The 112,457-nt window shown below is 74.1% G+C and carries 106 protein-coding genes and 5 pseudogenes (1 of these 111 running past the window's edge); 62 read left to right on the forward strand and 49 right to left on the reverse strand.

All coding sequences use genetic code 11. From position 1 onward, the window contains the following. The 6 genes from ACFC0B_RS05935 to ACFC0B_RS05960 form a co-directional block, all read left to right on the forward strand. On the forward strand, positions 1-987 hold the 3' portion of the coding sequence (locus ACFC0B_RS05935) for a dynamin family protein (protein ID WP_376082829.1). It extends 1,047 nt beyond the left edge of the window; only the last 987 of its 2,034 coding nucleotides appear in the window; the start codon falls outside the window, past its left edge; it ends in the stop codon at positions 985-987. Between the two features lie 4 nt (positions 988-991). After that, a complete protein-coding gene (locus ACFC0B_RS05940; RefSeq protein ID WP_376082832.1) occupies positions 992-1,507 on the forward strand; it encodes a hypothetical protein in 516 nt (171 codons plus the stop codon). Beyond that, the gene (locus ACFC0B_RS05945) at positions 1,504-2,979 is read left to right on the forward strand and encodes a dynamin family protein (protein WP_376082833.1); all 1,476 of its coding nucleotides are present in this window, start codon (positions 1,504-1,506) and stop codon (positions 2,977-2,979) included. The genes ACFC0B_RS05940 and ACFC0B_RS05945 overlap by 4 nt, the downstream gene beginning before the upstream one ends. Positions 2,980-3,234: 255 nt before the next feature. Continuing rightward, a complete protein-coding gene (locus ACFC0B_RS05950; protein ID WP_376082835.1) occupies positions 3,235-3,858 on the forward strand; it encodes a hypothetical protein in 624 nt (207 codons plus the stop codon). Between the two features lie 268 nt (positions 3,859-4,126). Beyond that, on the forward strand, positions 4,127-4,762 hold the full coding sequence (locus ACFC0B_RS05955; protein WP_376082837.1) for a hypothetical protein: 636 nt from the start codon (positions 4,127-4,129) through the stop codon (positions 4,760-4,762). A gap of 70 nt (positions 4,763-4,832) precedes the next feature. Continuing rightward, positions 4,833-7,535, forward strand: coding sequence for an NACHT domain-containing protein (locus tag ACFC0B_RS05960; protein WP_376082839.1), 2,703 nt, complete (start codon positions 4,833-4,835; stop codon positions 7,533-7,535). Positions 7,536-7,619: 84 nt separating this feature from the next. Here ACFC0B_RS05960 and ACFC0B_RS05965 read toward each other — a convergent pair whose 3' ends face one another. The 8 genes from ACFC0B_RS05965 to ACFC0B_RS06000 form a co-directional block, all read right to left on the reverse strand. Further along, on the reverse strand, positions 7,620-7,844 hold the full coding sequence (locus ACFC0B_RS05965) for a holin (RefSeq protein ID WP_376082841.1): 225 nt from the start codon (positions 7,842-7,844) through the stop codon (positions 7,620-7,622). A 210-nt stretch (positions 7,845-8,054) separates the two neighbouring features. Further along, on the reverse strand, positions 8,055-10,571 hold the full coding sequence (locus ACFC0B_RS05970) for a hypothetical protein (RefSeq protein ID WP_376082844.1): 2,517 nt from the start codon (positions 10,569-10,571) through the stop codon (positions 8,055-8,057). Next, positions 10,568-11,629, reverse strand: coding sequence for a hypothetical protein (locus ACFC0B_RS05975; RefSeq protein WP_376082846.1), 1,062 nt, complete (start codon positions 11,627-11,629; stop codon positions 10,568-10,570). Before ACFC0B_RS05975 ends, ACFC0B_RS05970 begins: the two co-directional genes overlap by 4 nt. Further along, positions 11,626-14,319, reverse strand: coding sequence for a hypothetical protein (locus tag ACFC0B_RS05980; RefSeq protein WP_376082849.1), 2,694 nt, complete (start codon positions 14,317-14,319; stop codon positions 11,626-11,628). The genes ACFC0B_RS05975 and ACFC0B_RS05980 overlap by 4 nt, the downstream gene beginning before the upstream one ends. A 22-nt stretch (positions 14,320-14,341) precedes the next feature. Next, positions 14,342-15,916, reverse strand: coding sequence for an Hsp70 family protein (locus ACFC0B_RS05985; RefSeq protein WP_376082851.1), 1,575 nt, complete (start codon positions 15,914-15,916; stop codon positions 14,342-14,344). Positions 15,917-15,969: 53 nt separating this feature from the next. Beyond that, on the reverse strand, positions 15,970-16,524 hold the full coding sequence (locus ACFC0B_RS05990; RefSeq protein WP_376082853.1) for a nucleotide exchange factor GrpE: 555 nt from the start codon (positions 16,522-16,524) through the stop codon (positions 15,970-15,972). 57 nt (positions 16,525-16,581) lie between these two features. Beyond that, positions 16,582-17,664 carry a hypothetical protein gene (locus ACFC0B_RS05995; RefSeq protein WP_376082856.1) on the reverse strand — a complete coding sequence of 361 codons (1,083 nt, stop codon included), beginning with the start codon at positions 17,662-17,664 and terminating at the stop codon, positions 16,582-16,584. Then, complete coding sequence (locus tag ACFC0B_RS06000; RefSeq protein ID WP_376082858.1) at positions 17,661-18,425, reverse strand: Crp/Fnr family transcriptional regulator; 765 nt, start codon at positions 18,423-18,425, stop codon at positions 17,661-17,663. The genes ACFC0B_RS05995 and ACFC0B_RS06000 overlap by 4 nt, the downstream gene beginning before the upstream one ends. 265 nt (positions 18,426-18,690) lie before the next feature. Between ACFC0B_RS06000 and ACFC0B_RS06005 the strand changes: the two genes are divergently transcribed. Together ACFC0B_RS06005 and ACFC0B_RS06010 are read left to right on the forward strand one after the other, a co-directional pair. Continuing rightward, positions 18,691-20,229 (forward strand): S8 family serine peptidase, encoded by a 1,539-nt coding sequence (locus ACFC0B_RS06005; protein ID WP_376082861.1) that lies wholly within the window; start codon positions 18,691-18,693, stop codon positions 20,227-20,229. 103 nt (positions 20,230-20,332) lie between these two features. Continuing rightward, a complete protein-coding gene (locus ACFC0B_RS06010; RefSeq protein ID WP_376082864.1) occupies positions 20,333-21,907 on the forward strand; it encodes a S8 family serine peptidase in 1,575 nt (524 codons plus the stop codon). A gap of 14 nt (positions 21,908-21,921) precedes the next feature. On the opposite strand, the gene ACFC0B_RS06015 is transcribed toward ACFC0B_RS06010, so the two are convergent. Next, the gene (locus tag ACFC0B_RS06015) at positions 21,922-22,824 is read right to left on the reverse strand and encodes a LysR substrate-binding domain-containing protein (RefSeq protein WP_376082867.1); all 903 of its coding nucleotides are present in this window, start codon (positions 22,822-22,824) and stop codon (positions 21,922-21,924) included. Positions 22,825-22,939: 115 nt separating this feature from the next. Here ACFC0B_RS06015 and ACFC0B_RS06020 point away from each other — a divergent pair, with 115 nt between their 5' ends. From ACFC0B_RS06020 to ACFC0B_RS06030, 3 genes are all read left to right on the forward strand, one after another. Next, positions 22,940-23,866, forward strand: coding sequence for a pseudouridine-5'-phosphate glycosidase (locus ACFC0B_RS06020; RefSeq protein ID WP_376082869.1), 927 nt, complete (start codon positions 22,940-22,942; stop codon positions 23,864-23,866). A 3-nt stretch (positions 23,867-23,869) separates the two neighbouring features. Next, entirely contained in the window at positions 23,870-24,775 is a 906-nt protein-coding gene (locus tag ACFC0B_RS06025) for a carbohydrate kinase family protein (protein ID WP_376082872.1), read from the forward strand. Positions 24,776-24,959: 184 nt separating this feature from the next. Beyond that, complete coding sequence (locus tag ACFC0B_RS06030; protein WP_376082874.1) at positions 24,960-25,193, forward strand: hypothetical protein; 234 nt, start codon at positions 24,960-24,962, stop codon at positions 25,191-25,193. 62 nt (positions 25,194-25,255) lie between these two features. On the opposite strand, the gene ACFC0B_RS06035 is transcribed toward ACFC0B_RS06030, so the two are convergent. Together ACFC0B_RS06035 and ACFC0B_RS06040 are read right to left on the reverse strand one after the other, a co-directional pair. Then, positions 25,256-26,266, reverse strand: a complete 1,011-nt coding sequence (locus ACFC0B_RS06035; protein ID WP_376082877.1) for an endonuclease/exonuclease/phosphatase family protein — start codon at positions 26,264-26,266, stop codon at positions 25,256-25,258. An 11-nt stretch (positions 26,267-26,277) separates the two neighbouring features. Beyond that, the gene (locus ACFC0B_RS06040) at positions 26,278-26,928 is read right to left on the reverse strand and encodes a M15 family metallopeptidase (protein ID WP_376082880.1); all 651 of its coding nucleotides are present in this window, start codon (positions 26,926-26,928) and stop codon (positions 26,278-26,280) included. A gap of 180 nt (positions 26,929-27,108) precedes the next feature. Here ACFC0B_RS06040 and ACFC0B_RS06045 point away from each other — a divergent pair, with 180 nt between their 5' ends. From ACFC0B_RS06045 to ACFC0B_RS06075, 7 genes are all read left to right on the forward strand, one after another. After that, positions 27,109-27,783: a response regulator transcription factor gene (locus tag ACFC0B_RS06045; protein ID WP_376082883.1), complete on the forward strand. Its 675-nt coding sequence runs from the start codon at positions 27,109-27,111 to the stop codon at positions 27,781-27,783. Next, positions 27,780-28,928: a sensor histidine kinase gene (locus ACFC0B_RS06050; RefSeq protein ID WP_376082886.1), complete on the forward strand. Its 1,149-nt coding sequence runs from the start codon at positions 27,780-27,782 to the stop codon at positions 28,926-28,928. Before ACFC0B_RS06045 ends, ACFC0B_RS06050 begins: the two co-directional genes overlap by 4 nt. Positions 28,929-29,347: 419 nt before the next feature. Next, entirely contained in the window at positions 29,348-30,154 is an 807-nt protein-coding gene (locus ACFC0B_RS06055) for a putative protein N(5)-glutamine methyltransferase (protein WP_376082889.1), read from the forward strand. 136 nt (positions 30,155-30,290) lie between these two features. Further along, a complete protein-coding gene (locus ACFC0B_RS06060) occupies positions 30,291-31,154 on the forward strand; it encodes an NmrA family transcriptional regulator (RefSeq protein ID WP_376082891.1) in 864 nt (287 codons plus the stop codon). A 96-nt stretch (positions 31,155-31,250) separates the two neighbouring features. Continuing rightward, positions 31,251-31,826: a DUF1772 domain-containing protein gene (locus tag ACFC0B_RS06065; RefSeq protein WP_376082892.1), complete on the forward strand. Its 576-nt coding sequence runs from the start codon at positions 31,251-31,253 to the stop codon at positions 31,824-31,826. Between the two features lie 44 nt (positions 31,827-31,870). Next, positions 31,871-32,641, forward strand: a complete 771-nt coding sequence (locus ACFC0B_RS06070; protein WP_376082894.1) for an HAD hydrolase family protein — start codon at positions 31,871-31,873, stop codon at positions 32,639-32,641. Between the two features lie 117 nt (positions 32,642-32,758). Beyond that, positions 32,759-33,841, forward strand: a complete 1,083-nt coding sequence (locus ACFC0B_RS06075) for an AraC family transcriptional regulator (RefSeq protein ID WP_376082896.1) — start codon at positions 32,759-32,761, stop codon at positions 33,839-33,841. Between the two features lie 49 nt (positions 33,842-33,890). Here ACFC0B_RS06075 and ACFC0B_RS06080 read toward each other — a convergent pair whose 3' ends face one another. From ACFC0B_RS06080 to ACFC0B_RS06095, 4 genes are all read right to left on the reverse strand, one after another. Beyond that, a complete protein-coding gene (locus ACFC0B_RS06080) occupies positions 33,891-34,388 on the reverse strand; it encodes a DUF1772 domain-containing protein (RefSeq protein WP_376082899.1) in 498 nt (165 codons plus the stop codon). A gap of 169 nt (positions 34,389-34,557) precedes the next feature. Beyond that, positions 34,558-35,289, reverse strand: a complete 732-nt coding sequence (locus ACFC0B_RS06085) for a histone deacetylase (RefSeq protein ID WP_376082901.1) — start codon at positions 35,287-35,289, stop codon at positions 34,558-34,560. Between the two features lie 89 nt (positions 35,290-35,378). After that, the gene (locus ACFC0B_RS06090; protein WP_376082904.1) at positions 35,379-36,311 is read right to left on the reverse strand and encodes an NUDIX domain-containing protein; all 933 of its coding nucleotides are present in this window, start codon (positions 36,309-36,311) and stop codon (positions 35,379-35,381) included. 55 nt (positions 36,312-36,366) lie between these two features. Next, positions 36,367-36,864, reverse strand: a complete 498-nt coding sequence (locus ACFC0B_RS06095) for a GNAT family N-acetyltransferase (RefSeq protein WP_376082906.1) — start codon at positions 36,862-36,864, stop codon at positions 36,367-36,369. 472 nt (positions 36,865-37,336) lie between these two features. Between ACFC0B_RS06095 and ACFC0B_RS06100 the strand changes: the two genes are divergently transcribed. Further along, on the forward strand, positions 37,337-39,142 hold the full coding sequence (locus tag ACFC0B_RS06100) for a trypsin-like serine protease (RefSeq protein WP_376082909.1): 1,806 nt from the start codon (positions 37,337-37,339) through the stop codon (positions 39,140-39,142). A gap of 86 nt (positions 39,143-39,228) precedes the next feature. Here the strand turns inward: ACFC0B_RS06100 and ACFC0B_RS06105 are convergent, their stop codons facing one another. Continuing rightward, entirely contained in the window at positions 39,229-40,176 is a 948-nt protein-coding gene (locus ACFC0B_RS06105) for a LysR family transcriptional regulator (protein WP_376082912.1), read from the reverse strand. Positions 40,177-40,284: 108 nt separating this feature from the next. Between ACFC0B_RS06105 and ACFC0B_RS06110 the strand changes: the two genes are divergently transcribed. Further along, entirely contained in the window at positions 40,285-41,202 is a 918-nt protein-coding gene (locus ACFC0B_RS06110) for an NAD(P)H-binding protein (RefSeq protein WP_376082915.1), read from the forward strand. Beyond that, positions 41,192-41,557, forward strand: a complete 366-nt coding sequence (locus ACFC0B_RS06115) for a darcynin family protein (protein WP_376082918.1) — start codon at positions 41,192-41,194, stop codon at positions 41,555-41,557. Before ACFC0B_RS06110 ends, ACFC0B_RS06115 begins: the two co-directional genes overlap by 11 nt. Positions 41,558-41,624: 67 nt before the next feature. Here the strand turns inward: ACFC0B_RS06115 and ACFC0B_RS06120 are convergent, their stop codons facing one another. Beyond that, positions 41,625-42,020, reverse strand: a complete 396-nt coding sequence (locus ACFC0B_RS06120) for an SH3 domain-containing protein (RefSeq protein WP_376082921.1) — start codon at positions 42,018-42,020, stop codon at positions 41,625-41,627. A gap of 212 nt (positions 42,021-42,232) precedes the next feature. Here ACFC0B_RS06120 and ACFC0B_RS06125 point away from each other — a divergent pair, with 212 nt between their 5' ends. After that, the gene (locus tag ACFC0B_RS06125) at positions 42,233-43,981 is read left to right on the forward strand and encodes a serine/threonine-protein kinase (protein ID WP_376082923.1); all 1,749 of its coding nucleotides are present in this window, start codon (positions 42,233-42,235) and stop codon (positions 43,979-43,981) included. 208 nt (positions 43,982-44,189) lie between these two features. Continuing rightward, complete coding sequence (locus ACFC0B_RS06130; protein WP_376082925.1) at positions 44,190-44,675, forward strand: histidine kinase; 486 nt, start codon at positions 44,190-44,192, stop codon at positions 44,673-44,675. A 56-nt stretch (positions 44,676-44,731) separates the two neighbouring features. Here the strand turns inward: ACFC0B_RS06130 and ACFC0B_RS06135 are convergent, their stop codons facing one another. Then, a complete protein-coding gene (locus tag ACFC0B_RS06135; RefSeq protein ID WP_376082928.1) occupies positions 44,732-45,523 on the reverse strand; it encodes a methyltransferase domain-containing protein in 792 nt (263 codons plus the stop codon). Here ACFC0B_RS06135 and ACFC0B_RS06140 point away from each other — a divergent pair. Next, positions 45,522-45,983: a MerR family transcriptional regulator gene (locus ACFC0B_RS06140; RefSeq protein WP_376082931.1), complete on the forward strand. Its 462-nt coding sequence runs from the start codon at positions 45,522-45,524 to the stop codon at positions 45,981-45,983. The genes ACFC0B_RS06135 and ACFC0B_RS06140 overlap by 2 nt on opposite strands. 66 nt (positions 45,984-46,049) lie before the next feature. After that, entirely contained in the window at positions 46,050-48,539 is a 2,490-nt protein-coding gene (pepN, locus tag ACFC0B_RS06145; RefSeq protein ID WP_376082932.1) for an aminopeptidase N, read from the forward strand. A 55-nt stretch (positions 48,540-48,594) separates the two neighbouring features. On the opposite strand, the gene ACFC0B_RS06150 is transcribed toward pepN, so the two are convergent. Continuing rightward, positions 48,595-49,647: an ArsR/SmtB family transcription factor gene (locus ACFC0B_RS06150; protein WP_376082934.1), complete on the reverse strand. Its 1,053-nt coding sequence runs from the start codon at positions 49,645-49,647 to the stop codon at positions 48,595-48,597. Positions 49,648-49,738: 91 nt separating this feature from the next. Here ACFC0B_RS06150 and ACFC0B_RS06155 point away from each other — a divergent pair, with 91 nt between their 5' ends. Further along, positions 49,739-50,995 carry an MFS transporter gene (locus ACFC0B_RS06155; RefSeq protein ID WP_376082936.1) on the forward strand — a complete coding sequence of 419 codons (1,257 nt, stop codon included), beginning with the start codon at positions 49,739-49,741 and terminating at the stop codon, positions 50,993-50,995. Positions 50,996-51,052: 57 nt separating this feature from the next. Here ACFC0B_RS06155 and ACFC0B_RS06160 read toward each other — a convergent pair whose 3' ends face one another. Next, positions 51,053-51,517 carry a hypothetical protein gene (locus ACFC0B_RS06160; RefSeq protein ID WP_376082939.1) on the reverse strand — a complete coding sequence of 155 codons (465 nt, stop codon included), beginning with the start codon at positions 51,515-51,517 and terminating at the stop codon, positions 51,053-51,055. Positions 51,518-51,870: 353 nt separating this feature from the next. On the opposite strand from ACFC0B_RS06160, the gene ACFC0B_RS06165 reads away from it, so the two are divergent. The 4 genes from ACFC0B_RS06165 (at position 51,871) to ACFC0B_RS06180 (ending at position 54,463) form a co-directional block, all read left to right on the forward strand. Then, positions 51,871-52,620 carry a hypothetical protein gene (locus ACFC0B_RS06165; RefSeq protein ID WP_376082941.1) on the forward strand — a complete coding sequence of 250 codons (750 nt, stop codon included), beginning with the start codon at positions 51,871-51,873 and terminating at the stop codon, positions 52,618-52,620. Positions 52,621-52,720: 100 nt separating this feature from the next. After that, complete coding sequence (locus ACFC0B_RS06170; RefSeq protein ID WP_376082943.1) at positions 52,721-53,029, forward strand: GNAT family N-acetyltransferase; 309 nt, start codon at positions 52,721-52,723, stop codon at positions 53,027-53,029. Then, the gene (locus ACFC0B_RS06175) at positions 53,026-53,508 is read left to right on the forward strand and encodes an OsmC family protein (protein WP_376082946.1); all 483 of its coding nucleotides are present in this window, start codon (positions 53,026-53,028) and stop codon (positions 53,506-53,508) included. The genes ACFC0B_RS06170 and ACFC0B_RS06175 overlap by 4 nt, the downstream gene beginning before the upstream one ends. Further along, positions 53,501-54,463: a pirin family protein gene (locus ACFC0B_RS06180; protein WP_376082947.1), complete on the forward strand. Its 963-nt coding sequence runs from the start codon at positions 53,501-53,503 to the stop codon at positions 54,461-54,463. The genes ACFC0B_RS06175 and ACFC0B_RS06180 overlap by 8 nt, the downstream gene beginning before the upstream one ends. A 367-nt stretch (positions 54,464-54,830) precedes the next feature. Here the strand turns inward: ACFC0B_RS06180 and ACFC0B_RS06185 are convergent, their stop codons facing one another. The 3 genes from ACFC0B_RS06185 to ACFC0B_RS06195 are packed head-to-tail and all read right to left on the reverse strand — an operon-like array spanning position 54,831 to position 57,328. Further along, on the reverse strand, positions 54,831-55,532 hold the full coding sequence (locus ACFC0B_RS06185; protein WP_376082950.1) for a WbqC family protein: 702 nt from the start codon (positions 55,530-55,532) through the stop codon (positions 54,831-54,833). 19 nt (positions 55,533-55,551) lie between these two features. Further along, the gene (locus ACFC0B_RS06190) at positions 55,552-56,220 is read right to left on the reverse strand and encodes a YdcF family protein (protein ID WP_376082952.1); all 669 of its coding nucleotides are present in this window, start codon (positions 56,218-56,220) and stop codon (positions 55,552-55,554) included. 13 nt (positions 56,221-56,233) lie between these two features. Continuing rightward, the gene (locus tag ACFC0B_RS06195; protein WP_376082954.1) at positions 56,234-57,328 is read right to left on the reverse strand and encodes a hypothetical protein; all 1,095 of its coding nucleotides are present in this window, start codon (positions 57,326-57,328) and stop codon (positions 56,234-56,236) included. Between the two features lie 148 nt (positions 57,329-57,476). On the opposite strand from ACFC0B_RS06195, the gene ACFC0B_RS06200 reads away from it, so the two are divergent. Next, positions 57,477-57,842 (forward strand): hypothetical protein, encoded by a 366-nt coding sequence (locus tag ACFC0B_RS06200; RefSeq protein WP_376082957.1) that lies wholly within the window; start codon positions 57,477-57,479, stop codon positions 57,840-57,842. Positions 57,843-57,846: 4 nt separating this feature from the next. Here the strand turns inward: ACFC0B_RS06200 and ACFC0B_RS06205 are convergent, their stop codons facing one another. Both ACFC0B_RS06205 and ACFC0B_RS06210 read right to left on the reverse strand, forming a co-directional pair. Continuing rightward, on the reverse strand, positions 57,847-58,746 hold the full coding sequence (locus tag ACFC0B_RS06205; RefSeq protein WP_376082960.1) for a phosphotransferase family protein: 900 nt from the start codon (positions 58,744-58,746) through the stop codon (positions 57,847-57,849). Between the two features lie 33 nt (positions 58,747-58,779). Next, positions 58,780-60,165, reverse strand: coding sequence for a tol-pal system YbgF family protein (locus tag ACFC0B_RS06210; RefSeq protein WP_376082963.1), 1,386 nt, complete (start codon positions 60,163-60,165; stop codon positions 58,780-58,782). 255 nt (positions 60,166-60,420) lie between these two features. Here ACFC0B_RS06210 and ACFC0B_RS06215 point away from each other — a divergent pair, with 255 nt between their 5' ends. The 5 genes from ACFC0B_RS06215 to ACFC0B_RS06235 all read left to right on the forward strand — a co-directional run bounded on the left by ACFC0B_RS06215 (position 60,421) and on the right by ACFC0B_RS06235 (position 65,090). After that, complete coding sequence (locus ACFC0B_RS06215) at positions 60,421-61,020, forward strand: ATP-binding protein (RefSeq protein WP_376082965.1); 600 nt, start codon at positions 60,421-60,423, stop codon at positions 61,018-61,020. Between the two features lie 128 nt (positions 61,021-61,148). Continuing rightward, positions 61,149-61,622 (forward strand): hypothetical protein, encoded by a 474-nt coding sequence (locus tag ACFC0B_RS06220; protein WP_376082968.1) that lies wholly within the window; start codon positions 61,149-61,151, stop codon positions 61,620-61,622. A gap of 288 nt (positions 61,623-61,910) precedes the next feature. After that, positions 61,911-63,128, forward strand: a complete 1,218-nt coding sequence (gene fxlM, locus ACFC0B_RS06225; RefSeq protein WP_376082970.1) for a methyltransferase, FxLD system — start codon at positions 61,911-61,913, stop codon at positions 63,126-63,128. An 87-nt stretch (positions 63,129-63,215) separates the two neighbouring features. Next, the gene (locus ACFC0B_RS06230; RefSeq protein ID WP_376083590.1) at positions 63,216-64,136 is read left to right on the forward strand and encodes an FxLD family lanthipeptide; all 921 of its coding nucleotides are present in this window, start codon (positions 63,216-63,218) and stop codon (positions 64,134-64,136) included. A gap of 189 nt (positions 64,137-64,325) precedes the next feature. After that, a complete protein-coding gene (locus ACFC0B_RS06235; protein WP_376082973.1) occupies positions 64,326-65,090 on the forward strand; it encodes a sirohydrochlorin chelatase in 765 nt (254 codons plus the stop codon). Between the two features lie 49 nt (positions 65,091-65,139). On the opposite strand, the gene ACFC0B_RS06240 is transcribed toward ACFC0B_RS06235, so the two are convergent. The 3 genes from ACFC0B_RS06240 to ACFC0B_RS06250 all read right to left on the reverse strand — a co-directional run bounded on the left by ACFC0B_RS06240 (position 65,140) and on the right by ACFC0B_RS06250 (position 67,782). Further along, positions 65,140-66,150 (reverse strand): hypothetical protein, encoded by a 1,011-nt coding sequence (locus ACFC0B_RS06240; protein ID WP_376082975.1) that lies wholly within the window; start codon positions 66,148-66,150, stop codon positions 65,140-65,142. Further along, positions 66,132-67,325: a hypothetical protein gene (locus ACFC0B_RS06245; protein WP_376082977.1), complete on the reverse strand. Its 1,194-nt coding sequence runs from the start codon at positions 67,323-67,325 to the stop codon at positions 66,132-66,134. Before ACFC0B_RS06245 ends, ACFC0B_RS06240 begins: the two co-directional genes overlap by 19 nt. 136 nt (positions 67,326-67,461) lie before the next feature. Further along, the gene (locus ACFC0B_RS06250; RefSeq protein WP_376082981.1) at positions 67,462-67,782 is read right to left on the reverse strand and encodes a chaplin family protein; all 321 of its coding nucleotides are present in this window, start codon (positions 67,780-67,782) and stop codon (positions 67,462-67,464) included. Between the two features lie 414 nt (positions 67,783-68,196). Between ACFC0B_RS06250 and ACFC0B_RS06255 the strand changes: the two genes are divergently transcribed. The 3 genes from ACFC0B_RS06255 (at position 68,197) to ACFC0B_RS06265 (ending at position 72,681) form a co-directional block, all read left to right on the forward strand. Then, the gene (locus ACFC0B_RS06255; RefSeq protein ID WP_376082984.1) at positions 68,197-70,674 is read left to right on the forward strand and encodes a penicillin acylase family protein; all 2,478 of its coding nucleotides are present in this window, start codon (positions 68,197-68,199) and stop codon (positions 70,672-70,674) included. A 324-nt stretch (positions 70,675-70,998) separates the two neighbouring features. After that, positions 70,999-71,163: a hypothetical protein gene (locus tag ACFC0B_RS06260; protein WP_376082987.1), complete on the forward strand. Its 165-nt coding sequence runs from the start codon at positions 70,999-71,001 to the stop codon at positions 71,161-71,163. A 255-nt stretch (positions 71,164-71,418) separates the two neighbouring features. Next, positions 71,419-72,681, forward strand: coding sequence for a S8 family peptidase (locus ACFC0B_RS06265; protein WP_376083592.1), 1,263 nt, complete (start codon positions 71,419-71,421; stop codon positions 72,679-72,681). Here the strand turns inward: ACFC0B_RS06265 and ACFC0B_RS06270 are convergent. The 3 genes and pseudogenes from ACFC0B_RS06270 to ACFC0B_RS06280 form a co-directional block, all read right to left on the reverse strand. Beyond that, entirely contained in the window at positions 72,663-73,316 is a 654-nt protein-coding gene (locus ACFC0B_RS06270) for a hypothetical protein (RefSeq protein ID WP_376082990.1), read from the reverse strand. The genes ACFC0B_RS06265 and ACFC0B_RS06270 overlap by 19 nt on opposite strands. A 373-nt stretch (positions 73,317-73,689) precedes the next feature. Next, positions 73,690-73,956, reverse strand: a pseudogene (locus ACFC0B_RS06275) (alpha/beta fold hydrolase); the annotation flags it as partial. 38 nt (positions 73,957-73,994) lie between these two features. After that, positions 73,995-74,678 (reverse strand): annotated as a pseudogene (locus ACFC0B_RS06280) (glycosyltransferase); the annotation flags it as partial. A 610-nt stretch (positions 74,679-75,288) separates the two neighbouring features. Between ACFC0B_RS06280 and ACFC0B_RS06285 the strand changes: the two are divergent. From ACFC0B_RS06285 to ACFC0B_RS06305, 5 genes are all read left to right on the forward strand, one after another. Next, positions 75,289-75,726, forward strand: a complete 438-nt coding sequence (locus ACFC0B_RS06285) for a hypothetical protein (RefSeq protein WP_376082992.1) — start codon at positions 75,289-75,291, stop codon at positions 75,724-75,726. A gap of 414 nt (positions 75,727-76,140) precedes the next feature. Continuing rightward, positions 76,141-76,293 (forward strand): hypothetical protein, encoded by a 153-nt coding sequence (locus ACFC0B_RS06290; RefSeq protein WP_376082994.1) that lies wholly within the window; start codon positions 76,141-76,143, stop codon positions 76,291-76,293. A gap of 153 nt (positions 76,294-76,446) precedes the next feature. After that, positions 76,447-76,848, forward strand: coding sequence for a hypothetical protein (locus tag ACFC0B_RS06295; protein WP_376082997.1), 402 nt, complete (start codon positions 76,447-76,449; stop codon positions 76,846-76,848). After that, entirely contained in the window at positions 76,845-77,141 is a 297-nt protein-coding gene (locus tag ACFC0B_RS06300) for a hypothetical protein (RefSeq protein WP_376082999.1), read from the forward strand. The genes ACFC0B_RS06295 and ACFC0B_RS06300 overlap by 4 nt, the downstream gene beginning before the upstream one ends. 237 nt (positions 77,142-77,378) lie before the next feature. Beyond that, a complete protein-coding gene (locus ACFC0B_RS06305) occupies positions 77,379-78,701 on the forward strand; it encodes a glycoside hydrolase family 18 protein (protein WP_376083002.1) in 1,323 nt (440 codons plus the stop codon). Between the two features lie 315 nt (positions 78,702-79,016). Here the strand turns inward: ACFC0B_RS06305 and ACFC0B_RS06310 are convergent. Continuing rightward, a pseudogene (locus ACFC0B_RS06310) lies at positions 79,017-79,232 on the reverse strand (radical SAM protein); the annotation flags it as partial. A 10-nt stretch (positions 79,233-79,242) separates the two neighbouring features. On the opposite strand from ACFC0B_RS06310, the gene ACFC0B_RS06315 reads away from it, so the two are divergent. Then, positions 79,243-80,943 carry a relaxase/mobilization nuclease domain-containing protein gene (locus ACFC0B_RS06315; protein ID WP_376083594.1) on the forward strand — a complete coding sequence of 567 codons (1,701 nt, stop codon included), beginning with the start codon at positions 79,243-79,245 and terminating at the stop codon, positions 80,941-80,943. A 113-nt stretch (positions 80,944-81,056) separates the two neighbouring features. Then, positions 81,057-81,452, forward strand: coding sequence for a hypothetical protein (locus ACFC0B_RS06320; protein ID WP_376083005.1), 396 nt, complete (start codon positions 81,057-81,059; stop codon positions 81,450-81,452). A gap of 191 nt (positions 81,453-81,643) precedes the next feature. On the opposite strand, the gene ACFC0B_RS06325 is transcribed toward ACFC0B_RS06320, so the two are convergent. Beyond that, the gene (locus ACFC0B_RS06325; protein WP_376083007.1) at positions 81,644-82,246 is read right to left on the reverse strand and encodes a TetR family transcriptional regulator; all 603 of its coding nucleotides are present in this window, start codon (positions 82,244-82,246) and stop codon (positions 81,644-81,646) included. 234 nt (positions 82,247-82,480) lie between these two features. Here ACFC0B_RS06325 and ACFC0B_RS06330 point away from each other — a divergent pair, with 234 nt between their 5' ends. Then, a complete protein-coding gene (locus ACFC0B_RS06330) occupies positions 82,481-84,034 on the forward strand; it encodes an ABC transporter substrate-binding protein (RefSeq protein ID WP_376083010.1) in 1,554 nt (517 codons plus the stop codon). A gap of 381 nt (positions 84,035-84,415) precedes the next feature. On the opposite strand, the gene ACFC0B_RS06335 is transcribed toward ACFC0B_RS06330, so the two are convergent. Beyond that, the gene (locus tag ACFC0B_RS06335) at positions 84,416-85,600 is read right to left on the reverse strand and encodes a GDSL-type esterase/lipase family protein (RefSeq protein ID WP_376083012.1); all 1,185 of its coding nucleotides are present in this window, start codon (positions 85,598-85,600) and stop codon (positions 84,416-84,418) included. A gap of 239 nt (positions 85,601-85,839) precedes the next feature. Here ACFC0B_RS06335 and ACFC0B_RS06340 point away from each other — a divergent pair, with 239 nt between their 5' ends. Next, positions 85,840-86,643: a GntR family transcriptional regulator gene (locus ACFC0B_RS06340; protein WP_376083013.1), complete on the forward strand. Its 804-nt coding sequence runs from the start codon at positions 85,840-85,842 to the stop codon at positions 86,641-86,643. A gap of 220 nt (positions 86,644-86,863) precedes the next feature. On the opposite strand, the gene ACFC0B_RS06345 is transcribed toward ACFC0B_RS06340, so the two are convergent. From ACFC0B_RS06345 to ACFC0B_RS06355, 3 genes are all read right to left on the reverse strand, one after another. After that, entirely contained in the window at positions 86,864-87,748 is an 885-nt protein-coding gene (locus ACFC0B_RS06345) for an SGNH/GDSL hydrolase family protein (RefSeq protein ID WP_376083016.1), read from the reverse strand. A gap of 184 nt (positions 87,749-87,932) precedes the next feature. After that, positions 87,933-88,604, reverse strand: a complete 672-nt coding sequence (locus ACFC0B_RS06350) for a DUF4913 domain-containing protein (RefSeq protein WP_376083019.1) — start codon at positions 88,602-88,604, stop codon at positions 87,933-87,935. A 146-nt stretch (positions 88,605-88,750) separates the two neighbouring features. Next, positions 88,751-89,146, reverse strand: coding sequence for an HAD family hydrolase (locus ACFC0B_RS06355; RefSeq protein WP_376083020.1), 396 nt, complete (start codon positions 89,144-89,146; stop codon positions 88,751-88,753). A gap of 359 nt (positions 89,147-89,505) precedes the next feature. Here ACFC0B_RS06355 and ACFC0B_RS06360 point away from each other — a divergent pair, with 359 nt between their 5' ends. Further along, positions 89,506-89,649 carry a hypothetical protein gene (locus tag ACFC0B_RS06360; protein ID WP_376083022.1) on the forward strand — a complete coding sequence of 48 codons (144 nt, stop codon included), beginning with the start codon at positions 89,506-89,508 and terminating at the stop codon, positions 89,647-89,649. A 491-nt stretch (positions 89,650-90,140) separates the two neighbouring features. Beyond that, positions 90,141-91,445: a hypothetical protein gene (locus ACFC0B_RS06365; protein WP_376083023.1), complete on the forward strand. Its 1,305-nt coding sequence runs from the start codon at positions 90,141-90,143 to the stop codon at positions 91,443-91,445. A gap of 1,222 nt (positions 91,446-92,667) precedes the next feature. On the opposite strand, the pseudogene ACFC0B_RS06370 reads toward ACFC0B_RS06365, so the two are convergent. Next, a pseudogene (locus ACFC0B_RS06370) lies at positions 92,668-92,952 on the reverse strand (hypothetical protein); the annotation flags it as partial. Between the two features lie 251 nt (positions 92,953-93,203). After that, entirely contained in the window at positions 93,204-93,557 is a 354-nt protein-coding gene (locus ACFC0B_RS06375) for a hypothetical protein (RefSeq protein ID WP_376083025.1), read from the reverse strand. Between the two features lie 1,426 nt (positions 93,558-94,983). Here ACFC0B_RS06375 and ACFC0B_RS06380 point away from each other — a divergent pair. Together ACFC0B_RS06380 and ACFC0B_RS06385 are read left to right on the forward strand one after the other, a co-directional pair. Then, on the forward strand, positions 94,984-96,183 hold the full coding sequence (locus ACFC0B_RS06380) for a hypothetical protein (protein WP_376083027.1): 1,200 nt from the start codon (positions 94,984-94,986) through the stop codon (positions 96,181-96,183). Positions 96,184-96,414: 231 nt separating this feature from the next. Beyond that, a pseudogene (locus tag ACFC0B_RS06385) lies at positions 96,415-97,181 on the forward strand (transposase). 71 nt (positions 97,182-97,252) lie between these two features. Here the strand turns inward: ACFC0B_RS06385 and ACFC0B_RS06390 are convergent. From ACFC0B_RS06390 to ACFC0B_RS06400, 3 genes are all read right to left on the reverse strand, one after another. Further along, positions 97,253-97,684: a VOC family protein gene (locus ACFC0B_RS06390; RefSeq protein ID WP_376083029.1), complete on the reverse strand. Its 432-nt coding sequence runs from the start codon at positions 97,682-97,684 to the stop codon at positions 97,253-97,255. Positions 97,685-97,976: 292 nt separating this feature from the next. Next, complete coding sequence (locus ACFC0B_RS06395; protein ID WP_376083032.1) at positions 97,977-98,474, reverse strand: hypothetical protein; 498 nt, start codon at positions 98,472-98,474, stop codon at positions 97,977-97,979. Next, complete coding sequence (locus tag ACFC0B_RS06400) at positions 98,465-99,160, reverse strand: hypothetical protein (protein WP_376083035.1); 696 nt, start codon at positions 99,158-99,160, stop codon at positions 98,465-98,467. Before ACFC0B_RS06400 ends, ACFC0B_RS06395 begins: the two co-directional genes overlap by 10 nt. Before the next feature lie 107 nt (positions 99,161-99,267). Between ACFC0B_RS06400 and ACFC0B_RS06405 the strand changes: the two genes are divergently transcribed. Then, positions 99,268-99,552 (forward strand): LAETG motif-containing sortase-dependent surface protein, encoded by a 285-nt coding sequence (locus ACFC0B_RS06405; protein WP_376083036.1) that lies wholly within the window; start codon positions 99,268-99,270, stop codon positions 99,550-99,552. 71 nt (positions 99,553-99,623) lie between these two features. Here the strand turns inward: ACFC0B_RS06405 and ACFC0B_RS06410 are convergent, their stop codons facing one another. The 3 genes from ACFC0B_RS06410 to ACFC0B_RS06420 all read right to left on the reverse strand — a co-directional run bounded on the left by ACFC0B_RS06410 (position 99,624) and on the right by ACFC0B_RS06420 (position 101,959). Further along, positions 99,624-99,830 (reverse strand): hypothetical protein, encoded by a 207-nt coding sequence (locus ACFC0B_RS06410; RefSeq protein ID WP_376083039.1) that lies wholly within the window; start codon positions 99,828-99,830, stop codon positions 99,624-99,626. Positions 99,831-100,067: 237 nt separating this feature from the next. After that, on the reverse strand, positions 100,068-101,306 hold the full coding sequence (locus ACFC0B_RS06415; RefSeq protein ID WP_376083042.1) for a sensor histidine kinase: 1,239 nt from the start codon (positions 101,304-101,306) through the stop codon (positions 100,068-100,070). Next, positions 101,303-101,959 carry a response regulator transcription factor gene (locus ACFC0B_RS06420; RefSeq protein WP_376083044.1) on the reverse strand — a complete coding sequence of 219 codons (657 nt, stop codon included), beginning with the start codon at positions 101,957-101,959 and terminating at the stop codon, positions 101,303-101,305. Before ACFC0B_RS06420 ends, ACFC0B_RS06415 begins: the two co-directional genes overlap by 4 nt. 170 nt (positions 101,960-102,129) lie before the next feature. Between ACFC0B_RS06420 and ACFC0B_RS06425 the strand changes: the two genes are divergently transcribed. The 7 genes from ACFC0B_RS06425 (at position 102,130) to ACFC0B_RS06455 (ending at position 107,551) form a co-directional block, all read left to right on the forward strand. Further along, a complete protein-coding gene (locus tag ACFC0B_RS06425) occupies positions 102,130-102,654 on the forward strand; it encodes a hypothetical protein (RefSeq protein ID WP_376083047.1) in 525 nt (174 codons plus the stop codon). Positions 102,655-102,656: 2 nt separating this feature from the next. Continuing rightward, positions 102,657-103,832, forward strand: a complete 1,176-nt coding sequence (locus ACFC0B_RS06430; protein ID WP_376083595.1) for a peptidoglycan-binding protein — start codon at positions 102,657-102,659, stop codon at positions 103,830-103,832. Continuing rightward, positions 103,829-104,566, forward strand: a complete 738-nt coding sequence (locus ACFC0B_RS06435) for an ABC transporter ATP-binding protein (protein WP_376083050.1) — start codon at positions 103,829-103,831, stop codon at positions 104,564-104,566. Before ACFC0B_RS06430 ends, ACFC0B_RS06435 begins: the two co-directional genes overlap by 4 nt. Next, entirely contained in the window at positions 104,563-105,756 is a 1,194-nt protein-coding gene (locus ACFC0B_RS06440; RefSeq protein WP_376083053.1) for an ABC transporter permease, read from the forward strand. Before ACFC0B_RS06435 ends, ACFC0B_RS06440 begins: the two co-directional genes overlap by 4 nt. 166 nt (positions 105,757-105,922) lie before the next feature. Further along, a complete protein-coding gene (locus ACFC0B_RS06445; protein WP_376083055.1) occupies positions 105,923-106,114 on the forward strand; it encodes a helix-turn-helix transcriptional regulator in 192 nt (63 codons plus the stop codon). Between the two features lie 412 nt (positions 106,115-106,526). Further along, positions 106,527-106,946 (forward strand): hypothetical protein, encoded by a 420-nt coding sequence (locus tag ACFC0B_RS06450; RefSeq protein WP_376083058.1) that lies wholly within the window; start codon positions 106,527-106,529, stop codon positions 106,944-106,946. A gap of 68 nt (positions 106,947-107,014) precedes the next feature. Continuing rightward, positions 107,015-107,551, forward strand: a complete 537-nt coding sequence (locus ACFC0B_RS06455) for an RICIN domain-containing protein (RefSeq protein WP_376083060.1) — start codon at positions 107,015-107,017, stop codon at positions 107,549-107,551. 278 nt (positions 107,552-107,829) lie between these two features. On the opposite strand, the gene ACFC0B_RS06460 is transcribed toward ACFC0B_RS06455, so the two are convergent. The 3 genes from ACFC0B_RS06460 to ACFC0B_RS06470 all read right to left on the reverse strand — a co-directional run bounded on the left by ACFC0B_RS06460 (position 107,830) and on the right by ACFC0B_RS06470 (position 109,427). Beyond that, positions 107,830-108,627, reverse strand: coding sequence for a serine protease (locus ACFC0B_RS06460; protein WP_376083063.1), 798 nt, complete (start codon positions 108,625-108,627; stop codon positions 107,830-107,832). A gap of 159 nt (positions 108,628-108,786) precedes the next feature. Next, the gene (locus ACFC0B_RS06465; RefSeq protein ID WP_376083066.1) at positions 108,787-108,921 is read right to left on the reverse strand and encodes a hypothetical protein; all 135 of its coding nucleotides are present in this window, start codon (positions 108,919-108,921) and stop codon (positions 108,787-108,789) included. Between the two features lie 128 nt (positions 108,922-109,049). Further along, entirely contained in the window at positions 109,050-109,427 is a 378-nt protein-coding gene (locus tag ACFC0B_RS06470; protein ID WP_376083069.1) for a hypothetical protein, read from the reverse strand. A gap of 439 nt (positions 109,428-109,866) precedes the next feature. Here ACFC0B_RS06470 and ACFC0B_RS06475 point away from each other — a divergent pair, with 439 nt between their 5' ends. Next, positions 109,867-110,697, forward strand: a complete 831-nt coding sequence (locus tag ACFC0B_RS06475) for a CPBP family intramembrane glutamic endopeptidase (protein WP_376083071.1) — start codon at positions 109,867-109,869, stop codon at positions 110,695-110,697. 627 nt (positions 110,698-111,324) lie between these two features. Further along, positions 111,325-111,972: a hypothetical protein gene (locus tag ACFC0B_RS06480; RefSeq protein ID WP_376083074.1), complete on the forward strand. Its 648-nt coding sequence runs from the start codon at positions 111,325-111,327 to the stop codon at positions 111,970-111,972. Positions 111,973-112,050: 78 nt separating this feature from the next. Here the strand turns inward: ACFC0B_RS06480 and ACFC0B_RS06485 are convergent, their stop codons facing one another. After that, positions 112,051-112,200 (reverse strand): hypothetical protein, encoded by a 150-nt coding sequence (locus ACFC0B_RS06485; RefSeq protein WP_376083077.1) that lies wholly within the window; start codon positions 112,198-112,200, stop codon positions 112,051-112,053. Positions 112,201-112,457: the final 257 nt, after the last annotated feature.

Genomic DNA, 112,457 nt, shown 5'->3' on the forward strand with positions numbered 1-112,457 from the left:
CTGCGCCTGCGCTCGCTCCAGCAGGACCCGACGCTGGCCGCCGAGGTCGCGGCCACCGAGGAGGCGCTGCGCCTGCTCCAGTCGGAGAGCGCCCAGTGGCGGCGCGTCCTGACCACCGGGGCCCGCGACCTCAAGAACACCCTCCAGCTCGGCCTCCGGCGCAGTCTCAACGACGTCCGCCAAGTGGCCGAGGCGAAGATCGCCACCTCCGAACCGGCGGCCCTGGCCCAGGAGTTCCCGGGCGAGCTGGAGGCCCAGGTGGAGGCGGTCTGGCTGCAGCTGGACAACGCCGCCCGGCGCGGCCTGGCCATCCTGGAGGAGCGGGTGCGGCGGGAGTGCGCCTCGGTGCTGGACGCCGGGCGCCCCGGCACGGCACTCGCCGTGGTCCGCGACGGAGACGGCGACGGCGAGGGTGTCGGGGAGGGCGCCGTCATCCGCGCCGAACGCGAGGCCCCGCTGGCGGAGTTGGTGCTCTCCACCCACCCGGACGGCGGCGCCCTGGGCGTGATCGAGAGCGTCATCCCGTCGATCAGCACGGCGGCCACCTTCGGCACCGTCGTCGCCCTGGTCACCAGCAGCGTGCTGCTGCCCGCCGTCGCCAGCTACGCGATGCTCGCCGTGCTCACCCGGCGCCGCCGCCGGCGTGCCGAACTCGGCCGGGTGCGCGGCGACGCCACCCGCCACCTCAACCGGGTGCTGACCGACCTGAACACCGAGATCCCCGCCCAGATCACCGGCCACGTCGACGAACTGGCCGACCGGCTCGCCGTCGCGCTCGACCAGGCGATCGCCGACGAGCGGCTCCGGCTGGAGCGGCAGCTCGCCGACCACCGGCGCAACCTGGCCGCCTCCGCCGCCGACCTCGCGGCCGCCCGCGACCGCGCCAAGCGCCGGATCGGCTCGCTCACCGCGCTGCGCGACGAGGGCCTCGCCCTCGCCCACTCCCTCGGCCGCACCACCGGGGCGCCGGACCCCGGCCGGAGCTGACCGCATGGACCTGATGAACCTCCGGGTGGTCGCCCTCGGCCACAGCGGCGCCGGCAGGAGCAGCTGCCTCGCGGGGATGTCCACCCACCTCGCGGCCGACCGCAAGGGCTTCCGGCCGGTCACCGCCGACCGCCGGACCGCCGACGACCTGACCACCGCCGGCGGCCGGCTGCGCCAGGGCGTCCACCCGCCGCCGTCCTCGCGGCGCACCGAGCTGAAGGCCGGGCTGCGATACGGGCGCGGCGAGGTGCCCGGCTTCCACTGGACGGCCTACCGGGGCGGGGCGCTCACCGGCTCCGCCGCCGACGGCCCGGAGACCGCGCGGCTGCCGGTCTCCTGGTTCAAGGGCGTGGAGGGCGCGGCCCAGCGGCTGAAGTACGGGGAGGGGCGGGTGCGCGAGCTCAAGGAGGAGGTAGCCGGGCTGAGCCGCCCGGCCCGGAAGCTCGCCCGACTGCTGGAGCGCGAGCAGCGCGGCACGGCCCCGCCGGTCGGTGCGCCCGTTCGGGCGGTCCGGCGGTGACCGTCCCCCCGTCCGACGCCGAACTCGCCCCGGTGGTGGCCGCGTTCTGCGCGGAGCTGGCGGGCCGGCTGCCACCCGGCCCGGCCGCGGAGGCGGTGCGGGCCGTCCACGAGCGGCTGGCCGAGCGGACCCTGCGGATCGCCGTCGGTGGCCGGATGAACGCGGGCAAGTCCACCCTGGTGAACGCCCTGCTCGGCCGCCGGCTCGCCGCCTCGGCCGCCACCGAGTGCACGACGGTGGTCGCCTGGTTCCGGCCCGGGCGGCTCAACCGGCTCCAGGTCCGGCAGCGGGACGGCACCGTCCACTGGCAGGCCGGCGGACTGCCGCGCGACCCCCGGGACCTCGGCGTGAGCGCCGACCGGATCGCCGAGGTCGTCGTCGAGGCCGCCGGACTGCGGCCCGCCGGCGACTGCGTGCTCGTCGACACCCCCGGCCTCGACTCGCTCAGCGGCCTCGACGGGCCCGCGCTGGAGGCCCTCGCCCGCGCCGACGCGATGATCTACGTCATGCCGCACCCCGGCGCGGGCGACGCCGAGGCGCTGGGCGCCCTGCGGGCCCAGGCCGACGGCCGGATGACCGCGCTCAACGCCGTCGGCGTGCTCAGCCGGATCGACCTGCTCGGGGAGGGCCACGGCGACCCGTGGCCGCGCGCCCGGCAGGTCGCCGCGACCAACGCCGACCGGCTCGCCGGGCTGGTCGACGCGGTGCTCCCGGTGGTCGGACTGCTCGCCCAGACCGCCCTCGGTGACGACTTCACCGAACCGGACGCCGCCCTGGTGCGCCGGCTCGTCGAGGCCCCCGCCCCCGAACTGCGCCGCGCCCTCTACTCCGGCCGGCGCTTCCTCGACTGGGACGGCGCGCCGCTCACCGGCCCCGAACGGCAGCGGCTGTACGGCCTGCTCGGCGTCCACGGCGTCGACACCGCCCTGACGGCCGCCCGCCGGGCCCGCTCCGAGGGCCGCCCGATCGGGGCCGCCGCCCTGCTCGCCGAGTTCCGGGCCGCCTCCGGCATCGCGGCCGTCGTCGAGCACCTGCGGCTGCGCTTCGTCGACGTCGCCGACGCGCTGCGCTCGGCCGCCGCCCTCGGCGCCGTCGAGGCGGCCCTCGGTACCGGCGAAGGCCTGCCCGCCGCCGTCCTCCAGCAGGCCCGCACCCGGATCGGCGACCTGCGCCGGCACCCGGAACTGCGCCGCCACGAACTCGCCCGGGCGCTGGCCGCGGTGGCCGGACAGCGGCTCGAACTCGACGAGGACACCGCCGCCGCCCTGATCGCCCTCGCCACCGGCCGCACCCCCGCCGCCCGCCTCCGGCTGCCCGCCGACGCCGCCCCCGCGGACCTGCGCCGGGCGGCGGCGAGCGCCGCCCGCGACTGGCGCCGCCTGGAGGACGGCCCCCTGCGCGACGTCGGCCGCCACGCACGGATCGCCCGCGAACTGTGCGAGGGCATCTACTTCGCCACCCCGCCCGCCTGACCGCCCCTCACGCGGATGCGGTGGCCTGTTCCGGGCCACCGCATACCGGGCAATCGATGGGAAACGCGGCAGCCGTCGGGAAGGGACCGTCAATGTCGGGGGGAATTCCGGGAATGCGCCGCAGGATTCAGGACAACCGTCCGGAGGTTCCCGGAATTCGGAGGCATTCGGGGACGTGCGCACGTTGGAATCACAGCTGCGGTCCCTTTTGCGCCCGAGCCTACCTCCGGTGGGCGAGGGCAGAGAAGAGATGCCATGGACGATTTCGACGGCGAGACCTCGCCGCGCAACCCCGTCTTCTGCACGCTCGTCAACGCCACCCTCGACCTCGACCGCGAAGACCTCGGGCACCCCGGCCACCCCGGTCTGTGGTCGCGCCTGCTCGGGGACCGGCGCCCGGTCCACCGGCGCGGCCTCTACTGCCCCGACTGCCTGGCGACCCGCGGAGTCGCCGTGTGGATGTACGTCTTCGAGCGCCAGGGCGTCCGCATCGCCGCCCACCACAACCCGCGCCACCGCCGGTACCACGGCGAGAGCGACGAGCAGAAGGCCTCCAAGGAGCGCTGCCGCCGGGTGGCCGAGAGCACCGGCCACCCGGCCGAGGCGGAGGCGGTCGGGGCCGCCGGCCACCGCACCGCGGACCGCGACGCGCCCCCGCGCCGGGGCACCACCGGCCCGCGCCCGCGCCGGGACGTCCACCGCCGCCGACCCGGGCCACCGGTCGTCGAGGTCCCGCTACCGATCGCCAGGCCGCCCATCGCACCGCTCGTGCGCGACCTCTGCACCGCGGGCCGCGGCGCCCGCTGCGGAGCGGCTGCCCGCCTCTACCCGGGCGGCTGGTTCTGCGACGACCACCGGCCCGGCGCCCACCCGCGGTAGGGCCGTGACCGCCGCTCCCACCGGCCCAACGAGCGACCCGGGGCGGCGGTCACCGAGGTGCGAGCCGGCTCGGCCCCGTCCGCGGGTGCGGCCCTACCGCCGGTTCGAGCAGCGACAGCGTCCGCTGCCGCGCGTCGAGGCCGACGCGGATGCCGGACGGCATCGGCGGACTCGAACCGGTCGGCGGCGCAGTCGGGGCGTCCGGCATGATGGGCGGCGTACGGAGCGCCCTCGCGGGGCGCGGGTCGGGCCGGGGAGGGGCGGGCTGATGAGGCGGACGGCAGTGGCGGTGGCAGCGGGTGTGCTGGCGGGGGCGGTGGCGGTGACCGGCTGCGGAAGCGTGCGCAGCACGGGCGGCGGCGGGACGGCCGCGTCCACCGCGCCCGCGCCCACCCCGTCCGCCCCGTCCGCGTCCGCCACCTCCCCGACCGGCATCGCCGAGCACGACCGGCTCTTTCCCCAGGTGGCGGCGCTGGGCTGCGCGTCCGCACGGCCGAGCCCCACCGCCGGCGGCACCGGCACCGGTACCGGGTCGACCGGCCCGGCCGAACCGGTCGACCCGTGGGTGGCCAAGCACGCCGAGAACTCGATGTACAAGCAGATGGCGGTGCTCACCGCGGAGGCCCGCTGCCGGGGCGAGGCGCACGGCAAGCGCATCGCCGACGCGGTCGGGGCCCGCGCCGGGGCACCGCTCACCGAGGACGACGTGCGCGGCATCCTGGCGTCCCTCGGCTACCCGGCCGACAACATCCAGCTCCACGTCGCGGGCGGCGAGGTGTCGTTCGAGGTCAGCGTCCCTGGCGCCGGCCCGTGCGTCGCCGGCCGCCTCGGCAGGCCCGTCACGGTCGAGGCCCACGGGTACTACCTGGACGGCGGCTGCACCGAGCCGAAGGGCGGCCACTGACCGCGCGAACCGGGCCGGTGCTGGTACAAAGGACGGGCGCGGCAGGGGTCGACACAGGCGGGACGGGGGAGTGACAGCATCCGAACGGGGCCAGGGGCCCGCGGACATCCGCAACATCGTCACCGACAGCACGGTGCACTACCTGGTCCAGATCGGCGTGCTCAACGGCGAGTTGCACCTCACCGTGCCGCCCCCGCCGGTCCCGCCGGCGACACCCCTCGGCCTCGCCGAGGAGCGGCTGGCCCGCAGCCTGCTGTACCAGTGGCGGGCCGAGGCCGACGCCTGGGACATGGCCGACCCCGAACCGCTGGCCGTCCGCTGGGTGCACAGCCGCACCGCCCTCGGGCCGGGGACCGAACTCGGCGGGCGCGGTGACCGGGTCGGCACGATGGCGGAGGCCCTGCTCGGGCTCGACCGGCGCCGCCTGCTGATCCTCGGCGGGGCCGGCGCGGGCAAGACGACCCTGGCCGTGCTGCTCACCCTGGAGCTGCTCGCCCGCCGGCTCACCCGCGGCGAGGACGTCCCGGTGCCCGTCGTGCTGTCGCTGGAGTCCTGGGACGCGGAGCGGGTCAACTTCCACGACTGGCTGATCGGCCGGATCGCCGAGGAGCACCCCGGCCTGCCGCGGGTGGACGGGCTCCACCCCGCCGGCCGGCTGGTCAGCGAGCGGCGCCTGCTGCCCGTCCTGGACAGCCTCGACGAGCTGCCCGAGCACCGGCGGATCGCGGTGCTCGGCGCCCTCGGGCGCCAACTGGGCCAGGACGGCGGGGTGGTGGTGATCTGCCGCACCGAGGCCTACCGCGAGCTGGTGGCGGCGCAGCGGGACGTGCTCCGGGTGGACTCGGCGATCGAGGCGCTGCCGCTCGACCCCGCCGACGTGGCGGCCTACCTGCGCCAGGCCCGGCAGCCGTCGCGCGCGAAGGAGTGGGCGCCGCTGCTGGCCGAGCTCCGCGCGGAGCCCAACAGCCCGGTGAGCCGGGCGCTGTCGACGCCGCTGATGGTGTGGCTGGTGCGGCGCGGCTACGAGCGGGCGCCGGCGGACCCGGGTGAGCTGGTGGACCGCCGGCGCTTCCCGACCGCCGCGCAGGTCGAACGGCACCTGCTCGACCGGATCGTGCCCGCGTCGTTCCCGCGGCTGCCTCCGGGCCCCGACCGCCTGCACCCGCCCCGGCAGTGGGAGGCGGAGCAGGCGCGGGTCTGGCTGTCCCACCTCGCCCGGCTGATGAGCCGCCAGGGCACCGCCGAACTGGCCTGGTGGCGCCTGTTCGGCACGCCCCTGCCGCGGGCGCTGGCGGTGCCCGTGCTGATCGCGGCGGGGATCGCGCTGTCGGTGCTGTTCGACCTGGTGCTGGGGCTCGTCCAGGGCTCCTCGCACCGGATCTTCGGCTTCGGAGCCACGCTGGGCCTGAGCGTGACCATGGCGGGGGCGGTCCGGACGGCCGGGCAGGTGTGGTTCGGGGACGACCCCTCGACGCCCCGGCGGCGGGCCGATCCGCTGCGGTTCGCCGGCGCCCTGCGCTCGGCCGGCCGCAACGGGCGGCTGGGCCGGGCCTGGCGGCTCACGGTGGTGATCGGCGGGCCGCCGGTGATCCTCGCCCTGGGCGTGTTCCAGTACCTGGTGCCGTCCTCGGTGGGGCTCATGCTGGTGGTGGGCCTGCTGCTGCCCGGCTATCTGATGATCGTGATGGCGGCCCCCTCGGACACCGTGGACGCCGCGACGCCCGACGCGCTGCTCCGGTCGGAGCGGACCGCGGTGCTGCTGACGATGGTCGTGCCGGCGCCGCTGATCGCCGCCGGCATCGAACTGCTGGGCTGGGCGCGGGCCCACCCCCACGGGGACTGGGCCGACGCCCTGGCGGCCTGGTGCGGGGCGTGCGCGATGTTCCTGCTGATCAGCCCGTGGAGCCGGTGGCTGCTGGCGCGGTGCTCGCTGGCGGCGGCGGGCCGGGTGCCCTGGGCGCTGATGACGTTCCTGCGGGACGCCCACCGGGCCGGCCTGCTCCAGCGGACGGCCGGGACGTACCGCTTCCGCAACCTGCGGCTCCAGCAGCACCTGGCCGCCGCGGTCGACCCGGTGCACCCGCCGGGGACGGGAGCGGTCCCCGCACCCCGCAGGGCGCCCGGCGCGACCGGCCCCGGCCCCGGTCCAGGCCCCGGCCCCGGTCCAGGCCCCGGCCCCGGTCCAGGCCCCGGCCCCGGAACCGGCCCGGGAACGCCGTCGCCGTCGCCGTTCCTGCCCCCGGCCTCGACCTGGCGGGGCTTCACCGCGCGGCGCGACCCGGCCTCGTACCTGCTCACCGGCCGGACGCGCGAGGTCATGCTCGCGCACTGGGGCCCGCTCGGCGCCCTGATGGCCCTCCAACTGGTGCGGACCACGGTGGGCGGCACCTGGGACCAGCTGGTGTCCTGGGCGCCGATGGTGGGGCTGCCGGCGATCGGCCTGCTGCTGATGCTGATCCGCTTCCTGCCCCGGCGGCGGTTCGAACTGCACATCACCGACACGTTCATCGCCGCCCGGTGGGGCCGGAACACCTGCCGCTACGCGTGGTGCGACGTGGACGAGGTGGCGGTCCGCCGGGTCCACGTCTGCGGCCGCGACGCCCGCGTGCACGGCATCCACGTCCGGCCGGGCCCGGGGGCGCCCGTCCCCCCGGCGCGCTTCCGGGGCCGGGACGGGTGGTACCTGGTGCAGCCCCTGGGCGTCGGCCGGGCGGTGCCCCCGGACATCGAGGAGGCGCTGGCCGAGCTCTCCGGCGGCCGCTGGCGCCCGTAGCGCGGCGCGCGGGGCACGCCCGGGAGAGCGCGGGAGAGCTCGGCCTGCTCCGGCCCCGCGGGGCCGGAGCAGGGGCCGCGCCGGTCAGTCGCGGCCGCGGGCCAGCAGGGCGGCCGAGGCCGGGTCGCCGACGCGGGTCGCCAGCGCTCCCTTGAGGACGCTCAGCGCGGCCGGCAGCGCCGCCACCGCCGCCGCCTTGAGCGCGCCGATCGACGTCAGGTCGAAGGTGTCGGCCAGCAGCAGGCCGAGGAACGCGGAGGCGTAGGTGGCCGCGGTGCGCTCGGTCAGATCGATGATGAACTTCCGCATGGTCAGGACTCCTTGCACGTGGAGGTGATCAGGTGCGTGGTCGCGGAGCACCCGGGTGGGGCCGTTCGCGGGGGACGGGGTCGGTGGCCGGAGGACCTGCGGGGACGGGGAGTTGCCGCCCCCGGGTGTACACGTTCGGGCCCCCGGTTTCCGAGGACGGCCGCGGTGCGCACCCGAAGAAAGTCCGAAGGCCGAGGGGCGGCCCGGGGCTCAGGCCGGGTCGCAGGTGAGGGGCTCGGCGCGGGGCCCCTCCGGCGTCGGCCGGAGCAGGGCGTAGCAGGTCGCGGTCGCGCTGCGGCCGTCCTCGGTGACGCGGACCGCGTAGCGGACCGGCCCGGGCCGCGCGCCGGGGTCGGCGGTCAGGTGCCACGGGGCGGTGGCGGTGGCACCGGCCGCCAGCCGCCGCGGCGGTGCCGTCCCGGGCTCGGCCCGCCAGCCCGGCGGAAGCACCGGGGGGAGCACCTCGATCGACACGTCCCGGTGGGCCGTGTTGGTCAGCCGCAGGTCGGTCCCGGCGAGGCGCGGCCGGACCAGCGTGGTCGAGGCCGACCAGACCCGCAGGCGGGTGATGCGCGCGCCCTCCTGCCCGGGCAGCACGACCGGGACGATCCTGATCACCGACGTGGTGAGGCCGAGTTCGAACCGCCGGTCCCGTCCCGTCAGGAGGTTCTCGTTGGAGACCCGTTCCCGGCCCGCATCCACCCAGGTGCCCCCGGCGGTGAGTGCCTGGACCGTGGTCATCGCGAAGCCGCCGGGCTCCATGTCCAGCTCCATCCGGGAGATCGGCACCGGGCTCCCGAAGCCGATCTCCAGCCACTCCGACCGCCGCAGCCAGTCCGCCATCTCCTCGGCGTCCGCCGCGCCGGGCACGGCCGCGTTCGGGCTGCCGTGCGTCGACCAGTCGCCGCCCTTCCCGTCGCGCGGCCCGTCCGGGCTGCTCCCGGGGGCGGAGTAGCTGGCCGTGAAGGCCGGCCAGGAGCCGTCCCCGCGGAAGGCGGCGAGGTCGACCTCGTGGGCGAAGTCCGGCAGCGGACGGAGCCACCGGTCGACGGCGGCGGGCAGCCCGAACGCCGCTGAGGGCGGCAGCGACCCGGTGAACAGTAGGGTGAGCGCCACCGGCACCGCCGCGAGGCCGGCCAGATGGGAGAGCAGCAGCGCCCGCCGGGTGCGGGCCGTCCCGCCGGAGTGCCGGACCCGGAGGCCGCCGGCCGGGCGGACGCGGCGCGGGGCCGGGAGGCGCCGGGGCCCGGCGGGGACCCCGGCGGCCCAGAGCAGCAGCCCGCCCAGCGCCGGGCCCGCCCCCGCCTCCGCCTCCGCCGCCGGGCCGTCGGCCAGGAACCGCGTCCGCGTGCCGGTCCGGTTGAGCAGCCGGACCAGGTTCCCGGCCCCCGCCTCCTCCAGCCACGCGCGCACCGCCTCCTCGCCGTCCCCCGGCCCCGGACCGGCCGGGGTGGCGCGCAGCGCGGCGGCCCGGGTGAGCACCACGGCGATCCGCCGCGGCCGGCGGCGCCGGGGAAGCGCGCCGACGGCACGCAGCACCCGCTCCGCCGCCGGGACGGACCCGGGCTCCGCCGACCGGGCCGTGCCGCCCAGCGCCCGCCGCACCGAGGGGAGCGTCAGCGCGTCGAGGACCAGCACCAGTCCGTGCGCGCGGCGCAGGCCGTCCAGGGCGTCGAGGCCGGACTGCTCCGCGAACACCGGGCCCGGCGGATCGAGCAGCACGAGGGTCCGCCGCCCACCGCGCGGCCCGGTCAGCTCCGCCGCGGCCGTCCCCGGCAGTGCCGGACCGACCCGCCCCCCGAACGGCCCGAGGACCGCGGCCAGGTGCGCGAACCCGCCGCGGACGACGGTGCTGCGCCCCGACCGGGGCGCCCCCGCGACGAGTACCGTCCGCGCCGGTGCGCCGCCCGGCGGCACCGGCCGGGAGCAGTGCGGGCAGCGGGCCTCCAGCCGCCACGCGCCGAACACGGTCCCGGCGGGCAGCCGGACCCCGCAGCGGCAGGTGCGGCGCAGGCCGCCGTGCCGGTCGGGAACCAGGCCCGGGTGCCGCGCGCCGCACCCGGGGCAGAGCCGGTCCGGCAGTTCCACGGCGCGGCCGCAGTCCGGGTGCGGGCAGACCGCGGCGGCGGCGGTGAGCCGGCGGCCGAGGCGGTCGACCGCCCGGCAGGCGGTCCACCAGAGCCGGAAGGCGGCCAGCAGCGCGGCCCGGAGCAGCAGTTGGCCGGCCAGGGCGGGGAGCGCCAGGAGCGCCGACACCAGGACGGCCGCGGCGGCGCTGACGCCCTTGAGGAGGCGGAGCAGCCCGCCGACGCCGCGGGTCACGATCCGCTCGGCGCGCCGCGCGGACCCGCCCTCGGGCGGCAGCAGCCCGGGGCCGATCCTGCGCGCGGCCCGGAACTCCTCGGCGTAGGCCTCCCGGAGAGCGCGCCACACCGCCCGCAGCGCCTGCCCGCCGGCCCGGTGCAGGTACGGCTCCCGGGCGGGGCCGCCGTCCGCGGGGGCGGGCGCGCCCGCGCCGAACGCCTCCCGGACGGCCCGGGCATGGCGCCGGAGCAGCCGCGGCAGGACGACCACGAGGGCGTGCAGCGCCACACCGGCGGCGGCGAAGAGGACCCCGGCCCAGAGCAGCACCGGGAGCAGCAGGAAGGCGAAGACGGCGTTGCCCCACTGCTGCGCCGTCGGGCCGGGGCGGCGCGCCCGGCCGGTCTCCCCGCGCCCCGGTGTCACGCCCGCCCCACCCGCCGGGCCCGGTCCAGGAAGCCGACGCGGTGCAGCAGCCACAGCAGGGGGTCCTCGACCCGGTGCGGACGCGGGCCGCCGGGCGGCGTCGCGCCGGAGCGGGGCGCGGCGCCGAGCGCGGAGAACGCGAAGAGCTGGTGGTCGGCCCGTTCCTCGCGCAGCCGCCGGGTGATCCCGCCGCCCCGCCAGAGCTCCAGCAGCGCCCGCAGTTCGGTGTCCACGGCCGCCCGGTCCACCGGGTCGTACGCCGGGCCGGGGGAGCGGCGGCGGTGCAGCGGGGAGTGCGGCGGCAGGGTCGGGGTGAGCAGGTCGAGCTTGGCCAGCCCGACCGCGAGCGGGATCCGGATCCGGCCGCCGGCGGCCCGGGGCAGCCCGTCGAGAGCCCGGTCCAGGGCCTGCGCCGACCGGGTGCCCCCGCCCGGGCGCAGCCCCGTGCCGGGCAGGTCGCGCGGGTCGAGCAGCAGCACCGCCGCGTCCGCCGCGGAGAGGTCCGGCGGGGCGGCGCCGGCCGGGCAGTCCAGCAGGACCAGCGTCAGCGTCCGTTCGCGCCGGCCGCCGCCGCGGCCCAGCCGGTGGACGAGCGGTCGGGAGCCCGCGTGGGGGTCGTGGGCGGGGAGCGTACGGCCCTCCTCGTAGAGCGGGTGCTCGTAGCGCAGCCGGACCTCGCTCTCGGTCCGGTCGTCGCCGGGCAGCAGGGCCACGTCCAGCTCCGCGCCGAGGCCGTGCCGCAGTTCGTGCAGCAGCACGGCGAGGAAGGTGCTCCTCCCGCCGCCGGGCGGCCCCGCGACCGCGAGGATCAGGCCGGGCTCCCCGGGACGGCCCTCGGGCAGCCGCTCGCCGCACCGGCGGCAGTGGCGGCGCGAGGTCGTCCGCCCGCAGCGGCCGCAGACGGCGGACGGCGCGCGCGGATCGGCGAGGGCGAGCCGGTCGTCGCCGCTGCACCGGTCCGGCCGGGAGACGCACCGGAAGACGGTGTCCGCGCGGCCGACCCGGCGCAGACAGGCCGGGCAGACGAGGCCGCCCCCGCGACGGCCCGGGAGGGTCACGAGCGGTCCTCCGCCCGCCGCGCGCCCGTCCGCAGCCGGCGGACCGGCGGATCGACGAGCACGACCTCCTCGCCGAGGGTGAAGCAGCGCAGCCAGGAGACACGGCCCCGGGGCAGCCGGGCGGTGAGCACGGCCGGGCGGCCGGGGCCGATCCGCACGGCGCCGAGCTCGGCAAGGGTCTCGCCGTCACCGGCGGCGAGCGGCCAGGTCGGCCCGGTGGAGGCGACCAGCACCAGCCCCGGCACCAGGACCTCGGTGGCGCACCGGAAGACCGCCCGCACCGAACGCCGTCCGGGCAGCCCCCGGCGGGTCAGGGTGTACGGGACCTCGATCCGGGCCGGCAGGACCAGCCGGACCGGCGGGCCGAACGCCGGCAGGCCGTCCGCCCGGCCGACCGGGCGCAGCTCGACCTCGGCGGGCGCGCCGTGCGGCACGGGGAGCCGGACCCCGTTGCGGTGCAGATGGCCGAGGCGGGTGACGGTGCGCCGCTGGAGCGCGCCGCCGGCGACCCGCCAGCGGACCTCGGCCTCGCCGGGCCCGTCCGGCGGCCAGTCGAAGGTGACCACGGCCTCGCCCGCGCCGCGGACCACCGCCGCGTTCCGCAGCTCGGGGACCGCCACCACCGGTTCGCCCGCCCCGATCGCGGCGCGGTCGCCGGCGACCGTGACCGCGACGACCACGGCGCCGCGCCCCGGGGGCCGGAACCGCAGGCCCCCGGCGGCGGGCCGGGCCGACAGCCGGGTGCCCCGGGCGGCGACCTCGGCCGGGCGCAGCAGCCGGCCGACCGGCCACGGCGGGCGGGCGTCGAAGGCGTAGAGGCGGACCTCGCCCCGCGCGGACTCCGCCGGGCCGGTGAAGCGGGCCTCGAACTGGCCGGGGTCCTCCGCGGCGGGCGCCACGACGAGGTCGGTGACCGGCTCCGGGGGCGCGAGCGGGAGGGCGCTGAGCACCAGGCCCGCGGTGGCCGTCACGCTGCCGTCGTCCTCCCGGTAGAGGGCCTGGATCCGGTAGCCGTGGGCGCGGCCGTTGGGCCGCCCCCGGTCGGTGAACCCGTCCGCCCGGGCGGCGACCGGCGTGCCGTGGGGGTCCGGCGCGCCCTGCGGATCCGGGTCGGCGAGGCGCGTGACGCGCACGGCCTCCGCGCCCGCCGGGAGCTGCCAACGGCCGCTCACCACACCGTCGTCCGCCTCCAGCCGGGCGGATCCGACCTCCGGCCGGTGGCATACCGGCCCGCTGACGGCGAGCGGTGAGTACAGCCCGTCCGGCTCGGCGGCGCGCCGCACCGCGACCCCGTAGTGGACCGGCACGTTCACCGGGGCCCCGGTGTCCAGCAGCGAGACCGCGCCGGGAGCGGGCGGTTCCAGGACCGTCCCGTCGGCCACCGAGCGCGGCGCCCGGTCGACGCGGCGCACCACCACGTACTCCGGCCACCCGGCCGTCGACGGGGTCGGCTCCCACACCACCAGCACGCCCGTCCGGTCCGCCGCCGCGCTCACCCGGGGGACCGGACGGACCGGCAGCGAGCGGCGCACCTCGTCGAGCCGGGGCAGGTCCCGGACCAGGGCCTCGGCCCGGTCCAGCAGCGCCCAGGCGTGGTCCGGATCGGTGACCCGGTGCCCGGAGGCGAGGTCGCCGAGCCGCCGCGCCTCGGCCAGGACCGCCCGGACGTGCGCGGCCGGCGCGGCGGCCTCCGGCGGGAGCGCCCGCTCCGGGAGCCGGTCCAGCACCGCCGCCGCCTCGGCCAGCAGCCCGTCGGCGACCAGCGCGCGCAGCCGGGCGGTGACCGGGTCCGGCTCCGGCTCGTCCAGCACGGCCAGGACCAGCCGCCGGGCGTCGGGCGCGGCGACCGACAGGCCCTGCTCGGCGTGGGCGAGCAGGGTCCCCGCCCCGGCCCGGGCGGCCCGCCGGGCCCGGAGCGGCGTGGCCAGTTCGTGCAGCAGCACGGCGCGCAGCCCCTCCGGCCCCAGGTCGCCGAGGACCTTGCGCGCGGCGGCGGCCACCGCCTGCGCCGCCGTGTGGGCGGCGCCGTGCGGCTGCCGGCCCCAGCGCAGCGCGGCCGCCTCCAGCGTGTGCTCGGCCGGCGCGGGGCCGGTGAACGGCCGGACCGGGGCGTCGGCGCGCTCCCCGGGGGCGCCGGCCGTCAGGAAGTCGGCGAGGTGGCGCAGCCGCAGGACCGCCAGCTGCCGCGCGCAGCGGGCGTAGGCCGGGTGCGGCAGGTCGCGGGGGAGCGGGTCGGGCCCGGCGACGGTGACGGACAGGGCCGTCAGGGCCCCGTCCAGCCGGGCCGGGTCGGCCCCGTGGACGGCGCCGACCCGGGCCAGCGTCGCGGGGGTGATCAGGCCGAGGCCGCCGGCGGCCTCGCGCACGGTGGCGAGCAGGTCGTCCCGCGCGGCCGCGGCGCGGCGCCCCTGCTCGGCGACGGCCGCGCGCAGCGGGGCGAGGTCGCCGCCCCGCGCCGCCTCGAAGACGGCCTGGTGCGGCAGGTGGCCGGCCTCCAGCTCCTCGATCACCGCGAGGTACTTGAGCCGGGTGCGGTGCCGCCGCCAGCAGGCGCGGGCGGCCCGCACCGCCTCGTCGACCCCGGCCGCGGTGAGCTCGGCCGGGAGCTGGTAGCGGTGCCGCAGGTCCTCGTCCACCGGCAGGCCCGGGTCGAGCACCTCGCGCAGGTAGCGCGCCTCGTCGAACGCCATCTCGGACGGTGTCCCGCCGCCGTCAGGTGATCTGCTCGCGGCCGAGCGCGACCCTGGCCTCGTCCACCGCCGCCGCGGTCATGCCGCCGATCTGCACGGACAGTTCGAGCCGGCGGCCCGTCTCGCGCTCGGTGGCGACGACCTCCAGCAGCCCCGAGGTGCCGAGCGAGAACTCGCAGGCGAACGGCCAGCGCGCGGGCTTCCCCGGGGGGATGTCCAGATCGCCCTCGGCGACCACGGTGTTGTGGTCGAGTTGGTCGGACTCGACGGCGCCGGCCTGCTCCATCACCTGGATCCGCACCCGGCGCTGGCCCTCGCGGACGGTGTAGAAGTCCTGGGTCACCGCGGCCGGGAGGCCGTCGTTCGCGTGGACGAGGTGGCTGACGTACTCGCGGTCGGTCTCCACGTCCAGCACGCGGATGCCGTAGCCGCGCGCGGCCACCGTCGCGACCTGGTAGGCCTGCCGGGTGATCCGGCCGGTGTCGGGCACGTCGGGGGCCTCGGAGGCGGGCAGGTCACCGCTCTTGACGATGGACAGGGCCCGGTCGAGGGCGTACAGCGCGGCGCCGCGCGCCACCGTCAGGTCGGGGTTGTGCAGCCGGGGTTCGAAGCCGAACTCCTCGCGCAGCCGCTGCGCCACGGCGGGCATCTTGGTGGAGCCGCCGACCAGCAGGACCTCGTCGAAGCGCTCGACCCCGCGCTCGCGGGCCAGGGCCAGGGTGCGCCGGGTGATCTCGACCGTGCGGTCGAGCAGGTCGCGGGTGAGCTCCTCGACCAGCTCGCGGGTCAGCTCGACCTCGGCGACCCGGCCCTGGTGCATCACGCGGACGGTGTAGCGCTCGCGGAAGGAGAGCGCCCGCTTGGCGTCCTCCGCGTCCCGCCGCAGCTGGGTCTCCGAGTGCTGGTCCGCCAGCGGGTCGTCCACCTCGGGGAACCGGGCGCGGAACGCCTCGACCAGGTGCATCACGATCCGGTCGTCGAAGTCGGTCCCGCCGAGCTCCTTGGCCCCGTCGGTGCACAGGACCTTCAGGTCGGTGCCGCGCAGCGTCAGCACGGTGGTGTCGAAGGTGCCGCCGCCCAGGTCGAAGACCAGCACGGAGCGGTCGCGCTCGGCGTCGGTGTCGAGCACCCCGTAGTCCAGCGCGGCGGCGATCGGCTCGGCGACGACGTCCAGCACCCGCAGGCCGGCGATCTCCCCGGCCTTGCGGGTCGCGTCGCGCTCCGCGAGTCCGAAGTACGCGGGCACGGTGATCACCACGTCCCGCACCTCCGCCCCGCCGCTGACCCGCGCGTCGTCGGCGAGCTTGCGCAGGATGCGGGCCGAGACCTCCTCGGGCGTGAACGCGCGCCCGTGGAACTCGCGGAGCACCGACTCGCCCATGTCCCGCTTGATCAGCCGGACCACCCGCTCCGGGTCCAGCACGGCCGCGTCCTTGGCGCTCTGGCCGACGACGGTGGAGTCCGCGCTCTCGAAGTACACCACCGAGGGGGTGGTGTCGGAGCCCTCCAGGTTCCGCAGCACCGTGGGCCGGCCGACGTCGTCGACGCAGGCGACGCAGGAGTAGGTGGTGCCGAGGTCGATGCCGTAGACGGCCATGCGGTCCCTTCCCAGGGGGTTCGCCGAAACAGGAACGGGGGACGGCGGATCCGTCAGGGGTCCCAGCGGGCCACGACCACCTCGGACTTGCGCACCACCCGGTCGCCGGCGGCGAAGCCGGCCGAGACGACGCGGCTGACCGTGCGGTCCTCCCCGGGTGCCGCGGCGGTGTCCCGCCCCACCGGGCGGTGCCGGGCCGGGTCGTAGGGCTCGCCCACCGCGGCCGTGTAGCGCTCGACACCGGTGCCGGCCAGGGCGTCCGCCGTCTCGTCCGCGAGCGCGCGCAGGAGCACGCCCAACTCGTCCACGGTCAGCGGGGAGTCGAGCAGCTCCGCCTGCCGCAGGATCTGGTCGTGCAGGCGGATCAGGGGGTGGCGGACCAGGTCCAGCGCACGCTCCAGCTCGCCGCGCCGCAGCTGCTCCAGCTCGGTGTGCAGCCGGGCGATCAGTTCCTCCCGGCGCTCGGCGAGCTGCTGCTCGCGGGCGAGCGCCCCGGTGAACTCCCGGGCCAGCGCGGCGAGATCGTCGACCGGTCCGGATTCCTCCGCTGCGGGCTGCGCCTCGGGCACCGCGACCCCCGTTCCCCGTGACAGTGCGTCGTCCACCATAGCGCGCCGGTGCCCTCCGGCGCGGTGCTTCGGAGGTCCTCGGTCCGGGGCGGCGCCTCAGTGGTGCGGTCCGTGCCACCCGTGGTCCGCCGAGCCGTCGTGCGGGTCGTGGCCGTGGTGGGTGTCGTGGTCGTCATGGGTGTGGTGGTCGTCGTACGGGGTGCCGGCGTCCTCGTGGTGCGGGTCGTGGTGGTGGTGCGGGTCGTCGGCGGCCCAGGCGTCGGTGTCGTGGCCGGTGTGGTGCGGGCCGTGGTCGTCGTGGGGGAGGTGCTCCACCTGCTGCTCGGCCTGCTGGTCGGCCTCGTGCCCGTGGCGCTCGTGGTGCTCGTCGCTGCCCTGGTGATCCGGGTGGCCGTGGTGGCCGTCGTGGTCGTGCCAGGTGTGCTCGTGGCCGTCCTCGTGGTGGTGCGGCGGGTCGTCGTGGGGGACGTGCAGGGTGGCGCCCAGGGCGGCGCCGGCCAGGGCGTCGCCGAGCCCGCGCAGGAGCGCCGAGCCCGCCGCCCGGCGGCGGGAGCCGGGCGCGGCGGGCGAGGGCAGGACCACCGGGGCGCCCGAGCGGGGCGTGCCCAGCCAGGCGCGCGCCTCGAAGCGCTTGTCCGGGATCGCCACGGTGATCTCGGTGAACTCCTCGACGGGCACACCGCCCGCATCCGTCGCCAGGGCGTCGGTGAACAGGTCGTCGGCGACCACCAGCGCCAGGTCGGTGTCCGGCGTGGCCTTGAGCGCGGCCCGTACCTCCGCGCAGTCCAGCAGCCGGCAGGCCGTCTCCACCGAACGGGCCAGGTAGCCCAGCGGCGCCCGCTGCACCCCGCCCTGGGCGAGGGCCGCCCGGATCCGCAGCCGGCCGGAGGTCCCGGGCGTCCGGTTGAGCGTGTGCAGGGCGTCGCGCAGGCCGAGCACCAGGCCCGGCAGCGCCTTCGCCTCGTCGACGCCGGTCGGCAGCAGGAGGAGTTGGCCGTCGCCCCGGTCCTGGGACTCGCAGCGCGACCGGTGGACGCCGGCCCGCTCGCAGGCGTGGTCCAGGGCGCGGTCCAGCCGCTCCTGGACCTTCTGCTGGACCGGGTACGGCCGGCCGCCGTACGCCTCGATGTCGACGACCAGGCAGATCCGGCGCAGCCGGGGGGTCTCCGTGCGGCTCAAGACCGGCCGCCTCCTTCCGGGGGGAGCGGCACGCCGGCCGCCCGGGCGAGCAGGGAGCGGTCGAGGACGACGAGTTCGCGGTAGCTGGTGCGGACGGCGCCCTGGTCGCGCAGGGTGCGCAGGGAGCGTTCGACGCTGGCGGGGGAGAGCCGGGCGAGCGCGGCCAGGTCGGCGTGGCTGAGCGGGACGTCGATCCGCAGGCCGTCCTCGACGGGGGTGCCGTAGGAGCCGAGCAGGGTGTGCAGGGTGCGGGCGAGCCGGGCCAGCCCGGTGCCGTGGCCGGCGTCGACCCGGTGGCGGGTGGCCGAGCGCAGCTTGCGGGTGACCGAGCGCTGGACGGCGAGGGCGGCGGCGGGCCGGTCGGCGAGGAAGTCCAGGAAAGCCGGACCGCCGATCTCCCGGGTGGTGCTGGTGCGCACCGCGAGGACGCTGGCCGAGCGGGGCTCGCCGTCCAGCACGGCCAGTTCGCCGAGGAGTTCACCGGGCAGCCGGACGGCGAGCAGGGCCTCGCCGCCGTCCTCGGTGGCGGCGACCACCTTGACGCACCCGGTCAGCAGGAGGGCGGCCCGGTCGCCCGGGTCGCCCTCGATCATCAGGGCCTCACCCGGCGCGTAGACCCGCCGGGTGCCGAGCCTCCCGAGTTCCCGCAGGTCGACCTCGCCGAGGCCGGTGAACGGCCCGCGCACGAAGGGAGCGGTCCGGGAGGCGCCGGGTCTGCCCGGTTCCCCGTCCGGGTGCGTGACGTCGCGTGCGCTGTGCATGGTGCCTGCCCCCACCGGTCGGCAGCCCCGCCCCAACAGGGCGATTCCGTACGGAAGATAGCGCACCGCCCGGTGCGGTGTCAGGCTCGGCGCGCCGCGCACCGCCGGTCTGCCCGGATTCCGGTCCGGTCTCTGGCGAATAACAACAGCCTTTGCTTGTCATGGAGTTGACGATCCGTCAGGCTTCTGGGCAGGTCCATACAGGTCCATACCAGGAGGGGTTTCGATGACGGGTTCGGGACGACGCTTGCGAAGGGTCTGCGCGGTGCTGGGAACGGCCGGGGTCCTGGTGATCGGCGCGGGCGGGGTGTTCCCCGCTTCGGCGGCGGTCGCGGAGGGGGTGGTGCAGGGCGAGGGGTCGCCGACGGCGGTCCCCGGGAGCTATCTGGTGGTGTTCAAGTCCGGTGCTGCTGTGGCGGGTTCGGTGGCGGACGGCGCGGCGGCGCTGGCCCGCTCCTACGGCGGTTCGGTGCGCCGCAGCTACGATGCCGCGTTGCGCGGGTTCTCGGCCGATCTCACGGCGAAGCAGGCGCGCCGGCTGGCCGCCGATCCGTCGGTGGCGCTTGTTTCGCAGAACCGGCGGGTGTGGGCCGACGGCGTGCAGGCGGCGCCGGAGTCCTGGGGCCTGGACCGGATCGACCAGCGCCGTCATCCGCTCGACCAGCGCTACACCTATCCGGACGCGGCGGGCGCCGGGGTGACGGCGTACATCGTGGACACGGGAGTGCGGATCGCCTCGTCGGAGTTCGAGGGGCGGGCCTCCTACGGCTACGACGCGATCGACAACGACAACGTCGCGCAGGACGGCCACGGCCACGGCACCCATGTGGCGGGGACGGTGGCCGCCCGTAACTACGGGGTCGCCAAGGCCGCGAAGATCGTGGCCGTCCGGGTGCTCGACGACTACGGCGAGGGCACCACCGAGCAGGTGGTCGCGGGCATCGACTGGGTCACCAAGCACGCCGTCCGGCCGGCCGTGGTCAACATGAGCCTGGGCGGGGAGGTGGACCCGGTCCTGGACGCCGCCGTCGCCGGGGCCGTCGCCGCCGGCCTGCCGTACACCGTCGCGGCGGGCAACCAGCACGCCGACGCGAACACCCACTCCCCGGCGCGGGTGTCGAGTGCGATCACGGTCGGCGCGAGCGACCGGATCGACGGGCAGGCCTCGTTCTCCAACTACGGCCCCTTGGTCGACCTCTACGCGCCCGGCGTGGAGATCGAGTCGGTGGGGCTCTGGGCGGACCTCCCGGGGCTCGGCACCATCATGTCGGGCACCTCGATGGCCGCCCCGCACGCGGCGGGCGCCGCCGCGCTGTACCTGGCGTCGCACCCGGCCGCCACGCCCGCCCAGGTGTCCGCCGCACTGACCGCCACCGCCACCACCGGTTCCCTGCGCGGCCTCGGCGCCGGTTCGCCGGACCGCCTGCTGTACACCGGCACGGTGCCGAACCGGCCGCGCGGTGCGCGGTTCGCCTCCACCGCCCCGCTGCCGTTCACCGGCAAGGGCACCTTCGAGTCCCCGATCACCGTCTCCGGGGTGACCGGCAAGGCGCCGCGCGATCTCGACGTCGTGGTCGACATCGACTACTGGTGGCGGGGCTACCTCAGGGTCGAGCTGGTCGCCCCGGACGGCGCGGCGTTCCTGCTGCGCGACTTCGACCGCACGGAGATGGGCGGGGACGTCCTCACCACCTTCGGCGTCAACGCCTCCGCGCACACCGCGGCCGGGGTCTGGCGACTGCGGGTGACCACCTACGGCGAGTTCTTCCCCGGCACGGTCAACGGCTGGGCGCTGCAGTTCTGACGGCCCCGGGCGGCGCGCCCGGAAGGATCAACAGCAGCCGATTGTCAAGAATCTGACGATCCATCAGGCTTGTGGGCAGGTTCACACCGGAGGGGGTTCGACGATGGGTTCGGAACGACGTCTGCGAAGGGTCTGCGCGGTGCTGGGAACGGCCGCGGTCCTGACGATCGGCGCCGGCGGGGTGTTCCCCGCCACGGCGGCGGTTCCGGAGGGGGCGGTGCAGGGCGAGGGGTCGGCGACCGCGGTCCCCGGGAGCTATCTGGTGGTGCTCAAGCCGACCGCCTCCGTGGCGGGTTCGGTGGCGGACGGCGCGGCGGCGCTGGCCCGCTCCTACGGCGGTTCGGTGCGCCGCAGCTACGACGCGGCGCTGCGCGGGTTCTCGGCCGATCTCACGGCGAAGCAGGCCCGTCGGCTGGCCGCCGATCCGTCGGTGGCGCTTGTTTCGCAGAACCGGCGGGTGCGGGCCGACGGCGTGCAGACGGCGCCGGAGTCCTGGGGCCTGGACCGGATCGACCAGCGCCGCTTCCCCTACGACGACCGCTACACCTATCCGGACGCGGCGGGCGCCGGGGTGACGGCGTACATCGTGGACACCGGGGTGCGGGTCACCTCGGAGGAGTTCGAGGGGCGCGCCTCGGACGGCTACGACGCGATCGACAACGACAACGTCGCGCAGGACGGCCACGGCCACGGCACCCATGTCGCGGGGACGGTGGCCAGCCACACCTACGGGGTCGCCAAGGCCGCGAAGATCGTCGCCGTGCGGGTGCTCAACGACGACGGCGAGGGCACCACCGAGCAGGTCGTCGCCGGCATCGACTGGGTCACCAAGCACGCCGTCCGCCCGGCGGTCGTCAACATGAGCCTGGGCAGCGAGCCGGACCCGGTGATGGACGCGGCGGTCGCGGGATCCATCGCGGCGGGCCTGACCTACACGGTCGCGGCGGGCAACCAGAGCCTGGACGCGAGCCAGCACTCCCCGGCCCGGGTGCCGAGCGCCATCACCGTCGGCGCGTCCGACCGGGACGACGTCGAGGCCTCGTTCTCCAACTACGGCCCCCTGGTGGACCTCTACGCGCCGGGCGTGGACATCACCTCGGTCTGGTCCGTGGTCGACACGGGCGGCCTGGGCATCGACATGTCGGGCACCTCGATGGCCTCCCCGCACGCGGCGGGCGCCGCCGCGCTGTACCTGGCATCGCACCCGACCGCCACCCCCGCCCAGGTGTCCGCGGCGCTGACCTCGGCGGCGACCGCCGGCTCACTGCACGGGCTCGGCACGGGCTCGCCGGACCGGCTGCTGTACACCGGCACGGTGCCGAACCGGCCGCGCGGCCCGCGGTTCGCCGCCCCGGGTCCGGTGCCGTTCGAGGGGGTCGGCACGGTCGAGTCGCCCGTCACCGTCTCCGGGGTCCCCGGCAAGGCGCCCCGTGACCTCGACGTCTCCGTGGACATCGACTACTGGTGGCGCGGCGACCTCAAGGTCGAGCTGGTGGCCCCGGACGGCGCGGCGTTCCTGCTGCACGACACCAACATCGGGGAGGCCTACTCGAACCTGGTCAGCGTGTACGGCGTGGACGCCTCCGCGCACACCGCGGCCGGGGTCTGGCGGCTGCGGGTGACCGACGTCGGCGGCTACTTCCCCGGCACCGTCAACGGCTGGTCGCTGCAGTTCTGAGCGACCTCCGCAGGTCAGAACGCCTCCAGGGCGGCCGCCTCCTCGCGGATCAGCTCGCGCAGCGCCGCGAGCCCGGGGCGGCGGTCGTCCAGGCGCCACTGCAACTCCAGCGGCAGGGTGGCCCGGCCGGAAAGCCGCACGGTGACCACGTCCCCGGTGAGGTGGCCGGTCATCGAGGCGGGGACGAGCGAGAACGCCCGGCTCTGCGCCAGCAGGTAGAGCCGGGAGCCGACGATCCGGGCCGGGCCGACCAGCACCGGCGGCTCCACCCCGTGCTCGGCGCACAGCGCCAGCACGTGGTCGTAGTAGCGCGGGCTCTGCTCGCGCGGCCACAGCAGCAGCGGCAGGTCGCCCAGCTCGTCCAGCCGGACGGCCTCCCGCCCGGCCAGCGGATGGTCCCGGCTGAGCGCGACCCGCACCGGCTCGTCGGCGATCCGCTCCCGCCGGTAGCCGGGCACCTCGTCGAGGAAGCGGCCGAGGCCGATGTCGGCGAGCTCGGCGGCCAGCGTCGGCGAGACCCGGCCGGTGTCCACCGACAGCTCGGCCGGCACCAGGTCCGGCAGTTCGCGCTCGGCGCGGCTGACCACGGCCGGCAGCAGCCGGTTGACCACGGTGGGGGAGGCGACGATCCGCGCCGTGCGCAGCCGGGCCTCCTCGTGCAGCCGCACCCGCGCCAGCAGCGCCTCGGCCCGGTCGAGCAGGCCGGCGGACTCGACGGCCATCACCTCCCCGGCCGGGGTCAGCCGCACCGCCCGCCGGCTGCGGTCGAACAGCTCCACCCCGACGGTCCGCTCCAGCCGGGCGACCTCCTGGCTGACCGTCGGCTGGGAGATGTGCAGCCGGTCGGCGGCCCTGCCGAAGTGCAGGGTGTCGGCCACCGTGAGGAAGACCTCCAGCTGGCGCAGGGTGAGACTCATAGCCGGAAGTCTATGAGAAGGGCCGGTATTCATTCTGGATCCCGATGTGATCGCTCCCTACGCTGAAGCCACTCCTGCCACACCGTGGTGGCAGCCTCACAGGGAGCACACCGCCATGACCGGACTGCCGATCCGCATCTCCGAGGAAGTCGCCGAGGCCGTCGCCGCCGGCGCGCCCGTCGTCGCCCTGGAGTCGACGATCTTCACCCACGGGCTGCCCCGGCCGCGCAATCTGGAGGTCGCGCTGGAGGCGGAGGAGCGGCTGCGGTCCACCGGCGTCGTCCCGGCCACCATCGGCGTCTTCGCGGGCGTGCCCACGGTGGGCCTGTCCACCGGGCAGATCGAGGAGCTGTCCGAGTCCGACGACCTGGACAAGTCCAGCCTGCGCGACCTCCCGGTGATCACCGCGCTCGGCCGCCACGGCGGCACCACCGTCGCCGCCACCGCCTTCCTCGCGCACCGCGCCGGCATCCGGGTCTTCTCCACCGGCGGCCTCGGCGGCGTCCACTACGGCGCCTCGCAGAGCTTCGACGAGTCCGCCGACCTGACCACCCTGGCCACCACCCCGGTCACCGTGATCAGCGCCGGTGTGAAGTCGATCCTCGACATCCGGGCCACCCTGGAGCGCTTCGAGACCCTCAACATCCCGGTCATCGGCTACCGCACCCGCCGCTACCCCGGCTTCTACATCACCGATTCCGGCCACGCGATCGGCTACCGGGTCGACACCCCCGAGGAGGCCGCCGAGGTGATCGAGGCCCGCGACGGCCTGGGGCTGCCGCAGGCCGTCCTCATCGCCAACCCGGTCGACCCCGACAAGCAGCTCCCGCCGCAGGAGCTGGACGCGCTGCTCACCCGCGCCTGGGCCGAGGCCGAGCGCCTGGGCGTCAGCGGCAACGCCTCCACCCCGTTCCTGCTCGACTTCATCCAGCGCGACACCCAGGGCCGCAGCCTGGAGGTGAACATCGAGGTCTACCGGGGCAACGTCCGGCTGGGCGGCGAGATCGCCACCGCGCTGGCCGCCGCCCGGAACGAGGGCTGACACGTGCTCGGAGTGCTCGGCGACCTCGTCGAGGACATCGTCGTCTGGGTGGGCGGCCCGCTGCGGCACGGCACCGACTCCGACGCCCGGGTCTTCCGGCAGCGCGGCGGCAGCGCCGCCAACGTCGCCGCCTTCGCCGCCGGCCAGTGCCCCACGCGGTTCCTCGGCTGCGTCGGCGACGACCCGGCGGGGCACGGCCTGACCGCCGAACTGGCGGGCCACGGTGTGGACGTGCGGGTCGCCCGGCACGGCAGGACCGGCAGCATCGTCGTCCTCATCGACGACGCGGGCGAGCGCACCATGCTCCCCGACCGGGGCGCGGCCACCCTGCTGGAGACCGTCCCGGACGCCTGGCTGGAGGGGCTCACCCACCTGCACGTGCCCGCCTACTCCTTCGACGGGGAGCCGGTCGGCACGGCGGCCGTCGACGCGCTGCGCCGGGTCCGGGCGGCGGGCGGCACCACCTCGCTGGACGCCTCCTCGACCGGCATGCTGGAGGGCTTCGGCCGCGAGCGCTTCCTCGCTCTCGCCGCCGAACTCGCGCCCGCCCTGCTGTTCGCCAACCGGGAGGAGTCCGCGTACCTGGGGCTGCTCGCCGACGGCCGGCCGGGGCCGGAGCGGGCCCGGCTGGCGGCCACCACGGTGGTCACCAAGTCGGGCGCCGAGGCGACCACGGTCGACGTGCCGGGGGAGCGGCCGTTCACCGTGCCGGTGCCGCCGGTCGGCGAGGTCCGCGACCTGACCGGCGCGGGCGACGCCTTCGCGGCGGGCTTCCTCGCCGCCTTCCTGGACGGCCGGCTGACCGGCACCGGGCCGGGCGGGGCCGGGCTGCGGGAGGCCGCCGCGCGCGGGCACCGCTGCGCGGCGCGGGTGCTCGCCTCGCCCGGCGCGTCCTGTCCGCAGGACTGAACCGGCCCGGCCCGGTCCCCGCGGGCCGGGCCCGGCAGGTCGGGCCGGGCTCGGCTGGTCGGGTCGGGCCGGGGCCGGTTGTCCGGGACACGCTCACCAACGGCGCACGGTCCGATCGGCGGGGTGTCGCGTGCGGTAGGAGATGGCTCGTCCCATCACCCACCCGACAAGGGGTTCCGCCGTCATGACACTCGCCAGATCCGCCGCCCGCGCGATCGGGTCCGTCCTGCTGCTGGCCGCCGCGCTGCTGGCCGTGCCGCTGAGCGCCGCCCAGCCGGCCGCCGCCCAGGGGCCGCGCAACGAGAAGGAGGCGGCGGTGTGCCGCCACGTCCTCGGCACCTTCCTCGGCTTCGCCGGCCGGCACGTGGCCGACGCCTGCGCCGTCCAGCCGCAGGACGCCGCGGCCGCGACCCGCTGAGCCCGGACGCCGCCGGTGCCGCCCGCTCCGCCCCGGCAGGGCCGGAGCGGGCGGCACCGCCGTCACCCCGTGAGCCTCGCCGCCACCGGCCGGTGGTCACTGGGCGTCGCGGGGAGGGTCCAGGTGTCCGTGGCGGTGAGCCCGCGGGTGAGGATGTGGTCGATGCGGACCACGGGGAAGGCCGCGGGCCAGCTGAAGCCGAAGCCGGTGGCGGCGCGGGTGAGACGGTCGGTGAGCGGGGCGAGGGCGCGGTCGCCGGAGGCCGTGTTGAGATCGCCCAGCAGCAGCACTCGGCGCAGCGGTTCGCCGTCCAGGGCCTCGGCGAGGGCGGCGATGTCGCGGTCGCGCTGGGCGGTGGCGAAGCCGGCGACGGTCGTGCGCACCGAGGCGAGGTGGGCCACGTAGACGGCCACCGGACCGCCGGGAGCGCGGACCTCGGCCCGCAGGGAGCGGTTCCAGCCGGGGTCGATGACCAGCCGCCGCGACTCCGTCACCGGGTAGCGGCTCCACAGCGCCACGGTGCCGGTGCGGGCGTAGTGGGGCAGCGCCTTGTCGAGCACGCCCCGGTAGGCGGGCAGGGCGGCGTCGGTGACCTCCTCCAGGGCGACCAGGTCCGGGCCGGCCGCGAGCAGCGCGCGGGCGGTGCCGGCCGGGTCGCTGTTGGCGGCGTTGACGTTGTGGGTGACCACCGTCAGGCCCGGGCCGCCCGTGGCGCCCGCCGTCCCGCCGGCCAGCAGTACCGGCCCGAACACCACCGCCCACACCAGGGCCAGCACCCCGCCCGCGCAGGCCGCCGCCGGCGCCCGGCGCAGCGCCGCGCACAGCAGCACCGGCGGGAGCACCAGGCCGCTCCAGGGCAGGGCGCTCTCCCACAGCCGGCCGAGGCCCAGGCCCAGGTCCGGTACCAGCCGGTGGCCGCCGAGGGCGAGCGCGGTGAGCAGCCCGAGCGCGGCGGGCACGGGCCCGCGCCGCCACCGGGGGGCGGCCCGGTGCGGCCGGTGCGGCCGGTCCGGGCCGGTACGGGGTTCGGGCTCGGTACGGGGTTCGGGAAGGACCGCCGTGAGGGCCGTCATGACGCGCCTCCTCATCCCGCGGCGTCCTGGAGCTGCGCGGGGCAGGTCCCGCCGGGCCGGGTGAGCAGCTCGAAGTGCCAGATCTCGTTGGCGTACACCTGGCACAGCCCGTACGCGGCGCCGTGCTGGATGAGCCAGTAGTCGGCGTCGGTCGGGCCGACGTCGACCGCCTTTCCGGTGACGTGCGCGGACTTGTCCGGCGTGTTGACGAACTGCCGGGCCCGCTCCAGGCTGCCGTACCTGGTCACCCCCCGGTCCAGCAGCCGCTGCTGGTAGGCCCTGCTGCGCCAGCCGGAGGTGACGGTCATCTCGATGCGCTGGGCCCGGGCGTCGGTGGCCGCCCGCTGCAGGGCCTCGCGCAGCGGGCCGTCCAGGTTGCCCACGGCCGGGGAGGCGGTGTCGAAGGGGCTCAGGGTGCGGCCGTCGGGTATCTCCCCGTCCGCCTCCGGTCCGGTCGCCGCCGCAGCGGCGGTCGCCGTGGCCGTCGGGGGCGGCGGTCCGGTGGTGGCGGAGGTCGAAGGCGGGGCGGGCGGGGCGGGCGGAGCGGCCCGGATCCCCGGCGGGTCGGCGGCGCACGCCCCGGCCAGGGCCAGCAGCGCCACCGCCGAGACTCCCGCGGCCAGCCGGCGCCGCCCGGTGCGGGCCGTCGCCCCCGTGGGCATGCCCGGCTCCGTGCTCGTCCTCGTCCGGCCTGTGTCCATGGCTGCCTCCTGATGTGTCCGTGCGTTCCCGGACCATTGGAGGAGGCGCCGTGTTGCGAGGACGTCTGCGCGAACCGATACGTTTTCGATAGGCCTCATCGGGTCCAATGGGGGTGAACAGCGACGACGGGAGAGCGGCACGTGCGGGTCCTGGTGGTGGAGGACGAGATCTATCTCGCGGAGGCGGTCCAAGCGGGACTGCGGCTGGAGGCGATCGCCTGCGACATCGTCACCGACGGTGACGCGGCGCTGGAGCGCCTGGCGGTCCACGGCTACGACGTCGTCGTCCTCGACCGCGACATCCCCGGCACCCACGGCGACGACGTCTGCCGCAGCATCGTCGAGCGCGGCCTGGGCTGCCGGGTCCTGATGCTCACCGCCGCCGCCCGCCTCGACGAGAAGGTCGCCGGCTTCGAACTCGGCGCCGACGACTACCTCACCAAGCCCTTCGACCTCGCCGAACTCGTGGTCCGGCTGCGTTCGCTGGCCCGCCGCCCGGCCCAGGCCGCCCCGCCGGTCCTGGAGTACGCCGGAGTGCGCCTGGACCCGTTCCGCCGCGAGGTCTACCGCGACGGCCGCTACGTGGGCCTGTCCCGCAAGCAGTTCGCCGTCCTGGAGGTCCTGATGGCGGCGCGCGGCGGTGTCATCAGCGCCGAGGACCTGCTGGAACGCGCCTGGGACGAGAACGCCGACCCCTTCACCAACGCCGTCCGCATCACCATCTCCGGACTGCGCAAACGCCTCGGCGACCCGTGGGTGATCCAGACCGTGCCGGGCGTGGGCTACCGCCTCGGCGAGGAGGACCCCCGGCGGTGAGCAGACCCCCTCTCGCCGGGCGCCCGCACCGCCCGCGCCCGCGCCGGCTGACCGCCCGGATGCGGCTGACCCTCAGCTACACCCTCTTCGCCGTCACCGCCGGCACCCTCTCGCTCGCCGTGGTCTACGTCGGCATGCGCTACATCCCCAACTACCCCCTCACCTCCTCCAACCCGCGCTACCGCTCCGACGCCCCCTCCCGGCAGGAGATCCTGCGCTCGCTGCTCACCGCCAGCGGCTACGCCCTGGCCCTGCTGACCGCCGTCGGCCTGGCCGGCGGCTGGCTGATCGCCGGCCGGGTGCTGCGCCCGCTCAAGGACATCACCGAAGCCGCGCACCGCGCCGCGAGCGGGGCGCTGGAGCACCGCATCGCCCTCACCGGGCCGCGCGACGAGTTCACCGAGCTCTCCGACGCCTTCGACGAGATGCTGGCCCGCCTCCAGCGCTCCTTCGAGGCCCAGCAGCGCTTCGCCGCCAACGCCTCCCACGAACTGCGCACCCCGCTGGCGATCACCCGCACCATGCTCCAGGTCGCCGCCGCCGACCCGGCCGGCCAGGACTGGGGCAAGCTGGTCGGCCGCCTCCAGGACACCAACCAGCGCGGCATTGAGATCAGCGAGGCCCTGCTCCAGCTCGCCGACCTCGGCCACACCGCGCCCGAGCTCGCCCCCACCGACCTCGCCGCCGCCGCGGGGGAGGCGCTGGCCGCCGTCCGGGACGAGGCCGCCGCCCTCGGCGTCCGGCTCACCGCCGACCTGCGGCCCGCCCCGACCACCGGCAACGCCGTCCTGCTGCGCCAGGCGGCCGTCAACCTGCTCCACAACGCCCTGCGGCACAACCTGCCCGCGGACGGGCGGGTCACCCTCGTCACCGGGGCCGACCCGGAGCGGCCCGGCCGGGTGCGCCTCGGCGTCGCCAACACCGGCCCGCGGCTGACGGCGGAGGCCGTGGCCACCTTCACCGAACCCTTCCTGCGCGGGCGCGGGCGCACCGCCGCGAGCGATCCGGCCCGCCGCGGCCACGGCCTGGGCCTGGCGATCGTGGCCGCCGTCGCCGAGGCCCACCACGGCGAACTCCACCTGGTCCCCGAACCGGCCGGCGGCCTGCGGGTGACCCTCGTCCTGCCGGGCTCGCCCGAGCCGTAGCCGAGCCCGGCCCCGCTCCGGGGCGCCCGTCGGGGGCACCGGTCGGGCAGCGCGCCGAGCGCTCCCGCCGGGGCCGGCCCGGGAACGCGGGCCGGTCCCGTGGCCGACCTCTGCCGCGCGGGCGCTCCGTTCTCCGCGGTGGCCCACCGGCGCGGAGAGGCGGCTGCGGGCGCAGTGCGGGTGCGGTAGGGTGTCGGACGCCGCAGTAGTAAGCGTAGAGACGGGGAGGTGAGAACCCATGACCGCTGTGCCGGAACGGGTGCTCCCCGGCCGCGACGGCGACACCCTCGTGCAGGACCACGCCCGGCCGTAGCGCCGGCCGCCGTCCCGAGCGCGGGAGCGTCCGCCGTTCGGCGACGCATCGCGCGGGAGCCCCGGGTTCGGACGACGTCCTCCCGCCTGTGCTCCGAGGGGTTCCCTTGTCTGTCCACCCGTCTGTCAACCTCCGCTCCGCCGTCACCGCCAGGTTGCGCGCCGCCGGCTGCGTCTTCGCCGAGGACGAGGCGCGCATCCTGCTCGCCGCCGCCGCGACGCCCGCCGACCTCGCCGCCATGGTCCGCGACCGTGCCGCCGGCCGGCCGCTCGAACACGTCGCCGGCTGGGCCGAGTTCGCCGGCCTGCGGATCGCCGTCGACCCCGGTGTCTTCGTGCCCCGCCGGCGCAGCGAGTTCCTGGCCCGCTCCGCCGCCGCGCTCGCCCGTGAGGAGGCGCTGGTGGTCGACCTGTGCTGCGGCACCGGAGCCCTCGGCGCGGCGCTCGCCGCCACCGCCGGCCACCCCGTCCGGCTGTACGCCGCCGACCTCGACCCCGCCGCCGTCCGCTGCGCCCGCCGCAACCTCGCCGGGACCGGCGCCGAGGTGTTCGAGGGCGACCTCTTCGAGGCTCTGCCGCCCGGCCTGCGCGGCCGGGTGGACGTGCTGCTCGCCAACGTCCCGTACGTGCCGACCGCCGACATCGAGCTGCTGCCCGCCGAGGCCCGGCTGCACGAGGCCCGGCCGGCGCTGGACGGCGGCGCCGACGGCCTCGACGTGCTGCGCCGGGTGGCCGCCGAGGCCCCGCGGTGGCTCGCCCCGGGCGGCGCGCTGTTCTTCGAGACCAGCGACCAGCAGGCCGCCACCGCCCTCGGCGTGGTCACCGCCGCGGGCCTCACCGCCGTCCTCGGCTACGACGAGGACCTCGACGCCACCGTGGTCACCGCCGGCCTGCCGCCGACCGCCGCGAGCTAGCCGCAGCCGGACGCACGGAGCCGTACGCGCGCAGCCGGACGCACGGAGCCGTACGCGCGCAGCCGTAGACGCGTGGACATGCGGCTGAGCGCGACGGCCATGTCCGGGCGGCGGCGCGCGGAGTTGACTGATGCCCATGAACGAGAACGCGAACAGCAACCAGCAGCCCAGCACCTCCGCCGCCACCGCCGCCGCCCGGACCGTCCTGGTCACCGGTGGTACCGGCAAGACCGGCCGGCGGGTGGCCGAGCGCCTGACCGCGCTCGGCCACACCGCCCGGATCGGCTCGCGCACCGCGCCGGTCCCGTTCGACTGGAACGACGACACCACCTGGGACGCCGCCCTCGACGGCGTCACCGCCGCCTACCTCGCCTACGCCCCTGACCTCGCCTTCCCCGGCGCCGTGGAGACGGTCGGCGCCTTCGCCCGGCACGCCGCCAAGGCCGGGGTCGAGCGACTGGTGCTGCTCTCCGGGCGCGGCGAGGAGTCCGCGCAGGCCGCCGAGGCGGCGGTCGCCCGGGCCGGCACCGGCTGGACGGTGGTCCGCTGCTCCTGGTTCTCCCAGAACTTCTCCGAGAGCTTCTTCCTGGACGCGGTGCTCGCGGGCGAGCTGGCGCTGCCGACCGGCACCGCCGTCGAGCCGTTCGTCGACACGGACGACATCGCCGACGTCGCCGTGGCGGCGCTCACCGAGGACGGCCACGACGGCGAGGTCTACGAGGTGACCGGCCCGCGCCTGCTCTCCTTCGCGGACGCCGCCGCCGAGTTGTCCGCGGCGACCGGGCGGGAGATCCGCTTCACCCCGATCACCGTCGAGGAGTGCCGCGAGATGCTGGCGGCCCTCGGCCTGCCCGGCGACTTCGCCGACCTGTTCACGCTGATCCTGGACGGCCGCAACGCCTGCCTGGCGGACGGGGTGCGGCGGGCACTCGGCCGCGAGCCGCGCGACTTCGCGGACTTCGCCAGGGACGCCGCCGCGTCCGGCGTCTGGAACGTCTGAACACCCCTGCCGCACCCCGCCGTTCCACCCCCGGCCCGGGGATCCGCGCACGATCCCCGGGCCGCCGCCCGCCCCGACGCCTCCTGGAGCCCGCTCATGTCCGCCGCCGTCCCCGCCCTCCCCTCCGCCCCCGTCCTCACCGGTGCGACCGCCGCCACCGTGACCGCCTCCTCCCGCGCCACCGGCCCGGTGCTCGCCACCGCCGCCACCGCGATGGGCCTGATGTCCGGCCTCTTCTTCGCCTTCGACGTCTCCGTCATGCCGGGCCTCGCCGCCGGCGACGACCGCACCTACGTGACCGCCATGCAGCACATCAACACCGCGATCACCAACCCGGTCTTCGGCGCGGTCTTCGTCGGCGCCCTCGCGATGCCCGCCGTGGGCACCTGGCTGCTGCACCGCTCCGGCCGGCGCGCCGCCACCCTGTGGACGGCCGTGGCGACCCTGCTCTACCTGGCCGCGCTCGTCCTCACCGGCGCCGTCAACATCCCGCTCAACGACCGGCTCGCCGCGGCCGGCGACCCCGCCGGGATCACCGACCTCGCCGCCGTCCGGGCCGCCTTCGCACCGACCTGGACGGCCGCCAACCTCGCCCGCACCGTGCTCTGCACCGCCGCGCTGGCCGCCCTCACCCGTGCCCTGCTGGTCCACCGCCGCCCCGCCGCGCGCTGACCCACCCGGCGGGGCGTACGGATCCGGATGGATACGATCTTCTTATGATCATCTCCAGCGCCCGCACCACGGTCTTCGACATCGACGGCACGCTCTGCTTCGACGGAAGGACGATCGACCGCCGGATCCTCGCCGCCGTCGAGGCCTGCGAACGCGCCGGGCACCAGCTGGTCTTCGCCTCCGCCCGGCCGGTCCGCGACCTCCTGCCGGTCCTGGACGGCGCCTTCCCCGCCGCCACCCTGATCGGCGGCAACGGCAGCCTGGTCTCCGTCGGCGGCCGGGTCCGGGCGCGCGCCGCCTTCGACGCCGGCGACCTCGGCGAGCTGCTGGTCGAGGCCGAGCGGTTCCGGGCGGGCTACCTCGCCGACGGCCCGTGGGACTACGCCTACACCGGGCCGGCCGACCACCCGATCCTCGGCCGCGTCGACCAGGGCCGCCTGGCCCGCCGGGTCGACCTCGCCGATCTCCCCGCCGTGGTGAAGTTCCTCGTGGTCGACGCCACCGACCTGGCGGCCCTCGCCGAGGCCGGCCGGGTGCTGGGGATGACCGTCAACCACCATGTCGACGAGTCGATCGCCGACTTCGCGCCGGGCACCACGAACAAGTGGGAGGCCCTGGCCGCCCTGGGCATCGAGGAGTACAACGCCTTCGGCAACGACGTCAACGACCTCGACCTGCTGCGCAACGCGCGGCACGCGGTCCGGGTCGGCACCCACCCGGGGCTGGACGGCGTCGCCGGGGTCACCGTCGCCCCCGAACCGGGCGCCGTCGCCGAGGAGATCCTCCGGCTGGCCGCCGCGGGCGCCGCCGGCTGACGTCCGTACCGCCGGCCGGCCGCCGCCCGTGGGGGCGCGCGCGACCGGGGTGCGCGGGGGAGCCGGCGTCTGCCAGGATGGACGCCGCTCCTTGACGCCTCGCCGGGAAGGCCCGCCATGGACACCCTGACCGGGCTGCTCGACGGCCCCAAGGCCCGCTGCGCGTTCGTACTGCGCTCGGTCCTCAGCGCGCCGTGGGCGCTGCGGATCGAGGACCGCGCACCGCTGTCGCTGGTGACCATGCTGGACGGCGAGGCGTGGATCCTGCCGGACGGCGGCAAACCGGTGCCGGTGCGGCCGGGCGACCTGGCACTGCTGCGCGGGCCGGACGCGTACACCGTCGCGGACGACCCGGGGACCGAGGCGGGGATCGTCATCGGCCCCGGCCAGATCTGCTCCAAGGACGGCGTCAGCGTGGCCACCTCGATGGCCCTCGGGGTGCGGACCTGGGGCGAGACCCGGCCGGGCGACGAGCGGCCGTCGGTGATGCTGTCCGGCACCTACCGGGCCGACCACGAGATCGGCCGCCGGCTGCTGGCCCACCTGCCGGCCCTGCTGGTGCGGCCCGCCGGGGTGAACAGCACCGAGGACACCCTGGTCCGGCTGCTCGCCACCGAGGCCACCCGGGCCGAGCCCGGCCAGGAGGTGGTGCTGGACCGGCTGTTGGACCTGCTGGTGGTCGGGATGCTGCGCGGCTGGCTGGCCGCCCCGGACGCCGACGCGCCCGGCTGGCTGCTGGCGCAGGCCGACGAGGTGGTCGGTCCGGCGCTGCGGCTGCTGCACGACGATCCGGCCCGCCCCTGGACGGTGGCCGCGCTCGCCGCCGAGGTCGGGGTCTCCCGGGCCGGGCTGGCCCGGCGGTTCACCGCGCTGGTCGGCGAACCGCCGATGGCCTACCTGGCGAACTGGCGGCTGACGCTGGCGGCCGGCCTGCTGCGCGACCCCGAGCTCACCATCGCGGCGGTGGCCCGCCGGGTGGGCTACGGCGACGCGTTCGCGCTCAGCACCGCCTTCAAGCGGGTGCGCGGGATCACCCCGCAGGAACACCGCCGCCTGGCCGCCTCCGGTGCCCCGGCCGACGGTCCGGAGGGCGGAGCGGCGGAGGACGGCGCGGGCGGGGCAACGGACCGGACGACTCCGGGCGCGACGGCGCTGCCCTCCCGTCCCGGGCCGACCACCGTGGTGCTGGCGGCCGGCTGAACGCGACGGGACGGCGCCGGTGCCGCCCCCGGCCGTCCGGCCGTGGGCCTCAGTTCGGGCTGATGTCGCAGTGCATCACCAGGGCCCAGCAGAGGAAGCCGAGCGCCGCCGTGGACAGCAGCGCCCGCGCCGCGCTCCACCGCACCCGCCGCGCTCCGTACGGGTCCCGGGGGTCGAACGGCTCCCCGTACTCCGCCCGGCCCGCCTCGCCGGCCTCCGCCAGCGCCTGGCTCAGCGGGAGGTTGACCGCCCTGGTCGCCACCAGCGAGCCGGTGTAGCAGGCCAGCGCGCCGACCGCCGCGGGCAGCACCCGGTGCCCGTCGCTCGGCAGGTGCAGCACGACGGCCGCGGCCGTGGAGACCAGGGCCCCGGCGAAGCCCAGCAGGTACCACCCGTTGAGGACCGCCACGTTGAGCCGCTGCATCGCCTGGACCACGGCGAGGTTGTCGGCGGTGCGCAGCCCCGGTGTCACCGAGGCGTAGGTGTAGAAGAGTCCGGACGTCACTCCGGTGGTGACGGTCGCCGCCACCAGTGCGAAGACCCGCATCGCCTCCATGTCGCCCTGCCCCCGTCCTGTCGGCCGGCGCCGCCCGATCGAAGCGGCCCGAAGGCCGATCATCCGTCATCGAACGGCCGCCTGACCACTGAATTGGCCGATAGGGCAATGATGATGACGAATGGTCACGGATCCGCGGCCGGAACCCGATCGCGGAAGGTCAGCCTCCGGTGCGCCCGGTGTGCCCGGTGTGCCCGGTGTGCCCGGTGTGCCCGGCGAGCGCGGCCAGCAGGGCGTCGGCGGTCCAGTGCCCGGCGGCGCCCGGACGGGTGCTGAGGTAGACGGCGGTGCGGCGCGGCGACCAGCCGTGCGCGTCGGCCAGCCCGGTGGCGAGGTTGCGGAGGTAGCGGGCGCGCGGGGCGTTCAGCTCGGCCTCGGCCAGCGTCCACGGGGCCGTGAAGGTCAGCACGGGGACGCCGTCCAGCGTGCCGGGGCAGACCAGGGTCTGGTACCGGCCCGGTCCCTGCGGGTCGTGGCCGGTGCGCAGCACGGCGGCCAGGTCGAGGTCGGCGCCCGGACCGCCGCCCATCTCCTGGGCGGCGATGTCGCTGAACTGCCCGGCCGTCAGCAGGTACGCGCGGGCGGCCGCGGTGCCGGGCCGGCGGGGGTCGTAGAAGGCCATGCCGCCGCCCCAGGTCCGCGACTCCAGGGCGAAGTAGAGCAGCCCGGGCAGGCGCACCGGCACCGAGCGCTCCGGCGGCCGGGCGTCGCGGCAGCCGGGGTAGTCCCGTTCGCCCTCGGGAGGCCGCCCGCCGCGCAGGTAGCAGGCGAGCCGCTCGGCGTGCATGTTCGAGCCGTACGCGGCGTACCAGACGAGGGGCGGCGCGGCCGGCCCGGGGCTCGACGGCGCGGGGCCGGGCGGCGGGCTGACGAGCGGTCGGATCTCCTCCACGGCCGGTGAGGCTACCCGACCGGCCCGCCCGGACCGGCCCCTCCGGGCAGGCGCGCCGGGCAGGTCCGGCGCACCCGGGCACCCGCCGGTCAGCGCGGGTCCTCGAACGGCCCCGGCGGGTGGGCGCCGGTCGCGGTCCGACCGGACGCGCGGGCCGCCAGCGCCTGCCGCGCCGCGTACCCCCGGGCCGGACCGGCCGCGGCGTCCAGCTCCTCGTCCGGCCGGAACCAGGCCCAGTCGGTGATCTCGCCGTCCGGGCAGCCGAGCCGGACCACGGCCGGGTCGGCGGTGCCGAAGTCGTGGAAGAACTGCACGATGGGGTGGTCCGCGCCGGGGGCCGGGTGCTGCCAGACCACCGCGAGCAGCGGCCCGGGCGGCCGGTCGAGCCCGGTCTCCTCCCGCAGCTCGCGGGCCGCCCCGGTCGGCGAGTCCTCGTGGGTGTCGAGCACGCCGCCGGGGAACTTCCACCGCCCGGCGTCCGGCCGCCGGTCCGGCTCCCGGACCCGCGACCTCACCATCAGCAGCCGCCCGTCCGGCGCGGTCACCACGGCGGCCGTGCACAGCCACGCACGCGGGGTGGTGGCCAGCCACTGGGGGCGCGGCAGGTGCGGGCGGGCCGGGGCGTGCGCCCGCAGGAAGCGGACGGCGGCGGGGGAGACACCGGGCAGGTTGTCCGTGAAGAACCAGGCGTGCGTGGCGTGTCGGGGGAGGACGAGCCGGTCCAGCGCGCCGGGAGCGTGCGCCGACAGCGCGAACACGTGTCGCCGCGCCGCCTCCGCGCCGTCCTCCGCCGCCTCCTCGAAGACCCCGGCCGGTCGCACCGTGCCGGCGGCCACCCCGCAGACCTCGGCCAGCGCGCGGACGGCCGCCGCCGCCGGGGCCTCGGCCGGGCGGACGGCGGCGGACGGCAGCTCCCAGCGGCCGTCCGGGCGGCGCAGCAGCAGGACCCGGCCCAGCACATCGGTGACGAGCACGGCGGCGAGTGCGGCGGCGAGGGGTGAGGGACGGGGCGAACGCTCCACCTGGGGGGCCTCCTTCGACGAGGGAACGACGGGGCAGGGCACGGTCACGAGCGCGTCAGCGGGCTCCGGGCACCGCCCGCCCGGCGCCGAGGTCCAGCCGCATGTACCCGTCCACCGGGGCGAAGCCGAGCGTCCGGTAGAGCGGCGCACCGGCCTCGGTGGCCCGCAGTTCGACCGACCCGCAGCCGCCCGCCCCGAGCGCCTCGACCAGCGCCTCCGCGACGGCCCGGCCGTGCCCGCGCCGCCGGTGCGCCGGGTCGGTGACCACCGTGTGGATCCGCCCCCACAGCCCTGTCGGGTGGCTCGGCCCGCGGTAGCCGCGGTAGACGATGCCGATCGCGCAGGCCGCCAGCCCGCCGCCGTCGGCCGGCACGACGAAGGCGAGCAGGTGCGGATCGCGGCCCAGCCGGTCCCGCATGTCGTCGCGGAAGGTGGCGCGCCACTCCGCGTCCAGCGGTCCGCCGTCCAGTACGGCGACCCGCAGCCGCAGCAGCTCGTCCGCGTCCCCCGGCCCGGCGGGCCGCACCCCGCCATCCGCCGCGTTCTCACCCACCCGGCGCCACCTCCGTCCGTCCCGCACCGGCCCGCCGCCGCTGCGGGCCCCTACCCGTTCGCACCCGCTCCGGAACCCCACCTCCGCATGCCCGGGCGCTCCCGGGGGCGTGGCACAGCGCCACGTGCGCGCCGATGTCCGCCCTAAACGGGACATGCGTGTGTACGTGAACAAATTGTCAGAAACGGCGGAATGCTGTCGATCGCGTGGAATTCCGAGGATTTCCTGCCGATCGGGCTCCTGGCCGATGGCTCGTCACCTTCCGTTGACCAAGCTGTTCTTGTGCGATCGGCACCGCGTTGGGATGATGATCTCCGAAATTCCGCGCATGCTTTTACCCGTTCCGAACGAGTGCGCCGTCACCAGGCGATTCACTGACGGCGCCTCCGAGGATGAAGGGCCTGCCTTGCTCGAATCCCGTTTCCCGATGACTGTTTCAGCAACTGCCGCCAGTAGTCCGGAGGTCCGGTCCGTGTCCCGCACTCGCATACGAACCCTCAAGGCCGGCGCCCTTGCGGCGACTCTCGCCGCCGGTGCCCTGACCGCGTTCTCCGCCTCCACCGCGGGCGCCGTGGCGGGCGATCCGGCGGCCGACGGCTCGTACGCCTACACCGCGCGGATCGCGATCGGTGACAACGTCCGTGCCTGCACCGGTGCGCTGGTGGACCGCTACTGGGTGATCACGGCGGCCTCGTGCTTCGCCGCCGACCCCGCCCAGCCCACCGCCATCGGCGAGACGCCGAGCTGGAACACCACCGTCACCGTGGGCCGCACCGACCTGACCGCGAGCGGCACGGGCGCGGTCAGGACCGTGGAGAAGCTGGTGGCCAGTGCGGGCCGCGACCTGGTGATGGCCAAGCTGGCCGCCCCGGTCGACGGCATCACCCCGCTCCGGGTCGCGGAGTCGGCGCCGACCGCGGCCGAGACGCTCCGGGTGCCCGCCTACGGCCGCACCAAGACCGAATGGGTGCCCACCAGGCTGCACTCCGGCGCCTTCACCCTCGGCGCGGTGCGCCCGGCGGGCGTCGACCTCGCCGGCACCGGCGGCGCGGCGGTCTGCAAGGGCGACACCGGGGCCCCCGTGATCCGTGGCACCGGTGCGGGCGCCGAGCTGGTCGCCGTCGCCTCCCGGTCCTGGCAGGGCGGCTGCCTCGGCGTGACCGAGACCCGCACCGGTGCCACCGGCACCCGCACCGACGACGTCTTCGGCTGGATCAACACGACCCGGCACACCACCTCCTCCGGCACCCGTTTCACCGGCACGCCGTTCACGATCAAGGACCCGGTCGACAACCACCTGGTGACCTACCTCCAGGACAGTGCCAACCACCTGTGGTCCTTCGACCCGCAGGGCGAGCGCTGGGTCGACCACGGCGTCTACGCCGCCACCCCGCCGACCGCCGCCGTCGACCCCGTCACCAACCGCGTCGTGGTCTACGTCAACGGCCCGGACAACCGGCTCTGGTCGTTCGACGAGCGCGACGGGAAGAAGTGGACCGAGTTCCCCGCGACCCCGAGCGGCACCGTCCTGGCGCCCGACGCCGTGCCGCGCACGATCGTCGACCCGGCCACCAACCGCCTGGTCGTCTTCATCCGCGACACCGCCAGGCGCCTGTGGTCGTTCGACCCGCAGAGCCGGACCTGGACCGACGTCTTCCCCGAGATCGCCGCGCCGATGGTCGCCACCGACCCCGTGCCGATCATCAACCCCAACGACCAGCACATCACGCTCTACTACAACGGGCCGGACAACCGGCTGAACGCGCTCTCGCTCCCCGACCGGACGCGGACCGAGTTCGTCCTGACCCCCGCCGGCACTGCGATGGCCCCCGACGCCGTGCCCAGCACGGTCGTCGACCCCGCCAGCGGGCACTTCGTGACGTACATCCGTGACACCGCCCACAACCTCTGGTCGGTGGATCCGTTCGGCCCCGGCTGGGTCCACCTGGGCTGGAACCCCGGCCAGGCGATGGCCGCCACCGACCCCGTCGCGGCGGTCAACCCGGGCACCAACCACGTCAACGTGTTCGTGAACGGGCCCGAGAACGAGCTCTACTCCTTCGACCCGCAGGGCGGCGGCCAGCACAACGGCTGGACCAAGTACGTCCACACCACGGCGGACACCGTGCTGGCCCCCGACGCGGTGCCGTTCGCGGTCGTCGACCCGACCGACGGCAACCTGACCACCTTCGTCCGCGACACCAGGAGCACGCTGTGGTCCGTGGACCCGGCGGCCGAGGGCTGGGTCCCGTACGAGGGCGGCCCCTCCACCCCCTGACCTGCCGAACACCGCGCGGCCGCACCGCCGGACCGCGACCGGGGCCCGTCTTCCACGGAGGAAGGCGGGCCCCGGTCCGTCCCCGCCTAACCCGCCCGGGCCGGGCGCAGTACCCGGCGGACGGCGGCGCGCAGCCACTGGTGGGCGCCGTCGGCGGTGTGGCGCGGGTGCCAGGCCATGCCGATGGTCAGCGGCGGCAGCGGCAGCGGGATGTCCAGCAGGCGCAGCCCCAGAGCGTGCGCGGCGCCGCCGAGCGGGGACGGGGGCTCGCCCGGCAGCGCGGCCGGCACCAGGCAGACCGCGTCGCCGGCGGCGGCCAGAGCCATCGCCGCCAGGTGCCCGGGCAGGACGACGCCGACCCGCCGGCTGAGCCCGTGCTCGGCCAGGGCCGCGTCCAGCGGGCCGGTGAAGCGGCCCCGGCGGCTGACCGCCACGTGCTCGGCCGCCGCCAGCCGGGCAGGCGTCAGGGTGCCCTCCGCGAGCGGGTGCCCGGCCCTGACGCCGGCCGCCATCCGCAGGGTGGCCAGCTCCTCGACCCGGGTCTCCGGGTCGACGTGGTCGATGGCCCCGACCTCCAGGTCGACCCGGCCCTCGCGCAGCGCGGGGCCGGCCTCCCACTCCTCGGGCAGCACCCGCAGCGAGACCCCCGGAGCCCGTCGCCGGGCCAGCGCGAGCAGCCCCGGGGCCAGCGCCGCGCCGACCAGGTCCGAAGCCTGGAGGGTGAAGGTGCGCCGCAGGGCGGCCGGGTCGACCTCTCCGCTCGGGGTGAGCAGGGCCTCCAGCCGGCGCACCACCGCGCCGGCCTCGTCCCGCAGTGCCTCGGCGCGGGGGGTGGGCACCATGGCCTGCCCGGCCCGCACCAGGAGCGGATCCTGCAGCACCCGGCGCAGCCGGGCCAGGGTGCGGCTCATCGCCGCGGGGGAGGTGTGCAGCCGCGCGGCGGCACGGGTGACGCTCTGCTCGGTCAGCAGGGCGTCGAGGGCGACGGCGAGGTTGGCGTCGAGGTGCGGGGTCGGGTTGCTCACCTGCGTCATTCCGTTCCGGGCAAGGATTGGATGCTGAAGTTCCCATTGTGGCAAGGCGGTTGGCGTCCGCACGATGAGGGGGTCGTACCGATCCGACGAAACGACCGAGAGGTTTTCATGATCGTCATCACCGCTCCCACCGGAAACATCGGCCGCCGGCTGCTGTCGCTGCTGGTCGAGGCCGCGCCGGCGCACGGGGAGGAGTTGCGGGTGGTGGTCCGCGACCCCGCCCGGCTCCCCGGGTCCCTGCGCGGACGGGTCGAGGTGGTCACCGGCTCGCACGGCGACGCCGCGACCGTCGAGCGCGCCTTCGCCGGTGCCGACGCCGTGTTCTGGCTGGTGCCGCCGGACGGCTCGGTGACGCCCGAGCAGGCCTACAGCGGCTTCACCCGCCCGGCCGCGCGGGCCTTCGCCGCCCACGGTGTCGGCCACATCGTCGGCGTCTCGGCGCTCGGCCGCGGCACCCCGCAGGCCGCCCGGGCCGGGCTGGTCACCGCCTCGCTGGCCATGGACGACCTGATCGCCGGCTCCGGCACCGCCTACCGCGCCCTGGCCAACCCGTCCTTCTTCGAGAACCTGCTGGAGGAGGCCGGCTCGATCCGCGAGGACGGCGTCTTCACCGACACCGTCGCCGCGGACCGCCCGGCCCCGATGGTGGCCGCCGCCGACATCGCCGCGGCGGCGGCCGGGCTGCTGCTGGACCGCACCTGGACCGGCGTCGGCAGCGTCCCGGTGCTCGGCCCGCAGGACCTCTCGCCCGACGACCTGGCCCGCATCATGACCGAGGAGCTGGGCCGTCCGGTCCGCTACCGGCGGCAGACGCTCGACGAACTGCGCTCCGACCTGCTCGGCCGGGGCCTCGACGAGGCGTTCGTCGAGGGAATGGTCGACATGAAGCGCGCCAAGGACCGGGGCCTGGACACGGGTGTCGGCCGCTCGCCGCGGACGGGCCAGGCCACCGGATTCGCGCGGTGGTGCGCGCAGACCCTCAAGCCCGCCGTCCTCGCCGCGCCGGAGGCCGCCGATGCCCGCTGACCGCACCGAGCCGCCGGTCACCGCGTTCATGCTGGTCAAGACGACGCCCGAGTGGCTGGCGATGACCGTGGCCGAACGCGTCCGGGCCTTCACCGCCCACGTCGTCCCGGTGGTCGAGGCCCGAACCCGCGGCGTCCGGTCCCGCTTCTACGACACGGAGTTCTACTCGGCGCGGGTCACCGACATCTGGGTCTGGGAGGCCGACGACCACGACGCCTACCGGCTGCTGATCGACGCGCTGCGGGAAACCCCCTTCTGGGACCGCTACTTCGACGTCGTCGAGCTGCTCGTGGGCACCGAGAACGGCTACGCCCGCACCTACGGCCTGGAGCCGGCGGCCACCCTCGCCACCTGACGCCCCGCCCGGACCGGCCGCCCTCGCCGCCTCGCCGCTGTCACCCGCCCTCGGCCGCCGCCCCTCGCTACGCGTCGGGCGGCGGCGGGGTGGGGCAGGTGGGGGCCCGGCCGGGCGGGGCGGGGTGGCTGAGCAGCGACCGGAGGACCCAGCCCGTCAGACCGCTGGGCCCCACCACGATCCGGCTCCAGCGGGTGCCCAGCGGGGAGATCCAGGTGTCGACGATCTCGGCCGGCTCGCCGCACCGGGCCAGGCCCAGGACCGCGCCGTCGACCGAGTGCTCGCGCCGGACGTTGGCGGCGCTCGCGGCGACCACCCAGCCGTGCGGGGCGTCCGCCGGGGGCGGGCCCGGGGGCTGCTCCGGGGGCGGCGACGGGTGGTCGGTCCCCACGGCCACCGCCAGGAGGGTGAGGACCAGCAGGGACAGCGAGGCCCAGGCGGCCCTTCCGACGTGTGCAGGCATACCGGGCACAACGAGCCGGCCCGCCGGGCGCGGACCACGCCCGGCCCACGGCCACCCGGAAGGACCCGCCGGGCTCGCCCGGGAGGGTGGCACCCGCCCCCCCGTGCGGCCTGGAACCCGAGCCCCGGCGCCCGTGCGGACGGGCGCCCACGGGACACCCGGCCGCCCGGGCGGTCGCCGAACTGTCCATGGCGGCCCCTACGATGTGCGGCATGAACACTGGGGGGCCGGAGACGCGGCTCATCGACAACCGCTTCGAACTGCTGGAACGCCTCGGCGGCGGAGGCATGGGCCTGGTCTGGCGTGCCCGCGACACCATGCTGCACCGCGAGGTCGCGCTCAAGGAGGTCCGCCCGCCGGACCCGGCGATGGCCGCGGCCGACCCCAGGGCCGCCGACGAGCTGCGCGAGCGCGTGCTGCGCGAGGCCCGCGCGCTCGCCCGCCTCCAGCACCCGAACGTCGCGGTGATCCACCACATCGTCGACACCCCCGGGCACCCCCACCCGTGGCTGGTCATGGAGCTGGTCACCGGCGGCAGCCTCGCCGACCGGATCGCCCGCGGCCCGCTCACCGTCCCCGAGGCCGCCCGGATCGGCCGCGGCGTGCTCGCCGCGCTGCTCGCGGCGCACGCGGCCGGCATCCAGCACCGCGACGTCAAGCCCGGCAACGTGCTGCTGCGCCCCGACGGCACCCCCGTGCTCACCGACTTCGGCATCGCCGCGATGCAGGACGCCACCGCGCTCACCGCCACCGGCGCGCTGATCGGCTCGCCCGAGTACATCGCGCCGGAGCGGATCCGTGGCGAGGAGGGCAACCCGTCCTCCGACCTGTGGTCGCTCGGCATGCTGCTGTACGTCGCCGTCGAGGGCCACCACCCGCTGCGCCGCGCCACCACGCTGGCCACGCTCGCGGCCGTGCTCGACGAGCCCCTGCCGCCGCCGACCCGCTGCGGGCCGCTGGGGCCGGTGCTGGCGGCGCTGCTCGCCCGTGACCCGGCGGTGCGCCCGCCCGCCGCGCAGCTCGACCACGCGCTCGCGGCGGCCGAGGCGGGCGGTGCGGCGGGCGGTGCGGGGTACCCGCCGGCCGGGCCGTACCCGGGCGCGTACGCCGACCCCTCCTCGGGCTCCTTCTCCGGCCCCTCGGGCTCGGCGTACCTCCCCGGACCGGGCGGCGGGCCCGTCGACGACACCGGGACCCAGTACCTCGGCGCGACCGGCCTCGCCGCGACGCCCCCGCCCCCGCCGCCGACCCGCCGGCGGACCGGCGCCTCGGTCGCCCTCGCCGTCGCCGGGGTGGCCCTGGCGGGCGTGCTCGCCTGGACGCTGCGCCCGGACGGGACCGGCGAAGCGGTCGAGCCGAACGCCGCCCCGAGCGGATCGTCGGCCTCCGCCGGCACGGCCGGCTCCCCGGCGAAACCGGGCACGACCGCGGGCGCGGCCGCCTCCACAGGCCCGGCCGCCACAGCGCCCCCCGCGCCGCCCGCCACCGCCTCCACCGCACCGACCGCCAAGCAGCCGGCGAACACCAAGGACCTGATGACCCCGGACGGCGTGCGCACCGTCGTCGCGGCGATCACCGCGCAGAGCGGCGGCACGAAGGTCAAGGCGCTCAACGTCTACCCGGGCTACGCGAACGCCCAGGTGCCCACCGCCGACGGCCGCAACTACGACTGGTACGACTACCGGGACGGCAAGGTCACCAAGCGCACCGGCTCGTCGATGGACAAGGACAAGGCGGTTGACCTCGCGCAGTACGACTGGGACGCGATCCCGGCCCTGCTGAAGAAGGCCAACGACACCCTCAACGTGAAGGACCCGACCAGCCGCTACCTGGTCATCGACACCTTCCCGAGCGACAACCTGCCGAGCATCCGGGTCTACCTCTCCGACGAGTACCACAACAGCGGCTACCTGCTGGCGGACACCAAGGGCAACGTGCGCCGCACCTACGCCGCCGACTGAGCCGGTCGGCGGCGGGCCCGGCCACGGACGGGGCACCACCGCAGGGCGGGCGGCCCGCTCCGGGCCCAAGCTGGACTGGTCCCGTGACACATCGATGTCCCGACGCGCCGACTCACCGACGCGCAGACTCACCGACGCACAGACTCACCGACGCGCCGACGCGCCACGGGGCCGACCGACCGAACGCCGAGCGAGGAGCCGCCGCGAGATGAGCGAGAACCACCACGTCCTGCTGCTCGACTTCACCGACCGCGCCGCCTGCCGGGCCGCCTTCGACGAGGCCGCGCACCTGCCTGGCCTGCACCAGTCCGCGATCGTCGAGCGGCTGACCGACGGCACCCTGGACTTCCCGGCCAGCCAGGTGCGCGGGGCGGGCGCGCCGACCGTGGGCGGGGGCGTGGTCGGCGGCCTCGCCGGGCTGCTCGGCGGCCCGATCGGCGTCCTGCTGGGCTGGGCGGCCGGCACGGTGCTCGGCAACGCCGCCGAGTCCTGGCGCGACCACGAGGGCGGCGCCGCGCTGATCGTGCTCAGCGAGGAGGTGGACGAGGGCCACTGCATGCTGGTGCTCGACATCGCCGAGGCCTCGCCGCACCCCGCCGACGAGCTGGCCGCCCGGCACGGCGTCGCCCTCCGCCGCCTCCCGGCCGCCGAGCTGGCCGAGCGCGTCAAGGCGGCCCGCCGCGCCGCCGAGTAGCGGAGGTCCGGCCCGAGCCGCCGGCCGGCCCCCGCGGCTCAGCGGCACGGTGCGGCTCAGCGGAACGGTGCGGTCGCCGAGGCCAGGAACATCGGCAGGGCGAGGAACAGACGGTCGGCCGCGGCCCGCTCGCGCTGCTCGGCGATCCAGCCGCCGGCCCGTTCACGGGTGAGCGCGCTGCCCGCGCGGGCGGCCTCGACCAGGCCGGTGAGCAGGGGCAGCGCCGCCGCTCCGGTCAGGACGGCGGTGTGCACCTCGACCGCGACGTCCACGAACCCGGCGTCCAGCAGCAGGGCGCGGTAGTGGCGGGCGGCCCGCGGACGGACGGTCAGGTCGGCGCGGGCGTGCACGACGGCGCGGGTGAGCGCCGGATCGCCGGAGTCGATGACGACGGTGTCCCAGTCGTGGCCGACCAGCACGATCCGCCCACCGGCCACCAGGACCCTGCGGGCCTGCGCCAGTGCGGGCCGCGGATCGTCCAGCTCGTGGAACACCTTGTCGGCGCGGTAGCCGTCCACCGAGGAGTCCGGCAGCGGCAGATCGCCCGCGTCGCCGGTCCGCAGGTCCGCCGCGGGCCACCGGCGGCGGCCGACGGCGATCGTGCGCACGTCCGCGTCCACCCCGATCGCCCGGGCGCCGAGCGCGGCCAGCTCGGCCACCGCCCGCCCGGCGCCGCAGCCGACGTCCAGCACCGTGCGGCCGGGCCCGGCGCCGAGCAGCCGGTAGCCGCGGGAGCGCAGCCGCGCGGCGCCGGGGAGGCGGTCGGCGGCGTCGAGGCGCGCGAGGAGGCCGTCGTCGTCGGGTGGTTGGATGTCCGGTGCCGCGGAGGTGCTCCGCTCTCTGGTCATGACCGCCATGCTGGGAGTTGATGTCGACATGAAGTCAACCGGGCCCCGGACACCGGACACCGGTGAGGCCGCGCCGATGAGCATCGGCGACCTTGCCGGGCGCTTCGGCCTCGCCACCCACGTCCTGCGCCACTGGGAGTCGGTGGGCCTGCTCGCCCCGGCCCGCGACGGTGCCGGCCGCCGCCGCTACGGAGCCGCCGACCGCACCCGGGTGGCCGTGATCCTGCGGGCCAAGGAGGCGGGGCTGTCCCTGGACGCCGTCCGCGCCCTGGTCGCCGCCGCCGAGGACGCGGGCGCGCGCCGGGACCTGCTGCGCGCCGAGGCGGAGGCGCTGCGCGCCCGCATCGCGGCCGCACAGGCCTCCCTCGGCCTCCTGGAGTGCGCACTGGCGTGCGACCACGAGGACGTCACCCGCTGCGCCCGGTTCCGGCAGCTCGCGGCCCGGGGCGAGGGTCCGTGACCCGCCGCCGCGCCCGAAGCCGAAAAGCGGGTGCCGCCTGCCCTTCGATCGCGCAACATGGCCCGTATGCCTGATTTCTCGGTCCTCACCCGCGCCGAGGCCGTCGAGCGCCGCCGGCTGCTCGACGTCCGCACCGTCCACGTCGACCTCGACCTGACCCGCGGCCGGGAGGTGTTCGGCTCCACCACGGTGATCCGCTTCGGCTGCACCGCCCCCGGCGCCGGGACCCACCTGGACGTCAAACCGTCCAGGCTCCACCGGGCGGTGCTCAACGGCCGCGAACTGGACGTCGACACCCTGCGGGACGGCCGCCTCCCGCTGACCGGCCTGGCGGCCGACAACGACCTCACCGTCGAGGCCGAGATGGCCTACTCGCACACCGGCGAGGGCATGCACCGCTTCACCGACCCGGCGGACGGCGAGGACTACGTCTACACCCAGTCCTTCCTCGACGACGGCCCGCGGGTGTTCGCCTCCTTCGACCAGCCCGACCTCAAGGCGCGGTACACGGTGTCCGTCACCGCGCCGCAGCAGTGGACCGTGGTCGGCAACAGCGCGGGCCGCCAGGTCGCGCCCGGCCGCTGGGAGTTCGCGCCCACCCCGGCGATCAGCAGCTACCTGGTCTCGGTGGTGGCCGGCCCGCTGCACTCGGTGCACGCCGAGCACGACGGCATCCCGCTCGGCCTGCACTGCCGCCGCTCGCTCGCCCCGTACCTGGACGCCGACGCCGCCGAACTGCTGGAGATCACCCGGCAGGGCTTCGACCACTACCACGGGGTCTTCCGGCACCGCTACGCCTTCGACAGCTACGACCAGTGCTTCGTCCCGGAGTTCAACGCCGGGGCGATGGAGAACCCGGGCTGCGTCACGCTGCGCGACGAATTCGTCTTCCGCTCCGCCGTGACCGACACCGAACGCGAGGTCCGCGCGATGGTGGTGGTGCACGAGATGGCGCACATGTGGTTCGGCGACCTGGTCACCATGACGTGGTGGGACGACCTGTGGCTCAACGAGTCCTTCGCCGAGTACATGGCCTACAGCGTCACCGCCTCCTCCACCCGCTTCACCGGCGCCTGGACCGGCTTCGCCGCCGACCGCAAGACCTGGGGCTACGACGCCGACCAGCGCCCCTCCACCCACCCGGTGGCACCCGCCACGGTGGACGACACCGCCCAGGCGCTGCAGAACTTCGACGGCATCTCCTACGCCAAGGGCGCCGCCGCGCTGCGCCAACTGGTCGCCTGGCTCGGCGAGGAGGCCTTCCTGGCCGGGGTCAACGACCACTTCGACGCGCACGCCTTCGGCAACGCCACCCTCGACGACCTGCTCCGGGCGCTGGCGGCGACCAGCGGCCGCGACGTCCACGGCTGGGCCGACCGCTGGCTGCGCACCACCGGCGTGGACACCCTGCGGGTGGCCGACGGCCGGATCGCGCACACCTCGGCCGACGGCGTCCTGCGCCCGCACCGGCTGACCGTGGGCCACTACCGCCGCACCGCCGAGGGCGCCCTGGAGCTGGCCGACCGCGCGCCGCTCGACCTGCCGGCCGACGGTACCGGGGCGCCGGCGGGCGCCGCCGCGCTGACGCTGCCCAACGACACCGACCTCGGCTTCGTCAAGGTCCGGCTCGACCCCGGCTCCTGGCAGACCGTGCGCTCCTCGCTCGGCGCCGTGCCCGAGGAGCTGGCCAGGGCGGTGCTCTGGGGCTCCGCCCGGGACCAGGTGCTGGACGGGGAGCTGGCGCCGGGCGAGTACCTGGAACTGGTCGCCGCCCACCTGCCGGGCGAGACCTCGGTGCACCTGGTGGACGCGGTGCTCTCCTTCGCCCGCACCTTCGTGACGGACCGCGCCGTGCCGCCGGCCGCGCGCCCGGCGGCGCTGGCCGTCCTGGCGGAGGCCTGCCGGACCCTGCTGCGGCGCACCGAGGGCGAGCCGGACCGCACCGGGCTGCGCCTGGTGGCCGTGCGCGGCGTGATCGGCACCGCCGCCGACCCGGCGCAGGCCGCCGAGCTGCGCGACTGGCTGGCGGCCGGCACCGTGCCCGGCGGGCCGGTGCTCGACCCGGACCTGCGCTGGCAGCTGCTGCTGCGGCTGTGCGTGCTCGGCGCGGCGGGTGAGCCGGAGATCGCCGCCGAGCTCGCCGCCCACCCCAGCGACACCAGCGAGGAGGGCGCCGCCCGCTGCCGCGCCGCACTGCCCGACCCGGTGGCCAAGGAGGCCGCCTGGCAGGCGCTCTTCCACGGCGAGCTCTCCAACTACCTGGCCGCCGCCACCGCGAGCGGCCTGTGGCAGCCCGAGCAGGCCGAGCTGCTGGACGGGCTGACCGTGCGCTACTTCGAGGAGCTGGGGCCGGCCGCCGGCCGCCGCGGCCCCGCCCTGGCCCGGGTGCTCACCCGGGCGGGCTTCCCCGCCTTCGCCGCCACCGAGCGGACGGTGCGGGCGGCCGAGGCCTGTCTGGCCGACCCGGACCTCACCGCGGCGACCCGGCGCGGACTGGTCGACCAGCTGGACACGCTGCGCCGCGCGGTCCGGGCGAGGGCGCTGGCCGAGAAGTAGCACCGGGGCGGGGCCGGGCGGCGCGCGGGTGAACGACGCGCCGCCGCCGCCCGGTTCAGCGCCGCCCGCCCGCGTCCGTCCCGGCCTCCAGCAGGACCTGGCCGGCCGGGGTGCGCCGGTAGAGCACCGAGCGGCCCGCCCGGCGGCGCAGCGCCAGCCCGGACTCGCGCAGGATCCGCAGATGGCGGCCCACCGAACCGAGCGGCAGCCCGGTCAGGGCCACCAGCTGGCTGGTGGTCTTCGGCGTGTCCAGCAGGGCGAGCAGCGCCGCCCGGCCCGGCCCGAGCAGGGCGGCCAGCGCCTTCGGCACCGGAGGCCGGCCCTCCTCGGCCAGCACGCCCGAGCACGGGTAGACCACGGCGTAGCGGCGGCCCGGCGCCGCGCGCCGCCGCCCGTCGACCGGCGGCACGTCCCAGCACAGCCAGCTCTGCTGCGGGGTGACCGGGACGAACAGCAGCTGCACACCGCTGAGCTCCATCGGCTCCGGCCCGTCGTCCCGGTGGCCGATCCCCAGGCGGTCGCCGCCGAGCCAGCGCATCCCGGGGCGCAGGTCGCTCAGCGCGTCCGCCCAGCCGCCCGCGCCGAGCCGGGCGGTGCGCGCCAGGACGTCCGCCTCGATGATCCGCCGCCGCTGCGGCCAGCCCGGCTCGACGGTCTCCGCCCACACCCAGGCCAGCAGGTCGGCGGCGCGCTCCGCCAGGTCGCCGCGGTCCAGCGGCGGCGGCAGCGGCGTGCCCAGGGCCTCGGCCAGGTCGGCCCGGGCGACGGCGGGCGGCGTCGACCGGACCTCCGCCAGCTCCCGGGCGAACAGCTCCCCGTCCGCCACCCGTCGGCCGTCCGCGCCGCGCTCCTCGGCGCCCGGCGTCGGGGTGAGGAAGGTCGCGTTCCACCGCGGGCCCAGCGCCGCCCCGACCAGCGCGGCGGTGACCGGGTCGGCGGCCAGCCGCTCCCGGTAGCGGGGGAGTGCGGCGTCCAGCCACCGCCGCTCGCCCGGGTGGGCGCCGCCGCCCCGGTGCAGGGTCTTCAGCGCGGCGACCGTCTCGGCCAGCGGGGAGAGCGCGAACCGGCTCCCCGCGAGGGTGTCCGTATCCAGCCGCCACCAGACCACGGCCCCCGGCCCTCCCTCGCGTCCGCGTCCACGTTTCGCCGCCCGGCGAAAACCTAACGCCGTGCCGAGCGCGACGGAAAGACTCCGCCGCATGCACACCCACCCCGTCCACCCTGCCCACCCCGTCCACCCTGCCCACCGCACGCACCGCACCTACCGGGAGCTGTTCCGCGACCGTGAGTTCACCGCCCTGTTCCTGTACTCCGCCGCCCAGACCGCCGCCCAGACGGTGGCCGGGCTGGCGCTGGGCGTGCTGGTGTTCCGACGGACCGACTCGCCGCTGCTCGCCTCGCTCGCCATGTTCGGCCCGGCGCTCGCCCACCTGGTCGGGGCGGCCACCGTGCTGTCGGCCGCCGACCGGCTCCCGCCGCGCGCCGCCCTGACCGGGCTCGGCCTGCTGCTCGCCGCCGGCACCGGCGTCCAGGCGCTGCCCGGACTCCCGGTGGCGGCGCTGTTCCCGGTGCTGCTCGTCCTCGGCGTGGCCGGCGCGGCGGGCGGCGGTGCCCGCTACGGGCTGCTCCAGGACCTCCTCAGCCGGGACGGCTACCTGCTGGGGCGCTCCGCCCTCAACCTGGCGGCGGGCCTGGTCCAGATTGGCGGGTTCGCCGTCGGCGGCGCGCTGGTCGCCGCCCTCGCGCCGTCCGGCGCGCTGCTCGCGGCCGCCGCCCTGCACCTGCTGGCCGCCGGCACGGCCCGCGCCGGGCTGCGCGGGCGTCCGGCCAGGGCCGCCGGGCGGCCGTCTGTCGCCGGCACCTGGCGGGCCAACGCGCGCCTCTGGTCGTCCCCGCCGCGCCGGTACGCGTACCTGGCGCTGTGGGTGCCCAACGGCCTGATCGTGGGCGTCGAGGCGCTCTACGTCCCGTACCGCCCGGACGCCGCCGGCCTGCTGTTCGCCGTCGGGGCGCTCGGCATGCTGGCCGGGGACGTGCTGGCCGGGCGGCTGCTGCCGGCCCGGTGGCGGGAGCGGCTGGCCGTGCCGCTCTGCGCGCTGCTCGCCGCGCCGTACCTGGGCTTCGCGCTGGAGCCCGCGCTGCCGGTGGCGGCGGCGCTGGTGGCGGTGGCCACCGTCGGGTACGGGGCGGGCCTGCTGCTGCAGGAGCGGCTGGTCGCGCTGACCCCGCCCGAGCTGAGCGGGCAGGCGCTCGGCCTGCACGGCTCCGGCATGCTCGCCCTCCAGGGCATCGGCGCGGCGGTGGCGGGCGCGCTCGCCGAAGCGACCTCGGCCGCCACCGCGATGGCGGGGACCGCCGCCGCCTCGCTGGCCGTCACCGCGCTGCTCGCGCCGGGCCTGCTGCGCGCCGACGGGCGGGCGGTCTCCGGTTCGCGGAAGGGTGCGCCGGCCGGGTGACCGGCGGCGACCCGAGGGTCCCGGGCCGGCGGCGGCATGAGCCTCCCCGGCCGCCGGCTACCGGAACCAGCCGCTCCAGCGGCCGTTCACCTCACGGTTGTTGAACCAGTGGCGGGCGTCCGTGCCGGTCACCTCCAGCTGCACGAAGCCGCCGTTGTAGGCGTTGATCCGGACGTCGCCCGCGGCGCGGCCGCCGAGCGGGACCAGCGGGCTCCGGGTCTCGTCCGGGTTCGTCCAGTACGTCCACACCGCGTAGTCCGTGCCGATGTAGAAGGTCTGCACCGTGCCGTCGTCGAAGGTGTAGACGGGCATCTTCCGCCCGAACCCGCCCCCGCAGAGGAACTGGCCGTTCCGGCCGATGAGGTTCTCGACCGAGACCGTCGGCTTGTCGCAGTACCACAGCGTGATCACCTCCACCGAGGCCGCACCGGCGGTGCCCGCCGCTCCGACGACGGTCCCCGCCAGGGTGGCGGCGACCGTGAGCGCCGAGGCGGCGGCACTGCCGAACTTCTTCATCCTCATCACTGACCTCCGGATCACCGGCCGACCCTCCTCCCGGGCGGGCGGCAGGCGGCGCACGGGGCCCGACTGCCGGACCCTCGCCGTCAACCTCGCAGCGTTCTTGACGGTCCGTCATCTCCTACCTGCGGGTAACGGCCGGGCGTACCGGCCCCGTTGCCCCGGCGGCCGGCCGCCTCTGCCCGAGCCTGCGCCAACCCGCGGGCCGGTCCGGAGCGTCCCGGCGACCGCCCGCGGCTCTGCCCGCGACCCCGCCCGCGCGTCCGGCGGTTCGCGTCGGGCGGGCGGTGCGAACTGTCGGGCGGTCCCGGTAGCATCCGCGCAGTCCGAACGAAGATCGAACAGGGTGGGACGCGGTGCAGGAAGACCGGCTGCGGAAGCAGGAACAGCCGAACGAGCAGGACCCGGACGGGAGAACCGCGGCGGAGGGCGGTGCGGGGACGGGCGCTGCCGCACGGCGCCGCCGCATCGCCATCGGCGTCGCGGCGGGCGTCTGCACCCTGGCCCTGGTGGGCGCGGGAAGCTGGGCGATGAGCGGGCCGGACGCCGCGGAGCCGGCGCAGACTGGTACGCCGTCCGCCTCGCCGTCCGCCTCGCCGTCCGCCTTGCCATCCGCCTCGCCGTCCCCGACGGTTCCCGTTCCGGAGACCCCGGCGCCGAGCGCCCCGGAGGCCCCGCCGGCCGAGGTCCCCGCCGTTCCGGAGGCCCCGGCCGCCACCGGGCCGATGCCCGACGCCCCCTCCGCCCCGGCGGCCCCGCCCGTCGAGCCGACGCCCGGCCGTTCGGCCTCGCGCCCCCCGGCCCCGGCCGCCCCGCGCCCGACCGCGCCTCCGAAGGCGGTCCAGCCCACCCCGCCGCCGGCTCCGCCCGCAGCCCCTCCGGCCGCCCCCGAACCCCCTGCTCCCAAGCCCGCCGCCCCCAAGCCGCCGGCCCCCGAACCGACCTACGACCCGCGCGAGGGCCCCGGCCCGGGCGAGTGGACCGTCCCGCCGCGTCCGGTTCCCACCCTGCCGCCGCCGCGTCCCACCAACGCGCCCTGCCCGCCCGGCCAGATCGGCGCCTGGGACGGCTGCCACCCGCTGCCCCCGCCGATCACGCTGTCCTGAGACCCTCGACCGCCCGGCTCGCCCCGGGCGGTCTTGATCTTCCATTAGTTGAATGATAAATTACTTCCGACGCCAGGGCTCGACCCCCAGGAGAGACGACATGAGCACGACCGCCGTTGCCGACAACCCCGAGAAGTCCCGCTACGAGATCACCTCCGACGGCGAACTCGCCGGCTTCGCCGAGTATCACCGCTACGAGAACGAGATCGCGTTCATCCACACCGAGATCGACCCGCGCTTCGGCGGCCAGGGCCTCGGCGGCATCCTCGCCCGCGCCGCGCTCGACGACGCCCGCGCCAACGAACTGGCCGTGCTCCCGTACTGCCCGTTCATCCGCGGCTGGCTGACCAAGCACCCCGAGTACCACGACCTCGTCCCGGCCGCCAAGCGCGAGCGGTTCGGCCTGTGACCGCCGCCGAAGCGACCGGGGGAGCCCCGGAGGCCGGGGCCGGCTTCGTCCGCGCCGCGGCCGCCGTCGCCACCAGCACCGCCGACGACTACCGCGTCGACATCCGCTCCGGCCGCCACAAGCTGTCCGCCGACGAACCCGACTCGGCGGGCGGCGCCGACACCGCCACCACCCCGGTCGGCCTGCTGCTCTCCGCGCTCGGCTCGTGCACCGCGATCACCCTGCGGATGTACGCCCAGCGCAAGCAGTGGCCGCTGGACACCGTGCGCGTCCACCTCGGCTACGAGAAGGGCCCGGAGAAGGCCGTCCGCATCACCCGGCGGATCGACCTCCTCGGCGACCTCGACGACGCCCAGCGCGCCCGCCTGTTCGACATCGCCGACCGGACCCCGGTCACCCGTGCCGTCTCCGCCGGCACCCCCATCGTCCCGGCCGCCCCGCGCGCCTCGACCTCCGGAAACGGGGCCCACCATGGCTGAACCCGAGCTCGCCGTCCCGACCGTCCGCGGCGGCCGCGCCGACACCCCGGGCGGCCCCGTCCACGAACTCCTCGCCCCGCGCGAGACCGCCCTCGGCGGCAGCACCGTCGTCCGCCGCCTCCTCCCGAACATGGGCCGGCGGATGGTGGGGGCGTGGTGCTTCGTCGACCACTACGGTCCGGACGACATCGCGGACGAGCCGGGCATGCAGGTCCCGCCGCACCCGCACATGGGCCTGCAGACGGTCAGCTGGCTGCACGCCGGCGAGGTGCTGCACCGCGACAGCCTCGGCAGCCTGCAGACCGTGCGCCCGCGCGAGCTGGGCCTGATGACCTCCGGCCGCGCGATCTCCCACAGCGAGGAGTCCCCCCGCCCGCACGCCCGCCTCCTGCACGGCGCCCAGCTCTGGGTCGCCCTGCCCGACGCCCACCGCCACCGCGAACCCGCCTTCGAACACCACCCCGACCTGCCCACCGTCACCGCCCCGGGCCTGACCGCCACCGTCATCCTCGGCACCCTCGACGGCACCACCTCCCCCGGCACCACCCACACCCCCCTCGTCGGCGCCGACCTCACCCTCACCGCCGGCACCGACCTGCGCCTCCCCCTCGACCCCGACTTCGAGTACGCCGTCCTCACCATGTCCGGCACCCTCACCGCCGACACCGTCCCCCTCGACCCCGGCGCCATGCTCTACCTCGGCACCGGCCGCCGCACCCTCCCCCTCCACGCCACCACCGACGCCACCTTCCTCCTCCTCGGCGGCGAACCCTTCGCCGAGAAACTCGTCATGTGGTGGAACTTCATCGGCCGATCCGGTGACGAGATCGTACAGGCACGAAACGACTGGGAGAAGGGATTTCGCTTTGGCGAAGTCCACGGCTACGACGGGGCCCGACTGAGGGCCCCGGAGCTTCCCGACATCCCCCTGAAGGCGCGAGGGCGGGTGCGCTGACCTGCGAAGATAATCGATGGTCGCCTTCGTGCTCGCCGCTGCCGGCAGGACTGTGTGGGCATCTGAAGGTCCATGGCAGAACGATTTCCGCTTCGCGTACCCGCCCCCCTTGGGAGGCAAGGTGCAAGGCCTATTGATTTTCAGGTCTACGCGTCTGTCGCAAGGTTTGCTCGTATCGATGCTGACCTGTTGCTGACTTTTCTGATTACCCATCAGCTAGAAGCTGATTGCGGAGGAGAGGGCAGGGCCTCCGGCGGTTGGTGCTCGGCGAAGGGCCCCCACCAAGCGGCGCCGACCGGCTGATCAGGACATAGCCGGGGCCGCTCGGATTGCCGGGGGCCAGTACCGGTGTCCGCCTTCCTCACCGTCAGGCGTCAGGTCCACGCCGCGCCGCGACACGGTGCCGGACAGCCGCCGCGCCGTGCACCATCAATGGGTGCACGGCGCTGACCGACCGCGCGCCCTCCCACACCCCCGAGGCCGGCACGGAGAACGGGCGGAGCTCGATCCCGGCATCCGCGAACAGCAACGGCTCCACGTACCTTGCCCCGCCGGTGCCGCACAGGTAGGAGGCGGCACCCACAGCCCGGCACAGGTCCACGAGCCGCCGGGTTCGCCCTGTGCCGGCGGCGAGTGTGCTGCTGCGTACCACGCTTCCCCTCCATCCGAGCAGGTCGAGCAGCAGTCGGGTGGTCGCCTCCGCGATCTCTGCGAGCCGGTCGGTGCTCTCGAACAGCTCCAGGACCGGCTGGAGCCGCTCGGAGAGCAGCGACCAGGCCGGGCTGGCCCGGTACCGCTCGTGGAGAACCCCTTCGACTCGGCGACGGGAGAGGGCCGCGTCGACTACCCGGGCTTCGCGGATCACCGTCGAGCGGCCGTCCGGCAGGTGGGTGGGGACGGTCAGCCAGCGGGCCCGGCTGCTGTCGGCGAAGGAGCCGAGCCGGGCCCGGTGCTGATAGTCGCGGCGGGCGAACTGCACATTGTCCAGGACCACCCACACATCCGCGCCGGCCAGCTTGGCCACGGTGGACAGGCGCGGGAGGAAGTTGGGCTGGTGGATCGCGCACACCGGCCGGGCCGGCAGAGGGTCAGGGGAGAAGGCGGCTGGTGAATCCGTCGTCGATGAGCCGCTGGTAGGCATCGTGGACACTCCCGGGTACGTCCTGGGCGACGGCGAAGCCGAGCTTCGGGTACTCGATGACCCGCTGGAGGTCACCCACCAGGCTGTCGATCACGAGCCGGTCGTCGCCGATCGATTTCGCGTAGTCGTGCAGGTCCATCGCGCTGGAGGTGCACACCACGTCCACCTCCGGCCACACCTGGCGGCAGGTGGCGTACGCCCGCCGCTCCATGTAGGGCATCGAGACGAGCAGCACCGAGGACAACCGGACGCCGGCCTCGGCCAGGACCTTGCGGCTGAACTCGATGTTCTGCCCGGTGTTGCGGGCGTTCGGCTCCCGCAGGATCGCGGACTCCGGAACGCCGAGGGCCACCGCGTGCTCGGCGAAGTGCACGGCCTCACCGCGCGGGAACGCATCCGGCCGGCTCGGGTTCGGCCCGCCGGTGAAGACGATCCGCTGCACCAGGCCGCGCAGGTACAGCCGGGCCGTCTCGGCGGCCACCCCGAGGTCGTGGGATCCCAGCCCGATCGCCACGTCGCACGGCCGAAGCTCGTGGCCCATCTGCTGGTAGTCCCACAGCAGCGCGGTGTCCGCCCACTGCTGGTCGGTGATCTCGCGCCGGGAAGTGCTCGTCACGTGCTTCTCCTGGTTACCTGAACGGGACTGCCGCACCTCCGCGGTCGAGGCGTCCTCGGATGCGTTCGATGGCGCGCAGCTGGTGGCTCATACCGTACGTGGCCGCCTGGGTGGCGGCCTCGTGCAGCAGGGCCAGCCCTTCGCCGACGCTCGCCGGGTCGGACAGCAGGATGTGGCCGCGCGCCGTGCCCAGCCGCACCTGCTGCATGGGGGATGACCCGCCGCCGGCCGACTGCGCGACCTCGATCATCCGGGCAGCCTCTCCGAGATCACCCGTGCCGCGGTGCAACAGCGCCAGCTTCTGGTGCGCGGTGCCCCAGTCCTCCGGCTCGGTCAAGGCGTCGAACCCCCGGATCGCCGCACGCATCAGCGGTACGGCCTCCTCGTGCAGCCCCTGCTTGTCCAACGACGTGCCGACCCACAGCCCGGCCCGATGCCGATCGCGCAGACTCAGACGGACGTCGCCGGCCAACTGCCCGTACGCCTCGGCCGCACCCGCCAGGTCACCGGACATCTCCCGGACCACCGCCAGCGACAGGTCCAACTGCGCCACCCGGCGCGGAACACCGAGCTGATCGAAGACCGACCGGGCCGCCGCGTACGACCGCGACGCCGAGAGCGGGCCGAGCAGCACCCCGCGGTCCCTCAGCAGATCGCCCGCGAGCGTCGTCGTCCGCGCGAACAGGTACAGGCCCCGGTCGTCCAACTCGCGTGCCGGCCAGCGTGTTCGCCACCGCTCCAGCAGGTTCTCCGCGAACGCGAAGTTCTGCCCGGACGCGGCGAGCACAGCCCGCTCGATGTCCTCGACCCACGTCTCGTACTCCCACAACCGGGGCCCGCCCCTGGCCCGAGCCGCCACCGGCCGACCGCTCCCCGACAAGACCGCCTCGAAACGCAGCGCGGCGGCCGAATCGAGGCGGCCCAGAGCCGTGTCCAGAATCGCCTGGGTATCCGGCCGGGGCGTCGTGCTCGCCCCTAGCCGCTCCCAGTTCGACACCGTGCGCACCGCGACACCCAAATCCGCGGCGAAGTCCCGGACGCTGCGCCGGCTGGCCAGCCGTAGGGCTCTGGCCTCGACCCCGCTCCACTCGCTCACGGTCACGTGCATCACCTCCCGGATCGGCGACCATCGAAGCACTCAGCGACGGGCCTGTGCGGCGGAACTGCCACGCAACTGCCACAACCGTTCATTCCCCACGGCGGCTGTGCCCGGCACGCTGGAGGAACTGAAGCCCAGAGGTAGAGGAGAGCGGCCGATGCTGACTGAACAACTGCCTGTACCGCTTCCCTTGGTTGTCGGACTTCTCAACGCGTCCGTGGCCACTTCCCTTCGCCGGAGGCAGGCCTTGTCCGAGGTCCTTCAGAGCTTCTGCGCGGAGCGGGAGTTGGCGCTCTCCACGGTGATCACCGACGACGGAAGCGATCCCGAGGCGGTCGTCACGTCCATCACCGGGAAGGGGCTGTACGCCGTGGTCCTGCCGACGGACGCACACCTTGGAGCCAGGGGGTGCGCGGACCGGCGTCGGCAACGCCTTCAGTCGGTCGGGATACGGCTGATGGTGGTGCGCGGACGGCAGCCGACCCGGCCCCGCCCGGCGCCGGACCTCGGGGCGGTCGCGTAGCGGCTCAGAGAATGGTCCACCCGGAGTCGACCTGGCCAAGCCGCAGTCCTTCGACGCGGCGCCGGACCTCTTCAAGAGTCGAGCTGCCCGTCGTGGCGCGCTTCGCATTCGTGGTGATCATCCGCAACTCGCGAAGGTCGCGCAGGACGGTATAGCCGCTCCAGGTGGTCACGTCGAAGCCGTACAGGTCGGCGAACCGCTGGTAGTGGCTGCGGCCGTAGCCGAACCGGCGGCAGTGGATCTCCACCGTGACGAGATCCAGTTCAGGAGGGCCGAAACAGGCCGTGTCCCAATCGCACAGCACCGCCGCTTCGCCCTGGTGAAGAGCGTTTCGGTGCTGAGGGTCGCCCTGGAGAAGTCCGGGACGCAGTACGAAGTGAACGTCGGCCAGCGCCGATTCGAGGTCGGACAACCGCTGCCGCAGAAACGCCGTGTCCGCAGGTGGCAGAGCCGTGATCGAAGCGATCGACCGACGGATCGCCCCGGCCGTGTCGAGCGGCCGGACCTCGAAGGGAGGAGGTGGGAGTTGATGCAGGGTGCGAAGGGGGACAGCGAGATGCGCGGCCGGCACGGGGTGGTCGGGTTGGGGGAGGTAGTGCCAGAAGGTGACGGCGTGCTCGCCGACGAGGACGGGCTGCTCCACCGGCAGCAGTTCGACGGTCGGGAACTCGCGCCGGCTGAGCCACCGGACCAGCCGCACGGTGCGCTCGACGTCGCCCACGGGGGTACCCGCACGGGCGATCTTGGCCACCGCTCCGGCGGCCCGGAGCAGGAGCACCGCGTTGGTGTGGCCGCGCAGCGTCTCGGCACCTGCAGGGTCTACTCCGATACGACGGCAGGCTTCCGCAAGGACGGCGTGCACCTCGGACTCGGCGAATCCGCCGATGACAACCGGAACAGTCATGCCCATAAGGCTGACGGGCGAGGGCTGTTCCTGTCACCTCGTGCCGGTCGGGAGGGCAAGAACCTCGCCGAGATCGCGCACGGCGCGGGTGGTATGCACCCGGGCGGGCAGTATGTTGATCACTTCCTGGGCGCGGACACCCAGGATCTCGGTCCGATGTGCTTCAGGGACCGCCAGCACGGTGTGACAGGCCAGTTCGCACGCCTCGGTCACGTCGTGCTCCTGGGCCAGACACATGGCGTGTTCAAGGGCCAGCAGTGCTGGGTCGATGCCGCTGTGGTCCGGGTACAGCAACAGGGCTTCGTCCTGGGCTTGGCGGGCTTCCTGCACGTCACCGAGTGCGGTGTGCGCGCCGGACAGGTAGAGGAGCAGCCGGCGCCGCGGGAACGCCCAGGCATCGTCAGGGGGCGAGGGAGGGCACCGGTCGAACAGGTCGTGGGCCTGCGCGATGGCCGTCCGGGCGCCCTCGATGTCGCCCTGCCGGGCTCGTGCGCGGGCTTCGGCGGCAGCGGCGAATGCTCCGGTGGAAGTTGCCCGGCCGCGGTTGAGCAGACGGGCTTCGCGGGTCAGGCTCACAGCGCGCTCCAGCGGGCCGTAGTAGTACGGCAGCATTGCGGCCTGCACCCGCACGCGGGCCCGAAGCTCCCCGCTTCCGCTGTCGTCGGCCGCCGAGCGCGCCGTTCCGTACCACAGCCGGGCCTGGTCCAACCGGCCCAACTTCATCAAGGCGTCCGCGACCAGGGTCGCCAGTACGGCGATCATCTCGGACAGACGGCTCTGCACCGCGGCCGGCTGCCGGTCAGCGGCAAGAAGCCGGACTTCCTCGAGGAGCTGCACGAGCCGGGCCACCATCTGGCTCGGGGGCGAGGCTACGTATGCCCGACGCAGGTCCATGATCTGCTCGTCCAGGACCTCCAGCTGGGTACCGCTGGCGGTCGTGCTGGCGAGCGTTCCCTCGACCTTACGGCGGTAGGAGTCGACCAGGTCGCGGAAGGGGTCGCTGGGTGCGCTCCAGGTGGCCGGGCGCGGTACCAGGAGGCTGCCGGGCCCTGGAGTCGGTACGGCTGCGTCGGCTCCGGTGTGCGGTGTCGGTCGGTAGTCCCCTGCCAGGCCGAGTCCTTGAGCGTTGGACTCATACAGGCGGCAGAGCAGATCGATCGTTCCGCCTCTTGGAGTTCGGCCCGTCTCCCAAGCTCTCAACTGGTCCGGGTCCACGTGAGGCCGAGCCAACCCCCGCGTTTCGCACAGTTGGATCAGCTCATCCACCGCCTGGCGCAGCGTCCACCCCCGGCCAAGGCGATGGGCGCGAAGCCAGCTCGCCTCGCAGCAGTCGACGATCTCCGCCACTGTGGCCTCGATCGTCCAACCGCTCTCCTGGGCGCGCGTTCTGATCCGCGCTGCGCAGGACGGCTTGTGCACCACTGTCCACCTCCCCAGCCGCTGACGGAATCCTAGTCAGCAGTTACTGACTGGGAGCGGAAAACCGCAACTAGTTACTGCCCTGCGGTCGCAGAAGCCACCAACCCGTGAGCTCGGCGGAGCACCAGTAACAAGTTCTGTTTGCCGCGTACGCGCCGTCCCGCGAATCTCTGTGGACACGCGACGGACGCGATGCCGTCTCCCATCGACGGCCCGGGAAGCCCTGCCGACACGCACACCCCCGGAGGACCTGCCATGATCTGCGTTGCCAAGTTCAGAGCCACGGTTACCCTCTCCGCAGTTCCCGTCTTTCGGGACCTGCTGGTCCGCAGCATCGCCAACCTTGACGGCTTCACCCTGGATGACGACAGGGCCTATGCGCTCAGGTTGTGCATCTCGGAGCTACTGGCCAACGGCGTCGAGCACGTGGGCCTCGGAGACAAGGCCGAACTGCTGGTCGAAGGCGACCTGGACAAGCCGCGCAGGAGGCTGCGGGTCACCGTCACCGACGGCGGCCTGACCCTCCCCGAGATGGACGGACAGGTTGAGGATCTGGACGCGACCAGCGGTCGTGGCCTCGCGGTCCTCGGCGGCTACGCCGACGACGTCGGCTGGGGCCAGCGCGCCAACGACACCGGCAGACCCATCGGCTTCTCGGTTTGGTTCGAACTCGACGTCCACCTGCCGTCGACGACCGGCCGCGAGGCCGCGCAGGCGGAGGCGGTGGTGGAGGTTCCCTCAGGCCCGCCGGCCCGGGCGACGCCAGCACCGGGGCACGTACGGCCGACAAGCCAGCAGCAGGTGACCAGGGCGCGCGGCACCCGCCGGACCGGCAGGGGCCACCTGGCCGCTTGACCAGCCGGCCACTTCCGCCACCTCGATGGTGACGGCCTCCAGGGCCGAGTGCGCAGACCGAGTACCGCAGTTGTTCCGTCAAGGTAGAAGGGCGAGCAGTCATGGCAGGCCGTGGCCGACCTGGAGGGATGTCCGAGGCCGCAGTGCGTGGGGGCTGGTGGCTCGCGCAGGCCAGCGGTGACACCGCCCGCGCTCGACTGCTGTGGAGCCAGGGGCTGCTGGCCGAGATCCCGATCGGGATCCACTTCGACGTCGTCCGGCTGCTGTCGCTCCCGCTGGGGCAGGCCGCGGTGGAAGACCTCCGGGCCGCCGGGCGCAGGCCCGGGCCGGTTCTGCTGGACCACGTCCGCCGGTACAGCTTCTGGCTGGTGGCGATCGAGCGCGGGGAGTGGGGCGTCCCGGAGGCTGAGCTGCTGAGCTGCCGTGCGGGCAGGCTCCCGCAGGCGATACCCGTGCCGGGAACCGGTGTGGGCCGGGTCGGCGGCCGGGAGTGGCTGGTCGAGCCGGACGGTACCGGGCTGCTCACCCGTCCCGGAGACCTCGCCGTCGCGATCCGCAGAGCCCGGGCCGCCTCTCGATCGGCCTCCGGGTTCGTCCCCTGACAACCGCCTTCAGGTCCGCCAGTTCGGCTCGAACTGCCTCAGCAGAGCTGGACGCATCACCGTTCCACCGCTGCCCTACCTCGACGCCGTGGGCTGGGCACGCAGGCCTCCCGAGCCTCGGGCAGGCCAGCCTCCGGCGAGCACCCGACCCCGATCGGGCGCCAGCCGGCCCGCCGGCCGACACCAGGTGTTCCCGAGGTGCCATCCGGTACCGGCCGCCATCGTGTATCTCAGGAATTGACCGCCGCAGCACACGCAACGCGGCCCCTACAAAGAGGAGTTGCCACCATGTCCACCTTGCCGAAGACCGACGAGCCCGTCGAGGAGCTGCGCTCGGCCATGGTCGAAGCCCTGCGTGCCGACGGGACGATCCGCACGGACCGCGTGGCCGCCGCGCTGCTGGCCGTGCCGCGGCACATCTTCGCCCCCGAGGTGCCGCTGACCGAGGCCTACGAGCCGGTGAGCGCCCTGGTGACCAAGCGAGACGAGCACAGCATCGCGGTGAGTTCGGTCTCGGCGGCGCAGATCCAGGCCCTGATGCTGGAGCAGGCCGACGTCCGCCCGGGGATGCGGGTGGCGGAGATCGGATCCGGCGGATTCAACGCGGCCCTGCTCGCCGAACTCGTCGGACTGGCAGGGGAGGTGACGACGGTCGACATCGACCCGTTCGTCACGGACCGCGCATCCCGTTTCCTCGACGAGGCCGGCTACAGCCGGGTGAAGGTGGTGCTCGCCGACGGCTCCGAGCCCGTGGCCGGGGCGCCGTTCGACCGGATCCTCGTCACCGTCGGCGCGTGGGACCTGCCGCCCGCCTGGACCGTCGGCCTCGCCGAGGGCGGGACGATCACCGTGCCGCTGCGGATGCACGGCCTGACCCGCTCGATCAGCTTCCGCCGCGACGGCGCGCGCCTGGTCAGCGTGAGCGCCGAGGTGTGCGGCTTCGTCAAGATGCAGGGAACCGGCGCGCACGACGAACACCTGGTCCTGCCGCGCGGCACCAAGGAGGTCGGGCTGCGCTTCGACGAGCTCGACCGGCCGGACACCAGCCGGCTCGCGGGCGTGCTGGAGACACCGCGCGTCGAGCGGTGGACGCAGGTGACAGTCGGCAACCAGGAGCCGTTCGACTCGCTGTACCTGTGGCTGGCCGGTGCGCTGCCCGGATTCGGCTTGATCTCCGTCGACCGCACGCTCGACACCGGGACCGTCGCCCCGGCGAACAGGATGGCCTGCCCGCTCGTGGTGGACGGCGACAGCCTCGCCTACCTCGCGCTGCGCAAGATCGGCGACGACCCGGCGGTGTTCGAGTTCGGCGCCCACGGCTTCGGCCCCGACGGCGACCGCCTCGCCGACCTGATCGCCGAACAGGTCGGCGTCTGGGCCCGCTACCACCGCACCGGCGCCGGCCCCGTGTTCACCGCCTACCCGGCCGGCATCCCCGACGACCAGCTCCCGGACGGGCCGGTCATCGACAAGCGGCACGTCCGACTCACGATCACCTGGCCGTGACCCGCGACCAGGCAGCCAAGCACCACCGACGAAACAGGAGGAACCATCGTGATCGGCACCCTTGAGGCCCCGCCCGCGCCCGTGTCCATGTCCGGCAGCGACTTCGACCTGGACGTGCGGATCGTGGAGGGCGCCGACCCCGTCGCCGCCCTGCTGCGCTCCACCGACGACAACTGCGGCAGCACCTGCGACGGCTCGGCCTGCGCCAGCGGCGGCTGCGGCGATGTAGGGGATCTGGAGGAGGGTGCGCGGGCCGAGGGGGTCTCCTTGGGCAGTGTGCCTTCTGGCGGCGGAGACATTGGCGGGGAACATGGCGAGCAACGGCTCCACCGGAGTGCTCCTTCCTTCGGGGTGCTTCCCGGACACGCGGGCCCGCCCGCCACCGCGAGCGCGCCCGACGTGCCGGCGGGGCCGTCGCGGGCTTGCGCTACGTCAGCAGGAAGTCGTGGACCGCCTGCCGTCCGTTTCATTGCCGGGACGCCGGGCTGGCCGGGGCCGCCGGTGAGGAACAGCAGGTCGCCCCTGGGCGCCGCGGTGTTGCCGGTGACGGCGACCCGGAGGTCGAGGGTGCCGGGGGTGGCGCCGCTGTGGTCGAGAGGGACGGTGAGGGTCCCGCAGAGGAACTCGGGCGCGTCCGGGCAGGGCGCCTGCCCGGTGATCCCACCGCCGGCCCCGGCTGCTTCGGCCGCTGCGGTCGGGGCGGCGAGGGTGGTGGCGGCGACCACCGCAGCGGCGCCCGCCAGAGCGACGGCGCGGCCGCGTGTGCGTGTGCGTGTCATGTTCGTCCTCCCGGTTGCGCCGCGCCCCTGCCGGCGCGGCCACGCGAGCAGCGTCACCCCCGGACACGTCGGTGACGCGCGTCCAGGACGGGACTCACCCGGGAACCACCCGACAGAATGCGGACGGTCCCGTGGGCCGGACCGCCCTGCCCGTGACGTCTGTCGTGGCCCGATGCCCTTGACTGAGTCGAACCCTTGCCCGCGTCGGCGCGTGGAGACACTGTGGTGACGGTGCCCGCGTGTTCGGCTGCCTCCAAGCCCCGGTGGGAGAGCAGTGCTTCAGGGGGCTGACGAGTCGTCGCGGGCCGCCGGTCCGGCCCGGAGTCACCTGCGCGGCCCTAGCGACGCATCCGTCACGGACCGTAGCCTGAGTGTCACGTTCATGGTGCTCGGACCGCATGACGAGGGTGGTACGACAGTGACCGATGCGATCGAAACGCTCCGACCGGTCGCGGATGCGGCGGCCCCGAGCGCGCTGCTCCTGCTGGCACACGGCAGCCTCGCCCCCGAGGCGCAGGAGTCCACCCGGGCGCTCGCGCACGCGGTCGGGTCCTCCCTGGGAAGTCGGGTCGAGGCCGCGTTCCTCCGGCACTCCGGCCCCACGGCCCGTCAAGCGCTCGGCACCCTCGCCGGGGCCGGACACGAGCGGGTGGTCGTGGTGCCCCTGCTGCTGACCTCCGCCTTTCACGCTCGGGTGGACCTTCCCAAGGCGCTGTCCGACCCGCCGGCCCGGGCGCCGATCGTGGCACCGGTGGTGGGCGGTCCCACCGGCGTGCCCGACGGGCGGTTGGTCGGGGCGCTGCGGCGCCGCCTCGCCGAGTTGGACGTCGCGTTCGACGCGGTGGTGCTGGCGGCGGCGGGCAGTGTCGACGTCGCCGCGTGTTCGGCGGTGACCGCCATGGCGTCGGCGTTGGGCACGGCCCTCGGCCTGCCGTGCCGGGCCGCCTTCGCGTCGACCACCGCACCGACCCCCGGTGAGGCGGTGGAAGCACTGCGCCGTGCCGGGGCCCGCCGGATCGCGGTCGCGTCCTACTGCTTCGCCGCCGGACTGCTGTTCCGAGTGACCGTCGAGGCCTCGACCGCGGCCGGCGTGGTCGGCGTCTCCCAGCCGTTGGGCGACGCGCCCGAACTGGTCGAGCTCGTCCTGGATCGCTTCCAGCAGGCAGGTGACACGAGGGCCTGAACGGCGACGTGCGCCGTCCCTCCGGTCGGACCGGCGTGACGGGTGCGGTTCACCGGGCTGCGGGGTGCGAGGGCGCTGGGGCGTCGGTGCGCTGAGGGCCGAGGGAGTGAACGGCTTCGTCCGGGCGGGGAAGCAGGAGGTCGCCGTGATGCTGTTGGAGGAGGCGCTCGTGCTCGGGGCTGAAGTGCATGCGCCAGACGCCGACCGGGAGTTCGTCGCTCTTGGCCTCGGGCAGCGCGGCGAGGGCTGCGGCCGGGGCGGGGTGGCCGACGGCGGCGAGCAGCCGGTGCAGGGCACGCTCTCGACCTTCGGCGGTGCCGCCGTGGGCGGCGCCGACGAGTTCCTCGTGGGTGAGCACGAGGACGGCGGGATGGCGCAGCAGCCACTGGCAGCGGCGGGCCTCGCGCATGCCGGGGAAGCCGGGGTCGGTGAGGGCGAGAGTGATCCTGGCGTCCATGGTGGGCAGGGCGCTGACGATGTCGCGGTAGACGAGGTGGTCGGGCAGGGAGCCGACGCACCCGGCGGGCTGGGAGAGCAGGCGGATCTGCTCGATGATCCGGTCGCGTACGTCGCGGTGGTGGTAGACGATCGGCGGTCGTGCGGCGGCGTGCCAGGCGCGCAGGAAGCCGGCGTCGGCTCGTTCCAGGTCCAGGCTGTTGACGTACCAGCAGCCGCGGCCCGGCAGGAGGCGGGGCAGTTCGCCGTCGGGGATGCGGGACAGGCGGTCTTCGAGGACGGGGTCGACGGACGAGGCGGCGGTGACCGGTTGACCCAGGCGGGTCCACCACACCCGCCACAGGGCGGTCACCGCCAGCTGGAAGGCGGACTCCAACTCGGTCCGGTCCTCGCGCTGCCGCAGCAGCAGCCGTCCGGCCTTCTCCTGGCCGTAGGCGGCCCGGAGTAGGCGGGAGGCCTCGCCGGGGCCGGGCCGGTCACCGCCGTCGTGCTGGATGCCGCTCATCGTGCCGTACGAGGTGTAGCCGAGTGCGGTGATGGTGCGGGCCAGTAGCGGTGTGCCGCTGCCGCGCGGCGAGACGACGATCAGCTGGGGCACGGACATGGGAGGTCTCCCGCAGAAGTGGAGGCGACGCGCAGCGCGTTCGCGGGGGTGAGGAGGAGATCCTCGTAGGTGTGGTGGCGTCGGGTGGTGACGCGCTCGTGCAGCAGGGCGGCGGCGCGCGCGTGTTCGCCGGTGTCGATCAGGGCGCGGGCCAGGGTGTCCTGGACGATCTCGCGTTCCACCCGTACGCCGCCGATCCGTTCCACCTGGTCGCCGAGGCGGGTCAGCAGGTCGACGGCTGCCTGTGGGCGGCCCGCGGTGACGTGGGCGAGGGCCTCGACGACCGGGGCGAGGACGTCGCTGTAGTCGGGGCGCTCGTCCGCGGCCGCCCGTCGGGCCAGGGCCCCGAGGTCGTCGGTGGCGGACTCGACGGCCAGGGCCAGGGCCAGGTTGAACGTGTGGAAGACCTCCGCCATCCCGCCCGGTCCGGCCAGCAGGCCCCGTACGTGGTCGAGGTCGCAGCGGCCGGCGGGCTCCTGCCCGGCCAGCAACAGGCGCCAGTTCGTCGCGGACCGCATCCCCACGTCCGCGCGGCCCAGGACCTCGTCGGCCCGGCGGCGCGCGTCCGCGAAGTCCCCGCAGGCCAGCGACTGAAGGGCGGCGTGCCAGTTCAGGTGCTTGAACTGCACCGCCTGCGGATCAACCGCCAGCCACCGGTCGAGGAACACCGTGGAGGCCGGGCCGGCTCCCAGGTCGTGCTCGGCGTGCGCGCGGGCGTGCGCGGCGAGCCCGGCGCGCGGGTAGCGGGCCAGGGCCCGCCCGGCCAGTTCGAGCGCCTCCTCCGCACGGCCCTGCTCCGCCCGCGCCCACGCCAGCCTGCCCGCCCAGAGCCAACTGTCCGGACCGGCGAGGGCGTACTGCCGTTCGGCCAGTGCGTCGCCGTGCGCGCGGTAGCCGGCGTCCCCGCAGGCGTGGAAGGCGTCCAGCATGAGAGAGGCCACCTCGTCCCCTGGCCACCGCGCGAAATGCGCCACCAGGTGGTCGGCCGTCAGCCGGAACTGCCGGTGGGCATACAGGAAGACCCCGTACACCAGACTCGCCGACCGCGCACCGGCCGCCTGAGCGTCCCGGTACGCGACCACCAACTCCTCCCGCAAGGCCTCATCGCTCAGGCCCTCGGCGGTCGCCAGCACCAGCAACGCCCGCGCCACACCCAGCCGCGGACACTCGGCCACCAGGCCCCGTAGCAACGGCACCCCGCGCCCGCTCAGAGCCGCTAACTCCCTTACGACGGCGTCCTCCAGCGGCACGCCCGCCACCCCGGGTCCGGCCACGACACCACCCGCCTCGCACACCGTCGGGCCCGCCGGATCAGACGCTGGACATGAACACGGCCGTACAGACGATCCCGCTGCTCCCGCAATGGTTGCGGGGCAGGTCCAGTGGCAGGCCGAGCTGGTTGCCGCTCGCCGTCCCGCTGTCGGAGACGGTGCCCCCGGTGGCCTGTGCGCCGCCGTGGTTCACACAGGAGTTGCCGAACACGGCGTTGCCCACGCCGACGATGTTGGCGTGGGCGGCGCCGGCCGGGACCAACGCGGCCCCAACGGCCGTACCCAGCACCGCCATCCGCCTGCCCACCGTGTGCGCACCGCTGCCCACGGCCTGGCGCCCCTCACCCGTCGGCATGCTCATCGCGCTCCCTTCCTCGCACAGCCCCCGTCGAAAGCCGGTGCCCGCGCAGACCAAGCCCCGGGCAACCGCCCGGGGCCACGACCTGGTCAACGACGGAACCGCGCTCCGGACACGCACCATCGAGGCGGCACCACCGGCTCGGGGACCATCGGGCCGCAGAGCAGTCCGGCGTGCTGCCAAAGGCCGTCGGTGAACAGAAGGAGATCCCGGTCCCTGCTACAGGTCGGCCCGGACATCCATGGCGGCGGCGCGTGCGAGGAAGTGGGCACGGCGCCACCCTGACGGGAAACCGGCGCGCCGTCGAGGGGAGGAATGCGGGGCCGCTCTCGTCCGGTCCGGTCTCATGGACGGACGCTGTGGCCGACGCGTGCCGCGCTGTGGCCACGGCCGTCCGTCGCCGAGCCGGGAGCCGCGTTGAGTGCCGCACAGACCGCGCAGACCGCACAGACCGCACAGACCCTTCGTCGCCGTACCAGGCGTTTCGGTGCCGCTGTCCTCTGCGCGGTACTCCCGTTCCTCACGGCGGCGTGTCCGGCGGACGGGGCCGCGGCGGTGTCCGGTGGGAGGGGACTGTCGGCGGTCATCCGGTACACGGAGTACGGGATCCCGCACATCGTGGCCCGTGACTTCGCCGGGCTGGGCTTCGGCAGCGGTTGGGCGCAGGCCCGGGACAGCGTCTGTGACCTGGCCGATGCGTTCCTCACCGTACGGGGCGAGCGTTCGCGCTGGTTCGGGCCGGATCCCGCACCCGATCCGCAGGGCTCGTTCGCCACCAGCAACCTCGCCAGCGACCTCTACTTCCGCGGCGTGCGAGACACGGGCACCGTCGAGCGGCTGCGCGCCACCCCTGCTCCCGCCGGCCCCACCCACGCGGTCACCGAGTCGGTTCGCGGCTGGGCAGCGGGGTACAACGCGTGGATCGCCCGCAACCGGATCACCGATCCCGCCTGTGCCGGCGCGGACTGGGTGCAGCCGGTGACCGACGTCGACGTCTCGGCACTCGACTACTCCCTGGCGGTCCTCCTCGGCGAGGGCCGCGGGATCGACGGCATCACCGCCGCCGAACCACCGGCCCCCGGTACCACGCCGGCCGCCGACGGGCCCGGACCCGCCCGCGTCCTCCCGCCCGCGCGCCCCGCGAGCGGGGAGCCGGCCCACGAGCCACCGGCCGGCCGGTCGGCGCGCCCGGGCTCCAACGCCGTGGCCTTCCACGGCTCGACGACCGACAACGGCCGCGGGCTGCTGCTCGGCAACCCCCACTTCCCCTGGCACGGAGCGCACCGCTTCTGGCAGTCGCAGCAGACCATCCCGGGCGAGCTGAACGTCATGGGCGCCTCCCTGCTCGGCACCGCGACCGTGTCGATCGGGCACAACACCCACATCGCCTGGAGCCACACCGTCGCCACCGGTGTCCCGATGAACCTCTACGAACTGACGCTGGACCCCGCCGACCCCACCGTCTACCTCGTGGACGGCCGGCCCGAGCGGATGATCCGGCGCGACGTCACCGTTCCCGTCAAGGGCAGCGCCCCTGTCACCCGTACGCAGTGGTGGACCCGCTACGGCCCCGTCCTCACCACCCTGGACACCACCGGTCCGCTGCCCTGGACCGGCACCACCGCCTACGCCCTCACCGATCCCAACGCCGCAAACCTCCGCGGCTCCGACACTGCACTCGCGCTCTCCCGGGCCCGCAGCACCGACGAGGTCCTGACCGCACTGAACCGCACCCAGGGCCTCCCGTGGGCCAACACCATCGCGGCCGACGCGGCCGGGCACACACTCTTCACCCAGTCGCAGGTCCTCCCGCGCATCACCGACGACCTCGCACGGCGCTGCTCCACCCCGATGGGAGCGGCCACCTACCCCGCCACCGGACTCGCCGTCCTCGACGGCTCACGCTCGCACTGCGCCCTCGGTACCGACCCGGACGCACTCCAGCCCGGCATCTTCGGCCCCGGTGCCCTGCCCACGCTCAGGGACACCCCCTACGTCGAGAACTCCAACGACAGCGCCTGGCTCACCAACGCCGACCACCCGCTCACCGGGTACGAGCGCGTCTTCGGCAGTGTCGGCACACCGCTCTCACTGCGCACCCGCGGTGCGCTCCACGACGTCTCCGCCCTGGCCGCCCGGGGCCGTCTCGGCATCGCGGACCTCCAGCGCCACCAGTTCGCCGACCGTTCGTTCGCGGGCGACCTCGCCGCCGACGGGCTGCAGAGGGCGTGCGCCACGCCGGTACGGGGTGCGGACGGCGAGGGCGGGGACACGGAGGCCGACATCGCCGAGGCATGCCGCGTACTCGCGCGGTGGGACCGGACCACGAACACCGACAGCCGCGGGGCGCCGCTCTTCGACCGTTTCTGGCGCAGGCTGACCACCGTCACCACACCGGACGACCTCTGGAGGGTGCCCTTCTCTCCCACAGACCCGCTGCACACCCCGCGAGACCTGGGCGCCGCGCCCTCAGCCCTCCGGAGTGCGCTGGGGCAGGCCGTCGCTGAACTGCGTGTCACCGGCCTGCCACCGGAGGCCCGATGGGGCGAGGCCCAGTTCGTCCTCCGCGACGGCACCCGGATCCCGCTCCCGGGCGGCACGTCGGAACTCGGACTCTGGAACGTCATCGACGCGCTGTGGAACCCGGAAGCCGGCGGCTACAGCGACGTCGAGTCCGGCACCAGCTACCTCCAGGCCGTCGGGTGGGACGGCACCGGCTGCCCCGTCGCGAAGACCCTGCTCGCCTACTCCCAGTCCTCCGACCCCACGTCCCCGCACCATGCCGACCAGACGTCACTCTTCTCCGCCGGTCGATGGGTGACCTCGCGCTTCTGCGAGGAGGACATCCTCGCCTCGCCCGCACTGAGGGTGGTGCCGGTCGCCGAACGCGACTGACCTCCCTGAAGAAGTCATGACGGGCAACCGGACCGGTGTCGGGCCACCGGGCGTAGTCGCTGGTCAGGCCGTCGGCGAAGGTGCTGATCCCGGCAGACCCGCCCTGAGGCACCGGTGAGCCACTCGGGGAGCCGCCGCCGTCGAGCGGGGTGAGCACCTGGGCGACGGACATGTGGTGCGGGCCGGTGTGCCGTCAACGGGGCCGTCCGGGTCTTCGGCTTTCACTCTTTCGAACGGCCCGGATGGCGGGTTCACCCACGACGACTGCCCGACAGGCAGGATCGTGCACCGACCACAACAGTTCCACCGGACAAGGAGCATGTCATGGCCTACCTCGCCATCAACAGCGCGGGCGAAGACGAGAACAGCGACGACGAGGGTTCCGCGGCCACGGCGGAGGAGGTGCGGAACCTGGTCCGCGAGATTGCTCAGCGGGACGACGTTCCCCAGGATCTGAGGCAGCGCGCCCAGGCGCTTACGGGGCAGTAGGGGCCGGTACGACCCGCGCCCTCTCCACCGTTGTCGTTGCGGTCCTGGCGCTCCACCGCTCCAGGACTGCGTCCTCTCCCGGGCTGCGCCCTCCCGGCGATCGGGTGCTGCCCGGTGTGTGCCGCCTCCCTGCGGGGGCCATGCCCGCGCGTGGACGCCCTGGCTGTTCCCCCTCCATCCGTCAGCTCCGTGCGTCTTGTCCTGCGGGATTGCTCGGGTCGCTGTCGGACCCTGCTCTTGTGTGACGGAGTGCATATGCGTGCGAATGCCCGCAGGGTAGCGGCAGTTCTCCTGTTGATCGTGCCGTTGATCGGCAGCGCCGGTGGCGCGAGTGCCACAGCCAGGTTGGGCAGGCTTCCGGTCGCGGTGACGGAATCCGTGGCGGCGGTGCCGGGTGAGTACATCGTCAGGGTGGACCCCGCGTTCTCACCGGAAGCGGTCCTCCGCGATCTCGGCGTCCGGCCCCTGTTCACCTACGGCACGGCGCTGCGCGGCTTTGCCGCCCCGCTCACTGCGCTCCAGTTGCGGATGGCGCGCAGTCTGCCCGCAGTGGAGGCGATCGAGGAGAATGCCCGGATGAGCGTCGGTGCGCATCCCCCGCGGCCTCGGGCGGAGCAGGGGGCCAGGACCGGCTCCGAGCGGAAGGGGCAGGTGCGGAGTACCGGGAACGCGGCCGCTTCGAGGGTGACTGTCGAGGCGGCGAGCTGGGGCCTGGACCGGATCGATCAGCGCAACCTTCCGCTCGACGGGCTCTTCACGGTCAACGGGACCGGTGAGGGTGTCACGGCGTACATCGTCGACACCGGCATCGAGACCGGGAACGAGGAGTTCGAGGGGCGGGCCGCCGTGGGGTTCGACGCCGTGGATGACGGCCACGACGGCCAGGACTGCCACTCTCACGGCACCCACGTGGCCGGCACCGTCGGCGGCAGGACCTACGGAGTGGCCCGCTCCGTGTCCCTGGTCGCCGTCCGGGTGCTCGACTGCCAGGGAGAGGGCTCCACCGCGACCTCTCTCGCAGGCCTGGACTGGGTCGCCGCGCACGCCCAGGAGCCGGCGGTGCTGAACGCCTCTCTCGGGGGCCCGGCCTCCGAGGCGCTCGACGCGGCCGTGAACACGGTGGCCGACCGGGGCGTACTGCCCGTCATCTCGGCCGGGAACGACGCCCAGGACGCCTGCGAGGTCTCTCCCGCCCGCGCGGACAAGGCCCTCACCGTCGGCGCGGTCAACAAGCAGGACCGGCAGGCCAGCTTCAGCAACTACGGCCCCTGCCTGTCGCTGTACGCGCCCGGCGTCGGCATCGTCTCCGCCAAACTCGGCGGCGGATCCAGCACGCTCAACGGCACGTCCATGGCCGCGCCCCACGTTGCCGGAGCCGCCGCCCTCGTCAAGCAGCAGGATCCCCGGGCCACATCCCAGGACGTCCGTGCCAGGCTCGTCGCCGACTCCACGAAGGCCACCCTCACCCGCCTCGGCCCCGGCTCACCCAACCGCCTCCTCTACACAGGCGGCCTGTAGCCGGACTGGTCGTCCAGCAGGTCCGTCGCCGACTCGACGGGCCGGACCTCTTCAACCGCCTCAACCGGGGCAGTCACGTCACTCACCAGGTGCCCGTCTCTGTACGCGGTGGTGTACCACTGCTGCTTCCAGTCGTCGCCGTCGCAGCTGCGGGTGACGATGCTTGTGTCGTCGGCGGCGAGACAGCGCCCGGTACCGACGTTGCGAAGCGTGACGATCCTCCGCGCGACCCATGCCCGCACCTCGGCGCGTTGCTGGTCGGTCTCGGTCAGCCCGGGCAGGACGGTGATGCTGTCGAGGACGGTCTCGGTGGCGTTGGTGACGGCGCTGTAGAGGTCGAGGAGGACCTGGTGGCTGCGTTGGCGGTGGCCGGCGCGGATGTGGAGGCGCGCGAGGTTGACGATCGGCTCCAGGCCGCGGATGGCGCTCATCACGGGGAGCGGTACGCGGGCGAGGTCGGAGGCGAGGAAAGCGGCCTGGTTGAAGACGGTGGACGCGAGGCCCGGGTCGGCCTGTCGGGAGGCCGTGTCGGCCGGCTCGCAGAGCCGGCCGACACGGGCGTTCAGGGGCAGGCACGCGGGCCGGTGGCGTGCGACCAGCGGGGAGCGCCGGGCGACGGGACCGGTCGGGTGCACGGGGGCTACTCCCAGGCGACGGTGATCGGGTGGTTGGGGCGGGCCGGCACGAAGCGGCCGGCGGTCGGGTCCGCGGTGGCGGTGGTGTCGGGGAGTTCGATGCCCAGGGTGCGGTTGCGGAAGCCGGCGTTCCGGGCGCGGATCTGCCCGGTGACGAGGTCGGCCAGGGCGGCGCCCGCCGTGCCGTGCCGTGCCCGATCACGCCGGTCTCGTAGGTCTTGCGGCCGTCGGCGGCGGGCGTGCCCGGGCGCAGGGTGAGGTGGGCGAGGGAGCCGGCGGCCATGGTGGCCATGACACCCCAGGCGATCTTCATACCTTCGGCGCGGCGGTCCTGGTCGCGGTCAAGGGTGGCGAGGGCCGCCGTACCGAGCCGGCGGAAGGCCTCAAGGTCGTAGCCGCCGGGCCCCAGGCTACTGTCGAGCACGATCCGGTCGCTGCGCTCGGGGAACAGCGTCGCGTACACCGCGCCGAGGTAGCTGCCGTAGGAGGCGCCGAGGTAGGAGGCCTTCGGCTCGCCCAGCGCCGCCCGGATCCGGTTCATGTCGCGCGCGGTGTTCGCGGTGGTGGTGTAGGGCAGCATCCACGACGTCCGCGACGTGGCGCACTGCTCGGCGACGGTCCGCGCGTACGGCGCCTCCTGGTGCGCCCGGTTCCGGCGGACTCCGCGACCGCCAGCCGGTAGTGGTCGATGAGCCGGTCGCCGACCGCCGCCCAGCTGTGTCCGGCCACCGCGGCCCGGCCGAGCGTGCGGCGTAGTTCCGGGTCCCGGGCGAGCCGTTCCGAGGCGTCCCGGAAGCCGGAGCCCGCGCAGGGCGGGACGAGGAAGCCGGTGCGGCCGGGCCTGACGAGGTCGAGCGGTCCGCCGGCAGCCGGGGCGACCACGGGCAGGCCGCTGGCCATCGCCTCCTGGATGGTCTGGCCGAAGGTTTCGAACGGGCCGGGGTGCACGAAGGCGTCGAACGAGGCGTAGAGCCGGGCGAGTTCGTTTCCGGTACGGCGGCCCAGGAAGAGCGCGTCCGGCATCGCGGTGGTGAGGCGGGCGCGGCAGGGGCCGTCGCCGACCACCACCAGCCGGACGCTCGGGAGCCGGGAGACCTCCGCCAGCCGGTCGACCTGCTTCTCCGGCGCCAGCCGTCCGACGCAGCCGACCAGCACCTCGCCGGGTCGGCCGAGGCGTCGACGCAGCGCCTCGTCCCGGTGGCCGGGGTGGAACCGTTCGCGGTCGACGCCGCGCGGCCACAGGTGGATCCGGGGGATCCCATGGGCCGACAGGGCGGCGAGCGAGGCCCGGGACGGCGCGAGGGTCCGCGCGGCCGCCGTGTGGATGCGCCGCAGCCGGCGCCAGGCCAGCCGGGCCCCGGCCACTGCTACGAGGGGGTTCGTCGACGACGACGGGGGTGTCATCCTCGATCTCAGCACCCTGCGCGGCGTACGGGCCGCGACCGACGAGTTCGGCCCCCCGCCTCTTGCGTCGAGGGCGGCGCCACCAACTTTGATGTCTGCACCGGCCTGGCGATGAGGGGACTGCTGCAGGCGTGTGTGGACGTGACCGGCGGCGTGGGGGAGTTGGTGTGGGTGGAGGACGAGGTCCTGCTCGGCCACGGGGGCAAGGTCCCTTCACCCTGGTCCAGCCTGATTCCGCCCCGCCCGGGTGGGGCAGCGCGGTGAGCGGCGACGGCGACGACATCCGTCTGCACGCGCCCGCTGGCATCTCGCTGTACTACAACCGGGACCGGTGCGTGGAGATCTGAGGGTGCCGCACGGGGACAGATCCGGACCCGGGTAGACACCCCGGCGCCCGGTCCGATCCGGCACCCGTGCGGTGTTGCCGAACGGGCGCGCCCGAACGTTTGAGGCCCAGCCGAGTGGACGCGCGACTGCGGACTCGGCCGGCACGCCGTAGAGGGTGAATTGTGCGGGGGGCTTCCTGGACGCTGTGTCTGCCGGATGCATGCCGGTAATCCTCAGAGGCATGAAGAAGCCCCTTGCGGCCGCCCTGGTCGCCATGGCTGTTGTCCTGGCTCTGCCATCCCCGGCCGCGGCTTTCCCGACCTCCCCCGCCGACACGCCGGCGCTGGCGTGCAGCAGAGGCACGGTCGACTTGGCGCACCCGCCGGTCGACCTACCGGTCGACCAGCTCTACGAGGTTGCCAGGAGGCTGGGGATGACCGAGACGCCTGACCATGCCGGATACGGATGTGACCAGGCCATTCGGGTCTACCCGGACGCCCCCGTCCATGACTACCCCGGGCACGGCCCGGTCGTGCTCCGCAGCAACGAGAAGTCCCCGTCCCAGGTGTACTGCACCAACTCGGTCAGCGCCGTCGGCCTTCTCGACCCCGTCACGCCGGTGCGTATCGTGATCGGAGCAGGGTGCGTCGTGGAGACCAACCCGTTCGTCATCGATTGACTGCAGGTACCACCAGACGTACCGCGCTGTTCGAGGGCTTGGACGCCAGCGTCACAGCTACCGGCGTCCGAGCCCTTCGCGGTTCTCGGTCGCAGGTTCCGGCCGGCGAGGTCGCTCCCGCGCCGGTCCGTCCCGCAGGCCTCATCGGCGGCCAGTGGTTGCCCGCCCGGCCAGCCGGTAGGGCTCGGCGGCTGCCACTGCGTCAGCAGACCGCTGCCACCCGTCAGGCCATCGAGACGGCGACGCGGCGGCAGGCCCGGGCCCGGCAGGAGGTCAGCGACATTCTGCTCGCACGGACGGCAGCGGCGAGACAGCGCCCCGTCCTGGACAGGCCGCACCGGACGACCGCCCGCGTCCCGTCGGCATCCGGCCCGCTGAAGGAACTCGACCGCGAACAGCACGACGCCAAGCCAGGTGGCCGGCGCGGTGCTCATCGGCGCGCCGACCGGCGAGAGCCTGGTCGGCACCCTGTACGCGACCGAACAGGAGCAGGCCGCCGGTGCCGGTACCGCCCGGAAGGTGCCGCTGACCCGTATCCGCACGATCGGCCTGTCCCGATGGAGGTGAACGTGCTGCTGCGGGGGGTTCGCGAAGACCCGAGGGCATCGCCCGAGCTGATCACAGCCGCCCTCGCCCTCCTGCCCTGCCTGCCCGGCCGGGAACCGCCCCCCGGGTCCCGGCCCGCAGCACTGGCGTATCCCCCCGTCATACGCTTGCGCCATGAACGTCCCTGCCTGCCGCGCCGCGCGGCGCACGACCGTGCGTGCCGCGGCCGAGGCCGCCGTCACGCGCGTCTGCGCCGCGCACACGACGCCGTCCGCGCACGATGGCGCGAAACGCCCGCGCAGGAACTGCCGACTCGCGGCCCGACCGCGGGAGACGCCCGCCCCGTCGACCGCCACGCCGCCCGGGCCCGGCCCGGTCAAGCCGTCGGTCGCCCCCGAGCCGGCCGCCGGGACCAGGCCGTGCCCGGCCGTGCCGCATGCCCGCCGGAACGTGCCCCCGCACGGCCTCGACCTCCCGTGGGAGGAGACCGCAGGGCACGCCCTGCTCGGGATGCGCGACGCGGACCCGACCGCGGAACGCACCGTGCTCCCGGAGGCGGAGGGGTCGGCGGGATGAGGGACGAGAGCGAGGACGGGCTCGTGCAGGCCGCGCAGCCCACGCCGGAGCAGCAGCGCTTGATCGAATTCGGCGAGGAGCTCTACCGCCGTATCGCCCCGGAGGCCGACACCGGTCACGTGCTGCTGCCCGACGACGGTGCGGTGGCCGTCGTGCACCGGGTGCGGGGCGGTGGGACGATCCTGGTGGCGGCCGACCGGTCGGTCCTCTTCTTCGGATCCGCCCTCAACCTCGACACCGTCCTGATCGAGTTCCGGGCGGGCAGGCGCACACCCGTGGAACGATTCCGGTAGCGCACGGCACGGAGCAGGAGCGGCCCGAGAGCGCCCCGACCGGGGTGCCGGTAAGAATCGTGTCACGCGTTCTCCAGTACGTGCTGCGCCGCCTGATCAGCTGATGCTCCACCAGTTCCCAAGAGGGCTGGGCAACTTCGTGCGGCCTGGCCCTCTTGTGTGCGCCCCCGGCATGGACTAGATCTCTTCTCGCGATTGGTACAGACCATCTGACCCCACTCGGACAAGGCCACCAGCATGTTCAGACGCACCTCCGCGTTCCTGGCGACGGCTCTGCTCGCGTCGCTCGTCGCGGTCCCCGCGACCGCTCACGCCGATGACGACGACAGCCGCCGGCTGCCCGGCCACCGGGTGGCCTACTTCACCGCGTGGAGTGCCTACAGCGGCTTCTCCGCCAAGAAGGTCCAGGATTCGGGCCAGGCGGCGAAGCTGACCGTGATCAACTACGCCTTCGGCAACATCTCCCCCGAGGGCACCTGCTTCGAGGACAACCTGGCCGACCAGGCCGACGCCTGGGCCGACTACCAGCGCCCGATCGACGCGGCCGACTCGGTGGACGGCGTCGCCGACACCGAGGGCCAGCCGCTGAAGGGCAGCTTCAACCAGCTGCGGAAGCTGAAGGCGAAGAACCCCCACCTGAAGGCCGTCATCTCGATCGGCGGCTGGGGCTGGTCCAAGTACTTTTCGGACGTGGCCGCCACCGACGCCGCCCGCAAGAAGTTCGTGGCCTCCTGCGTCGACCTCTACATCAAGGGCAACCTGCCGCAGCTGGGCTCGCCGGAGGGCGGCCCGGGCAGCGGTGCGGGCGTCTTCGACGGCATTGACCTCGACTGGGAGCACCCGGGCGGCGACGGTCTGCCGGACAACTCGGTGCGCCCCGAGGACGGTCGCAACTTCACCCTGCTGCTGGCCGAGTTCCGGCGGCAGCTGGACGCGCTGGGCAACGGCGGGCGCGGGCGCCACCTGCTGACGGCCGCCGTCGCCGCCAACACCGACGTCGCGGACCGGCTGGAGCTGAAGAAGGTCGCCCGCCACGTGGACTACCTGAACCTGATGACCTACACCATGCACGGCTCCTGGGAGCCGCAGGGCCCGACCAACCACCAGGCGAACCTCTACACCGACCCGGCCGACCCCTCCGGCACCGGGAGCAGCTACAGCGCGGACCGGGTGGTGCGGCACTACCTGGCCGGCGGCCTGCCGGCCCGCAAGGCGGTGCTCGGGGTGCCGTCCTGGGGCTACGGCTGGACGGGAGTGCCCGCCGGGGCGAGGAACGGCCTCTACCAGCCCGCCACCGGCATGTCCCCGCGCGGCGGCGGCCAGCTGCCCTACAGGGCCATCAAGGACCTGCCGGGCGCCGTGTACACCGACCGCGAGTACGGTGCGGCCTGGAAGTACGACGGCACCGAGTTCTGGACGTACGACAACCCGGCCACCGCCGCCCAGAAGGCCCGCTACACCCGGCGGAACGGTCTCGGCGGCGTGATGGTCTGGTCCCTGGACGGGGACGACGCCCAGGGCTCGCTGATCGCCGCGCTGGACCGCGGTCTGCGGCGCTGACCTGCGGTTATGATCCGGTGGCGGGCGGGGCGACCCGGCCGCCGTCGGGTGCGGCGGCCGAATGTGCAGGCTCCCCGCCACCCGCGCGGGCAACAGCCGGTGGGGCTGCTCGACCCGCCCGCACTCCGCGACCACCTCGTCGATCAACTCCGGCGGGAGTTCGTCGGTGAGCATCTGTTCGGCGGCGAGCGCGGCGCCGGAGCCGATGGGGAGCATCTGGAGGAAGGTCACCCCGCCGGTGCCGAGCCGGGCGGCGAGGTTCAGCAGCTCCTGGGCTTCGTGCTTGTTGGACTGCATGAGGACCATCTGAAGCTGGACGAACAGGCCTTCGTCCACGGCGGCGCGGATGCCCGTGAGGGCCCGGCGGTGGCTGTCCTCGCCGCGCCACCTGTCGTGGGTGGCTTCGCTGGCGCCGTCGAGGGAGACCCGGATCGCGTCGAGGGCGTCGGCGAGTTCCCCGGCCCGGCGGGCGAGGTGCCAGCCGTTCGTGGTGCAGCTGACCACGCTGGTGCCCTGGTGAACCGGCGGCACCTACGGCCTCATCCGCTACCTTGATGGCCCCGGCAAGCGCGACGAACACACCGACCAGCACCTCGTCGCCTCCTGGAACGACTTCGCCCCCGACCCCGGCCGCAACCCCCACCACACCGTCGCTCAGCTCGCCGCCCAACTCGACCAACCCCTCACGGCCACCGGCGACCGCGCCCCGGGCACCACCATCTGGCACTGCTCAGTGCGCGCCGACCTCGGCGACCGCCACCTCGACGACAACGACTGGGCGACCATCGCCCGCCGCATCGTCCACGCCACCGGCATCGCCCCCAACGGCGACACCATCGCCTGCCGCTGGGTCGCCGTCCGCCACGCCCAGGACCACATCCACATCGCCGCCACCCTCGTCCGCCAGGACGGCCGCCTCGCCAACCTCTCCTTCGACCACCGCAAAGCCCAGGCCGAAGCCCGCCGCATCGAGAAGGACTACGGCCTGCGCCAGCTCACCCCCGGCGACGGCACCGCCGCCAAGACCCCCACCAGCCAGGAACGCTTCAAAGCCGAACGCACCGGCCGCACCGAGACCCCACGCGAAACCCTGCGCGAAGCCGTCCGCCAAGCCGTCGCCGGAGCCGCCACCGAAGAGGAGTTCTTCACCCGGCTACGCGCGGCCGGCCTACGGGTGAAACTCCGCCACGCCCCCTCCGGCGACGCCCTCGGCCACAACGTCGCCCTGCCCGGCGACCGCAACCGCGACAGCGAGCCGGTCTGGTTCGCCGGGTTCACCGTCGCCCCCGACCCTTCCCTCCCACGGATCCGCCGCCGCCTCACCGACAGCCCCGCCGCCACCGCACAGCCCAGGAGCGACACGCCGTGCCCCGGCCGGTCCGCCCCAGCCCGGCAGCGCCGGGAGGCCGCCGGCATCGCCGAACACGCCACCGCGCTCCTCGACAACGGCGACGACGAAGCCGCCACCCAGCTCATCGGCGCCGGTGAACTCCTCGACGCCCTCGCCCAGACCTCCTCGGCTGTCGGCCGCGCCGAACTGCGAGACGCCGCCCGCGCCTTCGAACGCGCCACCCGCAGCCACGTCCGCGCCGAGAACGCCGACATCCGCGGACTGCGCTCGGCCGCCCGCGGAATAGTCCACGCCGGCGGAGCGCTCGGCCGGGGCGAGGACGGCGGCGCCACCGCGATGGTCCTGTCCACCCTCGTCCTGCTCACCCTGGCCGCCGCCCGCTGGCACTCCGCCCGGGGCCACGCCCAGCAGGCCGCAGCCTCACGGCAAGCGGCCGACCACCTCCGCGCCGCCTACCAGCAGACCGCCGCGACCCCGATGCGGGCGATGCGTGAGCGGGGCCAGGCCCTGCCCGAGCCTGAGCGCCGCCGCCACGAAGCCACCATCCGAGCCGCCCTCGGCGAAGCGGCGAACCGCTCCGGCACCCCCGCCCGGCGCGAGGCCTTGGCCGCCACCCTCGCCGAAGCCGAGAAGGCCGGCCACGACCCGAAGGCCCTCCTCAAGGAAGCCACCTCCTGGTGCGAACTCGGCACCGCCAGCAGCACCGAAGACGTGCTCGTCTGGCGCATCCGCCGCATCGCCGACCTTCCCTCCACCCCCAGCCGCCCCGACAAGCCGACAACCGTCACCACCCGCCCCAAGCCGGCCTCCAGCCGCATGCCCACCCGCGCCGAACCGCCGGCACCCGCCCGTTCGGCCACCGACGCCCGACGCTCAGCATCCCGACGCTGACCAGCCGGTTCGGCGGACGCGCCGTCCGCCGGACCGGCACCCCGAACCCCTCGATACCCGGTTCCACCAGGTGTTGTGGCAAGAACCCGCACCGCCCGAACGGAGAGCAGCCCGTGCCTAGAACCACCCAACAGCCCACCACCACCCCAACCGAGACCCTCACGCAGCCGACGGCCAGTGATCCTCTGCTGCAGCCGGAGTACGAGACGGCGCCGCCAAGCGGGCCGGACGCGGTCCGAGGAGCGCAGTGCCCTCCCGAGCTGGTCCTGCGCGGCATGCCGGTCATCTGCTCCGCCTGCCGGGCCAGACGCGACTGGCTGCTGATCAACCACCGCCGCAACGTCTGGGTTCGCTGCCGCTGCGGCAACGAGTGGCTCGAGCCCGAACTCACCCGATGGGACTTCGACGAGTTGCTCACTGACCCGAGCTGGACGTACTACCCCACCGTCGAACAAGGGAGAAGCGCTCTGGGGGTCGACGGGACGTTCGCTGGGCTCTGCCTGGAGTAACGAGCAATGTTGCACTGGATGCAACGACGCACGCACAGGGTGACGTCGCACCTTTGGTCCCCGGGTCGAACGCCCCGCCAGCACCACTGTCTGATGAGCGGGATCTGTCGCCCTTCAGCACCCGACGACGCGCGGTGCCGTCCGGACAGCCGGTTGCATCGCCCAGCGGTGCCCGGGGTGCCGGACTCGGGTCAGCCGGTGGTGCCGAGCGCGTCCCGGTAGGCCTTGTGCCAGCCCGCCACCGTGTCGGTCTCGGGTGCGATCAGGACATGGTGGCGCACCATGCCGCCGAAGAGCGTTCCGAGCGCGGTCGGGCGCAGGTCTGTGGCCGGGTCGACGCCGAGCCGCTCGGCCGCGACGGTGATGATGCGTTCGGTGAAGCCGTCGATCACGACCAAGGCGTAGTTGTGTACGGACCTCTGAGCGTCGATCAGTGCCCGGCGCAGTCGACGGCGGCGCTCGGTGTGCTCGACGGGCTCCTCCAGCCGTCCGTCGGTGACGGTCAGCGCGTGGTCGAGCGCGCCCCACAACGGGAGTTCGGCGGGGGCGGCGGCGAAGGCGTCGAGGATGGCCTGGCCGAAGTCCCAGCCGAACAGCAGGGCTTCCTTGGTCGGGTAGTAGCGGAAGAACGTGCGGTGGGCGATGTCGACGCGGCGGCAGATCTGGTCCACGGTGGTGCGTTCGAAGCCCTGCTCCTCGAAGAGGTCGAGCGCCGTGGAGCGGATGCTGTCGCGGGTGCGCGCCTTCTTGCGGTCGCGGAAGCGCTGCTCCGCCGCGGTGTCCGTCCCCTGCATCGTGCGTCCGTTTCCTCTCGGCGAGGTGAGTGCGGATGGGGCCGCCGAGGGGGCGGCTGCCGGTACCGAACCACGCCCGAGCGGGGCCGTTCAAGGCGGGTGTCGAATCTTCCGGGTCTCGTCATCTGAACTTTGCACAACTGCCTTTTGGCAGTTGTGACACCTCCGGAATGGTGTGGGGCGTCAGCGGCCGGGCTTCCCGGACCGTCCCCCACACTCCCGAACCGAGGAACCATGAAGCGGCACTACCTCCTGGCATCGGCGGCTCTCGCGTCCGCGCTCGCCCTCACCGCCTGCTCCGCGTCCGACGGCGCGGTCTCCGGCACCGGTGCGGGCACCGCCGGCGCGGCGGACGACGGGCCGGCCGTGGACGGGGGCACGCTCAAGATCGGCCTGGACCGGCCGTTCGCCAAGCTCGACCCGGCCGACGCCACCCTGACCTCGATGCCGATGATGATCCTGGCCAACGCGCTCTACGACCCGCTGATGGTCAACGGTGACAACGGCGCCGTCCAGCCGTACCTCGCCAAGTCCTTCACCTCCGACGCGGCCGCCGCGGTCTGGACCCTCGACCTGCACGAGGGTGTGAAGTTCAGCGACGGCAAGCCGCTGGACGCCCAGGCCGTCGCCGACCACGTCGCGCGGCTCGCCAAGCCGGAGAGCAAGTGCGCCTGTGCCACCGACGTGGCCGCCATCGGCGCCACCACCGTCACCGGACCGACCACCGTCACCTTCACCCTCAAGGCTCCCGACGCCGCCTTCCCGAACATGTTCACCCGCTCCCTCGGCTACGTCTCCGAGGCGCCCGCCGCGCCCGACACCCCGGCCGTCGGCTCCGGCCCTTACGCGATCGAGAGCGTGCAGCCGGGCGTCTCCGTCACCCTCGTGCGCAACCCCGCGTACTGGGGCGCCAAGGGGCACGCCGACAAGCTCGTCTACAAGGTGCTGCCGGACACCGACAGCCGCTACCAGTCGCTGCGCTCCGGCGACGCCGACCTGATCTGGACCGAGACGCCCAGCCAGCTCAAGCAGGCCGTCGGCGACGGTCTGCGCACCGCCACCGGGCCCGGCGGCACCAGCACCGTCGTCTTCAACACCAAGTCGGCGCCCTTCGACGACGTGCGGGTCCGCCGGGCGGTGCAGTACGCGATCGACCGCGAGGCCCTGGAGAAGGTCGTCTACCTCGACCAGGGCAAGGTCTCGGACGGCCCGATCGGCTCCCGCTCCCCGTACCGCACCGCCGCCGCGTACCCGGCCCATGACGTGGCCAAGTCCCGTGCCCTGCTCGCCGAGGCGGGTCACCCCGACCTCTCCTTCGAGTACCTGGTCGACGGCCGCCCCGAGGGCCAGCAGCGGGCCACCGTGCTCCAGCAGATGCTCGCCGAAGCCGGAATCAAGATGACCATCAAGCCGCTCGACCCGGCGGGCCTGGGCACCGCGCTGTTCCAGCGCAAGTTCCAGGTGATGGACTTCCTCACCAGCATGTTCGGCGACACCGACACCGCGCTCAGCAGCCTCTACCTTCCCAACTCTCCGTACAACTTCATGAGTTGGTCCGACGCGGAGGCCTCGCAGGCGATCACCGAGGGCCGTGCCTCGACCGACGCCGTCAAGCGGTCGGCCGCCTACCAGCGGGCGGCCCAGCGGGTCGTCGGCGAGGTGCCGATGGCCTTCCTCACCGAGAACACGGGCGGCTTCCTCGCTTCCGCCAAGGTCGCCGGACTGCCCGACCTGTCCAAGCGCACGATCCTCAACGTGTCCCCTGCCGCGCTGTGGGTGAAGAAGTAGCACCAGGCCCTGTGCATCGCCGGCTGAACTGCCGGCGATGCACGGGAGACCGTCGCATGACCCCCGCCCCGAAGTCCTCCGAAGCGGACACCCCGCCGTGCCGCGGGCCAGCGGACCGCCCGCGGCGTCAACGCCTGTCCGTCGTCCTCGCCTTGGGGCACTCGGGCGGGAAGCCGTCGTCGTGCTCGTGGTCCGGCTGCTCGGCTTCATCGAGCGGGGCGCCGGCCCGGCCGACGGAGCCGTGGGCGCCGGGACCTGGTTCCGGAGCCGTCCAACGCTGACAGGCCCCGGCCGTGTGGGCCGGGGCCTGTCGGGTGGCCGGGGCGGTACGCGGCCCTGGGGCCGGAGAACCCCTCAAGGGCGCACCAGCTCTCCGCTCGGCTACGGGGCGAAGGGACCCGGGGCGGTGAAGGCGAGGGTGGCGAAGCGCCGGGCGATGTGGTGGTGGGTGGCGGCGTCCGGGTGGAGCTGGTCGGGCAGCGGGAGGGCGGTGGCGTCGGCCTTGCCGTAGAGGTTGCGGCCGTCGAGGTAGTGGAGGTTCGGATCGCCGGCGGCGCGCTGGTCGACGATGCGGGCCAGCTCGTCCCGGATGACGCCCAGCGTCAGCTTCCCGCTCGCGCGTTCCGCGGGGTCGCCCGTCGCGCGGAAGCGGATCTGCCCGGCGCTGAGAGCGGTGAGGTCGAGGGCGCTGGGGCCGGGCGTGTCCTCGACCACGGGGCACAGGATGGGCGAGACGACCAGCAGCGGGGTGTCGGGATGTCCCTCGCGGATGGTGTCGAGGAAGCCGTGGACGGCGGGGGTGAAGGCGCGCAGGCGCATCACGTCCTGGTTGACCACGTTGATGCCGATCTTGACGCTGATCAGGTCGGCGGGGGTGTCCCGCAGGGTGCGGGCGGTGAAGGGGTCGAGCAGGGCGCTGCCGCCGAGCCCCAGGTTGATCAGTTCCACGTCGCCGGCGGCGGCGGCGAGGGCGGCCCAGGTGGTGGTGGGGCTCGCGGCGTCGGAGCCGTGGCTGATGGAACTTCCGTGGTGCAGCCAGACCTTGCGGCCCCGGTCCGGCGCGGGCTCGACGGGGGCGTCGGTCCGCAGCGCGACGAGTTCGGTGGTCTCGTTGTACGGCAGCCAGATCTCGACGTCCTTGAGCCGGTCGGGCAGGCCGTCGAAGCGGAGGGTGCCGATGGGGCCGAGGTGGCGCTCGGCGGTCCTGGTGGCGATGTCGATGGTCAGCGTGTCGCCGCCGGACACGCTCGCCTGGTCGGCGAGCCGGCCGTCGACGAGCAGGTCGTAGAGACCGTCGGGCCGCGCGGGGAAGCCCACGTAGACGGTCTTGGTGGGGACGGTGTCCAGTTCGAGGGCGGTGGCCCGGGTGCGGAAGGCCAGCCGCACGCCGGAGGGCTGGGACTCGACCCTGGCCAGCTGCGGGTCCGCGCACTGGGCACGGGCCCGGGCGGGCAGCCGGTGCGGCAGCAGGCCGCGCTCGGTCCACTCCAGGTCGAGGGCCCCACGCAGCAGGTCTGCGGTGATGGGCGTGGTGATCCAGGTGCGCGGATCGTGCTGGTGGTCCATGGTGTCGGCCTGCCCGTCGGGGTTGTCGTGAGTGGCGATTCATTCGATGGGGGTGCCGGGGACGGGGCCCTTCACTGGGCGGCTGTGCAGGTATCGCAGGGGCTCCGACCAGGCATCTAGATGTCTAGACGTCGCAGATGCTATCCCTCGTCGGGCGACCCTTGGATGAACGACGGGATAACTTCACGGATCGTGCACCGGGGGCCGGCCGCCGGCGCCGGATCCGTAGGATTCGCCACGTGCCGACATCACGAAGCAGCGGTCCGCTGTACCTCCAGTTCGCCGATGAGATCCAGGAGCGCATCGACACCGGCCAGTACCCTGCGGGCTCCCGGCTGCCGAGCGAACCGGAGCTGGCCGCACACTTCGGCGCCAATCGGCTGACGGTCCGCCAGGCGATCGCCGAGCTCGAACGCGCGGGTGCGATCGAGATCCGGCGCGGGGTCGGCACCTTCGTGCGCCGACCGGTCGTGCGGGCCACGATCGACGTCAACCCGAACAGCGCCCGTCTCGACGTCGACGGCCGGAGCACGCCCCTGCCCGTGCACGATCTGGAGGGCGCGGAGGAGCGGACCGTGGAGGTGACGGTCGGCTCGGACCTGGCGCCCGACCGGCACGCGGCCGAGCACCTGCGGCTGCCCGCCGGCGCGCTGACCCGCCTCGATACCCTGATCACGGCCTCCGGCCGGCCCTGGGCCGTGAGCAGCTACTGGGTGGCCACGCGACTGCTGCCTGCGGGCTTCGCGGAATCGACGGAGTCCCGCAATACGACGGTGGCGGTGGCCGAGGCGATCGGCATCGAACTCGTCTACGACTGGCGGTCGTTCAGCGCGATCGCCGCCGACATCGCCGACGCGCGGCGGCTCGGCATCGGGGCGGGCAGCCCGCTGCTCGTGCGCGAGGGGGTCAACTGCGCGCCGGACGGGCGGCCCGCGCTCTACGTGCGCCGGCGGATCCACGGCGAGAACGCCAGCTACGTGCTGCGCTACCGAACGTGGCCCCGGGAGGGCGAGGATCCGGACGGTGTGGACGCGGGAGACTGAGCCGTCCGCGCGATCAGCGCCGGTCGACTCCGCCGGCCAGCGTTGTCCCTCGCCGCCCCTTGCCGTCCCGCGAGAGGGCTTGGTCGGGGACGGCGGGACGGAGGGCGGCCAGGCGCCGATTGAACGGGTCGACGACGTTCAAGCGGCACCTGCCCTCGTGTGGTGTGCGCTATTCCGGCGCCGGCCGCGCCGGCTGGGCCAAGGCGGCCCGCCGTGCGCGTCAGCCAACGCCGGCGGCCCGCAGCGCGGTTTCGACGGCCGCGGCGGTGTGCTGCTGGCCGACCGCGTTAGGGTGGAACGGCGCGAAGGCGCCGGCGGGGACGAGCGGCTCGACCCAGCGGTTGGACGCGTTCTGGCAGGCGTCGTGCCCGATGCTCGGGGTGTAGGTGTCGACGTAGGTGGCGCCATTGCTCTCGGCGGCTGTCCGCAGCATGGAGTTGAGGGACCGTTCGACGTTGTCGAGGTAGGCCGTGTCCTTGGTGGTGAGGGTCAGCCGCGGCCAGCAGTTGCCGCTCTGCGGCAGGACGTTCGGGTAGCCGACGACGAAGACCTTGGCCTGGGGCGCGAGACGGTGGATCTGCTGGATGGCGCCGGCGATGTTCACCTCGTCGGCGGCGATGGCGTCGGTGAAGGTCGACTTGTAGTAGTCCGCGCACGGGGAGCCGATGTCAAAGATGTTCAGCGCGTCGATGGCCTCACAGCCGCGGACGGCGGTGCTGAAGGTGTTGTTGTCGTTACCCCCTATGCCCAGGGTGACCACCGACGTGGAAAGGGTCAGGGCATCGAACTGCGGCGGCGAGTCCGCCGACTGGGCGGACTCCATGTCACCGATCTCCGCGCCGGAGCAGCTGACGTCGACGAGTTGCAGCCCGAGGCTCCGGGCCACGACGTGCGGGTAGTTGTCGGTGTCCTGGTTACAGGAGGACGGCGTGCCGGGGACACGTTCGGTCAGAGTGCCGGCCGCGGTGTAGGAATCGCCCAGGGCGACGTAGGTGCCTTCGGCTGCGGCGGCCGCCCGGGCCGGGGCGGCCTGGGCCAAGCTCGCGGTGAGCGTGAACGCGAGGCAGGCCGCGGCTGCGACGCCGGCGGTCTTCATGGGGGTCATCAGGGTCTCTTCCCGTTCTCGTGACGACTGGTCAGAAAGCGAGCGGGCATCGTGGAAACGAGCGATGTCCTTCGCCGAGTGGCTGTACGGGCTCGCCGGAGCTCTCCGAGCTGGCATCTAGATGTCTAGATGTCGCAGATGCTATCCCTCACTGAGCCGCGCCCGGCTGAACACCAGAAGAACTTCACGGATGCGGAAGTCCCTCCCCCTGTGGCGCAAAGGGCCTGACCGAAAGGGAACTTGGAACTTGGGAGATGCAATCTTCAGAGGCACTGTGGCCGCCGGCATCATGGCGATCGCCGCCGACGCGCCGCTCTTGACCAGGTTCACGACCACGGGCCGGGCTGGTGGTGCAGGCGGCGAACGGGCCGTCCGGGGCTCGCAGTTGGAGGAGTGTGTGGTCGAGGTGGTCGCGGTGCCACGTCGAGGGGCCGGTGAGGCCGGCCTCCGCGTCGGTCAGCTGCTGCCACGCGAGCCAGAGCCCGTGCAGGCGGGCGACGGCCTCCTGGTGCTCGTGCCAGTGCGAGCACCAGGGCCGGGTGGAGCTGATCTCCCGGCCGTAGGTCGGCAGGAGCACGTGGGTCACCCAGTTGGCGAGGGCCGCCAGCTCGGCGGCGTACTCCGCGCCGCCCATGGCGAGGATGAACACCGAGGCCGGGCTTTCGGGTTCGGCCTCGGTGCTCTCCGGCTCCTCGTACCCGAGCGGGTCGGCGTCGGCGCCGAGGCGGTCGAGGAGGACGCCGTGTTGGCGGACCTCGGCGATGGTGCGGGCCAGGGTGCTGGCGAGGTCGTCGAGGTCTTCGTCGGGGACACGGATCGGCTCGGGCTCGGGGAGGCCCGCGATCGGCTCGGACATGGCACATCCAGGTGGTTCCGGTGGACGGGGTGCGCGGGGTGGGTGGGGACGCTCTTCTTCGGCGGCGGGCCACGGGTGTGCTCCAGGGAGATCGGATGGGAGGAGGATCCGCAGATCCGGCGGTTTGGTGAGGCCGCCGGTTCGCGCTAGACGCAGGCCGGGTGGGCGGCCCGGGCGATGAGGCGCGATCCGAGCGCGACGGCGTCGGCGAGGGTGTCGGCCAAGGGGCGGCCGGTGTGGAGGACCGCGTGCGCGCCGTTGGCGTGGGCGGCGTCCGCGTCGTCGACGGCGTCGCCGACCAGCAGCACCCGGTGGCCCTGACCGGTGAGACCGAGGGCGGAGAGGTGGGCGGCGAGCGGTGCGGCCTTGGTGCCGCCGGACGCACCGGTGCGGCCCTCCACGCGGACGAAGAAGTGTCCGATCCCGGCCTCGTCGACCTCGCGCAGCAGGGTGTCGTGCGGGCACAGCGACAGCAGCGACTGGGTGTGGCCGGCCTCGCGCAGCGCCGTCATCAGCTCGACGGCGCCATCGCGGATCCGCACGGGCTGGGCGCGCAGGTGGTCGAGGAATCCGCGATTTGGTACGGCTGGAAAGAACCGGTAGAAGCCCCCTACCGGGCCCGGCACAGCGGGCAGCGAGACAGGGGTTTATCCAGCAACTTCGGAGCCCTGGCCACTTGTTGAGAGACGACGCCCTTACCGGGCGCGGTGAGCTGGGCGGGACGGCCGGGCCCGCGAGTGGCGGTCACCCAGTCGGGCTCCAGCCCTTGCATCCACTCCACGAACTCGGCGTGCAACCGTCCGCCCTCGTCTGTGGCAGGCGGCGCGGGCTGGGTGAGCGTCTCCCACCGGGCGACGGCGGATGCGTATTGCCCCCACCGTCCTCGGTCTGCTCCAACGGCGTGTTCGGCCAGAGCAGCAGCACCGCCGCTCACCGTGGTCGCCGGCCGGAATCGCTCACCCCCGTGGCCGACAGCATCGAGGCGGCCGCGGACGGCAAAGTCATGTCGCCGTTCCCGTGGCGCTGGTTCGGCGATCCCTCGTAGCCGTGTCCCGTCGCAGTGCGGCTGGCGAATTCTGACTCGGTCTCATCCGTGCTGTCGGATTCTCACTGCACCGTGCGCTGAACGACGGGTTTTGCCCCGTTCGGGGGAATCTCGCTTCGCCGGTCCGGTTCTCGCTGCACCTGTCACGGTCGCTTCGACATGTGTACGTGGGGGCCGGGGGTGGCGAGCTCCAGCACGGCCTCCCAGGCGATTTCCAGCCGCTCCAGCCGATGCTCCCCGGCGGCGAATCTGCCTGTTGAGCTGGGCGATCTGCTCGCGTAGGCGGGCTGCTTCCGCGCGGCCGATGGCCTTCGGGTCATGACCGGTGTGGTGGGGAGCCGGCTTCCGGTCGGATGAGGCCGGGTGCCGGTTATGGGTGGGTTGGTGGTCTCCCGGATGGGCGACGGGGTGGCTACGCTGCGTGGCGGCGGGTGGCAGGGCACGGGCGCACGGGGCGGCCGGGGCCGCTCGCCGTTCGGGAGGAACGTCGCGTGACGCAGTCGGGTGTGTCTCACTTCTACATCGCCTACCGGCAGACGGGGCCGGAGCCGGGCGGCATCGCGGTACTGGACGCGGCCACCGGCCGGATCAGGACGACCCAGGCCCTGATGGGTAACCGCGGCCTGGCCGCCCAGCCCGGCGGCGCCGCCACGAAGCTGTACGCCCTGTCCGAGGGCGGCTACAACGTCAGCACGGTCGACACCCGGACCCTGGAGACGGACACCCTCTACTCCGACCAGGAGAGTCCCTCGGCAACAGACGCAGCGGTGAACGCCGACGGCAGCCGTCTGTTCCTGGCCCAGGGCGTGGTCGTGTTCGAACTGGATGCGGCCTCGGGAAAGGAGGCGGGAGACCACGCCGTCCCCCAGGAACCCGTCTTCAGCTCATGGGAGACCATCGCGCTGTCCCCGGACGGCAAACGCCTCTACCTGGGCAGGCACGGTCAGAACTCGAACCGGAAGGAGACGCCCTGCGTGCTGGCCATGGACGTCCCCGAGCGGGCCCAGGACGGGACCAACGCGCAGGACGACAACGCGCAGGAGACCGATCCGGGTCCCGGGCAGGCCGTCGACATCGCCGCCCCCGCCGAGAAGTACCGCGCCGTCCGGGTGCTCCTCAGCGCCGACGGCGCCACCCTGTACGCGTTCGTGCCCCATCAGACCGACCCGCTGGTCGCCATCGACACCGCCACCATGACCGTCACCGCCCGCGCCGAGGGCGCCGCCCCGACCGGCCTCGCGGTGTCCCCGGACGGCACCCTCCTCTACGCCGTCCACGCCGACCGCGCGGGCACCATCCTCAACGCCGCCGACCTCACCGAGACCGGCACCTTCCCCAGTATCCCGGACGGGGCTCCGGCCATCGCCGTCGCCCCCGACGGCACCGTGTGCGTGGCCTACTCCGACCACACCTGCACCGTGATCGCCCCCGACGCCGCAGAGGCATCCGCTCCCGCCCGCCTGGCCGGCGCACCGCTGGCCGTGGTGACCGCCGCGGCCGGCGAAGCCGACCCCCAACCCCAGCCCGAGTACGCCGGCCAGTACCGGCGCGATGCCATGCCGCGCCGGTACAACGAGAACTCCGACGGACACGGCATGTGGTCCACCGACATCACCTGCGAGCAGGGCACCTTCGTGCCCGCCTACGACAAGGTCTTCGAGGGCAGCTACACCCTCACCGACGGCATCGGCGTCTGGCGCAAGGCCGTCCTCGGCGGCGGCGAGAACAAGAAGTTCTACCGCATCCCCGCCTGGGACAACCTGATCGTCGACGGAGACGACGTCACCTGGCTGTAGCCGGCACGAAGATGCCCTGGCGGGCACGGGAACACAACCGGCCTGGCCGCGGCTGCGAGCTGAATCGACAGGGGGCCGTAGCGCCCGGATGGTTACGTCGAGTAGCTGCGGCCGGCCCTCGCACGCCTGGACGGCACGGCTGAGTCAGCGAGACAGCCTTGGCGGAGGCACTCAGGAGGGCGGTGCGGTCACCATTGGACGAGGACGGCCCCGCGTGGGTCGACGGCGCCGTCCGTGCCGACCGTGCCGTTCTGGCCGCGGCCACCGCCTTGCGGGTTGACGCCGGACGAACCGCCCCTGCCCCCGCCGCCGCCTGCTCCGTCGGCACCGCCGCTGCCGCCCGCGCCACCGGCTCCGAACGCGTAGCCGCCGAAAGCGGTGGCCGCGCCACCCGCGCCGCCCGCACCGGAGAAGCCGCCTCGCCCCCCTTGCCTCCGGCGCTGCCGCTGGGGATGCCCTGGATGGAGCCCGCGCCGTTGTCGCCGTCCTGCCCGGATTCCGCTGCGCTGCCGTTGGAGCCGGCCGCCCCGGTGGTGCCCGGTACCGTCTTGAGATCGCACTGGGGCCGGTTGGTCGGGTCAGGGGCTGCCGGTGAGCCGGAGCCTCCGGCACCCGCGCTGCCACCGGGCCCGCCCGAAGCGAAGCCTTCGAGGAGGCCTCCCGCGCCGTTGCCGCCCGAGCCGCCTGCCCCGCGCCTGCCCGCGTGCGCGCCGCTGCCATTGGGTGCTCTCACGACCCGGCCCTCGAACGTAGGGAACCTGGGATCTTCGTAGGTTGCCTCGACGGTGGTCGCGGCGAGGAGCCCGACGATGGGGAACTCTCCTCCGTCCGCGCCACTGCTGCCGTTCGTGCCGTCGATGTTGTTCCCGGGGCCCCGGCGTTCCCCCCTCCACCGCCGCCATGCCGGCCGACCCGGCGATCTCCCGCTCGATCCGGTTGAGGTGGTCGTAGACGGCCCGGGGCTCCCATCCGGTGTCGGCGAAGATCGCGAGGTCGAGGCCGGGCAGATGCCCATCGGAGGCCAGGAGCAGCAGTGAGGTGCTCTGGACCCCGGCGCCCAGCGAGAGGACCCGGAGGGCCGGCCGGCTGGCGGCAGGAGTCGGGTGGCGATGGGTGATGGGCAGGACAGAAGAGGGCATGTGGGACGGCCCTTCGGCGGAGGTGGATGGGGAGGAGCGGCGGGCCTGCGCGCGCATGGGGGTGACACGGTCGGCGGCGAGGCTCACGACGCGAGTTCGAAGTCGTCGCGGTTGGCGGCCTTGGCGAGGGCGCGCTCGGTGATGGCCTTGGTGGCGTGGGCGGAGGCGGGGCCGATCGTCTTCGCCGACGGCTCCTTGTACCAGGGCTTGAGGTCGAGCATCGCGACCCGCATGCCGGTGGCGAACAGCAGGATCTTGCCCTTGGGCAGGGCGCGGATCCGGTCCGGCGGCAGGATCCGCTCGGCGCGCATCGACACCGACGTGGACTTCCCGCCGTCGCTCGTCGAGACCGAGGTGGTCTGGACGTCGTCGGAGTGCAGCAGGGCAGCGGTGGCGCGGAACGGGGCCCACGGTCCGCTGCCGACCAGGGCGTTGGCGAGGCTGCCGGTCAGCCAGGCGAGGGCGGCGCCGAGTACGCCGAAGAGGAGATAGAGGAGCGCGTCGGACCCGGTGGTGGTCGGCGGCACGCTGGTACGCGGGAAGGGCAAGGGGGTTCCTGAGGTGTCGAGCGGACGGGGGCGGGGCGCGCTCGGCTCTCGCGCGGATCACGGCTCTGCTCCTACGTGTTGGGGAGGGAAGCGTTCAGCGGGTGCGGCTGGCGGGGCGTGCCGCGGACGGTGGTGCGGCGGCGGGCGGCGACGGCGGGCGAGGTGGCGCGGGCCGCGTCGGTGGCGGCAGCGGAGTAGGGCGTAGCGGCCCAGGCGCTGTCGATGCGGGTCTCTCGGGACCGGGCGCGCTGTACCTCGTCGAGCGCTGCGCCCAACTCGCCTTGGGCAGTGGCGATGACGTCGGACGCGGCGCCGAAGCGGTCGGACAGCGCGAACTGCTCGGGATCGAGGTCGGTGATCTGCTCGGATGCGGCCTCCAGGGCCTCGTAGACCCGGGCGAGCACCCCGTCGTCCGGGTCGAGCATCTCGTCGAGGATTTCGGCGATCTCCCTGAAGTCGATGGCGCCGCGAATCCGGTCGGTGAGCTGGAGGGTCCGCTCGCCCGCGGTGGCGATCCGTACCGGTCGGCGGTGGTGGCCGGCATGCCGGTGTCGAGCCGGGCATCGAGGTCGTCGCTGTAGCGGGCGGAGCGCAACATCTCGCCGGCGTGCGTGGCGATGGCCGCGCGGTCGGCCGCACCCGTGGCGGACGGCAACCGGTGTCGGTGACCGTACCAGTCCTCGATCTGCCGGAACCCGGCGTGTCTGAGCAAGGTGGCCGCGAGGTCGTCGCTGGAGCCCTTGGCGACGATGCTGCCGCTCGGCTCGATGCTGATGGTGATCACGGGGGCGGGCATGCGGTAGTCCTTGGCGGTGGTGACGGATGGGACGGACCGGGTGTGGTGGCCGAGTTCGGCGGCGATGCGATTGCACGCGGCCTGCGCGCGGAAGGCGTCCCGGTAGGTGCCCCGAACAGAGCCGTCTTCGCGGACGATGGTGGCGACGATGTGTACTGAACGGTCGAGGTTGCGGATCGCCGCCCACCGGCAGCCGTTCGGGTCGCCGTCGGAGGCGAGCCCGGTCGCGGAGACCAGGCGCCGGGCGACATCGGCCCACTGGGCATCCGTCAGGTCCGGGGTGACGCGGATCGGAGCGCACCGAGCACATCCACGCCGGCTGCTCGGGCGCCCGGGAGCCGATCCGCGCGGCCGGGGCGCCCAAGACGCCACCACCGAGGACCTTCTGCGGGTCGCCGAGGAGCGGAAGCTGCTTGTCGGCGCCCCAGTAGTCGGCAGCGATCAGCCGGGGCCGCAGCCGGTTGCGGGGTCATCCTGCCCGTAGAGCGCGGGAATCAACGCACCCGTGCTGGTGGCGCGCTGCAGGTGGGCGATCACGGCATCCCCTCGCGGACGGGCGGCGGTGCCCGGCAGGCGGGCTGGCACGGAAAGGATCCGCAGAGTCGGTGGTTTGGCCCGGCCGGAGACCGGTGGTAGAGACCTGGCGACCGGGGGCGGAGGGCCGAGCGGGTGTCAGAGGTGAGAATTGGCGAAATCGGCTCTGCCCGGACTTGGTGAATTCCCAGCTCAGAGTTCGCATGAAGGAACGCTTCGGCAAGACGGTGTGACATATACGGACCTGGGAAGAGTGCGTGTTCCCATGGGAAGACCACGTCCGCGTTGCCCTAGCGGCCCGGAGCGCGGGCAGGCCGTTGGGTCCGCTGTGGAGTGGCGCTGCGGGGACGGGATCCTCTGCCCCGATCTAGCCCGGGGGCATGCGCACGCCTGCGCGGCATCTGAACAGTGAGCAGGGGTGGCGTGCCCGCGGCAGGCCACCCCTGCTTTGCATCCAGACCGGCAAGGACCTCTCAGTTTCCGGTATTCGAGGGGTTCTCCTTGTAACTCTGATGGGATGCATGGACGATGGCTTCATGAACGGGGAGGAAGCCAGGGCCGTCATACGCTCCCAGGAGGAGCCCATCCGGCAGCGTCTTGAGGAGGCTCTACGTGTTCATGGCCGCAAGGCCCAGGCTCTTGCTGACGCACTCGAACCGTGGCGCGGCGGCCGGTCGGCGAACCTCTGGGGGACAGCCACGAAGCCGGGCGCGCTCAGAGCCTTCTACGACGCGTACGAGTGGCTGGAGGCCGGAGCGAATACGCTGCCTGGAGGACTCGGATATTCCATCGTTACTTCGAGATACCCGTCGCCCCGGCCTCGTCTCACGTTCGGCACGCTTGACCTCGACCGCTATCCGAAGAAGCGTTCGGACAAGCTGCATGGGCAGATCAGGTCGGGCAAAGCCGACAACAGCATTGAGAACTTGCACTTCACTCTTCGGCTGATTGCTGAGACGTGCCGGGAGGCCTCGGTGGTTGCCCCCGTCCTGCACCATCCCGGTGACGTTCATCCGCCCCGGCATGGCAAGCTTCCCGACGGCGTGATCGCCCGGGTCCTTGCCAAGGACATCACTGCGGCCATCGCCCAAGGCCGGGCGCTCGACGCGAACCTTTCCGCAGGCTTGTCGCCGTTGCCCGCCCTGGAGGCGTGGAGGAGTTCGACGCTTAAGGCCACCATGTTCATGGCCTATGACCTGATGAAAGGCGTTGAAGCCTGCAGTGCGTCGATCGTCCCGGATCCCACGGCCCTTGGCCGCGCCTATCTTGCGCTCGCCCTGGAGTACTTGGAGGAACTGATGGACCGTCTTCCCGACTACGCGGAGGCGTCCGGGCAGGGCAAACACGATGTCGTCACCGTTCACGGGAACGTCGGGGTCATCGGCCCGGTATCGAGGAGCAACATCTCCGTGGGCGATACGGTTAGCAACATCGACACAACCGTCGAAGCACTCGCAGGCCGCGGTGAAACCGACCTTGCTGTCGCCATCCGAGCACTGACTCAAGCCATTCACCAAGCCACCGAACTGGCCGATGGTCAGCGCGCCGAACTGCTGGACAATGTCGCTGACATCGCCGACGCGGCGGCCGCACCAGACGCGCCTCGCAGTCTCAGTCGGGCCAGAGCCGCAATGGCCGTGATCACCAGTGCGGCTGGAGCATCGGCTCAACTTACGCAGGCTGCAGCAGCCTTGCACCAAGCCGCCGGGCAGCTCTTCTGAGATCGCTGATGGCAGTCTTGATGAGAACGGCTCTGACCGGAGCTCCGTCAAGACCAGGTCATCGGCACGAGTACACGGTCGTTTCGCTGCGGGATGATCTTTGTACGCATCGCCACTCGATCGAAGATGCGCTGTCCCCCGGAGTCGACGTTGAACCGGAGAGGGTGACAGCCGGCCCGTTCCTGCTAAGGGCTGTCCCGTAAGTGATCTAGCCGTGGGATGATCTCGGCCGTGGCTGGTGTGATCACGGCGTCTGAGCCGTCCTGGATAGCCCCGTTCGCCGGACTGAGCCCGCGCGCCTTCGGCAAGTTGATGAGGCAGCTGCGCCGCGAGGGCGGAGACGCACCGGGCCGTGGCCGACCGTGGAAGCTGTCCCTGGAAGACCGGGTGCTACTGATGGCCGCTTACTGGCACACCAACTTGACTCTGCGCCGACTCGCGTCGCTCTTCGGAGTGTCGAAGTCCACCGCCGATCGCGTCATCGACCATCTCGGCCCCAGGCTCGCGCTTGCCCCGCGAAGGCGATTCGCCAAGGACGCGGTGCTGATCGTGGACGGGACACTGGTACCCATCCGCGACCACCAGGTCGCCGAGCAGTCGAAGAACTATCGCTACTTGACGAACCACCAGGTGGTCATCGACGCCGACACTCGCCTGGTTGTGGTGGTGGGCCGGCCCCTGCCCGGCAACCGCAACGACTGCAGGGCAGGGGAGGAATCCGGGGCCAAGGCCGCCGTCGGCCGGACAACCGCGATCGCCGACGGCGGCTACCCCGGAACCGGCCTCGTCATCCCGCACCGCCGACCCCGAGGCGGTGAACTGACCGACTGGCAGGCCGAACACAACCACGACCACAAACGGGTTCGCGCCCGCGTCGAGCACGCCTTCGCCGGATGAAGACCTGGAAGATCCTGCGCGGCTGTCGCCTGCGAGGCGACGGTGTGCGCCACGCGATGCACGGCGTTGCCGGCCTACACAACCTCGCTCTCACGGGATGACTCCCGCCGCATGCGGGACCTGAAAGGTTCCCGGGGAGACGGCTCCCCACCTCGCAGTCTCGGAGGAGAAATCAGGCGAGGCAGAACTCGTTGCCCTCGATGTCCTGCATCGTGATGCACGACTCGTTGACGCCATCGGCGCGCTGCGTCAGCACGTGTTTTGCGCCGAGCACCGTCAGTCGTGCGCATTCGGCCTCGAGTGTGGCCAGACGCTCGTCACCCACGAGCCCGACGCCGGCCCGCACATCGAGATGCACCCGGTTCTTGACGACCTTGCCTTCGGGAACTCGCTGGAAGAGCAGGCGCGGGGCCACACCCGAGGGATCAGTGCACGCGAAGTAGACCGCATCCTCGGGCGGCAGTGAGCGGTAGCACTCCTCCCACGTGGCGAAGCCCTCCGGGACCGCCGGCATGACGTACCCCAGCACCTCGCACCAGAAGGCGGCGAGGCGCACTGGCTCCGCGCAGTCGAAGGTCACTTGGAACTGTTTGATCGTTGACATTGGCGCACAATAACAGGGGCCCTGCTCATCTCCCCAGGTCAGGAGGCTCGCACGTTGTCGGGAGGAGGGCTTCTACCCGCTGTCGTGTCGTGCGGTCGCAGGGGTGAACCGAGGTCAGCGTCTCCCCAAAGGGAACCCGGCCAGCCACTCCCGCGCTGTCGAAGACCAGTTACGGGACGACCTTTAGTCGAGGCCGTCGAGTGCGGTCCGGCCGTTCGCTGTCCCGACTGCGGGTGCCGGGGTGGGAGGAATGTGGGGCCGGTGCCCTGCCCTGGGGCAGGGCACCGGGAGGTCACACGAAGGGGTTCTCGGTCGGCCGGTCCGCGTCCGCGGCGGCCTCCAGCAGCTCCTCCAGATCGGCGGGTTCGGAGGACCGCTGGTCGATCCACCAACCGGCGCGGGTGACGGAGCGGGCCCGGTCCTCGATCAGTTCCCAGTCGGTGTCCGACATCCCGCCCTCCAGGACGAGGGCGGTGTAGGCGGCGGTCAGGACCTGGTGGCGGCAGCGCACGCCCCAGGCAATGCCCCGCTCGGTGCCCTCCAGCGGCGGCATCCGGTACTGCGTGGACCAGGCCTCCGACTCCGTCTGCTCGGCGGCGCGCTTCGCGGCCAGCCATGCGGCCTTGTCCGCCTCGTCGCCGTCCCGCGCGGCGCGCCACCAGTCGGTGCAGTCCTGCCGGGAGAGCCAGTCGGCGAATCCGGCCCGGCGGTCGGCCGGGCGGCCGCCGAGGTCCCTCTCGTTCTCGTGGCCGCACGCGTGGGTGATCGTCCAGACCTCCTTCACGGCCATGGTCTGCTCCTTGCTCTCAGGGGCGGTGGCCATCGGGTATGCGCGAACGTGGTGCGCGGGTCGACGGCAGCGGGGGCGGCCCGGCGGGCGCGGCGGACTTCGCAGTGGCGTCTGGCCGTACGCCGGGGCTCTTGGCGGGCGGCCTCGTCGACGCGGAACTTGTGGGTGGTGAACGCACTGCTCACCGGGCCGCGGCGGGCGGCGATGTCCTGGGCGAGCCGCGGTTCCACGGCGACCTGGAAGTTGCCGTGCCGCAGTCCCACGACGGTGCGGGCTACGGCGTCGAGCGACTCCGCCCGGGTGGCGGCCGGCGGAGGGAGGTAGACGTCCAGATCCCGGTGGTGGAGCCAACCGTCGGTGGCCAGGAAGATGCCCGGGTTGAAGGGGTAGTGGTTCCCGACGGCGGCGACGATGCCCAGGGTCGGGTGCTCGGCGAAGGCGACGTCCGGCCCGGTGCCCGGTGCTGGGGCGCGCTCTGGCTCGGCGGTGGCCGGCCGCGCCTGCTTCCGTTCTTCCCTGCCGGCGTTCTCCGGAGCCAGGGACACGTCGGTGTCGACGCGGTAGCCGGCGCTGTTGAGCAGCCTTATGGCCCAGGTAGCCCGGTCGGATGCCTGGCGGTGCTGGTCGGTCAGCGCATAGAGGCTCGGGTGGCCGGGGACGCGTTCGAACTCCAGCCGTTCCAGCATCCACTGGGCGGCGGCGGACTGGGTTGGCAGGCCGGCGACGATGCCGTGGTCGGGGTGGCGCCCGATGGCGACATCGGGCAGGCCGCGGGGGGGCTTCGGCAGACACGGTGGGACTCCTCTTCGGGGCCACGAGGAGCGCCGAGGCCGTCGCGCGGTGGAACACCACCGGCGGGGCGACTGCCTCCGCGAACCCGAGCGTGTCGGTGTCGCCCACCGGCGGGGCGACTGCCTCCGCCACCCCGAGCGTGTCGGCCTCGCCCACGCCCGGTGGCGCGCTGGCCAAGACCGGCAGCAGCGGCACTGGTGTGATCACGGGTGTCGCCGCCGCGCTCGTGGTGGTCGGTGGTGGCGTCCTGTTCACCGTCCGCCGTCGGCGTTCCGCCCGGCACTGACCCAGCCCCGCAGGCCCGCCGCTTCGCACTGCGTGAAGCCGCGGGCCTGTCGCGTGTGCGGGACCGGCCGGTCAGCCGGTGTTGCGCAGGAACGGCACGGCAGCGACTCCGGTGATCGGGACGATGTTGGTCGACGCTGTCAATCCGGCCGCCGTCCAACCCGGGACGGTGAGGACATGGTGGACATGAGGCCGCGCGGCGAGGAGCAGGGCGTGGCGGGGCGGGACGGTGTCGAGCGTCGGCGGACGGTCGTCGAGGCGAAGAGGTGGAAGTGGCACCCGGAGGAGAGCAGCAGTCCAGGGGCCTTCCTGGCGGCTGATCGAGACCGCTGTCGGTGCCCGCCGCGCGATCGACTGACCCGCGAGGCCGGCGCACGGTGCCGCACCGTGCGCCGGCCGCCTCGTCGAACCTCGGTGAGACGAGAGTGCGGTGGCACCGGCTCCGTCGACGGCGCTCCGGTCGAGCGCGCAGGCCGGCGGACCGCCCCACCCGCCCCGGGTCGCTGACGATGTCGGTCACCGGGCCGGGGCGCCGGCGTCCGATGGTGGATCGGCCCGGCTGCGGCCGGGCAGTTCGACGCGGACGGTGAGGCCGCCACCGGGGCGCGGGGTCGCGGTGACCGTGCCGTGGTGGGTGCGGGTGACCGCCCGGACGACGGCGAGCCCGAGTCCGGAGCCGTCGCCGCTGCGCTGCCGGCCGCGTTGGAACGGTTCGAAGAGCGCGGGGACCTCCCGCGGGTCCAGGACCGGGCCGGTATTGGCGACTTCGATGAAGGACCGTCCGCCGTCGGTGCCGGTGGTGATGGTGGCCGTGCCGCCGCGGCGGTTGTGCCGAACCGCGTTGGCCAGCAGGTTCAGCGCGACCTGGCCCAGTAGGGAGGGGTCGCCCCAGGCCGGTGCGGGCCGGGGGTCAGCCGTGATCCGGATGCCGGCCTCGCGGGACTCGTCGGTGAGGTCGGCCAGGGCGTTCGCGGCCGCGTCGGCCAGGTCGACGGGGTGCGGTGTCAGGTCCTCGCTCTCGCCGCGGGCCAGGGTGAGCAGGGCCGCGATGAGACGTTCGCTGCGGGCGTTGGCGTCCAGCGCTCGGCGGACGGCGGGCTTCAGGTCGTCCGGGACCCGGCTCTGGGCCAGGGGGATCTCCAGGGCGGTGCGCTGGAGGGTGAGCGGGGTGCGCAGTTCGTGCGAGGCGTGGGCGGTGAAGCGGCGCTGTGCGGTGAAGCCGCGGTCCAGGCGGTCGAGCATGGCGTCGAAGGTGTCGGCGAGTTCGCGGACCTCGTCGTGAGGTCCGGTCAGGGCGAGCCGCTCGCCCAGGGTGCTGTCGGCGCTGATCCGTCGGGCCGTCGCCGTGACCTGGTCGAGGCGGTGCAGTGAGCGTCGGCCGATCCACCAGGCGAGCAGGGCGGCGAGGACGGTGAAGGCGGCGAGCAGCAGCAGCGAGCGCGTGAGCAGGTCGCCGAGGACGGTGTGCTGGAAGTCCTCGAAGCGCTGGGCGGGGCCGGTGAGCGCGGCGGGGATTTCGAACGGGCCCGTCGGTTCGGAGGTGGGCGTCGACGACGTGACGGCGGGCCCGGTGATGCCGGTCGCGGGGACGACGAGGTCGCGGTTGGTCTCCAGGAGCTGGCGTGAGCTCAGCCAGTTCAGTACGAGCAGCCCGGATCCGAGGACCGCGAAGACCGCCGTGGTCATCAGGGTCAGCCGGCCGCGCAGGGTCAGCCTGGCCGGCCGCGGGCGGCGCCGGAGCCGCACCGGGCTCACAGCCGGTACCCGAAGCCGGGGTCGTTGGTGATCAACGGTGGCTCCCCGAGCTTGCGGCGCAGGGAGTGCACGGTGACCCGGACGGCGGTGGTGGCCGGGTCCGTCGCGGCGTCCCACAGTCCGTCGCGGAGCTGTTCGGTGGTGACCGGGGCGCCGTCCGCGGCCAGCAGCATCTCCAGCACGCCGAGTTCCCTGGGCGTGAGCCTCAGCGGCCGGCCGTCGCGTTCGGCGATCCTGCGCACGGTGTCCAGGCTGACCCCGTGCCCGCTCAGCACGGTGACGCCGCCGCCGTGCCCGGAGCGGCGGCCCAGCGCCCGCAGCCGGGCGATCAGTTCCAGGTAGGAGAACGGCTTGGCCAGGTAGTCGTCGGCGCCCTGGCCGAGGCCGTCGACCAGATCGGCGAGCGTCCCGGCCGCCGTGAGCATCAGGATCCTCGCCGGGTGGCCGGCGGTGTTCAGGGCCCGGCAGACGGCGTCCCCGCTCAGGACGGGAAGGTCCCGGTCCAGCAGCAGGACGTCGTAGTCGGTGGCGGCCGTCATCTCGAGCGCCCGGGCACCGTCGTGCGCGACGTCGCAGACCATGCCCTCGGCCCGCAGGCCCTCGACGAGCATCGCCGCGAGGTCGATCTCGTCCTCGACGATCAGCACGCGCATTCCGTTCCACTCCGATCGGCCGTCTCCCGCGCTGTCCTGGGTGCGGTTCCCCTGGTCAAGGATGGTGTCACGGGGGTTAGCCGGGGGTTAGGCACACGCTCACCCATGGCTAACGCGCCGGTCCGTAGAACTGCTGGAGACCGTCACCGGCCTTCGGCAAGGAGCACGACATGCGCAGCAGGACCATACGGACCGTACTGGCGGCAGCCGCCGTCACGGCGGCACTGGCGATGAGCGGCTGCTCCTCCTCGGACCCGGCACCCAGCGTGGAGGGAGGCGTCGCCACGGGGAAGGGCAAGCCCCAGGACGACGGCGCGGTCCGGCAGGCCTGGGTGAACTGCATGCGCCAGGAGGGGCAGAACGGCGTCGAGCTGGACAAGGACGGCAACATCGTGATCCCGGCGGCGGGAACCGACGGCGGCTCGACGTCCGACTACGACACGGCGGCCAGGAGCTGCGACGCCAAGGTCCCCGGAATCCACCAGGTCAAGCCGAGGAACATGGAGAAGTCCATCGAGGAAGCGCGCGCCTTCGTCGCCTGCGCGCGGAAGAACGGCTACCCCGACCTCCCGGACCCGGATCCCAAGAGCGGCATCCTCACCATCCCGCGCGCCTCCTTCGACATGGCCAAGTGGGACGCCGTCCAGCCGGCCTGCGGCCGACTGCCGATGCCCGGCTACACCATCGGCCAGTGACCATGAGCGACCGCACCGAGACCCCCGCCACCGAGACCCCCGCCACCGAGACCCCCGCCACCGAGGACGGCCAGCCGGGCCGTACCCGCAGGACCCGCCGGCGGATCATCGTCCCCCTCGCCCTGCTCACCGCCATCGGCGGCTCGGGCGCCCTCGCCGTCACCCGCCCCTGGGAGCACCGGGCCCCGGCCCCGGCGCACTCCCCGGTCGGCCACGAGACCGTCGAGGTGCGCAAGGGCTCGCTGTCCAGCGGCATCCAGGTCGGCGGCGCCCTGGCCTACGACGCCCCCACCGCCGTCGTCCCCTCCGGCCGCGGAACCCTGACCGCCCTGCCCGCCGTCGGCACCGTCGTCAAGCCCGGCGCCACGCTCTACGAGGTCGACGGAAAGCCCGTCGTCCTGCTGCGGGGGGAGCGGCCGATGTGGCGCGACCTCGGCCCGGACACCGGCGACGGCCCCGACATCGAACAGCTCGAACACAACCTCATCGACCTCGGCCACGCGAACGGACTCGGCCTCAAGGCCGACCGGAAGTTCACCGCGGACACCGCCACCGCCGTCAAACGCTGGCAGAAGGCCCTCGGCCTGCAGCAGACCGGGACGGTCACGCTCGGCAGCGTCATCATGCTGCCCCAGCAGACCGCGCGGGTGCAGCAGGTCGACGCGAAACTCGGCTCGGCCATCGGCAGCACCGCCGTCATGACCGTGACCGGCACCGACCTGGTCGCCACCGTCCAGCCCGCCGACAACCAGACCTCCCGCTTCAAGCCCGACGGCCGGGTGACGGTGAAGCTCGCCGACGGCACCACCGTCGACGGGCGCATCCGCTCCCTGATCAGGGGCGGCACAGGCGGGGGAGCCGGCAACGGACCGGGCGGCGAGGGCGGCGGCGGAAGCCCGGAGAAGACCACCGTCACCATCGCGCTGGACAGCCAGCAGCAACCCCAACAGGCCGGGCCCTCCACCGTGACCGTCACCGTCGTCGGCGAGACCGCCGAGGACGCGCTGATCGTCCCCGTCACCGCCCTGATCGCCCTCGACGGCGGCGGCTACGGCGTCAAGGTCGCCGACGGCGCCACCACCCGCCTCGTCCAGGTCGGCCTGGGACTCGTCGCCGACGCCAAGGCACAGATCACCGGCGACGTCCGGCCCGGCGACCGAGTGGTGGTCCCGGCATGACACACCCCCAGCACCCCCAGCCCAAGGGCACCACTCCCGTGCTCCAACTCACCCGCGTCACCAAGGAATACCCCGGATCACCGCCCCTGCGCATCCTGCACGGCATCGACCTCACCGTCGACCACGGGGAACTCCTCGCCGTCGTCGGCCCCTCCGGCTCCGGCAAGTCCACCCTCCTCGCACTCCTCGGCTCCCTCGACCGCCCCACCACCGGACGGCTGCGCTTCGAAGGCCACGACCTCGCCGCCCTCACCGACCCCCAACTGGCCGCCCTGCGCGCCCACCGGATCGGCTTCGTCTTCCAGCAGTTCTTCCTGCTGCCCGGGCTCACCACCGTCGAGAACGTCGCCACCGGCCTCCTCTACAGCGGCGCCCCCGCCACCCTCCGACGCACCGCGGCCGTCGAAGCACTGCGCGAAGTAGGACTCGGCCACCGCCTCCACCACCACCCGGACCAGCTCTCCGGCGGCGAGAAACAACGCGTCGCCATCGCCCGCGCGCTTGTCGGCAACCCCGCGCTGCTGCTCGCCGACGAACCCACCGGAGCCCTCGACAGCGCCTCCGGCGCCACCGTCGTCGACCTCCTGCGCACCCTCAACGCCAAGGGCACCACAGTCGTCGTCATCACCCACGACCGCGACCTCGCCGCCTCCTTCCCCCGGCGGATCGGCATCCACGACGGCCGCATCGACTTCGACGAACGCACCCCCCACCCCGCAGGAGCCCCCCGATGACGCCCGCCCCGCGCCGCACCCGGCTGCGCCCGACGGACCTGCTGCGCCTGGGCATGATCGGCCCGCGCACCCGCAGGATGCGCTCCGCGCTGTCCGCGCTCGGGATCTCCCTGGGGATCGCCGCCGTCATCGCGGTGACCGGGATCTCCTCCTCCAACCAGGCCCACCTGCTGGAGCGCCTGGACCGGCTCGGCTCCAACCTGATCACCGTCGCCCCCGGCAACGGCGCCGACCAGAAGCCGGTCCCGCTGCCCCCCACGGCCGAGAAGATGCTCGCCGACATCGCACCCGTGCAGCAGGTGACCGCCACCGGGGCCACCAAGGCCCAGGTCTACCGCAACGACCTCGTACCGGCGCAGCAGACCGGCAGCCTCACCGTGCTGGCCGCACGCCCCAACCTGCTGGACGTCCTGCACGCCACCGTACGCAGCGGGCGATGGCTCGACACGGCGAGCGAGAGCCTGCCCGTGACCGTGCTCGGCGACCGGGCCGCGCAGCGCCTCGGCGTCACCGCCCCGGGCGAACGGGTCTGGCTGGGCGGCCAGTGGTTCGTCGTCACCGGAATCCTGGCCCCCAACGAGCTCGCCCCCGAACTCGGCACCGCCGCCCTGGTCGGCTGGCCCGAAGCCACCGCCCACCTGGGCGCGGACGGCACCGCCGCCACCGTCTACCTCCGCTCCCACCCCGAGCGCGTCCCCGACGTCCAGGCCGTCGCCGCGGCCACCGCCAGTCCTGCCGGCCCGAGCACGGTCGCCGTCAGCCGCCCGTCCGACCTCTACACCGCACGGGCCGAAGCCAAGAACGCCCTCACCGGACTGGTCCTGGCACTCGCCGCCGTGGCCCTGCTCGTCGGCGGCGTCGGCATCGCCAACACCATGGTGGTGAGCGTGATGGAACGCCGCGGCGAGATCGGACTGCGCCGCGCCCTGGGCGCCCGGGGCGGCCAGATCGCCGCGCAGTTCCTCCTCGAAGCCGTCCTGATGGGCCTCATCGGGGGCATCGGCGGACTGGCCCTGGGCGCCCTCACCGTCTACGGCTACGCCCTCGCCCAGGGCTGGCCCGCCACCATCCCGCTCTCCACCACCGCCGCCGCACCGCTGGTCTCGGTCCTGGTGGCCGCCGCCGCCGGGATCTACCCGGCCCTGCGCGCGGCCAGGGCCTCCCCGACCGACGCCCTCCGCTCGGCCTGACCGGCACGGGCGCCATCCACGACCGCGGGGGGTCAAGGGGAAGCCGCTGCTGATTCATCACGCCAGGTGGTTCGAGGGGCAAGCAGCACGGGACTCCGGCCCGGTCAAACGGCTCTTCGTGTGTGATTCTCCACGGTAGGTGCCAGCTGCCGTAGGGAGTGATCCAGTGGTCCAGCAGTTCATGAGCGTCAAGGAGACCGCGGAGTACCTGAACATGTCGGTGGCGTGGGTGTACCGCGATGCTGGTCGTGCGGGTCTCGTGCCGTACAGGTTCGGGTGCGGGCGGAACGCCAAGTTGCAGTTCAAGGTGTCCGAGGTTCAGGCGTGGGTGAAGCAGCAGCGACTGTCCGGCGGTTGAGGTCGCGTGACCGGCGTGCGGAGGCCTTCACATCAGATTTGGTTCGGCTGCTTCGGATAGGTAGGGCCGTCGCCTATCGGGCCGATCGGTGCAGGGTATTGGCATAGGGATCTCTGCTGGCGAGAAAGGTCGGGGCGACTACGGCCCCGTGTGGGTGACGCGTAGATCGCCATCGACACCGCCGTCCCCGACCTCGCGGACAACCGATTGCCCGCCGTGTACGGGCAAGGCGCCGCCACCGCAGCCTCCACCCTCGGCAGCACCTTCACGCGAACCAGTAGCCACCAGCGCGCACTGGGCGCCCCTGCCGCCGACACCTTCCTTGTCAAGCCGGCGTGTTGATTGGCTTTGACCACGAGTGGCTCTGGCTCAACTTCTGTGGCCTACTCGCGCTGCATGACGATGTGGCGGTGTGGTCGGCGTCGAGAAGTTGCCTCATATTCGCCTGTGGCCGGATCGTGGTGGCCGGCAGGGCAAGACCGTGGAATCTCCGGTGCCCCAGCTGGAGGGGCTGCTGTTTCCGTCGGTCGCGGGTGTCGCGGTGCTGCCGGTCGACGTGAACATCGATTCGGTGAACGTGAGGCTCAAGTCCTCTGGCGGCGGGCTGCAAGTGCCCGGAGTGCGAGGGCTGGTCGACCCGGGTTCACAGCTCCTACCTGCGGTTTCCCATCGACGGGCCAGCCGGGGGCGGGTCGATGAGATCGCGTCGGCCGGTGGGAGCGCAGTCGGCGTCGGTGAGGGGACCGCCGCCGCCGAGGGCGATGCAACGGTCAATCTTCGAGGGATCTCTTCATCCGTGCGGGGAATTGTGGACAGAATAATCGCGGCTTAGAATTCTTTCGGTTCGATTCGGAACCGATCTGACGATTTGTTTTCGCGCATCTCTCGGGAGTCTCTCCAATGCGTAAGAGTATTTACCCGATGCTGGCTGCTGCACTTTCCCTCGCGCCGATTGCGTCTTCGACTCCCGCCCATGCTCAGACGTACCCGGCGGTCGTGGTTCTCACGTTGACCGCAGCCCACTCGGGCAAGTGTCTGGACGTGGCGGGCAAGTCTGCCGCCAATGGCGCGGACCTGGTGCAAGCGACCTGCGACGGCAGTCCGTCCCAGAAGTTCACCGCAGTCCGGACGGAGGCCTCGTACGAGCCTATCTACCGGTACGAGACGTTCAGCGGGAAGTGTCTCGACAGTGGGTCTGGAGCCGTTCAGTTCCCGTTGAAGCAGCAGACCTGCAACGGCGGCTGGAGCCAGAAGTTCCATACCACGATTCTGCATTCCTTTGATCGGGGCGTGAGTTTTCTGACGATGGAATCGGGGAGGATCACCGACAAGTGCTGGCATGTGAAGGACGCCAGTCTCAATGACGGTGCGCCGGTCATCGTCCACAAGTGCAACTACCCCGGCGCCGGGGTGCGCAACGACCTTTTCACTTTGTAGCGCGCCGACACGGCCGTGCCGTCTTGTACCGAACCGGCGTGAGGGCGCGGGCAGGCGATCTGCCCGTGCCCTCACGTTCCCTCCCTCGTATCGTGCGTCGGCCGCCCCGAAGGGCGGGCCGCAGCTCGCTACCGGGATCGGCCTCATCTGCGCCGGTTGTGCCGCGGTTCCCTCGGGCGGGCACGAAAGGAGTGCGGTCCCCCGGCGTGCCGGAGGTCGGCGGCGGTCGGCGACCGATTGCTTCGGTGCGTCGTGGCGGTGCGGTGGCCGGGGGCGGGTCAGATGCCGGTGCGGGCGGTGATCCACAGGCGGTAGGCGCCGGTGTTGGTGTAGACGGAGGGGTAGGCGCCGCTGCAGGTGGTGGCGCCCCAGCTGACGATGCCGATGAGGCGGCCGTTCTGGACGAGGGGTCCGCCGCTGTCGCCTTGGCAGGCGGAGATGCCGGAGCCCTTGTCGTAGGTGCAGACGTGGGTGAGGTTGATGTTCTGGCCGTACCAGCGCAGTTGGCACTCGCCGACGGTCAGGGTGGTGACGGTGGCCTGCTGGAGGGTGTTGGACGTGGTGCCGCCGCCGGTGGTGTGTCCCCAGCCGGTGAGGGTGGCGGTGCCGCCGAGCAGGTCGGGGAGGGCGGGCAGGGCGGCCGGCTGGACCTGCGGGCTGTAGGTGAGGGGGGTGGCGAGTTTCAGGACGGCGATGTCGTTGGGCAGGCCGGCGGCGTTGCCGTTGTAGTTCTCGTGGGTGCGGTACTCCTGCACCGGGCGCAGGGTGCCGGCGGGGGAGAGGGTGTCGGAGCCGGCGGCGATCCGCAGCTGGCCGGCGGTCCTGCCTTCGAGGCAGTGGGCGGCGGTGAGCACCCACTGCGGGCCGATGACGGAGCCGCCGCAGATGTGTGACCAGCCGGTGGGGCCCTGGGACTGCAGCGACACCTGGTAGGGGTGGGCGCCCGGCGCGGCGTCGCTCCCGCCGGCGACCGCGGCCGCCGTCCCCGCCCCGCCGCCGGCCAGTGCGGCCACCGAGAGGGTCACTCCGAGAACCGCCGCGGCCACCCGCCGCGCCGCACCCCGCCGTTGTGCCATCGCCGTGCCTCTTCCCGTCCCGGGCCCCGTCCGGGGCGTGATCCTCCCGGAGCCTTCCGGCAGGCGGCGGTGGCCCGCAAGCGGTGAACCGGCCGTTCCCGTCGCGGGCACGGCCGGTTCGCCGCGGGTGCTGCGTCGGGGGCCCGGTGGGGCGACGGTTCAGGCACCGAGAGCGGCGGAGATCTGGAAGATCTCGCGCACCGAGACCCCGAAGGTCAGCACGGCGGTGGAGGAGAGCAGGGCGATGGTGGCCGCGCGCAGTGCGCGGGCGGTGGTGCGGCGGGTGGTCTGCACGGGCAGGTCCTTGTGACGGGAGGTCAGGGGCGAGGGGTCGGGCGGCTGGTCACAGGGGGCCGATGACGGGGCCGAGGGCAGCGAGCAGGCTGACGAGCGCCTGGGTGAGGGTCACGGGCTTCTCTCTTTCACGGTGCGGGAACGGGGGCGGGGCCGGGCGTGCCCCGGTGGGCGCAGGGGCAGGGAGGCTGCGCGGCGTGCTGTTGCTCCAGGGCGCGCAGGCGGCGGGAGAGTTCCTGGACGGCGGCAATCAGGACGCCGTTGGCGTCGACGACGTCGATGGTGGTCGCGCGCCGGCCGTAGCCGAAGGCGGCCCGCCAGTCCTGGGCCATCGGACCGATGTGCAGGGTGTCGGGGTCCCAGTCGTAGCGCCACTCGCTGACGGGCAGCTCGTCCAGGAGGGCGAGGATCTGGGCGCGGGTGAGGGGCTGGTCGCGCTCGGTCCTGGGCGGCCGGGGCGAGAGGAACGTCGAGGCCATCCCCCGGAGCAGGCCGGTGATGCGCACGTTCTGCGGTCCGTCGTGGTGGTCGGGTCAGGAGATCGGCTTGATGTCGTGCTTCACGTCACGGTTGCTGGTGATCAACGGCACGATGATCGGTTCGAGGGCGGTGACGATCTTCAGGACGTCGGCCAGCCAGTTCACGGGAGCTCCAAGGGCGAGAGAAGCGGTGATGGTTGCCGGTCATTCCATCAGCCCGGCCTGCCCCGCCGCAGAGGAAGATCGAAAATGACCGCACCCCGCCGCATTTGATCATGCCCGCGAGAGGCGGGCGGCCAGGCCAGGCCAGGCCGGCGCGTCGCCGCGGAGGAGCTGGACCGGGGCCCTTTACCGAGCCGTGTCCGTTTTGGCGCCTTTGCGCATCCTTTAGAGATTTTTCTTATTTATGGGATCATTTGTCCGCCCGTTCGTCCGGGCCCTTTCCCCCACCCCGAGGAGTTGCCCCGTGTCCGCACAACCGCCCCCCGTCCCGGCCGGGCGCACGCTCACCTGGCCCTGGTTCCTGGCCGTGGTCGTCGTCTACCTCGCGATCCTCCAAGGACTCGGTGCGCTGATCGGCGTCGACCGGGGCAGCGGCGACAGCCAGTTCCCCACCACCCAGTCCGTGGTGCGCGACGGCGTGATCCCGATCGGCCTGTCGGTCCTGTTCGGCGCCGGCGTGGTGACCTGGCTCGGCTGGTGGGGCAGCGTCCTGAACTATCGCGTGCCGGTGCGGCGCTGGGTCCGCTTCGTCCCCGTCTCGATGCTGGTGGTCGCCGTCCTGGCGGTGAACTACCCCAACCTCGCCGACCAGCCGGCCTCGCTGGTGCTCGCCCTGGTTGCCATGACCGCGCTGGTGGGCATCGGCGAGGAGCTGATGTTCCGCGGCATCGGCGTCCAGGTCTTCAAGCGCGCCGGCCTCAGCGAAGGCAAGGTCGCCCTCTGGTCCTCGGTCGTCTTCGGCCTCGTCCACGTCAGCAACGCCTTCGGCGAAGGCGCCCAGGCCGTCCTCCAAGCCGTGATCGTCTCCACCTCCGGCTACTTCTTCTACCTCTGCCTGCGCGTCGGCGGCGTACTGCTGCTGCCGATGCTCGTCCACGGCCTGTGGGACTTCAGCCTCGTCTCCAACACCGTCGGCACCGACCCCAAGACCTCCCCCGGCATGATCCTGCCGATCGTGCTCCAGGTCGTCCTGATCGTCCTCGTGATCGTCAGGCGCCGCACTATCGAACCCCCGGCCCGCACCGGGGCCGGCGCCCCGTCCGTGCCGCCGGCCCACCGCACCGCCGGCCACTGACGCGGCCGATCCACCAGTGATGCCCCCGCCCACCCGGGCGGGGGCATCACTCGTTCGCACGGCGCCCTCCGTCAGCCGTACCCCGGAGGAGAACAGCAGGTCGGCGAAGGCCCCGTTACGGTCGGTCATCTACCCCGCCCACCCCGGCGCCGGCACACCATCGGCACCGAACCCGAGCAGCCCGACCTCCACCCAGCGGCGGAACACCCGCGGCGTCAGCCAGCGCACCTCGCTCGCCCTCGCGTTCTTCGCCGACGCCGCCGGTACCCGGCCACGCCCGCCGCTCCGACCGCATGACCACCGGGCTGGCCGGCATCAGATCGTGCTGCACCGCTCACTCGTACAACCGAGCCGGCGCCGCCAGTCCCCGGTTCCACCGTGCCCCACCGACCCGACGCGGATTCTGCGGCGACCGGGTCCGCCAGTCCTCGAAATCCCGCAGACCGTCCGTCGTGGCATCGGACCAGGTCTCGCCGCGTCCCACAGGAAGTCGAGGAACAAGCAGTAGGCGTCCGTGTCGTTCCGCTTGGTCTCCCGCGCGAGCCGGGCGACTGACGACCGGCACGGGTACCGACTCAACCCCTCGTCCACCCGGTGGTCCGGAGAGAGAGGAACTGGAGCCCCAGGATGAATCCCCACCCACTCCTCGCGCTCGGCCAAGTTCTCCTACTCGGCCAGGATGGCCACCCGATCCACCGTGACCCGGCGATCAACCGGCCCCCGGAAAGTACGCCGGCCAGGTGCGCATCCACCCTTGCTCGATCGGCTTCAACACGCCGGTCCAACAGGGAAGACATCTACACGGACCTGCTGCGCCACTCCCAGCAGACCGTCCGCCGTGCCGGCCAGTTCTACCGGGCCGCCCGCGCCGCCGCCCGCCAGCACATCCCCACCGCCGCCACCGGGCGCACCGCACTCCAGGCAGCCCGGGCCCTGGCCGACCAACTCGCCGCCGCCCACCCCCTCGACAGGGTCGTCTACCGAGGCGGCGCCCGGTTGCCGGTTCGGGCCTGGGCTGAAGCCGCCGCCCTCGCCCGAACCGCCGTCGCCTACAACGCCGACACCCTCACCGTTGCCCGCGAGCACGACATCCGGTTCGTCGACGTCTTCGACGTTTCCGACTGCGGCTGGACCAGCCACCCCGACCCCGACAAGGCGAGCCGAACCCTGCGCACCATCGAAGACGCCGCCGAGTGGCCGATCTCCCACCCCCGCTGCACACGAGGCTTCGGGCTGAGGCCGGACGCGACGACCTCCGCAGAGGCGGACACGTAGCGCGATGCCGACTGCGGGCCTCTGAGGCCAGGCCGGCGGCCCGTCACATCCTCCCGGGTGACGGGCCGCAGCCACTTCCTAGCGCCGGCCGCTTCGGCGCACCGGAACCGCTATCGCGGCGAATCCGGTGCCCAGAAGCGTCATTGCGGCCGCGTCGAGCTCAGGGTGCCGTACAAGAATCACGACCATCACGCCAGCTGCCAGCGCCGAACGACTCAGCTCGATCACCTCGGCAGGTGTCCAACCTCCCCCTGGCGGCACACCTTGCCGCCGTTCAACTTCATCCACAGAGCACCCTTCCCTCGCGAATCTGAGTGATGGGCGGCGCCGCTCTCGGGATCAGTCTGGCAGCGCGTTGAGGCTGTCGTGCCACCCGAAGTGGGTGCCTCACAACGTTCGAAGATCAATTCAGTCGATCACCCCCAGGGTTGGACTGGACGCGGCTTTCTATAATCGAAGGTTCGAAGGCTGATTGCCGAAAATTC

It is taken from the genome of Kitasatospora sp. NPDC056184 (assembly GCF_042268405.1).
Classification (GTDB): Bacteria; Actinomycetota; Actinomycetes; order Streptomycetales; family Streptomycetaceae; genus Kitasatospora.

Bases quoted from the DNA above. Each gene is read 5' to 3' on its own strand.
- ACFC0B_RS05940 (WP_376082832.1), top strand. From the start codon at position 992: ATGGACCTGATGAACCTCCGGGTGGTCGCCCTCGGCCACAGCGGCGCC.
- ACFC0B_RS05950 (WP_376082835.1), top strand. From the start codon at position 3,235: ATGGACGATTTCGACGGCGAGACCTCGCCGCGCAACCCCGTCTTCTGC.
- ACFC0B_RS05955 (WP_376082837.1), top strand. From the start codon at position 4,127: ATGAGGCGGACGGCAGTGGCGGTGGCAGCGGGTGTGCTGGCGGGGGCG.
- ACFC0B_RS05965 (WP_376082841.1), bottom strand. From the start codon at position 7,844: ATGCGGAAGTTCATCATCGATCTGACCGAGCGCACCGCGGCCACCTAC.
- ACFC0B_RS05980 (WP_376082849.1), bottom strand. From the start codon at position 14,319: ATGGCGTTCGACGAGGCGCGCTACCTGCGCGAGGTGCTCGACCCGGGC.
- ACFC0B_RS05985 (WP_376082851.1), bottom strand. From the start codon at position 15,916: ATGGCCGTCTACGGCATCGACCTCGGCACCACCTACTCCTGCGTCGCC.
- ACFC0B_RS05990 (WP_376082853.1), bottom strand. From the start codon at position 16,524: ATGGTGGACGACGCACTGTCACGGGGAACGGGGGTCGCGGTGCCCGAG.
- ACFC0B_RS06000 (WP_376082858.1), bottom strand. From the start codon at position 18,425: ATGCACAGCGCACGCGACGTCACGCACCCGGACGGGGAACCGGGCAGA.
- ACFC0B_RS06010 (WP_376082864.1), top strand. From the start codon at position 20,333: ATGGGTTCGGAACGACGTCTGCGAAGGGTCTGCGCGGTGCTGGGAACG.
- ACFC0B_RS06015 (WP_376082867.1), bottom strand. From the start codon at position 22,824: ATGAGTCTCACCCTGCGCCAGCTGGAGGTCTTCCTCACGGTGGCCGAC.
- ACFC0B_RS06020 (WP_376082869.1), top strand. From the start codon at position 22,940: ATGACCGGACTGCCGATCCGCATCTCCGAGGAAGTCGCCGAGGCCGTC.
- ACFC0B_RS06030 (WP_376082874.1), top strand. From the start codon at position 24,960: ATGACACTCGCCAGATCCGCCGCCCGCGCGATCGGGTCCGTCCTGCTG.
- ACFC0B_RS06035 (WP_376082877.1), bottom strand. From the start codon at position 26,266: ATGACGGCCCTCACGGCGGTCCTTCCCGAACCCCGTACCGAGCCCGAA.
- ACFC0B_RS06040 (WP_376082880.1), bottom strand. From the start codon at position 26,928: ATGCCCACGGGGGCGACGGCCCGCACCGGGCGGCGCCGGCTGGCCGCG.
- ACFC0B_RS06060 (WP_376082891.1), top strand. From the start codon at position 30,291: ATGAACGAGAACGCGAACAGCAACCAGCAGCCCAGCACCTCCGCCGCC.
- ACFC0B_RS06065 (WP_376082892.1), top strand. From the start codon at position 31,251: ATGTCCGCCGCCGTCCCCGCCCTCCCCTCCGCCCCCGTCCTCACCGGT.
- ACFC0B_RS06070 (WP_376082894.1), top strand. From the start codon at position 31,871: ATGATCATCTCCAGCGCCCGCACCACGGTCTTCGACATCGACGGCACG.
- ACFC0B_RS06075 (WP_376082896.1), top strand. From the start codon at position 32,759: ATGGACACCCTGACCGGGCTGCTCGACGGCCCCAAGGCCCGCTGCGCG.
- ACFC0B_RS06080 (WP_376082899.1), bottom strand. From the start codon at position 34,388: ATGCGGGTCTTCGCACTGGTGGCGGCGACCGTCACCACCGGAGTGACG.
- ACFC0B_RS06105 (WP_376082912.1), bottom strand. From the start codon at position 40,176: ATGACGCAGGTGAGCAACCCGACCCCGCACCTCGACGCCAACCTCGCC.
- ACFC0B_RS06110 (WP_376082915.1), top strand. From the start codon at position 40,285: ATGATCGTCATCACCGCTCCCACCGGAAACATCGGCCGCCGGCTGCTG.
- ACFC0B_RS06115 (WP_376082918.1), top strand. From the start codon at position 41,192: ATGCCCGCTGACCGCACCGAGCCGCCGGTCACCGCGTTCATGCTGGTC.
- ACFC0B_RS06120 (WP_376082921.1), bottom strand. From the start codon at position 42,020: ATGCCTGCACACGTCGGAAGGGCCGCCTGGGCCTCGCTGTCCCTGCTG.
- ACFC0B_RS06125 (WP_376082923.1), top strand. From the start codon at position 42,233: ATGAACACTGGGGGGCCGGAGACGCGGCTCATCGACAACCGCTTCGAA.
- ACFC0B_RS06130 (WP_376082925.1), top strand. From the start codon at position 44,190: ATGAGCGAGAACCACCACGTCCTGCTGCTCGACTTCACCGACCGCGCC.
- ACFC0B_RS06140 (WP_376082931.1), top strand. From the start codon at position 45,522: ATGACCGCCATGCTGGGAGTTGATGTCGACATGAAGTCAACCGGGCCC.
- ACFC0B_RS06135 (WP_376082928.1), bottom strand. From the start codon at position 45,523: ATGACCAGAGAGCGGAGCACCTCCGCGGCACCGGACATCCAACCACCC.
- pepN (WP_376082932.1), top strand. From the start codon at position 46,050: ATGCCTGATTTCTCGGTCCTCACCCGCGCCGAGGCCGTCGAGCGCCGC.
- ACFC0B_RS06155 (WP_376082936.1), top strand. From the start codon at position 49,739: ATGCACACCCACCCCGTCCACCCTGCCCACCCCGTCCACCCTGCCCAC.
- ACFC0B_RS06160 (WP_376082939.1), bottom strand. From the start codon at position 51,517: ATGAGGATGAAGAAGTTCGGCAGTGCCGCCGCCTCGGCGCTCACGGTC.
- ACFC0B_RS06170 (WP_376082943.1), top strand. From the start codon at position 52,721: ATGAGCACGACCGCCGTTGCCGACAACCCCGAGAAGTCCCGCTACGAG.
- ACFC0B_RS06180 (WP_376082947.1), top strand. From the start codon at position 53,501: ATGGCTGAACCCGAGCTCGCCGTCCCGACCGTCCGCGGCGGCCGCGCC.
- ACFC0B_RS06195 (WP_376082954.1), bottom strand. From the start codon at position 57,328: ATGCACGTGACCGTGAGCGAGTGGAGCGGGGTCGAGGCCAGAGCCCTA.
- ACFC0B_RS06200 (WP_376082957.1), top strand. From the start codon at position 57,477: ATGCTGACTGAACAACTGCCTGTACCGCTTCCCTTGGTTGTCGGACTT.
- ACFC0B_RS06205 (WP_376082960.1), bottom strand. From the start codon at position 58,746: ATGACTGTTCCGGTTGTCATCGGCGGATTCGCCGAGTCCGAGGTGCAC.
- ACFC0B_RS06215 (WP_376082965.1), top strand. From the start codon at position 60,421: ATGATCTGCGTTGCCAAGTTCAGAGCCACGGTTACCCTCTCCGCAGTT.
- ACFC0B_RS06220 (WP_376082968.1), top strand. From the start codon at position 61,149: ATGTCCGAGGCCGCAGTGCGTGGGGGCTGGTGGCTCGCGCAGGCCAGC.
- fxlM (WP_376082970.1), top strand. From the start codon at position 61,911: ATGTCCACCTTGCCGAAGACCGACGAGCCCGTCGAGGAGCTGCGCTCG.
- ACFC0B_RS06230 (WP_376083590.1), top strand. From the start codon at position 63,216: ATGTCCGGCAGCGACTTCGACCTGGACGTGCGGATCGTGGAGGGCGCC.
- ACFC0B_RS06240 (WP_376082975.1), bottom strand. From the start codon at position 66,150: ATGTCCGTGCCCCAGCTGATCGTCGTCTCGCCGCGCGGCAGCGGCACA.
- ACFC0B_RS06250 (WP_376082981.1), bottom strand. From the start codon at position 67,782: ATGAGCATGCCGACGGGTGAGGGGCGCCAGGCCGTGGGCAGCGGTGCG.
- ACFC0B_RS06260 (WP_376082987.1), top strand. From the start codon at position 70,999: ATGGCCTACCTCGCCATCAACAGCGCGGGCGAAGACGAGAACAGCGAC.
- ACFC0B_RS06265 (WP_376083592.1), top strand. From the start codon at position 71,419: ATGCGTGCGAATGCCCGCAGGGTAGCGGCAGTTCTCCTGTTGATCGTG.
- ACFC0B_RS06285 (WP_376082992.1), top strand. From the start codon at position 75,289: ATGAAGAAGCCCCTTGCGGCCGCCCTGGTCGCCATGGCTGTTGTCCTG.
- ACFC0B_RS06295 (WP_376082997.1), top strand. From the start codon at position 76,447: ATGAACGTCCCTGCCTGCCGCGCCGCGCGGCGCACGACCGTGCGTGCC.
- ACFC0B_RS06300 (WP_376082999.1), top strand. From the start codon at position 76,845: ATGAGGGACGAGAGCGAGGACGGGCTCGTGCAGGCCGCGCAGCCCACG.
- ACFC0B_RS06305 (WP_376083002.1), top strand. From the start codon at position 77,379: ATGTTCAGACGCACCTCCGCGTTCCTGGCGACGGCTCTGCTCGCGTCG.
- ACFC0B_RS06325 (WP_376083007.1), bottom strand. From the start codon at position 82,246: ATGCAGGGGACGGACACCGCGGCGGAGCAGCGCTTCCGCGACCGCAAG.
- ACFC0B_RS06330 (WP_376083010.1), top strand. From the start codon at position 82,481: ATGAAGCGGCACTACCTCCTGGCATCGGCGGCTCTCGCGTCCGCGCTC.
- ACFC0B_RS06335 (WP_376083012.1), bottom strand. From the start codon at position 85,600: ATGGACCACCAGCACGATCCGCGCACCTGGATCACCACGCCCATCACC.
- ACFC0B_RS06345 (WP_376083016.1), bottom strand. From the start codon at position 87,748: ATGACCCCCATGAAGACCGCCGGCGTCGCAGCCGCGGCCTGCCTCGCG.
- ACFC0B_RS06350 (WP_376083019.1), bottom strand. From the start codon at position 88,604: ATGTCCGAGCCGATCGCGGGCCTCCCCGAGCCCGAGCCGATCCGTGTC.
- ACFC0B_RS06375 (WP_376083025.1), bottom strand. From the start codon at position 93,557: ATGCTCGACCCGGACGACGGGGTGCTCGCCCGGGTCTACGAGGCCCTG.
- ACFC0B_RS06380 (WP_376083027.1), top strand. From the start codon at position 94,984: ATGGACGATGGCTTCATGAACGGGGAGGAAGCCAGGGCCGTCATACGC.
- ACFC0B_RS06390 (WP_376083029.1), bottom strand. From the start codon at position 97,684: ATGTCAACGATCAAACAGTTCCAAGTGACCTTCGACTGCGCGGAGCCA.
- ACFC0B_RS06395 (WP_376083032.1), bottom strand. From the start codon at position 98,474: ATGGCCGTGAAGGAGGTCTGGACGATCACCCACGCGTGCGGCCACGAG.
- ACFC0B_RS06400 (WP_376083035.1), bottom strand. From the start codon at position 99,160: ATGCTGGAACGGCTGGAGTTCGAACGCGTCCCCGGCCACCCGAGCCTC.
- ACFC0B_RS06420 (WP_376083044.1), bottom strand. From the start codon at position 101,959: ATGCGCGTGCTGATCGTCGAGGACGAGATCGACCTCGCGGCGATGCTC.
- ACFC0B_RS06425 (WP_376083047.1), top strand. From the start codon at position 102,130: ATGCGCAGCAGGACCATACGGACCGTACTGGCGGCAGCCGCCGTCACG.
- ACFC0B_RS06430 (WP_376083595.1), top strand. From the start codon at position 102,657: ATGAGCGACCGCACCGAGACCCCCGCCACCGAGACCCCCGCCACCGAG.
- ACFC0B_RS06435 (WP_376083050.1), top strand. From the start codon at position 103,829: ATGACACACCCCCAGCACCCCCAGCCCAAGGGCACCACTCCCGTGCTC.
- ACFC0B_RS06440 (WP_376083053.1), top strand. From the start codon at position 104,563: ATGACGCCCGCCCCGCGCCGCACCCGGCTGCGCCCGACGGACCTGCTG.
- ACFC0B_RS06455 (WP_376083060.1), top strand. From the start codon at position 107,015: ATGCGTAAGAGTATTTACCCGATGCTGGCTGCTGCACTTTCCCTCGCG.
- ACFC0B_RS06460 (WP_376083063.1), bottom strand. From the start codon at position 108,627: ATGGCACAACGGCGGGGTGCGGCGCGGCGGGTGGCCGCGGCGGTTCTC.
- ACFC0B_RS06480 (WP_376083074.1), top strand. From the start codon at position 111,325: ATGAATCCCCACCCACTCCTCGCGCTCGGCCAAGTTCTCCTACTCGGC.